116 protein-coding genes (1 of these 116 only partly in view) are annotated in these 108,656 nt (G+C 63.4%); 48 read left to right on the top strand and 68 right to left on the bottom strand.

What is annotated here, in order from left to right; translation table 11 throughout:
* Positions 1–772: the 5' portion of a LysR family transcriptional regulator gene (locus AC5ZFO_RS20460; RefSeq protein ID WP_282519058.1), read on the bottom strand. Its footprint begins 188 nt before the window's first position; 772 of the gene's 960 nt are visible here — the first part of the coding sequence; the start codon lies at positions 770–772; its stop codon lies beyond the left edge, outside the window.
* 125 nt (positions 773–897) lie between these two features.
* On the opposite strand from AC5ZFO_RS20460, the gene solA reads away from it, so the two are divergent.
* The 5 genes from solA to AC5ZFO_RS20485 all read left to right on the top strand — a co-directional run bounded on the left by solA (position 898) and on the right by AC5ZFO_RS20485 (position 5,401).
* The gene (gene solA / locus AC5ZFO_RS20465; protein ID WP_282519057.1) at positions 898–2,067 is read left to right on the top strand and encodes an N-methyl-L-tryptophan oxidase; all 1,170 of its coding nucleotides are present in this window, start codon (positions 898–900) and stop codon (positions 2,065–2,067) included.
* 76 nt (positions 2,068–2,143) lie between these two features.
* A complete protein-coding gene (locus AC5ZFO_RS20470; RefSeq protein ID WP_028152112.1) occupies positions 2,144–2,956 on the top strand; it encodes a transporter substrate-binding domain-containing protein in 813 nt (270 codons plus the stop codon).
* A gap of 98 nt (positions 2,957–3,054) precedes the next feature.
* On the top strand, positions 3,055–3,798 hold the full coding sequence (locus tag AC5ZFO_RS20475; protein WP_282519056.1) for an amino acid ABC transporter permease: 744 nt from the start codon (positions 3,055–3,057) through the stop codon (positions 3,796–3,798).
* Positions 3,795–4,637: an amino acid ABC transporter permease gene (locus AC5ZFO_RS20480; RefSeq protein ID WP_282519055.1), complete on the top strand. Its 843-nt coding sequence runs from the start codon at positions 3,795–3,797 to the stop codon at positions 4,635–4,637. The genes AC5ZFO_RS20475 and AC5ZFO_RS20480 overlap by 4 nt, the downstream gene beginning before the upstream one ends.
* An 11-nt stretch (positions 4,638–4,648) precedes the next feature.
* The gene (locus tag AC5ZFO_RS20485) at positions 4,649–5,401 is read left to right on the top strand and encodes an amino acid ABC transporter ATP-binding protein (RefSeq protein ID WP_085404707.1); all 753 of its coding nucleotides are present in this window, start codon (positions 4,649–4,651) and stop codon (positions 5,399–5,401) included.
* A 25-nt stretch (positions 5,402–5,426) separates the two neighbouring features.
* Here AC5ZFO_RS20485 and AC5ZFO_RS20490 read toward each other — a convergent pair whose 3' ends face one another.
* Positions 5,427–5,666: a BrnA antitoxin family protein gene (locus tag AC5ZFO_RS20490; RefSeq protein WP_282519054.1), complete on the bottom strand. Its 240-nt coding sequence runs from the start codon at positions 5,664–5,666 to the stop codon at positions 5,427–5,429.
* Between the two features lie 3 nt (positions 5,667–5,669).
* Positions 5,670–6,647: a cysteine synthase A gene (gene cysK / locus AC5ZFO_RS20495; RefSeq protein WP_282519053.1), complete on the bottom strand. Its 978-nt coding sequence runs from the start codon at positions 6,645–6,647 to the stop codon at positions 5,670–5,672.
* Positions 6,648–6,870: 223 nt separating this feature from the next.
* Here cysK and AC5ZFO_RS20500 point away from each other — a divergent pair, with 223 nt between their 5' ends.
* The gene (locus AC5ZFO_RS20500; RefSeq protein ID WP_282519052.1) at positions 6,871–7,089 is read left to right on the top strand and encodes a hypothetical protein; all 219 of its coding nucleotides are present in this window, start codon (positions 6,871–6,873) and stop codon (positions 7,087–7,089) included.
* Here AC5ZFO_RS20500 and tgt read toward each other — a convergent pair whose 3' ends face one another.
* Positions 7,090–8,238 (bottom strand): tRNA guanosine(34) transglycosylase Tgt, encoded by a 1,149-nt coding sequence (gene tgt / locus AC5ZFO_RS20505; protein ID WP_496122428.1) that lies wholly within the window; start codon positions 8,236–8,238, stop codon positions 7,090–7,092. It lies immediately after the preceding gene.
* 243 nt (positions 8,239–8,481) lie between these two features.
* Between tgt and AC5ZFO_RS20510 the strand changes: the two genes are divergently transcribed.
* From AC5ZFO_RS20510 to AC5ZFO_RS20525, 4 genes are all read left to right on the top strand, one after another.
* Complete coding sequence (locus AC5ZFO_RS20510) at positions 8,482–9,636, top strand: patatin-like phospholipase family protein (RefSeq protein ID WP_282519050.1); 1,155 nt, start codon at positions 8,482–8,484, stop codon at positions 9,634–9,636.
* 135 nt (positions 9,637–9,771) lie between these two features.
* Entirely contained in the window at positions 9,772–10,518 is a 747-nt protein-coding gene (locus AC5ZFO_RS20515) for a TetR/AcrR family transcriptional regulator (RefSeq protein ID WP_282519049.1), read from the top strand.
* Positions 10,519–10,770: 252 nt separating this feature from the next.
* Complete coding sequence (locus AC5ZFO_RS20520) at positions 10,771–11,373, top strand: PepSY domain-containing protein (protein WP_282519048.1); 603 nt, start codon at positions 10,771–10,773, stop codon at positions 11,371–11,373.
* Positions 11,374–11,591: 218 nt separating this feature from the next.
* Complete coding sequence (locus AC5ZFO_RS20525; protein ID WP_282519047.1) at positions 11,592–12,629, top strand: aspartate-semialdehyde dehydrogenase; 1,038 nt, start codon at positions 11,592–11,594, stop codon at positions 12,627–12,629.
* A gap of 114 nt (positions 12,630–12,743) precedes the next feature.
* Here AC5ZFO_RS20525 and queA read toward each other — a convergent pair whose 3' ends face one another.
* From queA to coaD, 5 genes are all read right to left on the bottom strand, one after another.
* Positions 12,744–13,817 carry a tRNA preQ1(34) S-adenosylmethionine ribosyltransferase-isomerase QueA gene (gene queA / locus AC5ZFO_RS20530; protein WP_282519046.1) on the bottom strand — a complete coding sequence of 358 codons (1,074 nt, stop codon included), beginning with the start codon at positions 13,815–13,817 and terminating at the stop codon, positions 12,744–12,746.
* 145 nt (positions 13,818–13,962) lie between these two features.
* Positions 13,963–14,427: a peptidylprolyl isomerase gene (locus tag AC5ZFO_RS20535; protein WP_282519045.1), complete on the bottom strand. Its 465-nt coding sequence runs from the start codon at positions 14,425–14,427 to the stop codon at positions 13,963–13,965.
* Positions 14,424–14,834, bottom strand: coding sequence for a UCP034077 family protein (locus AC5ZFO_RS20540; protein ID WP_282519044.1), 411 nt, complete (start codon positions 14,832–14,834; stop codon positions 14,424–14,426). Before AC5ZFO_RS20540 ends, AC5ZFO_RS20535 begins: the two co-directional genes overlap by 4 nt.
* Positions 14,835–14,843: 9 nt before the next feature.
* The gene (locus AC5ZFO_RS20545) at positions 14,844–15,419 is read right to left on the bottom strand and encodes a peptidylprolyl isomerase (RefSeq protein WP_063983168.1); all 576 of its coding nucleotides are present in this window, start codon (positions 15,417–15,419) and stop codon (positions 14,844–14,846) included.
* A 37-nt stretch (positions 15,420–15,456) separates the two neighbouring features.
* Positions 15,457–15,954 (bottom strand): pantetheine-phosphate adenylyltransferase, encoded by a 498-nt coding sequence (gene coaD / locus AC5ZFO_RS20550; protein WP_014495113.1) that lies wholly within the window; start codon positions 15,952–15,954, stop codon positions 15,457–15,459.
* Between the two features lie 249 nt (positions 15,955–16,203).
* Here coaD and AC5ZFO_RS20555 point away from each other — a divergent pair, with 249 nt between their 5' ends.
* Both AC5ZFO_RS20555 and AC5ZFO_RS20560 read left to right on the top strand, forming a co-directional pair.
* Positions 16,204–16,461 (top strand): hypothetical protein, encoded by a 258-nt coding sequence (locus AC5ZFO_RS20555; RefSeq protein WP_014495112.1) that lies wholly within the window; start codon positions 16,204–16,206, stop codon positions 16,459–16,461.
* A 192-nt stretch (positions 16,462–16,653) separates the two neighbouring features.
* Positions 16,654–18,507 (top strand): potassium transporter Kup, encoded by a 1,854-nt coding sequence (locus AC5ZFO_RS20560; protein ID WP_085404697.1) that lies wholly within the window; start codon positions 16,654–16,656, stop codon positions 18,505–18,507.
* A 108-nt stretch (positions 18,508–18,615) separates the two neighbouring features.
* On the opposite strand, the gene gyrA is transcribed toward AC5ZFO_RS20560, so the two are convergent.
* Positions 18,616–21,363 carry a DNA gyrase subunit A gene (gene gyrA, locus AC5ZFO_RS20565; RefSeq protein WP_282519043.1) on the bottom strand — a complete coding sequence of 916 codons (2,748 nt, stop codon included), beginning with the start codon at positions 21,361–21,363 and terminating at the stop codon, positions 18,616–18,618.
* A 180-nt stretch (positions 21,364–21,543) separates the two neighbouring features.
* A complete protein-coding gene (locus tag AC5ZFO_RS20570) occupies positions 21,544–21,942 on the bottom strand; it encodes a DUF2306 domain-containing protein (protein WP_282519042.1) in 399 nt (132 codons plus the stop codon).
* A gap of 305 nt (positions 21,943–22,247) precedes the next feature.
* Between AC5ZFO_RS20570 and AC5ZFO_RS20575 the strand changes: the two genes are divergently transcribed.
* On the top strand, positions 22,248–22,598 hold the full coding sequence (locus tag AC5ZFO_RS20575; protein ID WP_282519041.1) for a low molecular weight protein tyrosine phosphatase family protein: 351 nt from the start codon (positions 22,248–22,250) through the stop codon (positions 22,596–22,598).
* A 253-nt stretch (positions 22,599–22,851) separates the two neighbouring features.
* On the opposite strand, the gene AC5ZFO_RS20580 is transcribed toward AC5ZFO_RS20575, so the two are convergent.
* The 4 genes from AC5ZFO_RS20580 to AC5ZFO_RS20595 form a co-directional block, all read right to left on the bottom strand.
* Positions 22,852–24,765, bottom strand: a complete 1,914-nt coding sequence (locus AC5ZFO_RS20580; RefSeq protein WP_282519040.1) for an AAA family ATPase — start codon at positions 24,763–24,765, stop codon at positions 22,852–22,854.
* A gap of 66 nt (positions 24,766–24,831) precedes the next feature.
* Positions 24,832–25,236 (bottom strand): VPA1267 family protein, encoded by a 405-nt coding sequence (locus AC5ZFO_RS20585; protein WP_496122429.1) that lies wholly within the window; start codon positions 25,234–25,236, stop codon positions 24,832–24,834.
* A gap of 32 nt (positions 25,237–25,268) precedes the next feature.
* Positions 25,269–25,787, bottom strand: coding sequence for a hypothetical protein (locus tag AC5ZFO_RS20590; RefSeq protein ID WP_282519038.1), 519 nt, complete (start codon positions 25,785–25,787; stop codon positions 25,269–25,271).
* A 212-nt stretch (positions 25,788–25,999) separates the two neighbouring features.
* Complete coding sequence (locus AC5ZFO_RS20595; protein WP_282519037.1) at positions 26,000–27,001, bottom strand: GSU2403 family nucleotidyltransferase fold protein; 1,002 nt, start codon at positions 26,999–27,001, stop codon at positions 26,000–26,002.
* Positions 27,002–27,429: 428 nt separating this feature from the next.
* Between AC5ZFO_RS20595 and AC5ZFO_RS20600 the strand changes: the two genes are divergently transcribed.
* Positions 27,430–28,227, top strand: coding sequence for a hypothetical protein (locus AC5ZFO_RS20600; RefSeq protein WP_496122430.1), 798 nt, complete (start codon positions 27,430–27,432; stop codon positions 28,225–28,227).
* A gap of 335 nt (positions 28,228–28,562) precedes the next feature.
* Here AC5ZFO_RS20600 and AC5ZFO_RS20605 read toward each other — a convergent pair whose 3' ends face one another.
* Together AC5ZFO_RS20605 and AC5ZFO_RS20610 are read right to left on the bottom strand one after the other, a co-directional pair.
* Positions 28,563–28,745, bottom strand: coding sequence for a hypothetical protein (locus AC5ZFO_RS20605; RefSeq protein WP_282519035.1), 183 nt, complete (start codon positions 28,743–28,745; stop codon positions 28,563–28,565).
* Between the two features lie 52 nt (positions 28,746–28,797).
* Entirely contained in the window at positions 28,798–28,989 is a 192-nt protein-coding gene (locus tag AC5ZFO_RS20610; protein WP_282519034.1) for a hypothetical protein, read from the bottom strand.
* 252 nt (positions 28,990–29,241) lie between these two features.
* Between AC5ZFO_RS20610 and AC5ZFO_RS20615 the strand changes: the two genes are divergently transcribed.
* Positions 29,242–29,475, top strand: a complete 234-nt coding sequence (locus tag AC5ZFO_RS20615) for a hypothetical protein (RefSeq protein WP_282519033.1) — start codon at positions 29,242–29,244, stop codon at positions 29,473–29,475.
* Between the two features lie 148 nt (positions 29,476–29,623).
* Here the strand turns inward: AC5ZFO_RS20615 and AC5ZFO_RS20620 are convergent, their stop codons facing one another.
* The 4 genes from AC5ZFO_RS20620 to AC5ZFO_RS20635 form a co-directional block, all read right to left on the bottom strand.
* A complete protein-coding gene (locus AC5ZFO_RS20620; RefSeq protein ID WP_282519032.1) occupies positions 29,624–31,555 on the bottom strand; it encodes a hypothetical protein in 1,932 nt (643 codons plus the stop codon).
* Positions 31,555–33,114: a hypothetical protein gene (locus AC5ZFO_RS20625; protein WP_496122431.1), complete on the bottom strand. Its 1,560-nt coding sequence runs from the start codon at positions 33,112–33,114 to the stop codon at positions 31,555–31,557. The genes AC5ZFO_RS20620 and AC5ZFO_RS20625 overlap by 1 nt, the downstream gene beginning before the upstream one ends.
* Positions 33,111–34,334, bottom strand: coding sequence for a tyrosine-type recombinase/integrase (locus tag AC5ZFO_RS20630; RefSeq protein ID WP_282519030.1), 1,224 nt, complete (start codon positions 34,332–34,334; stop codon positions 33,111–33,113). Before AC5ZFO_RS20630 ends, AC5ZFO_RS20625 begins: the two co-directional genes overlap by 4 nt.
* Before the next feature lie 247 nt (positions 34,335–34,581).
* Complete coding sequence (locus tag AC5ZFO_RS20635; protein ID WP_212451249.1) at positions 34,582–35,082, bottom strand: single-stranded DNA-binding protein; 501 nt, start codon at positions 35,080–35,082, stop codon at positions 34,582–34,584.
* A gap of 448 nt (positions 35,083–35,530) precedes the next feature.
* Between AC5ZFO_RS20635 and AC5ZFO_RS20640 the strand changes: the two genes are divergently transcribed.
* The 7 genes from AC5ZFO_RS20640 (at position 35,531) to AC5ZFO_RS20670 (ending at position 43,707) form a co-directional block, all read left to right on the top strand.
* Complete coding sequence (locus tag AC5ZFO_RS20640) at positions 35,531–36,292, top strand: outer membrane protein (protein WP_496122432.1); 762 nt, start codon at positions 35,531–35,533, stop codon at positions 36,290–36,292.
* Positions 36,293–36,526: 234 nt separating this feature from the next.
* Entirely contained in the window at positions 36,527–37,216 is a 690-nt protein-coding gene (locus tag AC5ZFO_RS20645) for an outer membrane protein (protein ID WP_282519028.1), read from the top strand.
* A 224-nt stretch (positions 37,217–37,440) separates the two neighbouring features.
* A complete protein-coding gene (locus tag AC5ZFO_RS20650) occupies positions 37,441–38,187 on the top strand; it encodes an outer membrane protein (RefSeq protein WP_282519027.1) in 747 nt (248 codons plus the stop codon).
* Positions 38,188–38,377: 190 nt separating this feature from the next.
* On the top strand, positions 38,378–39,142 hold the full coding sequence (locus tag AC5ZFO_RS20655; RefSeq protein ID WP_282519026.1) for an outer membrane protein: 765 nt from the start codon (positions 38,378–38,380) through the stop codon (positions 39,140–39,142).
* 145 nt (positions 39,143–39,287) lie between these two features.
* On the top strand, positions 39,288–40,046 hold the full coding sequence (locus AC5ZFO_RS20660) for an outer membrane protein (RefSeq protein ID WP_282519025.1): 759 nt from the start codon (positions 39,288–39,290) through the stop codon (positions 40,044–40,046).
* Between the two features lie 304 nt (positions 40,047–40,350).
* Complete coding sequence (uvrA, locus tag AC5ZFO_RS20665) at positions 40,351–43,329, top strand: excinuclease ABC subunit UvrA (RefSeq protein ID WP_282519024.1); 2,979 nt, start codon at positions 40,351–40,353, stop codon at positions 43,327–43,329.
* Between the two features lie 45 nt (positions 43,330–43,374).
* A complete protein-coding gene (locus AC5ZFO_RS20670; RefSeq protein ID WP_282519023.1) occupies positions 43,375–43,707 on the top strand; it encodes a hypothetical protein in 333 nt (110 codons plus the stop codon).
* A gap of 28 nt (positions 43,708–43,735) precedes the next feature.
* Here the strand turns inward: AC5ZFO_RS20670 and AC5ZFO_RS20675 are convergent, their stop codons facing one another.
* Complete coding sequence (locus tag AC5ZFO_RS20675; protein ID WP_282519022.1) at positions 43,736–44,017, bottom strand: DUF433 domain-containing protein; 282 nt, start codon at positions 44,015–44,017, stop codon at positions 43,736–43,738.
* 11 nt (positions 44,018–44,028) lie between these two features.
* Here AC5ZFO_RS20675 and AC5ZFO_RS20680 point away from each other — a divergent pair, with 11 nt between their 5' ends.
* Both AC5ZFO_RS20680 and AC5ZFO_RS20685 read left to right on the top strand, forming a co-directional pair.
* Positions 44,029–44,670, top strand: a complete 642-nt coding sequence (locus tag AC5ZFO_RS20680) for an HAD-IA family hydrolase (RefSeq protein WP_282519021.1) — start codon at positions 44,029–44,031, stop codon at positions 44,668–44,670.
* 35 nt (positions 44,671–44,705) lie between these two features.
* Positions 44,706–45,641, top strand: a complete 936-nt coding sequence (locus AC5ZFO_RS20685) for a nucleoside hydrolase (protein WP_282519020.1) — start codon at positions 44,706–44,708, stop codon at positions 45,639–45,641.
* Positions 45,642–45,723: 82 nt separating this feature from the next.
* Here AC5ZFO_RS20685 and AC5ZFO_RS20690 read toward each other — a convergent pair whose 3' ends face one another.
* The 3 genes from AC5ZFO_RS20690 to AC5ZFO_RS20700 all read right to left on the bottom strand — a co-directional run bounded on the left by AC5ZFO_RS20690 (position 45,724) and on the right by AC5ZFO_RS20700 (position 48,898).
* On the bottom strand, positions 45,724–46,677 hold the full coding sequence (locus AC5ZFO_RS20690; RefSeq protein WP_282519019.1) for a YVTN family beta-propeller repeat protein: 954 nt from the start codon (positions 46,675–46,677) through the stop codon (positions 45,724–45,726).
* Between the two features lie 2 nt (positions 46,678–46,679).
* Entirely contained in the window at positions 46,680–47,249 is a 570-nt protein-coding gene (locus AC5ZFO_RS20695; protein WP_496122433.1) for an SRPBCC family protein, read from the bottom strand.
* An 881-nt stretch (positions 47,250–48,130) separates the two neighbouring features.
* Positions 48,131–48,898 (bottom strand): AAA family ATPase, encoded by a 768-nt coding sequence (locus tag AC5ZFO_RS20700; protein WP_282519017.1) that lies wholly within the window; start codon positions 48,896–48,898, stop codon positions 48,131–48,133.
* A gap of 273 nt (positions 48,899–49,171) precedes the next feature.
* On the opposite strand from AC5ZFO_RS20700, the gene AC5ZFO_RS20705 reads away from it, so the two are divergent.
* A complete protein-coding gene (locus tag AC5ZFO_RS20705) occupies positions 49,172–51,250 on the top strand; it encodes a DUF1217 domain-containing protein (RefSeq protein ID WP_282519016.1) in 2,079 nt (692 codons plus the stop codon).
* Positions 51,251–51,266: 16 nt separating this feature from the next.
* Here the strand turns inward: AC5ZFO_RS20705 and AC5ZFO_RS20710 are convergent, their stop codons facing one another.
* Both AC5ZFO_RS20710 and AC5ZFO_RS20715 read right to left on the bottom strand, forming a co-directional pair.
* Complete coding sequence (locus AC5ZFO_RS20710) at positions 51,267–52,127, bottom strand: PCC domain-containing protein (RefSeq protein ID WP_282519015.1); 861 nt, start codon at positions 52,125–52,127, stop codon at positions 51,267–51,269.
* Positions 52,128–52,136: 9 nt separating this feature from the next.
* Complete coding sequence (locus tag AC5ZFO_RS20715; RefSeq protein WP_282519014.1) at positions 52,137–53,744, bottom strand: acyl-CoA synthetase; 1,608 nt, start codon at positions 53,742–53,744, stop codon at positions 52,137–52,139.
* 196 nt (positions 53,745–53,940) lie between these two features.
* Between AC5ZFO_RS20715 and AC5ZFO_RS20720 the strand changes: the two genes are divergently transcribed.
* Positions 53,941–54,564 (top strand): glycoside hydrolase family 25 protein, encoded by a 624-nt coding sequence (locus tag AC5ZFO_RS20720; RefSeq protein WP_282519013.1) that lies wholly within the window; start codon positions 53,941–53,943, stop codon positions 54,562–54,564.
* 13 nt (positions 54,565–54,577) lie between these two features.
* Here the strand turns inward: AC5ZFO_RS20720 and AC5ZFO_RS20725 are convergent, their stop codons facing one another.
* Positions 54,578–55,078: a hypothetical protein gene (locus AC5ZFO_RS20725; protein ID WP_282519012.1), complete on the bottom strand. Its 501-nt coding sequence runs from the start codon at positions 55,076–55,078 to the stop codon at positions 54,578–54,580.
* Between the two features lie 94 nt (positions 55,079–55,172).
* Here AC5ZFO_RS20725 and AC5ZFO_RS20730 point away from each other — a divergent pair, with 94 nt between their 5' ends.
* The 3 genes from AC5ZFO_RS20730 to AC5ZFO_RS20740 all read left to right on the top strand — a co-directional run bounded on the left by AC5ZFO_RS20730 (position 55,173) and on the right by AC5ZFO_RS20740 (position 56,430).
* Entirely contained in the window at positions 55,173–55,535 is a 363-nt protein-coding gene (locus AC5ZFO_RS20730) for a hypothetical protein (protein ID WP_282519011.1), read from the top strand.
* Between the two features lie 92 nt (positions 55,536–55,627).
* Positions 55,628–56,143, top strand: a complete 516-nt coding sequence (locus AC5ZFO_RS20735) for a DUF3828 domain-containing protein (protein WP_282519010.1) — start codon at positions 55,628–55,630, stop codon at positions 56,141–56,143.
* Between the two features lie 11 nt (positions 56,144–56,154).
* Positions 56,155–56,430: a GNAT family N-acetyltransferase gene (locus tag AC5ZFO_RS20740; RefSeq protein ID WP_282519009.1), complete on the top strand. Its 276-nt coding sequence runs from the start codon at positions 56,155–56,157 to the stop codon at positions 56,428–56,430.
* 49 nt (positions 56,431–56,479) lie between these two features.
* Here AC5ZFO_RS20740 and AC5ZFO_RS20745 read toward each other — a convergent pair whose 3' ends face one another.
* Both AC5ZFO_RS20745 and AC5ZFO_RS20750 read right to left on the bottom strand, forming a co-directional pair.
* A complete protein-coding gene (locus tag AC5ZFO_RS20745) occupies positions 56,480–56,878 on the bottom strand; it encodes an SPW repeat protein (protein WP_282519008.1) in 399 nt (132 codons plus the stop codon).
* Positions 56,879–57,049: 171 nt separating this feature from the next.
* Positions 57,050–57,445 (bottom strand): tetratricopeptide repeat protein, encoded by a 396-nt coding sequence (locus AC5ZFO_RS20750; RefSeq protein WP_282519007.1) that lies wholly within the window; start codon positions 57,443–57,445, stop codon positions 57,050–57,052.
* A 250-nt stretch (positions 57,446–57,695) separates the two neighbouring features.
* Between AC5ZFO_RS20750 and AC5ZFO_RS20755 the strand changes: the two genes are divergently transcribed.
* Positions 57,696–57,965, top strand: a complete 270-nt coding sequence (locus tag AC5ZFO_RS20755) for a GNAT family N-acetyltransferase (protein WP_014495087.1) — start codon at positions 57,696–57,698, stop codon at positions 57,963–57,965.
* Between the two features lie 54 nt (positions 57,966–58,019).
* Here AC5ZFO_RS20755 and AC5ZFO_RS20760 read toward each other — a convergent pair whose 3' ends face one another.
* Complete coding sequence (locus AC5ZFO_RS20760; RefSeq protein WP_282519006.1) at positions 58,020–58,436, bottom strand: DUF3597 domain-containing protein; 417 nt, start codon at positions 58,434–58,436, stop codon at positions 58,020–58,022.
* 332 nt (positions 58,437–58,768) lie between these two features.
* Here AC5ZFO_RS20760 and AC5ZFO_RS20765 point away from each other — a divergent pair, with 332 nt between their 5' ends.
* Positions 58,769–59,677 carry a DUF2189 domain-containing protein gene (locus AC5ZFO_RS20765; protein ID WP_282519005.1) on the top strand — a complete coding sequence of 303 codons (909 nt, stop codon included), beginning with the start codon at positions 58,769–58,771 and terminating at the stop codon, positions 59,675–59,677.
* 135 nt (positions 59,678–59,812) lie between these two features.
* Complete coding sequence (locus AC5ZFO_RS20770) at positions 59,813–60,637, top strand: lytic murein transglycosylase (RefSeq protein WP_282519004.1); 825 nt, start codon at positions 59,813–59,815, stop codon at positions 60,635–60,637.
* Between the two features lie 60 nt (positions 60,638–60,697).
* On the opposite strand, the gene AC5ZFO_RS20775 is transcribed toward AC5ZFO_RS20770, so the two are convergent.
* The gene (locus AC5ZFO_RS20775) at positions 60,698–61,024 is read right to left on the bottom strand and encodes a hypothetical protein (protein ID WP_282519003.1); all 327 of its coding nucleotides are present in this window, start codon (positions 61,022–61,024) and stop codon (positions 60,698–60,700) included.
* A 626-nt stretch (positions 61,025–61,650) separates the two neighbouring features.
* Here AC5ZFO_RS20775 and AC5ZFO_RS20780 point away from each other — a divergent pair.
* From AC5ZFO_RS20780 to AC5ZFO_RS20800, 5 genes are all read left to right on the top strand, one after another.
* On the top strand, positions 61,651–61,803 hold the full coding sequence (locus AC5ZFO_RS20780; protein ID WP_007590701.1) for a DUF1127 domain-containing protein: 153 nt from the start codon (positions 61,651–61,653) through the stop codon (positions 61,801–61,803).
* 126 nt (positions 61,804–61,929) lie between these two features.
* On the top strand, positions 61,930–63,357 hold the full coding sequence (trmFO, locus tag AC5ZFO_RS20785; protein WP_282519002.1) for a methylenetetrahydrofolate--tRNA-(uracil(54)-C(5))-methyltransferase (FADH(2)-oxidizing) TrmFO: 1,428 nt from the start codon (positions 61,930–61,932) through the stop codon (positions 63,355–63,357).
* A 7-nt stretch (positions 63,358–63,364) separates the two neighbouring features.
* Complete coding sequence (locus tag AC5ZFO_RS20790) at positions 63,365–64,456, top strand: AMP-binding enzyme (protein ID WP_496122434.1); 1,092 nt, start codon at positions 63,365–63,367, stop codon at positions 64,454–64,456.
* A 91-nt stretch (positions 64,457–64,547) separates the two neighbouring features.
* The gene (locus AC5ZFO_RS20795) at positions 64,548–65,105 is read left to right on the top strand and encodes a CAP domain-containing protein (protein ID WP_282519001.1); all 558 of its coding nucleotides are present in this window, start codon (positions 64,548–64,550) and stop codon (positions 65,103–65,105) included.
* Positions 65,106–65,183: 78 nt separating this feature from the next.
* Positions 65,184–66,362 carry an aminotransferase class V-fold PLP-dependent enzyme gene (locus AC5ZFO_RS20800; protein ID WP_282519000.1) on the top strand — a complete coding sequence of 393 codons (1,179 nt, stop codon included), beginning with the start codon at positions 65,184–65,186 and terminating at the stop codon, positions 66,360–66,362.
* A 13-nt stretch (positions 66,363–66,375) separates the two neighbouring features.
* Here AC5ZFO_RS20800 and AC5ZFO_RS20805 read toward each other — a convergent pair whose 3' ends face one another.
* Genes AC5ZFO_RS20805 through yajC form a run of 6 tightly spaced genes read right to left on the bottom strand, consistent with a single transcriptional unit; the run spans position 66,376 to position 72,027 of the window.
* Positions 66,376–67,620, bottom strand: coding sequence for a threonine ammonia-lyase (locus AC5ZFO_RS20805; protein ID WP_282518999.1), 1,245 nt, complete (start codon positions 67,618–67,620; stop codon positions 66,376–66,378).
* Positions 67,621–67,665: 45 nt separating this feature from the next.
* Positions 67,666–68,529, bottom strand: a complete 864-nt coding sequence (locus AC5ZFO_RS20810) for a phytoene/squalene synthase family protein (protein ID WP_282518998.1) — start codon at positions 68,527–68,529, stop codon at positions 67,666–67,668.
* Positions 68,526–68,909 carry an Mth938-like domain-containing protein gene (locus AC5ZFO_RS20815; RefSeq protein ID WP_028152342.1) on the bottom strand — a complete coding sequence of 128 codons (384 nt, stop codon included), beginning with the start codon at positions 68,907–68,909 and terminating at the stop codon, positions 68,526–68,528. Before AC5ZFO_RS20815 ends, AC5ZFO_RS20810 begins: the two co-directional genes overlap by 4 nt.
* Before the next feature lie 60 nt (positions 68,910–68,969).
* Entirely contained in the window at positions 68,970–69,989 is a 1,020-nt protein-coding gene (gene secF, locus AC5ZFO_RS20820; RefSeq protein WP_282518997.1) for a protein translocase subunit SecF, read from the bottom strand.
* A gap of 11 nt (positions 69,990–70,000) precedes the next feature.
* Positions 70,001–71,605 (bottom strand): protein translocase subunit SecD, encoded by a 1,605-nt coding sequence (secD, locus tag AC5ZFO_RS20825; protein ID WP_282518996.1) that lies wholly within the window; start codon positions 71,603–71,605, stop codon positions 70,001–70,003.
* 47 nt (positions 71,606–71,652) lie between these two features.
* A complete protein-coding gene (gene yajC, locus AC5ZFO_RS20830) occupies positions 71,653–72,027 on the bottom strand; it encodes a preprotein translocase subunit YajC (RefSeq protein ID WP_071913636.1) in 375 nt (124 codons plus the stop codon).
* A gap of 181 nt (positions 72,028–72,208) precedes the next feature.
* On the opposite strand from yajC, the gene AC5ZFO_RS20835 reads away from it, so the two are divergent.
* A complete protein-coding gene (locus AC5ZFO_RS20835) occupies positions 72,209–73,213 on the top strand; it encodes an ATP-binding protein (protein WP_282518995.1) in 1,005 nt (334 codons plus the stop codon).
* A gap of 131 nt (positions 73,214–73,344) precedes the next feature.
* On the opposite strand, the gene AC5ZFO_RS20840 is transcribed toward AC5ZFO_RS20835, so the two are convergent.
* Positions 73,345–74,361 carry a SphA family protein gene (locus AC5ZFO_RS20840; protein WP_282519575.1) on the bottom strand — a complete coding sequence of 339 codons (1,017 nt, stop codon included), beginning with the start codon at positions 74,359–74,361 and terminating at the stop codon, positions 73,345–73,347.
* Between the two features lie 700 nt (positions 74,362–75,061).
* Here AC5ZFO_RS20840 and AC5ZFO_RS20845 point away from each other — a divergent pair.
* Positions 75,062–75,652 (top strand): hypothetical protein, encoded by a 591-nt coding sequence (locus AC5ZFO_RS20845; RefSeq protein ID WP_282518994.1) that lies wholly within the window; start codon positions 75,062–75,064, stop codon positions 75,650–75,652.
* A gap of 138 nt (positions 75,653–75,790) precedes the next feature.
* Here the strand turns inward: AC5ZFO_RS20845 and AC5ZFO_RS20850 are convergent, their stop codons facing one another.
* The 6 genes from AC5ZFO_RS20850 to AC5ZFO_RS20875 form a co-directional block, all read right to left on the bottom strand.
* Positions 75,791–76,768: an HAD family hydrolase gene (locus AC5ZFO_RS20850; protein ID WP_496122494.1), complete on the bottom strand. Its 978-nt coding sequence runs from the start codon at positions 76,766–76,768 to the stop codon at positions 75,791–75,793.
* 137 nt (positions 76,769–76,905) lie between these two features.
* Positions 76,906–78,555, bottom strand: a complete 1,650-nt coding sequence (locus AC5ZFO_RS20855; protein ID WP_282519573.1) for an arylsulfatase — start codon at positions 78,553–78,555, stop codon at positions 76,906–76,908.
* A 240-nt stretch (positions 78,556–78,795) separates the two neighbouring features.
* Positions 78,796–80,466, bottom strand: coding sequence for an arylsulfatase (locus AC5ZFO_RS20860; RefSeq protein WP_282519572.1), 1,671 nt, complete (start codon positions 80,464–80,466; stop codon positions 78,796–78,798).
* A gap of 120 nt (positions 80,467–80,586) precedes the next feature.
* Positions 80,587–81,582 (bottom strand): formylglycine-generating enzyme family protein, encoded by a 996-nt coding sequence (locus AC5ZFO_RS20865; RefSeq protein ID WP_282518993.1) that lies wholly within the window; start codon positions 81,580–81,582, stop codon positions 80,587–80,589.
* Between the two features lie 394 nt (positions 81,583–81,976).
* Entirely contained in the window at positions 81,977–83,356 is a 1,380-nt protein-coding gene (locus AC5ZFO_RS20870) for a peptidoglycan DD-metalloendopeptidase family protein (protein ID WP_496122435.1), read from the bottom strand.
* Positions 83,357–83,464: 108 nt separating this feature from the next.
* Complete coding sequence (locus AC5ZFO_RS20875) at positions 83,465–84,115, bottom strand: protein-L-isoaspartate(D-aspartate) O-methyltransferase (protein ID WP_282518991.1); 651 nt, start codon at positions 84,113–84,115, stop codon at positions 83,465–83,467.
* 237 nt (positions 84,116–84,352) lie between these two features.
* On the opposite strand from AC5ZFO_RS20875, the gene AC5ZFO_RS20880 reads away from it, so the two are divergent.
* Positions 84,353–84,724 (top strand): response regulator, encoded by a 372-nt coding sequence (locus AC5ZFO_RS20880; protein ID WP_282518990.1) that lies wholly within the window; start codon positions 84,353–84,355, stop codon positions 84,722–84,724.
* A 3-nt stretch (positions 84,725–84,727) separates the two neighbouring features.
* Here the strand turns inward: AC5ZFO_RS20880 and surE are convergent, their stop codons facing one another.
* Positions 84,728–85,501, bottom strand: coding sequence for a 5'/3'-nucleotidase SurE (gene surE, locus AC5ZFO_RS20885; RefSeq protein WP_496122436.1), 774 nt, complete (start codon positions 85,499–85,501; stop codon positions 84,728–84,730).
* A 363-nt stretch (positions 85,502–85,864) separates the two neighbouring features.
* Between surE and AC5ZFO_RS20890 the strand changes: the two genes are divergently transcribed.
* The 3 genes from AC5ZFO_RS20890 (at position 85,865) to AC5ZFO_RS20900 (ending at position 88,020) form a co-directional block, all read left to right on the top strand.
* Positions 85,865–87,238: a tyrosine-type recombinase/integrase gene (locus AC5ZFO_RS20890; RefSeq protein ID WP_496122437.1), complete on the top strand. Its 1,374-nt coding sequence runs from the start codon at positions 85,865–85,867 to the stop codon at positions 87,236–87,238.
* 198 nt (positions 87,239–87,436) lie between these two features.
* Positions 87,437–87,769, top strand: a complete 333-nt coding sequence (locus tag AC5ZFO_RS20895) for a hypothetical protein (protein WP_496122438.1) — start codon at positions 87,437–87,439, stop codon at positions 87,767–87,769.
* A gap of 2 nt (positions 87,770–87,771) precedes the next feature.
* A complete protein-coding gene (locus AC5ZFO_RS20900) occupies positions 87,772–88,020 on the top strand; it encodes a hypothetical protein (protein ID WP_496122439.1) in 249 nt (82 codons plus the stop codon).
* A gap of 200 nt (positions 88,021–88,220) precedes the next feature.
* Here AC5ZFO_RS20900 and AC5ZFO_RS20905 read toward each other — a convergent pair whose 3' ends face one another.
* Positions 88,221–88,655, bottom strand: a complete 435-nt coding sequence (locus AC5ZFO_RS20905) for a hypothetical protein (protein WP_496122440.1) — start codon at positions 88,653–88,655, stop codon at positions 88,221–88,223.
* Positions 88,656–88,941: 286 nt separating this feature from the next.
* Here AC5ZFO_RS20905 and AC5ZFO_RS20910 point away from each other — a divergent pair, with 286 nt between their 5' ends.
* From AC5ZFO_RS20910 to AC5ZFO_RS20925, 4 genes are all read left to right on the top strand, one after another.
* On the top strand, positions 88,942–89,298 hold the full coding sequence (locus tag AC5ZFO_RS20910; RefSeq protein ID WP_496122495.1) for a helix-turn-helix domain-containing protein: 357 nt from the start codon (positions 88,942–88,944) through the stop codon (positions 89,296–89,298).
* Positions 89,299–89,393: 95 nt separating this feature from the next.
* Complete coding sequence (locus AC5ZFO_RS20915) at positions 89,394–90,167, top strand: hypothetical protein (RefSeq protein ID WP_496122441.1); 774 nt, start codon at positions 89,394–89,396, stop codon at positions 90,165–90,167.
* Positions 90,168–90,517: 350 nt separating this feature from the next.
* Complete coding sequence (locus AC5ZFO_RS20920; RefSeq protein ID WP_496122442.1) at positions 90,518–90,712, top strand: hypothetical protein; 195 nt, start codon at positions 90,518–90,520, stop codon at positions 90,710–90,712.
* A 64-nt stretch (positions 90,713–90,776) separates the two neighbouring features.
* Positions 90,777–91,031, top strand: a complete 255-nt coding sequence (locus AC5ZFO_RS20925; protein ID WP_496122443.1) for a DUF6894 family protein — start codon at positions 90,777–90,779, stop codon at positions 91,029–91,031.
* Here AC5ZFO_RS20925 and AC5ZFO_RS20930 read toward each other — a convergent pair.
* Entirely contained in the window at positions 90,979–91,284 is a 306-nt protein-coding gene (locus tag AC5ZFO_RS20930; RefSeq protein WP_496122497.1) for a hypothetical protein, read from the bottom strand. The two genes, AC5ZFO_RS20925 and AC5ZFO_RS20930, sit on opposite strands and share 53 nt — an antisense overlap.
* Complete coding sequence (locus tag AC5ZFO_RS20935; RefSeq protein ID WP_496122444.1) at positions 91,281–92,075, bottom strand: hypothetical protein; 795 nt, start codon at positions 92,073–92,075, stop codon at positions 91,281–91,283. Before AC5ZFO_RS20935 ends, AC5ZFO_RS20930 begins: the two co-directional genes overlap by 4 nt.
* Before the next feature lie 162 nt (positions 92,076–92,237).
* Between AC5ZFO_RS20935 and AC5ZFO_RS20940 the strand changes: the two genes are divergently transcribed.
* The gene (locus tag AC5ZFO_RS20940; protein WP_496122445.1) at positions 92,238–92,786 is read left to right on the top strand and encodes an ATP-dependent DNA ligase; all 549 of its coding nucleotides are present in this window, start codon (positions 92,238–92,240) and stop codon (positions 92,784–92,786) included.
* Positions 92,787–92,869: 83 nt separating this feature from the next.
* On the opposite strand, the gene AC5ZFO_RS20945 is transcribed toward AC5ZFO_RS20940, so the two are convergent.
* From AC5ZFO_RS20945 to AC5ZFO_RS21035, 19 genes are all read right to left on the bottom strand, one after another.
* Positions 92,870–93,097: a hypothetical protein gene (locus AC5ZFO_RS20945; protein ID WP_496122446.1), complete on the bottom strand. Its 228-nt coding sequence runs from the start codon at positions 93,095–93,097 to the stop codon at positions 92,870–92,872.
* Positions 93,097–93,924 carry a hypothetical protein gene (locus AC5ZFO_RS20950; protein WP_496122447.1) on the bottom strand — a complete coding sequence of 276 codons (828 nt, stop codon included), beginning with the start codon at positions 93,922–93,924 and terminating at the stop codon, positions 93,097–93,099. Before AC5ZFO_RS20950 ends, AC5ZFO_RS20945 begins: the two co-directional genes overlap by 1 nt.
* 26 nt (positions 93,925–93,950) lie before the next feature.
* Positions 93,951–94,757 (bottom strand): hypothetical protein, encoded by an 807-nt coding sequence (locus AC5ZFO_RS20955; protein WP_496122448.1) that lies wholly within the window; start codon positions 94,755–94,757, stop codon positions 93,951–93,953.
* Positions 94,757–96,031 (bottom strand): hypothetical protein, encoded by a 1,275-nt coding sequence (locus tag AC5ZFO_RS20960; RefSeq protein ID WP_496122449.1) that lies wholly within the window; start codon positions 96,029–96,031, stop codon positions 94,757–94,759. The genes AC5ZFO_RS20955 and AC5ZFO_RS20960 overlap by 1 nt, the downstream gene beginning before the upstream one ends.
* Complete coding sequence (locus AC5ZFO_RS20965; protein ID WP_496122450.1) at positions 96,028–96,369, bottom strand: hypothetical protein; 342 nt, start codon at positions 96,367–96,369, stop codon at positions 96,028–96,030. The genes AC5ZFO_RS20960 and AC5ZFO_RS20965 overlap by 4 nt, the downstream gene beginning before the upstream one ends.
* 7 nt (positions 96,370–96,376) lie before the next feature.
* Positions 96,377–97,348: a hypothetical protein gene (locus AC5ZFO_RS20970; protein WP_496122451.1), complete on the bottom strand. Its 972-nt coding sequence runs from the start codon at positions 97,346–97,348 to the stop codon at positions 96,377–96,379.
* Between the two features lie 33 nt (positions 97,349–97,381).
* A complete protein-coding gene (locus tag AC5ZFO_RS20975; RefSeq protein WP_496122452.1) occupies positions 97,382–98,992 on the bottom strand; it encodes a hypothetical protein in 1,611 nt (536 codons plus the stop codon).
* Entirely contained in the window at positions 98,989–100,911 is a 1,923-nt protein-coding gene (locus AC5ZFO_RS20980; protein ID WP_496122453.1) for a hypothetical protein, read from the bottom strand. The genes AC5ZFO_RS20975 and AC5ZFO_RS20980 overlap by 4 nt, the downstream gene beginning before the upstream one ends.
* Before the next feature lie 10 nt (positions 100,912–100,921).
* The gene (locus AC5ZFO_RS20985) at positions 100,922–101,743 is read right to left on the bottom strand and encodes a hypothetical protein (protein ID WP_496122454.1); all 822 of its coding nucleotides are present in this window, start codon (positions 101,741–101,743) and stop codon (positions 100,922–100,924) included.
* Position 101,744: 1 nt separating this feature from the next.
* On the bottom strand, positions 101,745–101,987 hold the full coding sequence (locus AC5ZFO_RS20990; protein ID WP_496122455.1) for a hypothetical protein: 243 nt from the start codon (positions 101,985–101,987) through the stop codon (positions 101,745–101,747).
* A complete protein-coding gene (locus AC5ZFO_RS20995) occupies positions 101,984–103,402 on the bottom strand; it encodes a packaged DNA stabilization protein (RefSeq protein WP_496122456.1) in 1,419 nt (472 codons plus the stop codon). Before AC5ZFO_RS20995 ends, AC5ZFO_RS20990 begins: the two co-directional genes overlap by 4 nt.
* A 20-nt stretch (positions 103,403–103,422) precedes the next feature.
* Positions 103,423–103,764, bottom strand: coding sequence for a hypothetical protein (locus AC5ZFO_RS21000; protein ID WP_496122457.1), 342 nt, complete (start codon positions 103,762–103,764; stop codon positions 103,423–103,425).
* Positions 103,764–104,153, bottom strand: a complete 390-nt coding sequence (locus AC5ZFO_RS21005) for a hypothetical protein (RefSeq protein ID WP_496122458.1) — start codon at positions 104,151–104,153, stop codon at positions 103,764–103,766. Before AC5ZFO_RS21005 ends, AC5ZFO_RS21000 begins: the two co-directional genes overlap by 1 nt.
* A 39-nt stretch (positions 104,154–104,192) precedes the next feature.
* Positions 104,193–104,444 carry a hypothetical protein gene (locus AC5ZFO_RS21010; RefSeq protein WP_496122459.1) on the bottom strand — a complete coding sequence of 84 codons (252 nt, stop codon included), beginning with the start codon at positions 104,442–104,444 and terminating at the stop codon, positions 104,193–104,195.
* 64 nt (positions 104,445–104,508) lie between these two features.
* Entirely contained in the window at positions 104,509–104,928 is a 420-nt protein-coding gene (locus tag AC5ZFO_RS21015) for a hypothetical protein (protein WP_496122460.1), read from the bottom strand.
* A 59-nt stretch (positions 104,929–104,987) separates the two neighbouring features.
* A complete protein-coding gene (locus tag AC5ZFO_RS21020; RefSeq protein WP_496122461.1) occupies positions 104,988–105,575 on the bottom strand; it encodes a phage capsid family protein in 588 nt (195 codons plus the stop codon).
* A 515-nt stretch (positions 105,576–106,090) separates the two neighbouring features.
* Positions 106,091–106,222 carry a hypothetical protein gene (locus AC5ZFO_RS21025; protein ID WP_496122462.1) on the bottom strand — a complete coding sequence of 44 codons (132 nt, stop codon included), beginning with the start codon at positions 106,220–106,222 and terminating at the stop codon, positions 106,091–106,093.
* A 49-nt stretch (positions 106,223–106,271) separates the two neighbouring features.
* Positions 106,272–107,771, bottom strand: a complete 1,500-nt coding sequence (locus AC5ZFO_RS21030; RefSeq protein ID WP_496122463.1) for a DUF7178 family protein — start codon at positions 107,769–107,771, stop codon at positions 106,272–106,274.
* A gap of 56 nt (positions 107,772–107,827) precedes the next feature.
* Complete coding sequence (locus AC5ZFO_RS21035) at positions 107,828–108,535, bottom strand: DUF2493 domain-containing protein (protein ID WP_496122464.1); 708 nt, start codon at positions 108,533–108,535, stop codon at positions 107,828–107,830.
* Positions 108,536–108,656 lie beyond the last annotated feature (121 nt).

Below are 108,656 nucleotides of genomic sequence, written 5' to 3' on the forward strand. Positions count from 1 at the left end.
GAGCGAGCCCCTGCAACAGACACAGCGGCGTGGTGATCGCCACGCCCATCCCGGTAGCGACCATGGCGACCAGGCTGTCCGAGGTGTCAAACTCGAAGGCCCGCGGCGGTCGAATGCCCAAACGGCTCAGGTGGCGCTCGACCTGAGCGCCTGCATAGGAGCGTTCGCTGTACCGGACCAGGCGATGCCGGGTCAGGATCTCCCGCAAATCAAGGTCAGCAAATTCGGCTTCCAATCCGCGCGGCACTACCAGCAGATTTGGCTCGCGGTAGAATGGGAAGCGCTCGATATCATACAGGTCATCCATCGCATCGCAGGTGATCGCCGCGTCGATCGTTCGGTGGACCAGCGCCTCGGCATGCGAGTGAGCAAGGCCAGACCAAACGGACAGACTCAGTGCGACCTCGCCCGTCATGAGCTCCTTGACGAGGTGTGCGCCAACCGTGGCAGCATAGGAGTCGATGAGGCCGAGCCTCAGATCGACACGCTCAGGCAGTTTCGCTGCGTCCCGGAGTGCACTGAGTAATGCGTCAAAGTCGCGATTCAGATCGCGAACACGGCCAGCAAGGATGCGGCCCGCCCGCGTCAGTGTAAGGGGCCTCCGGCTGCGGTTGAAGAACGCGACGCCGATCGAGGCCTCGGCCCGCCGCACAGCCTGAGAGACCGCTGATTGCGTCATCCCGAACTGACGCGACGCCTGAAGCATGCTGCCGGACTCCGCGACGGCAGCGACAATCTGCAAGCTTCGCAAGTCTGGGCTGGGTGGCGTCATATCTCCAGCTTAAGCAGAAGTCATATTAACATGCAAATTGCCTTCATTATATGAATTATCCTTGTAGGAGAGCCGCATCCGAAAGCAGACTTCGGATCGTCCTAACAATTAAGCAGTCCCGATCGATGAGCGAGAAAGCGGATATTCTGGTGATCGGCCTCGGTGCCATGGGCAGCGCGGCCCTCTATCAACTGGCCAAGCGAGGGGTAAGGGCGGTCGGCCTCGATCGCTTTGCCCCGCCCCACACGATGGGATCCAGCCATGGCGAAACCCGCATCACCAGGCAGGCGGTCGGCGAAGGCCGCGATTACGTGCCCCTGGTGCTGGATACCCACCGGATCTGGCGTGAGCTCGAGGCCGAGACGTCTGCCGAGCTGCTGAACCCATGCGGCCTCGTCGTCATGGCGCCCGGTGTCGGCGAGACGTCGCACCATGGCAAGCCGGATTTCGTCGCGCGCTCGATTGGAGCGGCGCGTGACTTCGGCATCGCGCATGAAGTGATCGACGGCCGAGAGGTGGCTCATCGCTTCCCGCAGTTCCTGAATCTCCAGGGCAACGAGAAGGCCTATTACGAGCCCGGCGGAGGGTACGTTTTTCCCGAGCGCTGCATCAAGGCGCAGCTGACGCGCGCGGAGCAGCTCGGAGCAACGATCCGCACGGGAGTTGAGGTTCTCTCGATCGCGCAGCGCGGCTCCGCCGTTCGGGTGGAAACGTCCTCGGGCACATTCGAGGCCGACCAGGTCGTGGTGTCGGCCGGCGGCTGGAATTCCCACCTGCTCGGCGCGCCGTTTGATCGCGTGCTCACGGTGAAGCGGCAGGTGCTGCATTGGTACGAGCTCGAGGATACCAGCGCGTATCGCGCCGACGCCCCTGTGTTCATCTGGATGCACGGCGCGACGGATGTCGACTACCTCTACGGCTTCCCGCCGCTGCCTGGCGATCGTCGTCTCAAGGTCGCGACCGAGCAGTACGAGACCAACACGACGGCCGACGCCATCGACCGCACCGTCGATCCCGCGGAATCGGCTGAAATGTACCGGAAGCACGTCGCGGGGCGGCTCGCCGGCGCCACGCCGCGCGTCGCGCAGGCGGCCGCCTGCATCTACACGGTGACGCCCGATCGGGGCTTCATCATCGGCCGCCATCCCGACCATGACCGGATTTGTGTCGTCTCGGCGTGCTCGGGCCACGGCTTCAAGCACTCTGCAGGTATCGGCAATGTCGTGGCCGGGATGGTGACCGACGGTCGCAGCGCGATCGACCTCAGCCCATTCTCCATCTCACGATTTTCGTGACGTTTGGCACGAGCCTTGTATCTTGAAAAAGCACGCGCAACGCGCGTCGTGATCACAATCCTGGAGGCGTCATCCGATGAGAGACATTGTCCGTTCCATGATGACAGGCATCGCGGCGCTGCTGATGCTTGGCAGTGCCCAAGCCGCCGATGGCGTCGATGCCATCAAGCAGCGCGGCACGTTGAATGTCGGCGTCAAGGCTGACTACAAGCCCTTCGGGTTCCGCGATCCCACGGGAAACGTGGTCGGCATCGAGCCGGATCTCGCCGCGGACATCGCCAAGCGCCTCGGCGTCAAACTCGAACTCGTTCCGGTCGCGGCCTCCAACAGAATCGAATTTCTTCAGCAGGGAAAAGTCGACCTGCTGATCGCGACCATGTCGGACAGGCCGGAGCGCCGTCGCGTGGTTCAAGCCATCGAACCGCTATACTACTCGGACTACGTGAACATCCTTCTCAACAAGAAGTCCGGCATCAAGGACTGGGCCGAGCTCAAGGGAAAACCCGTCTGTGCAACGTCGGGAGCCTGGTACAACAAGGACGTTGCCAAATCCTACGGCCCCGAAATCGTTGCGTTTGACGGCTCGGAGAAGCCTCTGTTCGCCATGAAGCAGGGCAACTGCATCGGCTATGTCTACGATCAGACCTTCCTGCAAGGAAAACTGCTCGAGGACGAGTGGAAGGCGGACTACGACTTGCCCCTGAAAGGTATTTTGCCATCGCCATGGATGATCGCTGTCGCGCTCGATAATGCCAGCCTTCAGAAGCTGCTCGAAGATACGACAAAGGACTGGATGAAGACCGGCTTCATCGTGGCAGCGGAAAAGAAATGGGGCATTACGCCGACCGAGTACTCGCTGCTCATGCACGAGCAATACAAGGACAAATAGACGCGCAGAGCGGAGCGCCAGATCCATCTTGCGCTCCGAACAGGTCGAGCCAATGCACTGATACGAGGCATCGCCTCAACAGTTTGGTGTCGCGCAAAATGCACGAAATCGGCGACTGGTTTCAACGGCTCTACGAAACAACGGGGCTGAATTTCTCCGTATTCTACGATGCCTACGATTGGGATCGCTATTTCGGCGGGCTCAAGATGACGTTGCTTCTGAGTGTCACGACCATCCTGCTGAGCCTCATGATCGGCGCGGTTGGCGCCTTGCTGCAGGGCAGTCCGTCGATGTTGTTGCGGTTGCCCGTCAATGCTTTCGTGGTGGTGTTCCGCAACACGCCGCCGCTGGTCCAGATCTTCTTTTTCTATTTCGGCCTCGGCACCATGCTCCCAGCGGTCGAGGCGGCGGGCATGCGCGTTCCGCTGCTGAGCAACGTCCAATGGGCCATCATTTCGCTGTCACTGTTCGCGGCCGCCTTCAACGTCGAAATCTTCCGCTCCGGTATCGAGGCGGTGCCGAGGACGACGCTGGAAGCCGCGGAAGCGCTCGGATATACGCGCCTCAAGGCTTACGTCCATATCGTCCTTCCGCTGGCCATTCGCGTCTGCCTTCCCGCACTGAACAACAACCTCGTCAACCTGCTCAAGACGACGACGCTCGCCTACGCGATCGCCGTTCCCGAGACGCTGTATGCGGTCAAGCAGATCTGGTCGGAATCGCAGAACGTCTTCGAAATGATGGTCGTATTGCTGGCGACCTACGGCATCCTTGTCGGCGTCCTCGTCTGGCTGATGCATCGCTGGGAGCGGGCGATGCGCATCCCGGGATATGCCCGATGAAAGACGCCCAGGCCGAGCACAGGCTTGCCGTCCTTCTGCCGTATCGTCCCATGCAGGCCCGGATGTCCGTTCGGATCGGCCCGCTGGCCGCAGCGATCCTCTGTTTCTGCGCCATCATGGCCGCGTCCACCGCGTGGGCGCAGACCGGACCGGCGGTGCTATCCCCGCTGCAAGTCATCGTGAAATGGTCGCCGCTGCTGCTGCGAGGGTTCGCCTTCAATATCCTGATCTCCCTGCTGGCCATGCTGCTGGGGACCATCGCCGGGCTTGGCCTGGGTCTGGGGTTGCTGTCGGAGTTTCGACCGCTCGCAACCGTCAGCTGGCTCCTGACTCAATTCTTCCGCAACGCGCCCTGGCTGGTGCTGCTGTTCTTCGTCATGTTTCTGGTGCCCTTCCAGATCACCCTCTTCAAGACGACCATCCCCTTGCCGGACTGGATCAAGGCAACGGTGGGCTTCGCATTGCCCGTGATGGCGAATGTCGCGGAGGTCGTGCGCGGTGCCGTCCGCTCCATTCCGTCGACGCAATGGGAGGCGGCGGAATCGCTCTCGTTCACGCGGCGCCAGACGATGTGGCTGATCATGCTGCCACAATGCATCAAGCGCATGCTGCCGCCCTGGATGAACGTCTATGCGCTGGTCGCGATGTCGACGGTGCTGGCATCGATCGTCGGTGTTTCGGAAATGCTCACGCTGACGGCGCAGGTGCATGCCGCCGAAGGCGGCAGGCCGGAGCTGTTCGCGCCGCTCTATGGTTTCGCGCTGCTGTGTTTCTTTCTCTACTGTTATCCGATCAACCTCTGGACCGCTCGTCTCGAGCGCCGGTTCCGCATACGCTGAGGGAGCAGAGCATGGCCACGAGCTGGACTCCGGATCAGCCCATCGTCCAATGCGTCGACGTCAGAAAGTCGTTCGGAGCTCTCGAGGTTCTGAAAGGCATCAGCCTGTCGGTCAAAAAGAGCGAGGTGATCTGTATCATCGGCCCGTCCGGATCAGGAAAATCCACGCTGATCCGCTGCATCAATGCGCTCCAGCCGATTACGTCCGGCAGCATTCAGATCGAAGGCATCGAGGTGTCCGATCCCAGGCTCGACAAGCTGGCGCTGCGCCGCAAGGTCGGGATGGTGTTTCAGCAGTACAATCTTTTCCCGCACAAGACCGCGCTCCAGAACGTGATGATGGCGCCGATCCATGTTCTCGGCCAGAAACGTGCCGAGGTCGAAGCCCGCGCCCGGGCGCTGCTTGCCAAGGTGCGGCTCGCGGGGAAGGAGGATACCTATCCCGGCGAACTCTCAGGCGGACAGCAGCAGCGCGTGGCCATCGCCCGCTCGCTGGCGATGCGACCGGACATCATGCTGTTCGACGAAGTGACGGCCGCCCTCGATCCGGAAACGGTCAAGGAGGTCCTGGTCACCATCCGGGAGCTTGCCGAGGATGGCATGACCTGCCTCCTCGTCACCCATGAAATGAACTTCGCGCGTGAGGTCGCCGATCACGTCTACTTCACCGACCGCGGTGTGATCGTCGAGCACGGGCCGCCGGAAGCCTTGTTTACGGCAGCCAAGGACGAGCGAACGCAGCGGTTTCTGTCGCAGGTCCTCTGAATTCCAGCGCCCCGGCGGCCGGCCCTTACTTCCCCGCCGCCTTGCGCAGCGCCTCGTTGATGCGGTCCTGCCAGCCCGGTCCGCCCTGCTGGAAGAACTCCAGCACGTCCTGGTCGATGCGCAGCGTGACCTGCTCCTTGATACCCGGCGCCACGTTCGGCTTCGGTGGCGCCACGGTGACCTTGGCGGTCACCTTCTTGAACGCCGCCTCGGCCTCCGACCGCGCATCGCCCAGCGTGCGCGGCCGCCTCGGTTGATCCGTCATGTCCTAGATTCCCTCAAACAGAGCCGTCGAAAGATACCGCTCGGAGAAGGACGGCACTATAGCCAGAATGGTTTTTCCCGCAGCTTCCGGCCGCTTGCCGATCTGGAGCGCAGCCGCGATCGCCGCGCCCGAGGAGATGCCGCCGGGAATGCCCTCATGCCGCGCCAGCGCCCGTGCGGTCTCGATCGCGGTCGTCGAGTTGATCTTCACGATCTCGTCAATCACCGAGCGGTCGAGGATTTCGGGCACGAAGCCGGCGCCGATGCCCTGGATCTTGTGCGGCGTGTGCTGGCCGCCTGAGAGCACCGGACTTTCCTCCGGCTCGACCGCCACCACCCGCAAGGACGGCTTGCGCGGCTTGAGCACCTGGCCGACGCCGGTGATGGTGCCGCCGGTGCCGACGCCGGCGACGAAGATATCGACGTTGCCGCCGGTGTCGTTCCAGATCTCCTCGGCGGTGGTCCGGCGGTGCACCTCGGGATTGGCGAGGTTCTTGAACTGCTGCGGCATGACCGAATTCGGCGTCGTCTTCAGGAGCTCCTCGGCGGTCGCGATCGCGCCCTTCATGCCCTGTGCCGCTGGCGTCAGCACCAGCTCTGCGCCGAGAAAGGCGAGCATCTTGCGCCGCTCGATCGACATCGATTCCGGCATCACCAGCTTGAGCCGGTAACCACGCGAGGCCGCGACGAAGGCGAGCGCGATGCCGGTGTTGCCCGAGGTCGGCTCGATCAGCACGGTGTCGGGCTTGACGATGCCGGCCTTCTCCATCGCGATGATCATGGCCGCGCCGATGCGATCCTTCACGCTCGCGGCGGGATTGAAATATTCAAGTTTTGCCAAAATCGTCGCGTTGACGCCGTGCATGCCCGGCAGCCGCTGCAAGCGCACGATCGGCGTGTCGCCAAAGGCCTCGACGATCGAAGAGTAGATCCGGCCGCGGCCGGGCTGGTGCGCTGCACCCGTGTTGGACGATGCGTCCATGATGAACTCCCTGTGACGACAATTTCTGTTTCTGCAGCGTCTCTTGCGCAGTAACGGACAGCTTGGGACGACACGCAAGCGACAATGCGGCACATGTTAAATACGCTGCATCGCAAAATCGCGTGAGCTGTAATTATCAGAAAACCAACGCATTTGTGTTGCGACCTCGTCAACTGATTCGGTCTATGTTAGACTTAGGTCTCAAAGCAGAGAGGTCACCACGATGCCAGCAGTTGCTGAAGTGTTGTCGACCGTCGCATATCACCGCGACCCGCGTTGCAGCGAGTTGCCCACCTGCCCCGTCTGCGCTGACTCGATGGTCGCCGCCGAAGCATCCGCCTACATCTCTGACCGCCTGATCAGCTATCTCTGGACTTGCGACAATTGCGGCTACGGCTTCGTGACCAAGCACGCCGTCAAGCAGCGGATCGTCTGCAATTGATTAGCGCGCGGCGATGTCGCCCCTCGCCCAGTCCTGGCGCGTACGCTGGTAGAATTCGTCGAACGTCCCGTGTGCGATCGCGTCCCTGATGCCCTGCATCAGGAACTGGTAGTAGGCGATATTGATCTCGGAGAGCAGCATGGCGCCCAGCGTCTCGCCCGCCTTGACGAGATGATGCAGGTAGGCGCGCGCGTAGTTGCGCGCCGACGGCCAGGAACTCTCTTCGTCGAGCGGGCGCGGATCATCGGCATGGCGCGCGTTGCGCAAATTGACCTGGCCGAAGCGCGTGAAGGCAACGCCATGCCGGCCATTCCGCGTCGGCATCACGCAATCGAACATGTCGATGCCGCGCTTGACCGCCTCGAGGATGTCGTCCGGCGTGCCGACGCCCATCAAATAGCGCGGCCGCTCCCTCGGCAGCATCGGTGCGGTCTCGTCGATCATCGCCAGCATCACCGCCTGCGGCTCGCCGACGGCAAGTCCGCCGATGGCATAGCCGTGGAAGCCGATTGCGACGAGGCCTTCGGCGCTGGCGTGGCGAAGCTGCGGCACGTCGCCGCCCTGCACGATGCCGAACAGCATGTAACCGTCGGGCGCACTCTCGAATGCGCGCTTGCTTCGCTCGGCCCAGCGCAGCGACAGCTGCATCGCCCGTTCGATGTCGTCCCGCTCGGCCGGCAGCCGCACGCATTCGTCCATCTGCATGGCGATGTCGGAGCCGAGGAAGCGCTGCACCTCGATCGAGCGCTCCGGTGACAGCTCGACCTTGGCGCCGTCGATATGCGAACGGAATGTGACGGCGTTCTCGGTGACCTTGCGCAGGTCCGACAGCGACATCACCTGGAAGCCGCCGGAATCCGTCAGCATCGGCCCGTTCCAGCCGGTGAACCGCTGCAGGCCGCCGAGCGCCGAGATCCGCTCGGCGCCGGGACGCAGCATCAGATGATAGGTGTTGCCGAGCACGATGTCGGCGCCGGCCTCGCGCACCTCGCGCCAGTGCATGCCCTTCATGGCGCCGGCGGTTCCGACCGGCATGAAGGCCGGCGTCCGCACCACGCCGTGCGGCGTGGTCAGGCGCCCGGTGCGCGCGGCGCCATCGGTGGCGAGCAGCTCGAAATGATTGGGTAGACCGGTGTCGGGAAGATTCATGGTCGTGCTTATTGCGTGTCGGAAGAGGCTGATCAACCCGCCCGGACCACGCCAGAGCCGGCTTGTGGTTCAGACCGGGACATATTTGACGCCGACTTGATCGCCCGGCGGGCTTGCCAAACAAAACGATACAGTGTAGTTTTTACGCGGGGCTGGACGAGATGCCGCGGTGAATAATGCCGGCGGCAGTATTTGCGTGATCGTCAGCCACCGACAATGCCCTCCGCTTCATGTTCGACCGAAATGTCCGGCCCCTCGCGCGGCTGGATCAGACAGACAGGCGTCCGCCTGACCGGATTCCTGGTTCTGGCGTGCAGCCTGGCACTCGGCGCCTGCACCTCCCTGCCCCGCACGCCCTATACGGCCGCCGAGGCCAGCACGTCGCGCGTGCTCGATATCGACGGTCTCAGGCGCTACGCCGACGAGCCCGTCACGAAATTCAGCTTCGAGAAGGACACCAGCACCGCCACGAAATCCTATCTGGCGCTCTCCGGCGGCGGCGCTGACGGCGCCTATGGCGTCGGCGTGTTGAGCGGTTGGACCGCCGCCAGAACCCGTCCCACCTTCTCGGTCGTCTCGGGCGTGAGCACCGGCGGCCTGATCGCGCCCTTTGCGTTCCTCGGCTCGCAATATGACGACACGCTGAGGGAGGTCTACACCAGCGGCATCGCCGAGAGCCTCCTGAACGATCCCAGCATCATGCGCGTGCTGTTCGGATCCGGCCTGTTCGGCAACACGCGGCTGCGCGAGCTCGTCGCCCGCTATGTCGGGCCGGAGATCATGGCACAGGTCGCGCGTGAAAATGCCAAGGGGCGAAGGCTGCTGGTGGTGACCACCGATCTCGACACCCAACGGACGGCCATCTGGGACATGGGCAAGATCGCAGCGGTCGGAACACCCGAGGCGCTCAAACTGTTTCGCGACGTGATGGCGGCCTCCGCCAGCATTCCCCTGGTGTTTCCGCCCATCATGATCGACGCCGAAGGCCAGGGCCGCAGATTTCAGGAGATGCATGTCGACGGCGGCGTGACCGCGCCGGTGCTGACGCTGCCGGAAGCCCTGCTCTCCCAGGACCGCCTGCCCGGCAACGCGCGGATGAACATCTACATCCTCGTCAACAAGAAGATCGAACGCAATTTCGAGCTCGTGTCCAACAGCACCATCGACGTCGCCTCGCGCAGCCTGTCGTCGATCACCCAGTCGCAGACGCGCTCGATCATCTTCTCGACCTATGACTTCGCCAAGCGCAACAATCTCGGCTTCCACCTCTCCTACATCGCGCGCGATTATCCCGCGCCGCCTTCGGAAGGGTTCGACACCGCCTATATGCGGGCGCTGTATCAATACGGATATGAGAAGGCTGCCTCCGGCCAGGCCTGGACTTCGAAGCTGCCGTGATCTCTCGTGACGGAACGAGACCGTGCCGAAACCGTTGACGATATGGCCAATTCGGCCAGATTCGCGATGACGCCCCCGCTCCTGCGCGATATAGAGCGAATGTCGACGATTAGAAGCGCGCAGGAATCATTGGGCATGGGATTGACTGCGACCAGGACAAAACCAGCAACGCCACGGCGCGAGGTGCCGAAATCGCGCGGCGGCCGTCCGACGAAAACCGCTGCGATCGAGCGCGATCAGCGGCTGATCGAGGTCGCCACCCGCCTGTTCCTGGATCGCGGCTTCGACGCGACCTCGCTCGACGCGGTCGCCGAAGCGGCCAGGGTCAGCAAACCCACCGTCTATTCCCGTTACGGGGACAAGCGCGGCCTGTTTGCCGCCGTGCTGAGGCGCGAAATCGCGCGCTGGCTTGCGCCGCTATCGGCAGCCGCCGAGACCCAGCTCTCCAGCGCCTCGGACATTTCGGTCGAGCAGCGGCTGGTCGAGATCGGGCGGGAGATGCTGACCTTCACCTGCGGGCCCGATGCTGTCGCATTCAGCCGCATGATGACGTCACAGGCCATCAACTTCCCCGACATCGCCAAGCTCGGCAAGGAGGAAGGCTGGCTGAAGGCCGTCGCTACCACGGCCCGCTTCTTCGACCATCTGGTGGCGCAGGGCGCACTCGACGTCGACGACACCACGATCGCGGCAGAGGTGTTCCTCGACGTCGTCGTCGGTCACACCCACCGCCTGGCGACGTTCGGAACGGCGCTGGAATTGAAGGCCGCCGAGAAGCGCATGCGCGCGGCGATCAAGCTGTTCCTGGCTGGTGCGCTGGGACCAGCAGACCGCATCCAGAGCGCCGCAAAGGGCACCCAGCGGCGGCGCCCATCCCGCTGACAATTCCGTGAGGTAGCGACGTTTCCCCTTCGAGGTTACGCCCGCGTCATTGACCAAAACAAAACGATACGGTATGGTTTAGTTATAAGCGATACGGACCGCTTTTTCACCGGCCCCAAGGTCGTCCGCACCGCCCAAGATCGCCGTGCCGGGGTACAGCCCGCTGCGACGCTCCGCGGCCGGCCGATGCCCAAGGCCGGCCGCGAATTCTTTACGATCATCCGGCACACTCGCTGGCCGAGGGTTTCGAGCATGACGACAGCCAAACGATGGATCTCGGTATTACTCGCGATCGCCTTGCCCGCGCTGCTCCTTGCCGCGCCGGCGCAGGCGACCGTGACCGGAGGCACGCCGACCGCGCTTCACGGCGACACAGATGGTGATGCCGGGGTGGACCGCCAAGCGGTCAGCCGCGAAATCGAACGATTCCGCAGCTCGTCGATCTCGATCAGCCAGGCCATGGCGATCGCGGAAGCCCGTCACGCCGGCGCCACGACGGCGGATGTGAGTTTCGACGGAGGCTCCGGCGTGCCGGTCTACCGGGTGAAGACCCTGCACAACGACCGCATCTGGCGCCACACCATCAACGCCGCGACCGGCGAGCTCGTCGGCGGCGAAGCCGCCCTCCCCCTGGCCGAACTCGATCTCGACGACCGCAGCAACCTCGCGGCGCTCGGTGCCATCAAGCACCGCCTTGCGGATGCCGTGCACGTCGCCGAACGTGCGGCCTCCGGCAAGGCGATCAGCGGCGGACTGGTGCGCGAACAGGGCCGGCTGAATTTCGCGATCGTCGTCATCAGCGGCGACAACCTCAAGGAGGTCATCCTGGAGCCGCCGGGCGCCCGGGTGAAATAGCGGCAGCCACAATCCCGCCGAAAAGCCATTGACGGGCGCAAAACTCTCCCGCATAAGTCGCCGCCATGTTCACGACCACCAAACGCACGACCAAAACCACCACGGCCTTCGGGGCCCGGGGAGGCGTGCGCGCGTAGGTCGTCGACTTAAACGCAATCCACTCTACCGAAGCTCCGACCTCTGGTCCGGGGCTTTTTTGTTGTCTTCAGCTCAATGCAATGGAGGAGAATGTGAGTAACGATCCCGTCGTCGCGATTGTCGGCGTCACCGGTGCGGTGGGCGCCGAATTCATCGCCACCATGGACAAGCGCGGCTTTCGCGTCGGCAAGCTCAAGGCGCTCGCCAGCGCCCGCTCGGCCGGCAAGACGGTGTGGTTCCGCGGGCAGAACGTCGTCATCGAAGAGCTGACCGAGCGCGCCTTCGGGGACGTCGACATCGCTCTGTTCTCCGCCGGCGGCAGCATCTCCAAGAAGTTCGCGCCTGTAGCGGTCAAGGCCGGCGCCGTCGTGGTCGACAACTCCTCGGCCTTCCGCATGGACCCGAACGTGCCGCTGGTGATCCCCGAGATCAACGCCAACCGCATCCGCGACCACAAGGGCATCATTGCCAACCCGAACTGCGCCGCGATCACCGCGCTGGTGCCGCTCTGGCCGATCCACCAGAACAACCGCATCAAGCGCGTCATCATCTCGACCTACCAGGCGGCCTCCGGCGCCGGCGCCGCCGCGATGGACGAGCTCGTCGAGTCCACCCGCGCCAATCTCAACGGGCAGGTCTATACGCCCAAGGTCATGCCGCACCCCTACGCCTTCAATCTCTTCAACCACAACACCGCCGTCGATCCCGAGACCGGCTACAACGACGAAGAGACCAAGGTCATCAAGGAAACCCGCAAGATCTTCGAGGACGACAAGATCGCGATCGGCGTCACCTGCGTCCGCGTGCCGGTGCTGCGCGCCCATTGCGAGGCCATCACCTTCGAATGCGAGAAGCCGATCACCGAGGACCAGGTCCGCGCCATCATGGCGCAGGCGCCCGGCGTGAAGCTCGTCGACGACCGCGTGAAGAACTACTTCCCGATGCCGATCGACGCTTCGGGCCAGGACGACGTCCTGGTCGGCCGCATCCGCAAGGATCTCAGCGATCCCTCAGGGCATTCGATCTCGATGTTCGTGGCGGCGGACCAGCTGCTCAAGGGCGCCGCGCTGAACGCCGTGCAGATCGCGGAGCTGTTGCCACAGCGCGTGATGGCGTAACGCAAGGTGTCGTAGGGTGGGCAAAGGCGCGCAAGCGCCGTGCCCACCACTTCCCTCGCGCATCTACGAAAGATGGTGGGCACGCTTCGCTTTGCCCACCCTACGGCGCCGAAATTAGTCGCGCGCGCGGAACAACAAGCACGCATCCCCGTACGAATAGAACCGGTAGCCTTTCGCGATCGCGTGCGCATACGCTTGCTGCATCGCTTCGAGCCCGGAGAACGCCGACACCAGCATGAACAGCGTCGACTTCGGCAAATGGAAATTGGTCAGCAGGATATCGACGGCACGGAAGCGATAGCCGGGGGTGATGAAGATCGACGTCTCGGCTGTGAACGGCTGGATGGTGCCGTCCTCGGCCGCAGAGCTTTCCAGAAGCCGCAGTGACGTCGTGCCGACGGCGATGATGCGCCCGCCGTTCCGCCGTGCGGCGTTGAGCCGCTCCGCCGTCTCGGCCGAGATCGTGCCCCATTCGGCATGCATCTTGTGGCCTTCGGTGTCCTCGACCTTGACCGGCAGGAACGTCCCTGCCCCGACATGCAGCGTGACGCGGTTGATGCCGACGCCGCGGTCGCTCAGCGCCTGCTCCAGCGCCGGAGTGAAATGCAGTCCCGCAGTTGGGGCTGCGACCGCGCCCTCGTTCGCAGCGAACATGGTCTGGTAGTCCGCGAGGTCCTGATCGTCGGGCGTGCGCTTCGAGGCGATATAGGGCGGCAGCGGCGGGCTGCCGAGATCTGATATCGCCTGGTCGAGCGCAGGACCGTGGAAACTAAACGAGAGTGTCACCTCGCCCTCCGCGCCCTTCGCCTCGACCTCGGCGTCGAGATGGCCGAGCAGGCAGACCTTGCCTTCATTGCCGAAGCGGATGCGGTCGCCTGCCACGAGCTTCTTCGCCGGCTTCACCAGCGCCTGCCAGCGCGAGCCGTCGAGGCGCTTGATCAGCGTCGCCTCGATCTTGGGCTCGGTCTCGCGGCCGATGCGGCGCCCCTTGAGCTGCGCCGCGATCACCTTGGTGTCGTTGACGACGAGCTGGTCGCCCGTCTTCAGCCATTGCGGCAGCTCGGTGATGATCTGGTCGCGCAGCGCACCACCTTCCACGACCAGCATCTTCGCAGAGTCGCGCGGGCTCGCCGGGCGCAACGCGATGCGCTCGGCGGGCAGATCGAAATCGAAGAGATCAGTGCGCATGATAGGGCCTAGCGCGACACAGCCAGACCCTCATGGTGAGGAGGCGCGCTAGCGCCGTCTCGAACCATGAAGGCCGAGCTGCAGCAGCGGGGCCTTCATCCTTCGAGACGCGCGTTCCGCGCTCCTCAGGATGAGGGTCTACCGCTTACTCCGCGTCCGCTGCCATCCGCGCCTTGACGATCTTGTCGGGGTTCTGGACGGGCTCGCCGCGCTTGATCTTGTCGACGTTCTCCATGCCCTCGGTGACCTTGCCCCACACCGTGTACTGGTTGTCGAGGAAGCGGGCGTCGTCGAAGACGATGAAGAACTGGCTATCGGCGGAGTCGGGGCTCGCTGCACGCGCCATCGAGGTGACGCCGCGCACGTGCGGTTCCTTGTTGAACTCGGCCTTCAGCTTCTTGCCGGAGCCGCCGGTGCCGGTGCCCTGCGGGCAGCCGGTCTGCGCCATGAAGCCCTCGATCACGCGGTGGAACACGATGCCGTCGTAAAAGCCCTCGCGGACCAGTTCCTTGATGCGCGCGACGTGGCCGGGCGCGAGATCGGGCCGCATCTCGATGGTAACGGGGCCCTGCGTGGTCTCGAGGATCAGGGTGTTTTCGGTGACGCTCATACTCGTCTCTCTTGCGTTGGGGGTGAAGTCTTCCGGTTACGGAACTGGATCGCGAATGGACGACCCGCGGCGGCGCCGGCCATTGCATCGGTAAATGGCATCGGCGTGCAGCGTTGCAGCGCCTCCATCACCGCGACCCGGTATTGCAGCCGGTCATTGTCGGAGGCCTCCGCGGATTCATAGGTAATCCTCGGATGGCCCAGAATGTTTCCGGCCCGGTTAAAGCTCACGACGACGGTGATGTCGATAGGGCGAGCTTTGTTGGGCGGCGGCGGCTTCCAGCAGGTCCGCAGGTGCTGGAAGATGTCCTGGATGGTGTTGACCTGCGCGTCCTCGGCGGTCGCGCCGGAAACGCCTGAAAGCAGCAGCGCGGCAGCCAGTAGAAGCCCATTGCCACAGCGCGCCATGTTCTCATCCTATTTGATGTCGGAGGCGACCTGGACCTTCACCATCTTGTCGGGATCGGTGACGGCACCGCCGGCCGAACCGGGCGGTGCCTTCTTCAGCTTGTCGACGACGTCCATGCCCTGCACGACCTCGCCGATCACAGTGTACTGGTTATCGAGGCTGCCGCCGTCCGCGAACATGATGAAGAACTGCGAGTTGGCGCTATCGACGCTGTCGCCGCGCCGCGCCATCCCGACAATGCCGCGGGCGAAATGAACCTTGGAGAATTCCTGCTTCAGGTTCGGGTATTTCGAGCCGCCGGTGCCGTTGAATTTCTCGCCGTCGCCGGTCTGCGCCATGAAGCCGTCCATGACGCGATGGAACGGCACGTTGTTGTAATAGCCCTCGCGCGCGAGCTGCTTGATGCGCTCGGCATGCTGGGGCGCGATGTCGGTCCGCAGCTTGATGACGATGCGGCCCTTGGTGGTGTCGATGACGATGGCGTTGGCCTTGTCGAGGTTCGCCGGCAGCTGCTGCGCCACCGCCGGGACCGCGCTGAAGAGCGCGGCAAAGATCGTGGCAAGAATTGCGAGACGACGGATCATGAGAACTCCGGATCAGGTAGGATGAAGAATTGCGCCGTTATCCGGCGAATTTGGCCTTGAGCAGGTTGGCGACGAGCGGCGGCACGAAGGTCGAGATATCTCCGCCCATGGCCGCGATTTGACGCACCAACGTGCCGGTAATTGGGCGGACGGCCGGGGAGGCCGGCAGGAACACGGTTTGGACGTCGGGCGCCATGGCGCCGTTCATCCCGGCGAGCTGCATCTCGTAGTCGAGGTCGGTGCCGTCGCGCAGACCTCGAATCATGACGGTCGCGCCGTGCCTGCGTGCCGCAGTGACCGCAAGATCGTCGTAGGTCACGGCATCAAGCGTGCAGCCGACCTGGGCCGCGACCGGCCCGCAGACGTCATGGAGCATCTTGAGCCGCTCCTCAGTCGAGAACAGCGGCTTCTTGCCGGGATGGACCCCGATCGCGACCACGAGCCGATCGCACAGGGGGACACTGTTCCGGACCACGTCCAGATGGCCGTTGGTGATGGGGTCAAAGGAACCCGGGTAGAAGGCAATGCGCGGCATGACCCCGTCCTACCGCGCCCGGCCCGGCCCGGCAAGCCAGACAGGTTCCCTGCCGGTTTTTCGGCGGCGCCGTGTCGGAATCCCCCGAATTGTTTCGTCCTCCGGGCGGCCATGAAACAAAACGGAGTGCGAACGAAACCATTTCGGGCGTCCGCGAAGACGTCCGGAAACTGGCCATGGTTACTAATCCGCCCAACGAATGACGGGCCGCACAACTGGGCGTAGCGGCCGCATCACAGGGGACCGTCAATGATCAAGACCATCTCGGCCATCGCCATTGCTGCGTTCGTTGCCGCCGCTCTCACCGTCCTTCCCGGTTTCGCTCCGACCGTCGAAGCGAGCGTCCCGCAGCCGCTGGCCAAGAGCGACCGCCTCGATATCCGCACCATCGGCAAGGACTGCTCGCAGCAGGCTTGGCCGAACTTCGAGGCGTCCTGCCTGCGTCAGGCCGGCACCAAGGCCAATATCCGCGAGGCGCGCCTCGTGACCGCCGACCGGACCCCGTAGTCGACGCTGTCAGCTTCGCGTCATATAAAGCCCGAGATAAATCCCATGGATATTTGCGACGTCTCGTCGCAGACTGTCTGATGCTCGCGCCCGTCGGAATGGCCCGGCGGGCGCGATCCCATCGGGGGGTCGACCTTGTCCAGTACGCCCGCAGTCGTTTCCGGCCATCACCCTGACCCTCTGCCGATTGCCATGACCATGGGCGCCCTCGGGGTGGTCTATGGCGATATCGGCACCAGCCCCCTCTACGCCCTGAAGGAAGCCGCCAAGGCGGCCGCCCATGGCGCGACGGTGACTCCCGAAGCTGTCCTGGGCGTTGCCTCGTTGATCCTCTGGGCCCTGCTGCTGATCATCTCGTTGAAGTATGCGCTGCTGATCCTGCGCGCGGACAATCGCGGCGAAGGCGGCATCGTCGCGCTGCTGGCGCTGCTGCATGCCCGCCACGCCCAGTCCGGCACCTGGCGCGCGCATCTCCTCGTCGTCGGACTCGTCGGCGCCGCCCTACTCTATGGCGACGGCGCGATCACCCCGGCGATCTCGGTGCTCTCAGCCATCGAGGGTCTCAAGGTCGACGCCCCCTCGCTCGCGCCTGTGGTGGTGCCCATCACCGTCGCGATCCTGATCGGGCTGTTCATGATCCAGAAGCAGGGCACGGGTTTCATCGGCCGCATCTTCGGGCCGGTGATGCTGGCCTGGTTCTTCGTGCTGGCCGCGCTCGGCGTCCACGGCATCGTCAAGGCGCCGGCGGTGCTCGCGGCACTGAGCCCGCTCTATGCCTTCAACTTCCTGATCCACCAGGACTTCCACATCTCCTTCGCGATCCTCGGCGCCGCCTTCCTGGCGGTGACCGGCGGTGAAGCCATGTACGCCGACATGGGGCATTTCGGACGCTTCCCGATCCGGCTTGCCTGGTTCGCGATCTGCCTGCCCGCGCTGGTGCTGAACTATTTTGGACAGGCCGCGCTGCTGATCACCGATCCCGCGATGATCGAGAACCCATTCTTCCAGCTCTGCCCGGACGCCCTGCACTATCCGCTGGTCGCCTTCTCGGCGCTCGCGACCGTGATCGCCTCGCAGGCGATCATCTCCGGCGTGTTCTCGCTGACCCAGCAATCGATCCAGCTCGGCTTCCTGCCGCGCATGCAGATCCGCCACACCACGAGCCATGCGATGGGCCAGATCTACGTGCCGCTGGTGAACTGGCTGCTCGCTGCCGCAACGCTCGGCGCGGTCCTGAGCTTCGGCACCTCGGAAGCGCTCGCCGGCGCCTATGGCATCGCGGTGTCGCTGCTGATGGCGATCACCACGCTGCTCGCGGCCCTGGTCGCGATCCAGTGGGGCTATTCGCCGTGGATCGTGGTCGCCGTCAACGGTTTCTTCTTCGTGATCGACGTGATCTTCTTCTCCGCCAATTCGATCAAGCTGTTCGAGGGCGGCTGGTTTCCGCTGCTGCTCGCGGCCCTCGTCGCCTTCATGATGCTGACCTGGCGCAGCGGCGTGAAGCTGGTCGAGGCGGCGCGCGCCAAGCTGCGCCAGCCCGAGGAGGACCTGATCGAGACCGCGGTCAACAAGTGCCGCGCCAGACTGCCCGGGACCGCCGTCTTCCTGGCATCCGCGCCGCGCGGCGTGCCGCTGGCGCTGACGCAATTCGTCAAGCACAACCACGTGCTGCATGAGCGCATCGTCCTCGTCACCGTGCTGATCGAGGAATCCCCGCACATCACCGATGAGGACCGTGCCGAGGTGATCGAGATCGTTCCCGGTATCACCCGCGTGGTCCTGCACTACGGTTTCATGCAGAATCCGACGATCTATGCGGGCCTGACGCTCGCCTGCCGCCAGGGCAAGCTGCCCGGCATCGACCTCTCCGACATCACCTACTATGTCGGCCGCGAAACCATCATCCCGAGCGAGGACATCCCGGGCATGTGGGTCTGGCGCGAAGGACTGTTCGCCTTCCTCCAGCGCAACGCCGAACGCTCCGCCGCGTTCTTCGGCGTGCCGACCAGGCAGGTGGTGGAGTTCGGCACGGAGCTGGAGATTTAGCTAGTCAGTGCAGTAGCCCGGATGGAGCGAAGCGCAATCCGGGTTTCTTGCCAAGCATGCGGAGCCCCGGATTTCGCTTACGCTCCATCCGGGCTACGGGGCCACGCGTCACTCCCCGTTTGACTCCCCATTTGCCCCATTCCCGCTCTCGGCCTCTTCCGTGATGTGCTCGACCGAGACGACGTGCTCGTCCTCGGCGGTGTCGAACACGATCACGCCCTGGGTCGAGCGGCCGGCGATGCGGATGCCTTCGACCGGGCAGCGGATCAGCTGGCCCTTGTCGGTGACCAGCATGATTTGATCAGCATCCTCCACGGGGAAGGACGCCACCAGATTGCCGTTGCGGTTGTTGACGCTCATGGCGACGATGCCTTTGCCGCCGCGGCCCGTGGTGCGGTACTCGTAGGACGAGGTCCGCTTGCCGTAGCCGTTGACGGAGACGGTGAGCACGACCTGCTCGGCCGCCGACATCTCGACATAGCGCTCCTGCGGGAGCTGGAAGCTGCCGGAGGTCGTCTCTTCGCCCTCGGCATCCGCCGGAGCCTCGTCGGCCACGGCTTCGCCGGCCACCGCACGGCGCATCTTCAAATAGGCCGAACGTTCGTCCGAGGTGGTCTCCATGTGGCGCAAGATGGCCAGCGAGATCACCTTGTCGCCTTCGGCAAGTGCAATGCCGCGCACGCCCATCGAAGTGCGGCCGGTGAACACGCGCACGTCGGGGACAGGGAAGCGGATGCACTGGCCGCCGGCGCCCGTCAGCAGCACATCGTCGCGCTCGGTGCAGATCTGCACGTCCACGATCGCTTCATTCTCGTCCAGCTTCATGGCGATGATGCCGGAGCGGCGGACGTCGACGAAATCGGACAGCTTGTTGCGCCGGACGTTGCCGCCGGTGGTGGCGAACATCACGTCGAGGTTGCCCCAGGTCGATTCATCCTCCGGCAGCGGCATGATGGTGGTGATGCGCTCGCCCTGCTCCAGCGGCAGGATGTTGATGAGCGCCTTGCCGCGCGCGTTCGGCGCAGCCATCGGCAGGCGCCAGACCTTCTCCTTGTAGACCTGGCCGCGCGACGAGAAGAACAGCACCGGCGTGTGCGTCGACGCCACGAACAGGCGGCTGACGAAATCCTCGTCGCGGGTCTGCATGCCGGCGCGGCCCTTGCCGCCGCGGCGCTGCGCCCGGTAGGCCGACAGCGGCACGCGCTTGACGTAGCCGGCGTGGGAGACGGTGACGACCATGTCCTCGCGCTGGATCAGGTCCTCGTCCTCGACCTCGCCCTCCTGCTCGATGATCACGGTGCGGCGCGGGGTCGCGAACTCGGCCTTCACTTCGGCGAGTTCGGACTTGATGATGCCCAGCACGCGGGCGCGCGAGCGCAGGATGTCGAGATAGTCGGCGATCTCGCCGGCGAGCTTGTCGAGCTCGTCGCGGATTTCGTCGCGGCCGAGTGCGGTGAGGCGCTGAAGGCGCAGGTCGAGAATGGCCCTCGCCTGTTCCATCGACAGCCGGATCGTGCCGTCCTCGCTGATGCGGTGGCGCGGATCGTCGATCAACGTGAGCATGTCCTCGACGTCCCGTGCCGGCCAGTCGCGCGACATCAGGGTGTCGCGGGCAGTGGTCGGGTCGGGCGAAGTCCGGATGACGCGGATCATCTCGTCGATATTGGCGACCGCGATCGCCAGTCCAACCAGGATGTGGGCGCGATCGCGCGCCTTGGCGAGCAGGAACTTGGTGCGTCGCGTGACGACCCGCTCGCGGAAGTCGACGAAGATCGCCAGCAGGTCCTTCAGATGCATGATCCGCGGACGGCCGCTGTCGAGCGCCACCATGTTGACGCCGAAGCTCGTCTGCAGCGGCGTGAATCGGTACAGCTGATTCAGCACCACATCCGGCACGGCGTCGCGCTTCAATTCGATGACGACACGGTAGCCGTCGCGGTCGGATTCATCGCGCAGGTCGCCGATGCCCTCGATCTTCTTTTCCTTGACCAACTCGGCGATGCGCTCGACCATCGTCGCCTTGTTCACCTGGTAGGGAATCTCGGTGATGATGATCGCCTCGCGCTCCTTGCGGATGGTCTCGATCGCGACCTTGCCGCGCATGACGATCGAGCCGCGGCCGAGGTGATAGGCGGCGCGGATGCCCGCCCGCCCGAGAATGACGCCGCCGGTCGGGAAATCCGGTCCCGGAACGATGTTGATGAGTTCGTCGATGGTAAGCGCGGGGTTGTCGATCAACGCGACGCAGGCGTCGATGACCTCGCCGAGATTGTGCGGCGGGATGTTGGTCGCCATGCCGACCGCGATGCCGCCGGCGCCGTTGACGAGGAGGTTCGGGAACTTGGCCGGCAGGACCGACGGCTCGGTTTCGTTATTGTCGTAGTTCGGCTGGAAGTCGACGGTGTCCTTGTCGATGTCGGCCAGCAGAGCCAACGCCGCCTTCGTCAGTCGCGCTTCGGTGTACCGATAGGCCGCCGGGGGATCGCCGTCGACCGAGCCGAAATTGCCCTGGCCGTCGATGAGCGGCACGCGCATCGAGAAGTCCTGCGCCATCCGGACCATGGCGTCGTAGATCGACTGGTCGCCATGCGGATGATACTTACCGATGACGTCACCGACCACGCGCGCCGACTTGACGTACTTCTTGTCGGGCGTGTGCCCCTGCTCGTTCATCGAGTAGAGGATGCGACGATGAACCGGCTTCAACCCGTCGCGCGCATCAGGCAGCGCACGCGCCACGATCACGCTCATCGCGTAATCGAGATAGGACTTTTTCATCTCCTCGTAGATGGAAACGGGGCGAATGTCCGAGGGTTGCGCCGGCTGGTCGCCGGGCTTGTTGTCGTCGTCAGCCAAGGGGAAATCCGGTGAGATTTTATCTGGGAATCATATAGCGCATCGAGCCCCTGATAACCACCCTTGCGAGGCCAAGGGAAGCGCTTTTTCCCTTCGTTTTTTCATGCACTTACCGGGTTGGCGGGAGACTGTTCGCGCGCTCCATTTCGGGTACTGGCGGGACCTCGATTTCGGCGATCGCTACGGCCCGAAAACCACGGCATGCATGATCCGTCCAGGCATGAGGGTGAACAGCCCGGCAATGACGAGCGCGCCGACGAACGTCATGATCATGATGCGCCGGTGATCGGCGACCCGATGGGTGTGCGCGCGCCACACCGCGAGCGGTAGCATCACCAGCGTGAAGATCGATAGGAGATGGATCGGGCTGAACGGCCCGACCAGGCGGATCTGGTGGATCCAGAACGACGATGCCGCCACGACCGCCATGAGCCCCAGCCAGATCCAGCCGATCGTCCGGTGCGGCAGCGTTCCCTTGGGGGCGGCAAACTGAACGAGGCCGAGCACGAAGGCGGCCATGGCGGCAAAGGCGTGCAGCGGGATCGCTGGGGCGGCCTCAAGCAGCGGCGCAACGCTCATGCAGGACTTTCTCCGATCGACGGCCGACCCATGTGAATAGAATTAACATCAAGTTAGTACTATTCACATCCCCCCTCGTCAAAGGCTTGAGGGCAGCACATGAGGCAAGCCCGGAAAAATCGAGCTTTACCCGTTAATTGGTAAGGAATCCTGCCATTTCAGGCGAGCCGACAATTTTGATAGGAGAGGCGCCCTCTCAGCCAACGCCAACGTGGGGGCGTCGAAGATTCCGCCGGCTACCAAAAGGCGTGTATCTAGACCCAGGTCGATCGGATTATCCCGGTCCCTCCCGTGGAACGGTCAGAGTGACGAACGTCCTATTCGTCTGCAGTGCCAATCGCCTCCGCAGCCCTACCGCTGAACAAGTCTTTTCGACTTGGCCGGGCATCGAGGCCGACTCGGCCGGCATCTCTAACGACGCGGACGTGTTGTTGTCGTCCGAGCAGGTCGAATGGGCTGACATCATCTTCGTCATGGAGAAGACCCACCGTAACAAGCTGAACCGGAAATTCCGCTCCAGCCTGAATAACAAGCGGGTCATCTGCCTCGACATTCCGGACGACTATGAATTCATGGATCCCGTCTTGGTCCGAATACTTGAAAGCCGAGCCGGCCGTTTCCTCTCGCGACCAGCGGCTACTGTTACCAGGCCTTAGAACGGCTCGTCTCAGAAATGAAGAATGGGGTCCGTTTTGTAACTGTGTGTGTTAGTCCGTTGATCCGACTACGAAAGCCCCCTGGTCGGTCAACGGTTTGTCAACAAAACAGTCACAAACCGACCGTATCGGGCACATGGCAGTCGAGATAGAGCGGTCGCCCGCTTCTCCACATATCTCCACATAATAGTCGCGCTTTTCACTCCGGAGACCAGGAGCCCCGGTTTTCGGTGCAGTCGAATCCTTGGATCGATCAGGACGCAGTGGTCGAGCGCGAAGGATCCAATAGCAATCCCAACGCGGTCTCTCGCCGTTCGGCGTGGGCGTCTCGGTACAGAGCCTGCTTCAAGACCTCGCCGTCGCCGACCATGACCGCCAGGTCCGTGGCACGGGTGACCGCGGTGTAGACTAGCGACCGGTCGAGCAGCCGCGTTTTCTGGATCGGGATGACGACCTTCCGGAAGCTGGAGCCCTGCGCCTTGTGCACCGTAATCGCATAGGCCAGCGCGAGATCGTCGAGCGCCGGACCGCTCAGCTCCTGCTCAGCCCCGTCGAAGTTCGCCGTGACCTTTCCGTCCTCGATCGCGGTGATACGACCGAGGCTGCCGTTGCGAAGATCACGCTGATAGTCGTTCCGCAGGAACATCACCGGCTCGCCCTCCGCCAAGCGCCTGCCTGGATGTCGGCACTTTCCCACCGCGAAGATGTCGTGGAAGCGCGCGTTCAGCGCCTCGGTGCCGGCCGGGCCGGCCTTCACGGCGCAGACAATCCGCAGGTCCTCCGCGAAGCCGCCGAGGTCGGCGACCACGTCGACGATCTGGTCGGTGGAAAGCTCGTTCGACGAGATCAGCGCGACCCCGTGGCTGGCAGCGTCGACCTTATCCGGTAAGCTGGGCAGCCGGCCGGCTCGCACCGCGCTGGCGACGGCGGGAATGCCCGTCGCCTCGGTCTGGCGGTAGACGCGGGTGAGCTCGACCGAGGGGATCTCGTTCCGCTCGACCAGCACATGCAGCACCAGGCCAAACTGGATCGGCGGGAGCTGGCCCGGGTCGCCCACCAGCAGCAGCCGGCAGCCGTCCGGCAGGGACCGCAGGATCCGGTACATGGTCGGCAGGTCGACCATCGAGGCCTCGTCGAGGACGACCAGAGATTCCGGGCCGAGCGCGATCGACCTCGCTTCGACCGCCTTCAAAAAGGCGGCGATGGTCGAGGCCGGCCAGCCCGTCGCCTCGGCGATGCGGACGGCGGCACGGCCCGCCAGAGCCATCATGTGCGTCGTCCGGCCGAACGCCGCGCACGCACTGGCAACAGCCTTCAGAACCGTGGTTTTGCCTACGCCAGCGCCCCCACGGACGATGCCGAAGCGCTCTTGGACTGCAATCCGGACGGCCTCCCGCTGCTCGTCGTCGAGCGCCACGCCCAGGTCTTGCCGATCGAGCCACGCATGGAGCTCGCCGTCGGAAACCTCGCGGGCGATCAGGTCGCCCATGGCGGGCTCGGCGAGCATCTCCCGGATCCGGTCCGCGACGTAGCGCTCCATCATGTGCGCCCCGGCGGCCTGGAAGCCGCCTCCGATCGGGATCGCCGCCCGCTGTGCGACAGCGGCCGCCAGGGCCTCCTCGGCCTTGGCCGGAAGGCACTTCAGCAGACGGCCGACCGCGGCGATGAGATCGCGATGTCCGATCCAGGTGTGGTGCTGGTCCAGCCGAGCGTAGAGCACAGCCTCCACGGCCGCGACGAGGCGCCTCGGATCGTCGGTAGAAACGCCGATCTTTCGGCCAGCGGCATCGACCATCGCCCAATCGGCCAAGGCCATCATCACGTAGGGCGATTCTCGCAGCTTGGCGGCAGCGTCTGCGCCCCACAGACGGATGATCTTCTTGGCAAGTCGTGCGTCGAACCCGTGTTCATCAAGCCAGACGACGATGTCGCCTTCGGCCAGCTTCTCCCGCCACGCCAGCACCAACCTTTCGGCTCGGTCCGCGCCCAGGACATCGGCCAGGCGCACGGCATCACCATTGCCGAGCAGTGCATAGAGATTGTCGCCGAACGACTTCCATAGCTTGGCCGCGGTCGCATAGCCGATGCCTTCGAACGCCGGCTCCTCGGCCAGATGACGCACGATGGTCTCGCCCGACTTGGCATGGCGGCCCGTGGTCTCAAACATGACGCCTCGATCCGGCTGCAACGCGACGGTCTTGCTGTTCGCAGGTCGGCTCTGAGGGACGGGACTTCATGACACGCGACGTCCCGTCGTGACCATGATGTCCTCGACCTGCTCCAGGCGACGCAACTTCTCCCGCAGGCCGGCGTTTTCGGCGCGCAGCGAGGCGTTCTGCTGCTCGAGCGAGAGGATGCGGCGATCCCGACGGTCGGACTTCGGCTCGGGCTTGGCCTCGTCGTCCTGCGCTACACCGGTGTCCAGCTTCTCGACCGCGGCTTCGAGCAGCGCCTTTGCGGCTGGATTCTTGTACAGGACCTGGCGGTCGAACCCGCAGGCGAGCGCGATGGCGGAACGGTTGGGCTCGCCGCCTCGCATGGGGAGCGGCCGGCTTTCCCGTTCGAGAGCATCGAGATAACTCTTCAAGCGATCGACGTTCTCGGCGCCGATCGCGCCGCCAGACTTGGAATCCGCCACGTCGTCCTCCGAATGCTACCCGCCCGAAGCGCTCACCGATCCTTGTCGGTCTGTCCGCGGCCGGGCTTATCGAGTTTCTCGTCGAGCTTCTTGATCGACCAGCCATTCAGATAAGCGTTGGTCTTCCAGCGCACATAACGCTCTTCAAGGGTTGCATTGGTCGCCCGCAGTTTTTGGTTCTCTTCTCTCAAGGATCGTATCTGCTTCTTGAGGACCTCTACGGTTCCGTCACCTTCCGCTTTGCGCGGTCGGCCGGCTAAGGCGCGGAGCCTCTTTTTCGTAGCCCGGAAGGCCGTCTGAAGTTTCGGATGCTTGGCGATCGCGACTCGCGTCCAGTTGCCCTTGAACTCAAGGTTCACGACCTGGACGACGGCTGCCCAGGTAATCTTGGGCTCCTTCCAGTCCTCGATGATGTCTCGAATCCGCGACTCGGTCTTCTCTTTGATGAGCAGCCGCTTCTTGCCGGCCGGCGCCGAGCGCCAGCCGTTGCGGACCGGGCGCTTGCGCCCGCGCGGCATGATCGTGTCCCAGCCCCGAGGCACCTTGCCCATCGTATCCTTCGAAGGATCAGTTGAAGGATTCGATGAGTAAACTGATTCTACCTCGGAGTGGGAATCGGGTCCCACCACACGCGTCACGGTACACCTACATCGCGATACGAAAGCACATAGCCGCGGGCCTCACGACCCTCGACGCCGATCAAGATCTTCCGCACCCCCGCATCATGGGGTGGCGATAATCAAATCCTAGAAATCTTCGGCGCCTACATCCGTGGCGCGGAAGGGAAACCGTCCTCGCCCAACAGGTCGTGGAGCGGACCAATGGTCTGAACGTGGTCCTCGATAAATGGCTCGGTCCACCGCTCGTGGACGAGCTTCACCATTGTGGCGTTGAGCTCGGCTGAGGCCTCGCGCCGGATCAGCGACATCTCCTCGACGTCGAGGGCCACAAAGCGCAGCAGGCAGTAGGCCCGCGGCTCGAGAACCGCGACCGTGGCGGCACGCCCGTTGCGGTCGACCAGCATCGAATGCATCACCGGCAGGTCGAGCGCCCACCGCACCGCCTCCGCGCCGTACGCCGAACTCTCCGCATATCGGTCGATCAGGCCGCCAAGGGTCGACATCGTGTAGAGCCGGATGCTTAGGCCTTCCTCGGTCCGAAGTTCGGCCACGGCAAGATCTTCGGAGAGGTGAGCCAAGCGCACATAGATCTTGGCGCGCCTCAGCACCGCTAGCAGCTCGTCGACCACGTCGGTCGGGTGCACGCCGGCGACCAGGAGGTCCATGCCGTCGTCCGGCAGCATCTCGCGCGGCAGGAGCGCGGCCATCTCGCATTCGTAAGCGTAGACGGCGGCCTCGCCGATGATGGTGATGTGATCGATCAGCTCGGACAGGCCTATGGCGCGCGCCACGGCGCCGACCTCTTCCGGGGCGCGGGACAGTCGCAGCGCCCGCGCCATCCTGGTCTGCTCGGCGATTGTCGGCCGCAGGGCCGAGATCTGCCGATCCAGCTCGGCCCGTTCTTTGATGAAACGGTCGTAGATCGCCTCGGTCTCGGGCGACCGGCGGCCGATCGAGGCTGCCTTCTGCTCGCCGGTGACCGGATCCCGCCGGTACCGCGTCAGGTATTCAAATTTTTTGACCTTCAGCCACTGCATGCCCCCGCCGAACTCGTCCCGCGAGCGGGCGAGCGCGGCAAACTCGAGCGTGGTGGAGCGCATGGTCTCCACCAGCCGCCGCTGCTCCCTGGTCATCGGGGTATACAAGCGTTTTTCTATCTCGTTGAAAGTGTGTTATCTGGCGATATAAACTGCCATACAACCGCCGGGAAGTCGAGGGATTTCGGCCAGCCCGGGTCGATTTCGGCGATTTGAAGAACGGAACCGGGCCCTCGTGAGGGGCATTTTCGCTTGCCGGCAGAGCAGCTACAGTCCCGTTTGCCGCGTTAACTTGACATTGAAAGGATGCGGGCGACATTAGTGTCGCGAGGAAAGGTTCGATCCGATGGGTTTTGAGGCCGGATTTCGGTACGAGGATCGCCGCCTGGAGAAAGAGATCTCCCGACGAAACGATGAAGCACGCCTTGCGCGTGGCGAGGTGAAAGCCTCAGATCTTCGCGAAGCAAATGGCTTCTTCTCCGTCCTTGACCGGTCCAAAGCGAGGCTTGTCGTACGGCGCGCCCGCATAAGGATCGATGACTGACGAGACGGACCAGCCCCGCTTCGGGGCCGCCGAAGTTATCCAGATAGCATCCAAACTGACGGTCGACGACGCCACGTTCGTGATCGGCGGGCAAGCCACGAATCTGTGGGCTTGGTACTATCGGGACAAGGATCCCGCCCTACGACAGGACCAGCCGCTTACGAGTCGCGACCTCGACTATTTCGGCTCGGTTAAAGCAGCGGAGAGCCTGGCTGCGGCACTCGGCGGCAAGGTGATCAAGGCGACGCTTGACGACATGAACACGCCGAACTCGGCCGTCGTCCTGGCGACCGTCAACGGCAAGCCTCTGAAGATCGATTTCCTCAACGGCGTCCTGGGCGTGACCCGTCGCGAACTCGAAAGGGGCGTAGCTGTCATCGAGGCCACCGCGGAAGTCGACGGAAAGGAGTGTCGGGCTCAGATCCCTGTCCTTCACCCGGTTCTTTGCCTGAAAAGCCGCATCGCAAACATGCTCCATCCGATGCTCGGCCGGCGGGACAGCTTTGCATGGGCTCAGCTCCATGCCGCCATCGCGATCGTTCGTGTCTACATTGTCGATGCGTTGGAAGAAGGTGACTGGAAGGAGGCGAAGAGCTGTCTCTCTGACGTCTTCGAGTACCTCCGGTCAGACAGGTTCGGAAAAGCCGCCAAGAACGAGCTCGGCGTCGACGTGCTGGATATTTTACGTCACTTCCAGGACGACCAGCGGATCGACGAACGCTATCGCAAGCAAAGTCTCGTGCAGATGATCGAGCAGATAGAGGACTGGCAGCGGAAGCACAGTCTTTAGAGCTATCTCACGGTTCAAAATCGACGCTGGATGGCGATGGGGCCGACGCCAAATCGGTCTGAATGTTGTGACCCACCGAAGTTTGCTCGGGCTCACACAGGGATCAGGACGTCTGCCTCCGAGCGCCTTCGTCTTCGGCCCTTCCTTGGCACCGTCGTGCTCGCCCGCAAGGGACGCTTCGCTCTTCGCCCTTGCGTGCTCCGCGCGCCGGTGCCTGCGGGACGCTTGCGACGGCGGCTCCGGGGATCAGACTGATGATGCCAGGCTTCGATTTCAGGAAGTCATGCGATGGCCAAGCCGGCTTGCAGCTTACCCCGTCCGAGTCGGCGCGTGGACTACATGGACAAGGTTTGCGATGGGGATGGACGTTCGACGAGCATCCCGTCCCGTTGTTCGACCGGCACTGCAAGAAAGCCCTTGATGGGCTCGTTGACGCGGACTGCTCCGAACCCCGCCGCTTCGAACAGCTCTTCAGCCGTGCCGGCGGTGATCTCCTGCGAGATGTTGCCGTCGGACAATCGTTTCCAAGCAAACACGACTCTGTTCCCTTCAGTGCGTCATCGGTTAACGTCAAACGCCCTCAACGCCGAGTTCCCGCGTGCGCGCCCGGTCGTCGTGGGGTACCACTTCAAAATCGTCAGAGCGATGGTTGAAATCGCCGCTCCGCAGCTCATCAAGAGTCACCCAAAACCCGTCCGGCCAAACGACGAGGTCGTCCGGATGCCGCGCATCGCTCCCCTGCGTCGCTACAACTGCCAACATGATGATTGATCTCCTTGGCTTGTGGGATGCTAGTCCGCCGACCGGAAAAACGAAAGACTGGGCGATCAGATGTTCGAGCCAGTGCAGCATTCCAGACAAAGCGGTCGTTACTCCGGTCGTTCATGCCGGAGTCCGTGGTGGCTTCTTGCCGATGAGGTTGTCTCTTGCGCGGTCAGGCACGATGATGTCTCCAAAGGAGAGACGCATGCGTCCAAGCGGCCGACGGGCCACCCGAACCCCGGAATCCCAGTCATGAAATACAGCGAGCAACTGAAATTGGTCCGTTCTCTCGGAATGTCCATCTCCGACGACGGCGTGGCGTTCACCGTGTGCGGCGGCCAGCTCGTCAACGGCGAAGACGCGCCGCCGGAAATCCAGGACATGAACGGCTGGACCGTCGACGATGTTGCCCGCGAGGTCGCATCCCGGCGGCAAACGGACGAGAGCTGGCCGTTCGGCCCCACCGCCCCCGGACCGAAGCCGTAGGACTCGGCAGGCCGCCCGGATTATGGCGATGCTGGTGCGACAGCTTACCAAGCTACTGTGCGGCCACACGAGACCCAATCCCTTTGACCGCCTGAAAGAGCTCTTAAGCCGGTTTCCGCCTGAGCTACCGGCAGGCCACCTCAGCCCATTAGGTCTGAACCACCGTCCCGTCGGCGATAGTGGAGTCCTTATGCACCGCGATGGCCTTCCGCAGCCCATCGACCATCTTCCCGTTGTGCTCGACCCAGGGACCAGCATCGAGCTCGCCTTCGGCCATCGCCTGCCGCGCCTGATCGAGCATAGCCTCGTGCTCGGCCAGAAGCTGCTCTGTCCGCTGTAGGTGCTTTTGGTTGCCCTTGATCAACATGTGGTCGCCGCAGCCGGCCGCGCAGGCCCCGTGGGAGGCGCAGGGAGCCAGGCTCCAATCCGAAACACACATGCCAATATCGGTGGTGTGGGCGGTCGCGAACCGCGCTTTCAGGAAGTCCTCCCGCAGCCGCAGCTTCTTGACGGTGGCCACGATCGACCCTTGCATGGCCTTCGTCTTCGCCAGCTTCCGCATGACGCGGCCGAGCGGCGCCCCGCCTGTGTGGTCGTATGCCGCGTTCTGGGAGACATCCTTCCGCCCCGACCAGCGGGCGATGTCGAGATCGGAGAGGAGACCCTCGTTGGCCATGTTGTTGAGGTAATGCCTGAACCCGTGCGAAGGCACCTTAAACGGCTTGCCGCTCAAATCGAGAATCTTCAAGCGTTCGAAAATCGATTTGCAGTCTCCCCCAACAAGGAAGGCCCGCATCTGAGCCTGCGACAGGAACGTCGGAATCGAGGGGACCGCAGCCCTGCTTTGATGAAAATAGTTGTGTGGGAAGAGAAATAGATATTCCGAAAGCTTTCGGCCTTCCGGAACCTCCTTCATCACTTCTGCGATGTCCGATAGGATCGAGTCCTCGAGTTGCCCCTGATCGTACAGGGATCGATGTTTCTCCCGACGGGCGGCATGGCCGTGCACCTGCATCCAAAGCGTTGCGACACTGTGGTTCGCAAATCCCATGGCCGCAGCCACCTCCGTCGCTGTCATCGGCGTCGTCCGGTCGCGCAAGCGCCATCTCTCTGCGAGCCAAGCACGGCCGGGATGCTCTTCCATCCAGCGTGCGATCTCGCGGGACGGCTCAGTCAGCCGGATCAGGTCCTTCACCGCGCGTTCGGCAATCGGCTTCATGTCCGTCGGCACAAATTTGACGGCATCGGGGGCGTCCTTAGAGCCTTCATGAGCTATTCCGAATTTGACCGATCCGTCTGGACGCTCGTCCCAGCGCTCGCAGTCGGCGCGCACGCCAAGCAGCTCATTGATCCTCCAGGGCGCACTGACTAGGCATTCCAGGACGGCCATTCGAGCCAAATCTGGATCGGTTCCTCCGTTGCGGACCTGGATACTCGCTTCGACGACGGCGGCGATGTATTCTTCGGTCGGAAGCTTTTTGGAGCGCGCCTCGCGCGACTGGTCGTCAATCAGACGCCAAGAGTAGCCGTCAGTCCGTTCGATCGGGTTGGAAAACCTGATCGGCGACTTGCAGATCTGGTGCTTGTCGATGAATGCCGCGATGCGCTCCAGTTCCTCGCCACAGACGTACGCGCTGTGTCCATTGTATACCTTGGCTATGGTGGCGGCGGCCGAAAGAAAATCAGCCGGACGCGCCTCCACGATATCGTGGCCGCAATAAGCCAGCGTTTCGTACAGAACGCGCGCGACCATGACTGCGCGCTTATGAAGCGCCAGCGACCCTCTGGCGAAGTGCCTCATAACGATCATCGCCTTGACAAACTGGGCGAACGAATCGCGCATTTCCGTCCGCCCCTCCATCTTTCGCGAGGGCTTTTCCTGACGGACGGTGAAGTAGAGCACAGCGGTCTTGCGTGCCTGGCCGGGTTTACGGTCGAGGCAATGCGTGAGGTCCCACACTGCGTTGTCGAAGTCGACCGTCGGGCCGAACACCTGCATGTCCCGGGCTCGCTCGACCAGATTGGCTAGATTTTCACGGGCGCCGAGCGCCAGACGGTCGGGAAATGCGATGATGTTCATCACCGGCCTCCTGCCTCGCACGCGGCCACCACCTCGCCGATTGCAAGGATCGTCGCATCGTGAACGCCGACGATCTGCTGATCCAAACCCTCGGTCTTCTTCCGTTCCCGCTCGTCACACAGCCATTGCAGGATCTCGCGATGCGGACCGTCCTTCCATGGCTGAAACTTGCGGCAGGTATAGCAGCTGATCGGCGCGAATTGACTGCACGGGCCTGACGCACAGGTGCCGAGATTGCCCGCACGCTCAGGCAGACGCCCCGCGACGCGTCGAAACCACGGAATGCGCTTGCTCGGGTCGCTCCCGTTTTCCGCCTCGGCTTCGGTCGCCACGATCTTCCCCATGAAGGCGTCGGCGAGCGGCCCCAGCTTGACCGCCATGGCGGCGTCGAGACGATCGACGATGCTGGACCTAGTCTCGAAGTAGACCTGCACATTCTGCAAATCGGTGTGGTCTATCATCGCCGCGAGCTCGGCCGGCGAGACATTCTCTTCTACGGCCCGGGTCGCAAACGTGCGCCTGAAGCGCATCGTGTTCACGTTGATGGGCTTTCCCGTCCGGTGCGAGATGACCCCAAGTTTGGCGACCGCCGCCTTCAAAGTGTCGGTAATATCTTCAGGGCTGCGATGCATGGCAAACTCATGCATCGGGCCGTTGATCAGTGCGGGCTGGGGCTCGGCTCGCCTGAACAGCGGAAAAGCACAGCCTTCCGGCCAACCGTTCTCGCGGCGAAACTCGACGTTTTCCTTGATCAGCGCCGCGATGTGCCCTCCGATCACGTGATCAGGCCGCTTGGTATGGAAGGCCGCTCGAAAGAACGGGTTGCGCTTCTTGATGCGCGGAATCCTCAGCAAGTGGTGGATCCGGTCAGCTCCGGTCTCTTTGATCGATTGGAAGTCCTGCTCGCGCAGCAGCGCGAAGGCAAGGGGATTGGATCCGAAGGTGAGCGGCAGCCACACCAATGCCCTCTCGAACGCCGATAGCACGACGGGCCCGAGCTCCTTGAGCTTGGTGACGAGTGCGATGGTCTCGAGTTCGTCGAGCGCCCCTTGCTCCGGATCGCGAGTACGGACGGCGACGCCCTTGGGGTTGCCGGGGATCTTAACCTCGTCCATCTCCCCGGCAATCTCGTTGGAGAACTGCGGGAAGTCCCTTTTCGCGCACCACCGATACCAGACGCGGATGTAGTGAAGGCGCCACGCAGCGAAGTTATTCACGAGCCGCAGCTCAGAAATCAATCGCAAATCAAGTGAGCCGCCACCGGCGTCGCAATCCCGGAAGTGCTCCGACTGTTGCAGGAAGCGCAGCGTTTCGAATGTGTTCCGGACGCTGTCGACCGACGTCGTGGCGACGAGGTCAGCGATGTACTTGACGACGGCCACCAGCAGACCCGGGGACTTGATGCCGAGCTTCCGGAAGTCCAGACGGGCCGAGGAAACCGGATGGTTGAGACTCCAGACCCATCCGGACGCATCGACCGGTAGCTTGGCTCGGTCATGGATCGTACCTTGGCCCGGAAAGTCGCCGAGCGAGACCGCGGAATGATGGACTGCGGTCACTCGGCTTCTCCTTTGGTGAGCTTGTCCTGCATCACGCCGAGGATCATCGCAGCCCGCTTGCGGATATGCCGGCGGCCGTAGCGCGCACCCTGATCGGATTGACGCGTCCAGCCCATCGCGTGATTGCGAACCTGCTTCTCGACCTCCGGAGCGATCTTGATCTCTTCCGCCGCCTCTCCGAGCTTGTCGTTCCAGGTCCGGCGGTTGACGTGCGTCGAGAAATCCGCCGGGAGTCCAGGCACCTTCCTCAGTTCAAGGCACATGGCGTCGACCGCGCCGATGGACAGTGGCTTGCCCTGCTGCGAGAGGAACAGAAAGGGCGAGGTCTTCGCGTTCTCATAGGTCCGCCGATCGCCAACGATGTAGGCGTCCAGGGCGTCGTGCAGCCGGTCCGTGAACTCGACCGGGTGCGCTTTGGTTTTCGTCACCGGTTGCTGGGCGCGTGTGTCCTTCGGATCGTCGGCGTTGCGGTGGACGGTCAACCCCGGGTCGTTGCCGCCCAGGCGAACGTCGCGCGTCTTGATGACAAGCGGCTCGGACCGTCGCAGTCCGCCGTCGATGTACAACAGCCAGAGGGCCTCGTTCCGCACCTGGTTGCGCGGTTTGAACGGATTGCTGGGGTCGCCGACGGTGATCGCGCGCACCAGGATTTCGCGCTGCTCCTCGTTCAAACCCTCGAGCAGGTCGTTTTCGTAGATTGGGATGTCGCCGACGATCCATTCGTGCAGCTTGTCCACCATCAAGCGCGCTTCGAACCGCCGCGGATCCCTGATGTCGAGCCGCAGGATGACGTCGTTGACGCGCCACACCAGGTAGTCCGCGCAGGCCTGGAGCCGGTTGCGCCAATGTCCGTTGCCCACAATCTCGGGAAGGTCTTTGGTTTTGTCTCCGTTCGCCCGCTTGCGGGCGGTGCGGAGGTCGGCCCGGAAGGCGATGCGCAACGCCTCGATCTCGGGAAGTGAGAACAGGTTCAACGACTCGATCCGCTGTTCCAGCGAGATGCGTCGGACCGCACACCAGTTGAGGAGCAGACAGATCGCGTCCATCTCCTTGCGCATCGTCGAGAGCATCAGGCCGCGGCCGCGCAGCGACACCGACGCGTAGACGACCGGCCAATCGACCGGCACGCCGTCGCTGTCCACCGCCATGACGAAGCGTTCGCCCGACTCAAAGCGCACGGTCTTGGTCGTGAAGGGTCCGTTCCTGCCGAGGTCCAACATGCAGCCCCCAAATTCGAGGCCGTAAGATGGTTCTTAAATCCGAGTGACAGGAGTTACAAAATTGGCCCGCGCGCTAATTTACTAAGCGGCTGAAATCGCGCCAGAAATCATCCTCAGGTTTGCAAAACTAGGAAACCGTGTTGGATTTTCTATCGAAGTTACAAAAAGAACAAAGCGGAATCGGCATTAAGTCCTTGCACGACCTGCCGATTCCATATCTTTGTTTACATTTCGGAAAAACACAACTCTAGAACGGAATGTCGTCGTCCATGTCGCTGTTGCGGCCACCGCCGCCGCCGGCGGCCACAGCGCGGCGCGGTGCGCTGCTGACGGGACCGGAGGAGCCGAAATCGCCGCCCGGCTCGTCGCCGAAGCTGCCGCCTCCACCGCCGCCGCCGCGGCCGTCGAGCATCGTCAGGGTCGAGTTGAAGCCCTGGAGCACGACCTCGGTGGAGTACTTCTCGGCGCCGCTCTGGTCGGTCCATTTGCGGGTCTGGAGCGCACCCTCGATGTAAACCTTCGCGCCCTTCTTCAGGTACTGCTCGGCGACCTTGCAGAGCCCTTCATTGAAGATCACGACGCGATGCCACTCGGTCTTTTCCTTGCGCTCGCCGCTGTTCTTGTCGCGCCAGGTCTCCGAGGTGGCGATGCTCAAATTCGCGATCGGCCGCCCGTCCTGGGTGCGGCGGATTTCGGGATCCTTGCCGAGATTTCCAACCAGAATGACCTTGTTGACGCTTCCCGCCATCGCCGCTCTCCACTCCGAATGCCACTGAATTTTAGAAGGCCCGGGACGCGCCCGCGTCCTCTGCAACCTGTTGACGCGACCCTATACGCTTGCGCGGACGGATCGGCCCGTCACCCCTCCACTTATCCCCATATATAGCACCCCTGGCGGGTTCGTTCCAGATTTGTTCTTATGACACCCCTCACGTTGTTGCGTTGGCAAGACGACACCGCGCCGCACAAAGACGGCCTGCGCCAAATGGAATTTCCCCGAATTCCTGAGGACGGCGAAACAGCTTAACATTCATCAAGTTAGAAGCAGTTCAAATGCCGCCCGACTGTTGCATTCCGGAGACGGACTCCGCCTCCCGCCTAAGCTACGCTTGGCTCGGAATTAGATTCTTATGAGCGTCGCGCCTGATCAACCGCTTCGGGGACTTCGAAAGCGGATCGAAACTGGGGAGACTGCAATGAATAAGATTTTGATTGGTACTATTGGTGTAATCGCGTTGGGGCTGTCGGCTCCCGCAAGCGCGGCAGATCTCGCTGCCTACACCAAGGCCCCGGCACCGATGATCGCGACCATCTACGACTGGAGCGGCTTCTACATCGGCATCAACGGCGGCGGCGGCACCAGCCATAAGTGCTGGGACGCAGATTTCGGCGGCGGCGTTTTCTTTGGCGAAGGCTGCCACAACGCGACCGGCGGCACGGTCGGTGGCCAGGTCGGCTACCGCTGGCAGTCAGCCAACTGGGTGTTCGGCTTCGAAGGCCAGGGCAACTGGGCCGATTTCTCGGGTGACAACATCAGTGCGATCACCGGCCTGCGCGATCGTTCGAAGATCAACGCCTTCGGCCTGATCACCGGTCAGGTCGGCTACGCCTGGAACAACGTCCTGCTCTACGTGAAGGGCGGCGGCGCCGTCGTCAGCGATCGCTACCGCAGCTTCGACCTCGCCAGCGGCCTCGAAGTCGACCGGGCCAACGAGACCCGTTGGGGCGGCACCGTGGGTGTGGGCGTCGAGTTCGGATTCGCGCCGAACTGGACCGTGGGCTTCGAGTACGACCACATCTTCATGGGCAGCCGCACCGTCGGCTTCACCGGATCCGGCAATTTCGGGATCGCCCCGCTCGGCGTTTCCACACGCTCCGATCGCATCAGCCAGGACGTCGATATCGGCCTCGTCCGCGTGAACTATCGCTGGGGCGGCCCGCTGATCGCAAGATACTGATATCTCTCTGAGATCGCTTGGAAATCAAAGGCCGGCCTCGCGCCGGCCTTTTTGCGTGGGCAACGGGAATTATAGGTCAGTCACCGCTACGTTTTGCGACTATTGTGGCTTTTGGGAGACACAACTTGCGGCTTTGCTGGTGTAAGCACGACATCAGTTGGACCACGGCGTCCGATGTCCTTCCGAACGCACGGAAGGCAAAAACAGAAACCGGGACTGGGATTAGGTTTGAAAATGAAGAAGGTTTTGTTGGCTTCGGCCTGTTTGTTCGCTCTCGCTGCTCCGGCTTCGGCCGCTGATCTCGCGGCGCGCCCCTACACCAAGGCTCCGGTGGCGGTGGCCTCGGTCTACAACTGGACCGGCTTCTACCTCGGTATCGTCGGTGGCGGCGCCTGGGAAAACGGTTCCGGCGACCCGAAGATGAAGGGTGGCTTCGTCGGCGGCACCGCCGGCTACAACTGGCAGACCGGCAACGTCGTGTTCGGCGTCGAGGCTGATGGTTCCTGGGCTGACGTCAGCGCTTCGGCGACCGGCGCCACTGTCGTTCCCGGATTCGGCGTTGTGACCGCAACGGCGAGCTCGAAGACCGATGCCATGGGCACCGTGCGCGGCCGTATCGGCTACGCCGTCAATCAGGTCCTGTTCTACGGCACCGGCGGCTACGCCTGGATCGACAACAAGATCACCCTCTCCGCTCTCGGCTTGACCGCGTCGGACAGCAAGTGGCACTCCGGCTGGACCGTCGGTGCGGGCGTCGAAGCGTTCTTCGCTCCGCAGTGGTCGGTCAAGGGCGAGTACCTCTATCGCAGCCTCGGCGGCGAGACCTACTTCTCGGGCGCCCTGCCCACCGGCACGCTCAACTTCCACACCGTGCAGGTCGGCGTGAACTATCACTTCGGGGCCCCGGTGGTCGCGAAGTACTGAGCTTCGCCTCCAACGCCATCGCGTTACGAAAGGCCGGCCTTGCGCCGGCCTTTTTGTTTTCGCGCGTCCAGATCCAGGCCCACCGATTCACAACGTTTTCGGGGAGAGCTGTGGCATCCCAGTGACACAACCTTCGGCTTCAATGGTGTAGAGCAATGACATCGGTTGGGTCATTGGGGCGGCTATTTTTCGCCGACAAAGAGAAACGAAACTGGGGAATTGAAATGAAGAAGGTTTTGCTGGCCTCGGCCAGTCTGTTCGCACTCAGCGCGTTGGCTCCCGCCTCGGCGGCCGATTTGGCGGCCCGCCCCTACACCAAGGCGCCCATTGCTGTGGCCTCGATCTACAACTGGTCCGGCTTCTACCTCGGCATCAACGGCGGCGGCGCTTCGAGCCGCAACTGCTGGGATGTCAACAACATCTTCGGCGTTGCGGGTCCGGACACGGCTGAAGGCTGTCACAATGCGACAGGCGGCGTCGTCGGTGGCCAGGTCGGTTATCGCTGGCAGTCGGCCAACTGGGTGTTCGGCCTTGAAGCCCAGGGCGACTGGGCCAATCTGAAGGGCTCGAATACGAGCGTGGCGCTTGCTCCGCTGGTCAACGAGACCAAGATCGACGCGATTGGCCTGTTCACCGGCCAGGTCGGCTATGCCTGGAACAATGTGCTCTGGTACGTGAAGGGTGGCGCGGCGGTCACGCATGCCAAGTACAACGGCACGGCGTTCGGCTTGGTCCTCGACAGCGCAAGCGAGACGCGCTGGGGCGGCGCGGTCGGCACCGGCCTCGAATTCGGCTTCGCGCCGAACTGGTCCGTTGCGATCGAATACGACCATCTGTTCATGGGCAAGCGCAACAACTCGTTCACGATTCTCGGCATCAACGACCGCATCGACCGTATCAAGCAGGACGTCGACATGGGCACCGTTCGCCTGAACTACACCTTCGGCGGCCCGGTCGTGGCGAAGTACTAAGCATCGTCTCCAACGCCATCGCGTTACGAAAGGCCGGCCTTGCGCCGGCCTTTTTGTTTTCGCGCGTACGGCGCGAGCGCTTGCGGACAAGTTCCATTTTTCGGCGCGCTGTGACCCTCCGGTGACAGACTGTCGCACCTCAAAGGTTGTATCGAAGATCGCAACAACTTTGGCCTTGGGGGGGTCCGTCTTGAACAAGTTTATGCTTGCCGCTGCCGGCATAGTCGCGATGACCACGTCCGTTTCGGCGGCCGATCTGGCGGCGAGGCCCTACACCAAAGCTCCTGCCCCGATGATCGGCGCGGTCTACGATTGGAGCGGCTTCTACATCGGCGCCAACGGTGGTGGCGGCTGGAGCCATAATTGCTGGGACATCGTCACCAACATCCTCGGTGCACCGGTCACTCCCCCCGCATCGGAGGGCTGCCACACCGCGACCGGCGGCGTGGCCGGCGGCCAGGCCGGCTTTCGCTGGCAAAGCGCGTCGTGGGTGTTCGGCGTGGAAGGCCAGGGCGACTGGGCTCACCTTAGCGGCTCCAATGGACCGAGCCTGGCTGCCGGCGGCGTCGGCTCAGACCGCTCGAAGATCAACGCCTTCGGCCTCGTGACCGGCCAGGTCGGCTACGCCTGGAGCAATGTGCTGTTCTACGCGAAGGGTGGTGCGATGGTTGTGAGCGACAAATACGAGGGCTTCACCACCGCCACCGGCTTCGTGTTCGACAGGGCGAATGAAACGCGCTGGGGCGGAGCGGTTGGTGCTGGCCTCGATTTCGGCGTAACGCCCAACATCGTGGTCGGCGTCGATTATGTGCACGGCTTCATGGGATCGCGCGACAACCGATTTACGTTCAACAACGGCACGTTCTCGCGCGCCGATCGGATCCGCCAGGACGTTGACATCGCAACGGCCCGCGTCAGTTACAGGTTCGCCGGCCCCCTCATCGCCAAATACTGATCTTCGTCTCCAACGCCATCGCGTCACGAAAGGCCGGCCTTGCGCCGGCCTTTTTGTTTTCGCGCGAGGGTGCACCCAACCGTCTTGGAGTCGTGAGGCGCGCGCACGGCGCCCGCGAATGGCTTTGGCGAGTTGGGGACGTGACATGAAGACGTGGATGCTGGCTGCGGTCAGCCTGTTCGCACTCGGCGCGGTCGCGCCGGCTACCGCCGCCGATCTACCGATTTACAAGGCGCCGGCGGCCGCCGTTCCCGTTTATGACTGGAGCGGCATCTATGCCGGCATCAATGGCGGCGGCGGCTTGGCCCATGCCTGCTGGGGCGTGACTCGCGCGCTCGGCATCGCTGTCGATCCGGCCGTTGGCGAAGGCTGTCACAATGCGGGCGGTGGCACGGTCGGCGGACAGCTCGGCTATCGCTGGCAGAAATCGCGCTGGGTGTTCGGCATCGAGGGCCAGGGCAACTGGGCCGACTTCAAGGGCAGCAATGTCAGCGTGGCGTTGGCGCCGATCACGAACCAGACCAAGATCGACAGCTTCGGTCTGTTCACCGGCCAGCTCGGCTACGCTGTGAACAATCTGCTGCTCTACGGCAAGGCCGGCGCAGCCGTGGCCCACGACAAATACGACACCTTCTTTCCGGGCGCGCCAGCGGCGGCGACGTTCAACAGCGTCAACCAGACCCGCTGGGGCTACACGATCGGCATCGGCGTTGAATGGGGCTTTGCCGAGAACTGGTCGGTCGGCGGCGAGTACAATCACGTGTTCCTCGGCCATCACAGCGCTGACTTCGCAACTCTCGTCGGCGGCTTCGCCCCGCGCACCGACCGGATCGGCCAGGATATCGACATGGGCCTGATCCGCATCAATTACCGCTGGGGCGGCCCGGTCGTCGCCAAATACTGAGACAAAGCTTCCCTCAGGAACCTCCAAGTCCTGATCCTGTGCGGATTGCCCCAAATCCGCATTCAAACGCGAACGAAGGGCTGGCCTCGCGCCGGCCCTTCGCATGCTCCGGGCGCCCTGCTCCTGCCAGATGCCGCCAGCGCGCCAACAATCCGTTGACGATTCGCACACGCCACTGGAAATCCGTCCCCGTTCTTCCTACGTTCGCTGGCATACCCATCGGCGCCGATCCCGGTTCCGGGCGACGCGCGCCTTTTTTGTTGGCGCGATCGCGCACCTTTGGGATTCCTTGAGGGCAACTCGGATGGATGAAGTGATCAAGGCGAAGCGCCAACAGCAGAACGCGGGATCCAGCCTGCGCGCAATTACGATCCGTGGCGCGCGCGAGCACAACCTCAAGAATGTCGACGTCGAGATTCCCCGCGACAAGCTGGTGGTGTTCACCGGGCTGTCAGGCTCCGGCAAATCCTCGCTCGCCTTCGACACCATCTATGCCGAGGGCCAGCGCCGCTACGTCGAATCGCTGTCGGCCTATGCGCGCCAGTTCCTGGAGATGATGCAGAAGCCTGATGTCGACCAGATCGACGGCCTGTCGCCGGCGATCTCGATCGAGCAGAAGACGACCTCGAAGAACCCGCGCTCGACCGTCGGCACCGTCACCGAGATCTACGACTACATGCGCCTGCTCTGGGCGCGCGTCGGCGTGCCCTATTCGCCCGCCACGGGTCTGCCGATCGAGAGCCAGACCGTCTCGCAGATGGTCGACCGCGTGCTGGCGCTGCCCGAGGGCACCCGCCTCTATCTGCTCGCCCCCGTCGTGCGCGGCCGCAAGGGCGAGTACCGCAAGGAGCTCGCCGAATGGCTCAAGAAGGGCTTTCAGCGCGTCAAGATCGACGGCACCTTCCATGAGCTCGCGGAAGCGCCGACGCTCGACAAGAAATTTCCGCACGACATCGACGTCGTGGTCGACCGCATCGTGGTGCGCGCCGACATCGGCCAGCGCCTCGCCGAAAGCTTTGAGACCGCGCTGAAGCTCGCGGAGGGCCTCGCCGTCGTCGAGTTCGCCGATGCGCCTGCAGCGGCGGCGCCCGTCGAGGAGAAGAAGAAGACCGCAAAAATTCACGACAAGAGCGGGCCTGAGCGCATCCTGTTCTCGGAAAAATTCGCTTGCCCCGTCTCCGGCTTCACGATTCCGGAGATCGAGCCGCGCCTGTTCTCGTTCAACAATCCCTACGGCGCCTGCCCGGCCTGCGGCGGCCTCGGCGTCGAGCAGCATGTCGACGAGGATCTCGTCATCCCCGACAAGGAGCTCGCCATCGGCAAGGGCGCGATCGCGCCCTGGGCCAAGTCGTCATCGCCCTACTACGTCCAGACGCTGACGGCGCTCGGCAAGCACTACAAGTTCACGCTGACCACCAAATGGAAGGATCTGCCGAAGAAGACGCAGAATGCGATCCTCCATGGCTCGGGCGAGGATGAAATCAAGTTCTCCTACGAAGACGGCGTCCGCTCCTACGACACCAAGAAGCCGTTCGAGGGCGTCATCACCAACATCAACCGCCGCTATCGCGAGACCGAGAGCGAGTGGGCGCGCGAGGAGCTCGCGAAATATTTCCACGACGTCCCGTGCGAGGGCTGCAAGGGTTTCCGGCTGAAGCCCGAGGCGCTCTGCGTCAAGATCGGCGGCAAGCATATCGGCGAGATCTCGGAGCTGTCGGTCAGGAAGGCCGGCGAATGGTTCGAGACCGTGCCCGAGGCGCTGAACACGCAGCAGAACGAGATCGCCGGCCGCATCCTCAAGGAGATCCGCGAGCGCCTCACCTTCCTGCTCGACGTCGGCCTCAATTACCTCACCCTGTCCCGCTCGTCCGGCACGCTGTCCGGCGGCGAGAGCCAGCGCATCCGCCTCGCCTCGCAGATCGGCTCGGGGCTGACGGGCGTGCTCTACGTGCTGGACGAGCCCTCGATCGGCCTGCACCAGCGCGACAACGCGCGCCTGCTCGACACCCTCAAGCGCCTGCGCGACCTCGGCAACACCGTGATCGTGGTCGAGCATGACGAGGACGCGATCCTGCTTGCCGATTACGTCCTCGACATCGGCCCCGGCGCCGGCATGCATGGCGGCAACATCGTCGCCGAAGGCACGCCCGCCGAGATCATGCGCAACCCGAAATCGCTCACCGGCAAATATCTGACCGGCGAGCTCGAGGTCGAGGTGCCGGAGCGGCGCCCGCCGAACCATCGCCGCACCATCAAGGTGGTCAACGCGCGCGGCAACAACCTCAAGAACGTCACGGCCGAAATTCCGCTCGGCCTGTTCACGGCCGTCACCGGCGTCTCCGGCGGCGGCAAGTCGACGCTGCTGATCGACACGCTCTACAAGGCCATCGCCCGCAAGCTGAACAACGCCAGCGAAGGCGCCGCACCCCACGATCGCATCGAGGGTCTCGAGCACATCGACAAGATCATCGACATCGACCAGTCGCCGATCGGCCGCACCCCGCGCTCGAATCCCGCGACCTACACCGGCGCCTTCACGCCGATCCGCGAATGGTTCGCCGGCCTGCCCGAAGCCAAGGCGCGCGGCTACGAGCCCGGCCGCTTCTCCTTCAACGTCAAGGGCGGCCGCTGCGAGGCCTGCCAGGGCGACGGCGTCATCAAGATCGAGATGCACTTCCTGCCCGACGTCTACGTCACCTGCGACGTCTGCAAGGGCAAGCGTTACAACCGCGAGACGCTGGAGGTCCTGTTCAAGGGCAAGAGCATCGCCGACGTGCTCGACATGACCGTCGAGGAAGCCGCCGACTTCTTCAAGGCGGTGCCGCGCGTGCGCGAGACGTTCCAGACCCTGCACCGCGTCGGCCTCGACTACATCCATGTCGGCCAGCAGGCCACGACCCTGTCGGGCGGCGAAGCCCAGCGCGTCAAGCTCGCCAAGGAGCTGTCCAAGCGCGCCACCGGCCGCACGCTCTACATCCTGGACGAGCCGACCACCGGTCTTCATTTCCACGACGTCAAGAAGCTGCTGGAAGTGCTGCACGAGCTGGTCGCGCAGGGCAACACGGTCGTCGTCATCGAGCACAATCTCGAAGTCATCAAGACCGCAGACTGGGTCATCGACCTCGGCCCCGAAGGCGGCGACGGCGGCGGCGAGATCGTCGCCTGGGGCCCGCCGGAGGATATCGCGAAAGCGCCGCGGAGCTACACGGGCAAGTTTCTGGACCCGGTGCTGAAGAAGGCAAGGAAGCCGAAGCGGCGGAGCACGAGCGAGGCGGCGGAGTAGAATTCACTCCGCCTCGTCCGCGGGATCATCGGGGAAAGGCTGTAAGTGTCCGCGATGCCCAGCCGCACCTACATGCTCTTCCGCAAGGCAATCCTCGCCGAGCAGCAGATGACCTGCATCTACGAGGGGCGCTATCGCGAACTTTGTCCGCATATCATCGGTACCAACAAGATCGGTGAGGAAGCCGTACTGGCTTGGCAGTTCGCCGGCGAGAGCAGCGGACCGCTGCCGCAATGGCGATGCCTGAAGCTCGCCAATATCACCAACGCCCGCACACGCGATGGTCCCTGGCACGAGGGCGGCTCTCACCGGACTACTCAAACCTGCGTCAGCAACATCGATCTCGACATCAATGTTCACGTGCGCAAATTGCGGTGACGCATTCGTCCGCGAGCCAGAGCACGATTCAGCGACAAAAGATGTCTTCCGCGGCCCAATGATCGGTCGCGAAGGCCTGGGCCGCCCGAACATCATCCGGCGTAAGCCGCGGGTGCTCCGCTATGATGGCCTCGGTGGCCATGCCAGCCTCCAGTTCGTGCAACACCAGTTCGACCGGCACGCGCGTCCCACGGATGACGGGCTTGCTCCATGATCGCAGGGTTGATTTCAATGTGCTCGTGTCGCATGACTGTCCTTGAATTGTCCTGAAATAATAGCACGCCACGTCTCGTTTTTCAGCGAACTCCAAAACCCTCCTCCATGCCCTACTCCCTCGCCATCTTCGATCTCGACGGCACGCTGGCCGACAGCTTTCCATGGTTCCTGCGGACCATCAACGATGTCGCCGACCGCTTCAATTTTCGTCGCGTCGCGGATGACGAAATCGAAGCGCTACGGCATGCTTCGAGCCGTGAGATCCTCACCCGGCTCGAGGTCCCGCTGTGGAAGCTGCCGGCGATCGCGCGACATGCGCGGCGGCTGAAGGCGGAGGCGGCTGCGGAGATTCCCCTGTTCGCGGGCGTCGAGACGATGCTGCAGACGCTCGCCAATAACGGCGTGCAGCTCGCGCTGGTGACGTCGGACAGCGAATCCAATGCGCGCGAGAAGCTTGGCGAGTCCGCCGCCCTGTTTGCGCATTTCGACTGCGCGGCATCGCTGTTCGGCAAGCCCGCAAAATTCCGGCGCGTCGTCCGGCGCGCGGGCGTGGAGCCGGGCAAGGTCATCGCCATCGGCGACGAGGTCCGCGACATCGAGGCCGCGCGGGCCGTGGGCATCGCCTGCGGCGCGGTCAGTTGGGGCTATGCCGCGCCGGCGGCGCTACAGGCGCTTGCGCCCGACCACATGTTCGCGCAGATGGAGGAGATTGCGGACGTGGTCTGCCGGATTCCGCTCAAAGCCTGATCCGCAATCGACACGCCCCGCCAAGGGAGACGGCAATGACACTCACGGACGCAGCCCGCCTCAAACTCCTGGAGCCGCCGGCGGGCAAGGTGCGCGTGGTGCTCGACACCGACACCTACAACGAGATCGACGATCAGTTCGCGCTGGTGCAGATGCTGCTGTCGAAGGACCGGTTCGACGTCGAGGCGATCTACGCCGCGCCGTTCTTCAACACACGCTCGAAAAGTCCCGGCCACGGCATGGAGCTGAGCTACCAGGAAATCCTTCGCCTGCTCGAGCGCCTCAATGTCGCGCCGGAAGGCCTGGTTCATCGCGGCGTCACCGACTATGTCGGCCCCGGCAAGACGGCGCAGGCCGCCCCCGCCGTCAACGACCTCGTGGCCCGGGCGCGCGCAGGCTCTCCGGACAATCCGCTCTACGTCATTGCCATCGGCGCCATTAGCAATGTCGCCTCGGCGCTGCTCAAGGCCCCCGACATCATCGACCGCGTGGTGGTGGTCTGGCTTGGCGGCCATGCGCTGGAATGGCCGCACACGATCGAGTTCAACCTCAAGCAGGACGTCGGCGGCGCGCAGGTGCTGTTGGACAGCGGCGTGCCGCTCGTGCTCGTGCCATGCAAGGGCGTCACCTCGCACCTTCACAGCACGGTGCCGGAGATCGAGCGCTACGTCGAACCGCATGGCAGCATCGGCGCGTTCCTCGCCATGCGCTTCAAGGAATACTCGTCTGATCATCTGGGCTGGGCCAAGGAGATCTGGGACATGGCGCCGGTCGGCTGGCTTCTCAATCCCGATTGGGCGCCGAGCGTGATCATCCCGGCCCCGGTTCTCACGGATCAGATCACGTGGAGCATCGATCGCCGGCGGCATCCGATCCGCTACGTGACCTATGTGGATCGCAACCCGATCCTGAAGGACTTTTTCCTGAAGTTGAAGGCGTTTGCCGGATCTAAAAGTGGTTTAGCGCCGTAGCCCGGATGGAGCGAAGCGCAATCCGGGAAAGTGTCCCCGCATTCCGCTTCGCTCCATGCAGGCTACAGATGCTTCACGCCCCCTACTCCGTCCGCCTGAGAAACGCCCCGAACGCCCGCGGGCCGTCGCCGGTCTTGACCTCGCCGATCACCTTCAGCTCAGTGGCATCGATGATGCTCAGAGTGTTGCTCTCCCAGCAGGCGACGATGACGCGCTTGCCGTCGGCGGTCGCATTGATGCCTTCGGGATAGTCGCCGACATTGATCCGCTTGATCGGCTTCAGCGTCGCCAGGTCGAACACGCTGACGGTGCCGCCATACTGGTCGGTGACGAAGCCGCGCCCTTGCGTCAGCGCCACGGCATAGGGACGCATCCCGACCGGCACGCGGCCGATCTCTTGGCTCGCGGCGATGTCGATCACCGAGACGTCGTTGGAGCCGACATTGGCGGTGTAGGCGCGTTTTCCCTCGGCATCGATGGTGACGCCGAACGGACGGGTGCCGACCTTGATGGTCGCTTTGCGCTCACGCGTCGCGGTATTCACCACCGAGACGCTGTCGTCGTCGCGGTCCGCCGAGAGCAGCAGCCTGCCGTCAGGCGTCACCGCAAGGCCGGACGGCGAAGCGCCGACCGCGATGCTGGCCGTGACGCTGCGCGAGGCCGTATCGATCACCCGCACCGCGGCGGCATACCAATCCGCGACGTAGAGCGTCTTGCCGTCGGGCGTCACGGCAATGCCGAGCGGCCCGCCGCCCACCTCGATCCGCCCCGAGACCTGCCGCGTTGCCGCGTCGACCACGGTCACCGCCTTGGCGTCGGGGCTGGTCACATAGGCAAAGCGCCCATCCGCGCTGACGGCCACGCCGGCCGGCTTGCCGCCGATCGGAATGGTCGCGACGCTGCGCGATGTCGCGAGGTCCACGACCATCAGATCGTCACTGAGCTGGTTGGTGACGAATGCCTCTTCAGCGGACGCGCTGCCAATACCGGCAGCGCAAAGGCTGGCGGCGAGCGCCGCCAGGACCCGCGCCCGCACAGTCAGCTTCCGCTCTCGATCTTCTTCTTCAGCGCTTCGAGGCCGGCCTGATAGAGCCCCTTCACCGCCTTCACCGCGGCCTCGTCGCTCAGCTCCGGCGGCGGATCGTTGTTGGGGAAGCCACGGTAGAACGCGCCGGCCCATTCCAGCGTCGCGCTCTTGCCGTCGGCGCTCGGCGTCACCGTCAGCGTCGAGGAATAATTGGTGACCGGCAGCACCTTCACGTCCACCTTGGTGATCCGGTAGGAATAGGTCATCGCGGCAGCGTCGAACTTGTAGAGTTCCTCATCGACGGTGGCGCCTCCCGTCAGGGTCAGCCGCCGCGTCGCTTCGATCTCATTGCCCTTTTCGCCCTCGGTCTTGGTAACAGGCGGCAGCCAGCTCATGTCCTGGAAATTGCCGATCGCGGCCCACACCTTGGCCGGGGCTGCGTTGATCTCGATGGATTCGCGCACCTTCTGCCGGGTCGGCCCATGCGCCCAGGCCGGGCCAAACGCCGCCGTCAAGGCCACCGCGCCCGCGGCAGTCAGCACCGCGCCCATGACCGTGCGCCGTCCAATCGTCACCCTCATCTCGTTTCCTCATGCGTCTCGTTGATCCTGCGCGACTTGAGGCGCGCTGAGATCATGGTAGCGCATTTTGCGGCCGAGGGGAGACCTGTTCGTGGCGGCGCTGCGGCGCGCGCTCGCGCGTCCCACTACCCCTTGCACCGCCCGGCGGGCAAAACACCCAATGGGCGGGTCAACCACCCCACGCAGAAATAATTCTCTTTATCCGTATTTCGGATTATCATATAGAAAGCCATCCCAGCCCGGCCGAGGGGCGTATCGCGATCGTCACGACACGCGGGATGGGACGTGGTGGACGCAGGCAGCGTCGGCGCGAAGGTGATTTGCAGGGCGGGCAACCGTGAGCGAACGCCGCGCGCACACGACCGGTGCAGCCTGCGTACGGTAAAACCGTGCCGTCCTGGCGCCCGGGGTCTGTGCGCCAAGTCTAGCGGTGATGTGGCGGCCCGACCGGGTCCGCAACATCAGTCATCCGCAAGGCGACGGGGGCAATAGTGCATCGCTCCCCGGGGAGAGCTCGGCATAAGCCGTCAAACCACTGCGCAGGGAAGGCCGGATGTTTGGCTTCACCTGTATGCCGCTGTGCAAACTTCGTAGCGCAATTTCCGCACAGTGGACCGCTTGTGCCAGCCGGCACCCGGCCTTCCCTGCGCCCTCGGCATCTTCGAGGGCGGCACCTGACGCAAAGCTCGGGCGGAATACGCCGCGAGAACGAGAAAGTGTGTCCGCGAGTTCAAACGCCAGTCGGAAGACGAAGCATGTCGCCCAAACCGTCATTGCGAGCACAGCGAAGCAATCCAGACTGCCGCCGCGAAGAGATTCTGGATTGCTTCGCTGCGCTCGCAATGACGACGGAGGGAGCAAGCGCTGGGTGCGTGCCTCGACTACTCCGCCAGCGTCGCCTCCACGAACCCGCGTGGATCGTCGCAGAATTCGCGCATCACCCGGTAGTGATCGGTCTGCTCCACCGTCGTCGGCTCCAGGCCGTATTTTCCGAGCCGAAGCAGTTGCGCATTTGGATAGGCCATCAGCATCGGCGCATGGGTCGCCATGATGACCTGGCAGATGCGGGAATCGTCCATGCGTCGCAAGAGCTTCAGGAATTCGATCTGACGCGCCGGCGACAGCGCCGATTCCGGCTCATCGAAGATGAAGATACCCTGGCGCTGGCAGCGTTCTTCGAAGAAGCGCAGAAAACCTTCGCCATGGGAATGCGACAGGAAGTCGGGGCCGGCCTGGCCGGCATCACGTGCGGCCTTGTCGAGATATCGCGCCACCGAGAAAAAACTCTCGGCGCGAAAAAACCAGCCGTTGGTGATCTTCGGCAGCCAGCTTGCGCGCAAGGCCCTGGAAAGCTGGCCGCCCATCTTCTCCCGCGCTTCGGAATGGTCGACGGGCATGTAGCCCTTGCCTCCACCGGCATCGTCGTAGCCGGCCAGCGCTGCAATACCCTCGAGGATCGTGGACTTCCCGGTGCCATTCTCCCCGACGATGATCGTGATGGCGGCGTCGAAGTTGAGCTCGAAATCATCCGGGAAGATGGGCAGGCAAAACGGATAGGCCTCGCGATCGTGAACCTGCGTCGGGTCGAGCCAGACCCGTTTCAGATACGGCGCCGGCAGATTGATTGTGCGATTGCTTCTTCGGCTCATGCCCGGCTTCCCCCCATTCCGACCAGTCGCTCGAACGGAACATATCAAGAACACAACCCTCGCGAAAGCCGCATCTGAGAAACATTTAGAAACAGATAGAAATAAACCCGACATGGGTCGGTTGGACACAAACCAAAACCTAAGCTTGTGGGCCGGAAACCGCCCTTGGAAAACTTAGCTGTGAGACAATTTGCTGGCATGAGGCCAGCCCACACCCGCGACCCGGCAATGATTGACGGACGACCGGGACCTTAACGCCGCGAGGAGTGCGCGATGGTATCAACGTATTTCAGCTACAACTACATTGCGCACCATCTCAAGCAGTCCCTGACGCGGGTTGAACAGCAACCCGACGTCGCGCGAGAATCCGCCTATTACAAAGCCAACATCGGCAAGGTGCGGACCGTCGATGATCTTATGAAGGATTATCGCCTGTATCATTATGCAATGAAGGCATATGGCCTGGAAGACATGGCCTACGCCAAGGCTTTCATGAAGAAGGTGCTGGAGAGCGACCTCTCCGACCCAAAGAGCTTCGTCAACAAGCTGGTAGACAAGCGCTACCGGGAGTTTGCCGCGGCATTCTCCTTCAATGGCGGTGCAACGCCGGTTGCGCAATCGGGGGACCAGACCGACGAGATGATCGGTCTGTACACGACGACCAAGAAGAACCAGGTCGATGCGCTTGCCGCCGACTCGAAGTACTACAGCGCTGAAATCGGCAAGATCAGCAGCGCTGACCAACTCCTGAACAACGACCGTCTTCGCAACTATGTCTATTCGGCATACGGGATCGATCAAAGCAAGTGGCCGCCTGACACGATCAGCCAGGTCCTGCGCAGCGATCCATCCGATCCAAATAGCTACGTCAACACCACCTTCGCTTCTCAGTTGACCGGCCTCAAAGCCAATCTTGCTCAAGCCCAAGCAGATGCCAACGCCGCCGATTTGAAGATATCCGACTACACGAAGCAACTATCGCAGCCGGGCGCCGACGTGACCCAGTTGAACATCCAGATCCTGGTCGAAAAATATCACCTGGAATTATCTACGAAGAGCATCTCCAGCCTCAGCGGCCAGATAACGACGATTAACGGGTTTGTAGACCTGGCCGGCGCGTTCGAGTTTTCGCCCGATGGGTCACTTCCGTCGGGTGTACCTGCGCAGACTTCTGCAAACATCACGCTCACGAAAAAGAAGTTCGACGACAGCAAGGCCGCCGTCTATGCGGCGGCAAGTCCGATATACGAAGCTCAGGCGATCAAGCAATTCAGAAAGGACCTCAGCAAGATCAATTCAGTCCAGGCGTTCGTATCGACACCTAGCGTGTATGATTTTGCGCTGGGCGCCGTCGGCCTCGATCCCGGAACGGTCTCGAAGGCGACAATCACGGCAGTCCTCGAAAGCGACCTCAACAACCCCAAGAGCTACGTCTATACCCTCAAGGACAATCGATACGTAGAACTCGCACGCGCCTTCAACTTCGACGCAAAAGGCAATCTGACAACCCCCTTGGTGGCTCAGGACTCGGCTCAGGTCCTCCAGATCGCGAGGGAATACGTCGTTGCTGCGCTGAAACAGGCAAGCCCTCAGGATCAGAAGGCAGTTAAGGCATTAGCCACGAAAGATGCGACGGCTTATCAAGAGGCAATCGCAGGCATCGACAGCGTTTCCGAGCTTCTCGCAAACAGGCCGATGGTCGATTTCATTCTCTTGGCCAAGGGGTTGGACCCTAAGAAGGTCAGCAACGAATTTCTCAAGAAGATCTTCGCCTCGGACCTGAGTAACCCAAAGAGCTTCGCGAACACGCAGAGCGATCCTCGCTTTGCCGACATCGTGTCGTCGTTCAACTTCGACAGCAAGGGTAACGTCGCGCGCCTCCCGATGATGGGTCCTCAGAAGCGAGATCAATTCCGGGAAACACAGGCGAACTATCTCCAGCAAAGCCTGGAGCAGCAGCAGGGGGATACGAATCCCGGCGTACGCCTTGCGCTTTATTTCCAGCGAAAGGCGGGAGCGGGAGAAATCACGTCCGCATACGACATCCTTGCCGACAAGGCTCTTTCGGAGGTGTTCAGGACCGCTTTCGATTTGCCCGATTCGATGGCCTCGATGCAGATCGATCAGCAAGCCAAGGTCGTGGACAAATTCATGAAGATCAAGGATCTTTCCGATCCGGCGAAGGTTGAAAAACTGTTGAGCCGGTTCTCCGCCATGTATGACGTCAGAAACAGCCAGAGCATCGACCAGGGTCAATCTCCCTTGCTCAACCTCTTTCAAGGATCGAGCTCAGGCTTATCTGGGATAAGTCAATCCACGTTCCTGGCCATCGCCAAGCTACGTGCTCACTGATGATCGCTCGCCGATACTAGCCCAACACCTCGAGCACCAGCTCCATGGTCATCAGCACGGGATTATCGCCGCGGACCAAGCAACCTTCGGCGATGCCCCCGGTGTAGTCGATCAGTGCAACATCGAGCGCGGCTTCCAGCCCGCCGGAAGGGCCAGGCGCGATCGCACCGGCCGTTATTGCGAGTTCGGTCGCGAACGGCTCGGTCCCCCCGCCATGGGTGAAGCGCGCGCCGATGGTCGAGCCGACGCCGCCGTGGATCTTCGCGCGGGCGATGCCGTGCGCGCGGCAAAAACCTTCGAGGCAGCCGGCAAAATCCTGGTTGGGACGCAGCCGCAGCGCGAAGGCGCTGCTCGTCGTGCGCGCGCCGGTGCTCGCGGCCGCGACCGGCCCGAACAGCTTGAAGTTGGTCTCGGGATCGGGCTCCGCGGCGAACATTGCACCGTCGATGCCGAAAGCCTCGACCTCGAACGGCTCGGCGACAACAGTCTCGTCCGGCAGCATGTGCCCACCGCTTGCCTTGCCGTCCGCCTCCGTCCAGAGCCCGTGGCAATGAAAGAACGGCGCGCCATCGCGCATACCGAGCGTCATGCTGGCGAGTTTCGTCCGCGTCACGCCGCTGGGGCGAAAAGTGTCACTGTAGAACGCTGCGTTCTCACCTGTCTTCGACAGCGCCGGCATCACATATGCGAATGGTCCGAGCGCAGCGCCGCCAAAATTCAGCACGCCACTGGCAAACCCCTCTGCCGCAAAACCACGCCGCGCGGCTTCGAGCAGCGGCAGGCCCGCTTCGAGCCTAAACGAGAACGCGCGCCCCCTCGCCTCGACCCATTGGATGCGTTCGGGGACAGGCGCGCCCGGCTGCTTGATACTTCGCATCGCGTATGCTCAGCCCGCCTGCTTGTTGTCGAGATCGAGCAGCCCGCGCGCCTCGAGCTCTTCGCGCACCATGCGCTTCGGGATCTTGCCATAGCCGGACTTCGGCAAGGCTTCCCAGAAGAAGAACCGCTTCGGCATCTTGTAGCGCGGCACCTTCGGCAGGAGGAACGCAGCCATCTCCGCTTCGCTCACCGGCTTCTCGCCTTCGCGCGCGACGCAGACGGCGACGCCGACCTCGCCCCAGGTCGCATCGGGCACGCCGAGCACGGCGACCTCGCCGACCGCGGGATGCGTCAAGATCTTCTCCTCGATCTCGCGCGGATAGATGTTGGAGCCCCCGGAGATGTACATGTCGGAGGCGCGTCCCGTGATGTAGACGAACCCCTCCTCGTCCATGTGCCCGAGGTCACCGGTGCGGAACCAGCCGTTGCGGAACGCCTTCGCATTGGCCTCGGGGTTGTCGTAGTAGCCGGCAAGCACGGCAGGCCCGATCACGCAGATCTCGCCGCTCTGATTGGCGGCCAGCTCGCGGCCCTCGTCGTCCTGGATCGAGACCTGCATGGCCGTGCGCTCGAAGCCGCAGGTGCCGATCTTCGCATAAGGCCCGTCCTCGGGATCATGCAGCGCCGCCGGCAGCACGGTGATGTTGCCGGTGACCTCGCCGAGGCCAAAATACTGCACGATGACCTTGCCGAGCTTCTTCAGCGCGGCCTTCTGGTCCTCGCGGTACATCGGCGCGCCGGCGTAGATCACGTGACGCAGCGAGGAATGATCGTATTTGCTGGCGGCGGGATGCTCGACCATCATCTTCAGGATCGTCGGCACCGTGAAGAGATTGCTGACCCGATGCGCCTCGATCAGGCGAAACGCCTCGTCGATGTCGAATTTCTCCGTCGGCAGCAGCACGGTGCGCACGCCGCGCGCGGTCTGCACCAGCTGATGGACGCCGGCGCCATGCGACAGCGGCGCCACCACCAGCGATGCGTCGGCTTCCGTGACGCCGGGGGTGAGATCGGCGAGGTGATTGGTGACGACAAAACCCATCTGGCCGTGGGTCAGCACCGCGGCCTTGGAGCGGCCTGTGGTGCCGGAGGTGAAGAAGAACCAGCAGGGATCGTCGTGCTCGACGGCGACGTTCGCAACGCTTGCACCAGCCTGCGAGGCGATGGCTTCCGCCACCGAGCGCTCGCCGAACGAGCCCTTGCCGTCGACGCTCCAGGTGAACTCCAGCGCACCGCCCTTCACGGCTGCAGCGTGCTCGGGAAAATCGACATGGCACAGGAACGCCTTCGCGCCGGAGGCCTGCGCGAGATAGGTGACCTCATCCGGCATCAGGCGGAAATTGGTGGGCACCCAGACCGCAGCGAGCCGGAACGCGGCGAACATCGAGAAGAACATCTCGTCGCCGTTCTTGGAATGGACGAGGATGCGGTCGCCCTTGGCGATGCCGCGCGCGGCGAGTGCAGCGGCCAGCGCCGACACCTGCGCATCAATCTCGCGCCAGGTCCAGGATTTGTCCCCCCAGACGAAGCCGGGACGCGACCCATGCCGCCGCGCATTCTGGGTCAGCATGTGAGCGAGATTCATGACGCGGCGGGACATGCGCAGGGGCTGCATCGGGCTTCCTCTTCGACGGCGGACGGCGCACGAGCCGCCCGCTCCTTGCAGCCCATTTATCGCGATCCGAGCAACCGTCGCAAGGCGGCCCGGCGCAGGTCGTCATGCCGGCTGCTTGTCCCGTTCACGATCCGGTCACGATCAAATCACGGACTGTGGCCGCAAATCATCGTTGTTTCGTCAACAGGAGGATGATTTGCCAGTCAGCAACTCAGTTATCGATCTGTCGCATCACAACGGAACGCGACTTCGCTTCGACAAGGCACAGGCCGACGGGATCATCGGCGTGATCCAGAAGGCGACACAGGGCGAGGCCTATGCCGATCCGACCTTCAAGAAGAACAGGGATGCCGCCCTCGAAGCGCAACTCCTGTTCGGCGCGTATCATTTCGGCACCGGCGCCAACGGCGTCTCGCAGGCCGAGCATTTCCTCGAAGTCGTCGAACCCGACGCCAGCACGGTGGTCGTGCTCGACTTCGAGGACAATCCGACCGGCACCAGCATGACGCTGGAGGAGGCCCGCGCGTTCGTCACCCACGTCCACGACAAGCTCGGCCGCTGGCCGGGCTTCTACAGCGGTCATACCATCAAGCGTGCCCTGGGAACGACAGTCGATCCCATTCTCAAGAACTGCTGGTTCTGGCTCGCGCAGTACGGGCCGACGCCGGTCGTCCCGCCATGCTGGAGCACGTGGACGATGTGGCAGTACACTGACGGCGGGGTCGGACCTCAGCCGCACGACGTCGACGGCATCGGTCGTTGCGACCGCGAAAACTACAACGGCACCGCAACCCAATTGAAGAGCTGGTGGGGAAAATAGCGGTAACGCCCGGCTATTGCGGCTGCTTGAACGCAAACGGCGTCGCCGTGATGGCCTTCTGCTTCCAGCAGGCCTGCGCACCGAAACCGCCGCAATACCTGCCGTGCAGATCGAAGCGAATGGTGCGCGCCGCGCCACGCTTCATCGGCGGCGGCAAAATCTTGTAGCTGCGGACATAGCCGTCGAACACGGGGCGCACGCTGCCATCGGGCAGAGTCACCAGGACGTTCATGACGCAGCCGCCGGTTCCGCAATAGGCGGTCTCGCGCTCCCCGCATTTGGTGTCGCGGAAATCGACGATGTAATCCTCACGGCCGTCCCCGGTCAGGTCGATCTTGCGCACGGTGTCCGGGGCGAAGGTCACCAGGCCGCCATCCTGGCTGTCGCATTCCTCATTGGCGTAGCGCAACGCCTTCTGCACGGCGGGCGGATAGTCGGCCGGATTGAACGGTTTTGCATCATCGGCGCGCGCAGCGGCGGCGAGCAGTGTGAGCAGGAGGGCCAGATATCGCATTCGCGTTTGTCGCCGGCGTAGCCGCAACCGTTCAGGGAATTTTAAACATGATCGGCGCAACTTCGCTCAGTTCTCGCGTACAGAGTGCCGCATCATGGTCAAAGCGCCCGCCTTCCTCCTGTTGTCGCTGGCGCTCGCCGGATGTGCCGTGGCGCCTCAGGCGCACCTCTCCGCAGACCCCGCCTTCAAGCCTGCGCGCTATGCCTGGGATGGCGCCGGCGAGGATCCCAACCAGCCACGTTCCGGGGCTCCGCGTGCCACGCGCGCCGACGCTGGCTCCGAGCGCAACAGGTCGCAAGCCGGACTTCAGCCCTATTCGAAGGAATGGTGGCAGGCCCAGGACGGCATCGAGGCCGAGCAGGACGCCAGGGTCACCCGCTCCCTCGTCATCTGCCAGGGTTGCCTCCGCCCGCAGCCGCAATCTGAAGATTCCAGGCTCGCCAAAGCGACCGATTGAACCGAACGGCCGCTCCATCGGTCTACAGAGATACGCGCTGACGCCGGCCGGTCCGGCCCTGCGGTCGCACATCATTATCTCAGAGACATTTCATGTTCACCCGTCGGACCTTCGTCGCCGCCTCTCTGCTTGCCGCCGCCTCCCCGGCATTCGCCGTGATGCCTGTCTCCAGCGATCCCGTCGCGATCCTGACCGCCATCTACACCCGCGCAGCCAAGGGCAAAGGCGATGGCGGCGGCGCCTTCATCATCGAGAACAAGGCGGCCAAGACAAAATATCTCTCCAAGGCGCTGGTCGCGCTGTGGGCCAAGGCGGATGCGCATACGCCGAAGGGCGATGTCGGACCGGTCGATTTCGATCCCGTCACCAACTCGCAGGAACCGGACGTGAAATCCTTCAAGGTTGACGCGGAGAAGATGGAGGCCGACAAGGCGACGATCGCGGTGACCATCAACGGCCACCGCAACGACCGCAAACCCGCCGACCAGATCGTGCGTTATGACTTCGTGCGCGAGGCCAATAGCTGGCGGATCGACGACATCAAGGGCTCGTCCGACGGCGAGGCTTGGTCGATCCGCAAGATGCTGACGGACTCGTTGAAGACCTGACGGGAGACACCATGAGCGACGTCATCGATAACAAGGCCGATCATCGCTTCGAGCTGGAGGCGGAGGGCCATCTCGCGACCGAACACTACAAGCTCGACGGCAACGTCATCACCTTCGAGCATACCGACGTGCCGAAGGAGCTCGGCGGCAAGGGCGTCGGCTCGAAGCTGGTGCAAGGCGCGCTCGATCAGGTCCGCGCGGCCGGCTTGAAGCTGATCCCGCAATGTCCGTTCGTGAAGGCATGGATCGAAAAACATCCTGAGTATGCGGATTTGGTGAAGAGTTAGGCGAGCGCAGGCCCACCGAGCGCGCGGCGGGCCTGCTCAAATCTACCGCCTATTGCCCATGCTTCAGCATATCCTGGTCACTCAGATCCCAGTCCTGCCACAGCTGGAGCACGCCGAGGATTACCGCCACCGCTCCCAGAGTCGTGTGGTAGATCCGGAGAAAACCTTCGCCGGAATAACCGAACACATAGGGCGAGACGATGAGCCAGAGCCCGACCAGGATCGTCGCCACCTCCTGCCAGCGCTGCAACGCGACATATTCGAGCTGGCTGAGGCCGAATACGACGAGGCCGATCGCGACGGTGTTCAGGACCATCACCTGGTATTCGACGACCGGCGCGTGATCCTGGATGGGGAACCACGGCGACGCGACGATCAGCGCGCCGAGCAGCATCCCGCACCAATCTTCCCACGTTCGATGAGTATTGAAGAAACTAAAGTCCGACATCGTACCCTCCTACAAAAGAGGCATACGTCGGCGGCTGGCAATCATCATACTCCGAACGTCTAGCGACCCTGCCGGCCGCATTCGGGCGTATGTCCTGAAACAACACCTGGGGAACCGGGTGCACGATTGCAAGACTGACCAATGTTTTTTGCAAGCGAAACAACGAGCCAATCATGGCTCACGCGTTAGCGCCCCGAGCTTCTGCAGTGCATCATGGGCGGACGGCAGCCCTGGACGCAATTCCAGCGCCTTCCGGAAATCAGCAATCGCGCCCTGCCTGTCGCCGAGGCGCAGCCTGGCCTGGCCGCGGTTGTTCCAGGAGAACACGTCGGAGGGATCGTATTGCAGCGCCTTGTCGTGGTCGGCGATGGCACGATCATAGTCGCGCTTGAAGCTGTAGACGCGGCCGCGATTGTTGCAGGCGCAGGCATAGCCGGGATCGAGCAGAACCGACTCATCGAGATCGGACAATGCGGCGTCGAGTTCGCGTTTCTCGGTGAGCCCATGGCCGCGATTGCAATAGGCGCCGGCGAGCCTCTGCCCGCTTTCGCTCCTGGTATCAATCACGTTCGAGCAGGCTTTGATGCGCGCGTCCGGCGTGCTGGCCAGCCCGACGCAGGCCTCCAGGCCGGACCGCCTTCGGCCGCAGCCGATACCGGCGCGGTCGAGGCGAGCGCCGCAAGCAGCGCATCAAGGCTGAGCGGGACACGCATTTTCCGGATATCTCCCCTGCGACAACCTCCCTTGGTCGCACCTTGGCAAGGGCCGGTTCAGGCGCCTAGATCAGAGAACACGCAGCGCTTCGAAGGGATCTGGCATGGCGGTACGGGACAACAAGGACAGGAGTCGCTTCGAGCTCGATGCGGGCAACGAAATCGCCTTCGCCAATTACCGGCTGACGCCGTCGGCCGTGATCATCACCCATACCGAGACGCCGCGCGCGCTACGCGGCCGCGGCATTGCATCCGAGTTGGTCAAGGGCGCGCTGGACTTGATCCGCCGTGACGGCAAGAAGGTGATCGCCGGCTGCGGCTTCGTCGTCGACTATCTCGACAGGCATCCGGAGGAGGCAGACCTCGTCGCCTGAACGCAAAAGGGGCCCGCGAGATCGCGGGCCCCTGGCTTACGACCGAGCAATCGGTCAGTGCTTGATCTCCGGCGGCAGCTTGCCGCCATTGGCGGCGAGCTTGGACATCACCTGCTTGTGCAGCCAGACGTTCATGCTCGCGGAATCGTTGGTGTCGCCGCTGTAGCCTAGCTCCTTGGCGAGATCCTTGCGCGCAGCGAGGCTGGAATCGATGTCGAGCGCCTTCATCAGGTCGACGATCGAGGTGCGCCACTCGAGCTTCTCGCCCTTGTGGGCGGCGACCGCCGCATCGACGATCGAAGCAACGTCCACTGTCGACGCGGGCGCGGCAGCAGGCGCCGATCCGCCCGGCGCGGCGCCGGCGGGCGCGCTGCCCGACGGTGCGCTGCCCGACGGTGCACTGCCTGCGGGCGCGGCTGAAGCCGGATGGCTGCCGAAGATCGCGCCCATGATTTTCCCGAAAATGCTCATGTCTTCTCCCCGAAAAGGATCCGTTGGAAGGGCCTTGAGTGCCACTTATAGACGAAGTTACTGCGTTGCGCCCGCGAAGTTCTGCGAACTGACAACCAGCATCAGCTTATCTGCGGCGAAATGACGACCGAATGACATCGTTGAAGTTGCGGTGCGGCATCGAATCTCAACCAAGCGTGTGGGACAGGACTCGGAAATGGGCGTAGGCTCCAGCTTCAGCTCGCGATGACGTCCGGAATTCGCGTCTGGCCGGAATCGCGAAACTCAGAAAAGCGGCCGCTTGCGCCGTTGCCGGCGCCGAATTCGGCCGCATGGCAAGGGAGCTAGCGACCATGGCCACACTCTACCCGGGCAATGTCCCCACTGTGGCCCAGACCGCGGATGCGGCTGGACCGGTGATCCGAACCATCCAACTGTCCGATCTGCACGACGCGCTCAGGCGCGGCTGGGAAGATTTCAAGGCGGTGCCGAGCCACGCCATCATCCTCTGCGTGATCTATCCTGTGCTGGGCCTCGTGCTCGCCCGCGCGGTGATGGGCTATTCGGTGCTGCCGCTGTTGTTCCCGCTGGCGGCAGGCTTCGCGCTGATCGGCCCGTTCGCCGCGCTCGGTCTCTATGAGCTCTCCAGCCGGCGCGAACGTTATGAGGAGGCCAGCGCCTGGGATGCCATGGAGGTGCTGCGCTCGCCTTCGTTCGGCGCCATGCTCGGTCTCGGCACACTGCTGCTCGCTCTGTTCGTGACCTGGGTTGCGACCGCTCAGGCGATCTATGTCGCGGCGTTCGGCTATGAGGGCGCGACCGGGATCTCGGATTTCATGACGCGCGTGCTGACAACCCAGCAAGGCTGGTGGCTGATCGTGGTTGGCTGCGGCACCGGCTTCCTGTTTGCGCTTGCCGCGCTCTGCATCAGCGCGGTGTCGTTCCCCTTGATGCTCGACCGCCATGCCGGCGCGTTCGAGGCGATGGTGACGTCGCTGCGCGTCGTCGCCAAGAACCCGGTGCCGATGGCGGCCTGGGGCCTGATTGTCGCGGTGCTGCTGGCGCTCGGCACGATCCCGGCGTTCATTGGCCTTGCCGTGGTGATCCCCCTGCTCGGCCATGCCACATGGCACCTCTACCGCAAGGTGATCGTCTCGGAGCCCGGTGCACGTCCGGTGCCGCCCCCACCGCATCGCCCGCGCAAGCCGGCCGCCGACTTCCCCGCCAACCTCTTCCCTTGGCGGAATCGGACGGACGCCTGACGATATCGTGACATGCGATCCTGCCCGGGCTCGGCTCGGGCAGGATTCCATGCTGTCATACGCCTTGCTTTGGCCGCGGTTACAATCGAAATTGCGCCCGCCGGTCAGATCACTTCACGGAATCCATTTCATCTGATGACCCCGACGATTTCTCGTCTCGCTCTCGCAGCCTTCGCCCTCTCCGCGTCAATCCTAACCGCCCAGCCAGCCCTCGCCGCTGTTGCCTGCGGCTCGGGCAATTTCGACGCCTGGCTCGCGGACTTCAAAGCCGACGCCACGGCCAAGGGCGTCTCGCAGCAGGCCGTTGCCGCCGGGCTTGCCGGCGTGACGCTCGATCAGAGCGTGCTTAACCGGGACCGCTCGCAAAAAGTCTTCACCCAGACCTTCGAGGAGTTCTCCGGCCGCATGGTGCCGCCGCGCATGCAGCGCGGCTCCAACATGATGAAGCAGTACGGCTCGGTGCTGTCCCGCATCGAACAGACCTACGGCGTGCCGGGCGAGGTGCTGGTCGCGATCTGGGGTCTCGAGACCGATTTCGGCGTCAACATCGGCAAGTTCGCCACCATCCGCTCGCTGGCAACGCTGGCCTATGATTGCCGCCGCTCCGACCAGTTTCGTGCCGAGCTCTTGGATGCGCTGCGCATCGTCCAGCGCGGCGACCTCGCCCCCGCCGACATGAAGGGCGCATGGGCCGGCGAGCTCGGCCAGACCCAGTTCATGCCGTCGTCCTGGATGAAATACGCCGTCGATTTCGACGGCAATGGCAAGCGCGACCTCTTGCACAACGCACCCGACGTGCTCGCCTCCACCGCCAATTATCTCGCCGGCTACGGCTGGCAGCGCGGCAAGGATTGGCAGCCGGGCAGTCCGAATTTTGCGGTGTTGCAGCAGTGGAACAAGAGCGAAGTCTACTCCAAGACCGTCGCCTATTTCGCAACCCAGCTCGCACGCGCCCCTTAAATAGCGCCCGCCAGGACGCGTAGGGCCGATCGCCCGGCGATCGGCCCTCTCTTGGTGCGTTTACTTACCCATCGTGGCGTTCATCGCCTTGTTCAGGTGCGCGCCGCACACACCCATTTTGCCGTTGAGCAGCGCGTCCTGCGCAGCCGCGATTTCCTTCTGCGCCACGAACTTGCTGTCGCCGTCGGCCATGGCCTCGATCGCGGTCTCCGTCTTCTCCAGATTGGCCGAGCTGCAGCCGCCCATGGCATGCTTGGCGGCCTGGGCCGGCGCGACGGCGAACGCGACGGCGGCAATTGCGATAACCCCGAGTAACTTCGTCATGATGTTACTTTCCTTCTCTTTTTCTTGGGACAGAACCAGCGACATTGCCGGAATCTGCGGCATGACTTTCCTCCGGGCGCGGCAACTTGCCGCAATAAATTCCTCGCGAGAATTGCGTGATGTTGCGTGCGGCGCAGAGGCACCATGCGAAATTTCTGATTTTCATTACACCCTTGTAATGAACGCCACACGTTCGGCGTGTGTGCGCCGCACCAAAGAGGCGGTTGCGGTCTGGAACGAGGCAGGATGAGTTTCGGCAGGGCTCCTCGCCCGGTCTGGTGATCCGCCAACCAGAGCGAGTCGGAGCCGTCGCCCGGTATCTTCAAAAGTATGAACTAACATTCATCTTTATGATTCCATCACCATGCGATTCGTGCATGCGAGACTTGGGTACAGGCGCTGACTGATCGCCTTGCGAGCGCTTGGAACGCGACCTATTTCCACCTTGCCGCAAACGCGAATGCTTGCAGTAAACCCGTGAATTCACGGTGATTTATGGCAAACAATTCCCCATTCCGCCTACCCTTTGGGCGGGAGTGCTCTCGGGTTAATCGTCCGTTACCAACGCTATGCACCACGCGCTTAGCTGCATCGCAACATCGGAACTTTTGCACTGCACCACTCTCACCTATATTCATTTCAACGATGAGGCTCGGGCAAGGGCTGAATCGAACTACAGGAGACTACCAATGCTGCTCTCGCTCATCCGCATGATCCAGGCTTTCCGGGACTATCAGCGCAATGTTGCCGAGCTGTCCCAGCTCAGCGATCGCGAACTGGCCGACATCGGCCTCGATCGCTCGGACATCCCGCGCGTTGCCGCCGGTCAGTATCAGGGCTGATATCGTTCAGCCCTTCACCGGACGAACCGATAGCGCCCGCCTCGTGCGGGCGTTGTCGTTTCTGATGGCAGAAAACTCCATTTCGGCGATTCCACTGACCGCCGAAAAGCGCTACCTGTCCGCCCCATGACAGGACCCCAATCCAACATTGTGCACGTGATCGGCGCCGGCCTTGCCGGTTCCGAAGCCGCCTGGCAGGTGGCCAAATCCGGCATGCCCGTGGTGCTGCACGAGATGCGGCCGGACCGCATGACCGAGGCGCACCGCACCGATGGGCTCGCCGAGCTCGTCTGCTCCAATTCGTTCCGCTCGGACGACGCCGCCAACAACGCCGTCGGCCTGCTGCACGCCGAAATGCGCCGGCTCGGCTCGCTAATCATGCGTGCGGCCGATGCCAACCAAGTGCCCGCCGGCGGCGCGCTCGCGGTGGACCGCGATGGCTTCTCGGCGGCCGTCACCAAGGCGCTCAACGACCACCCCCTGATCGAGATCGCCCGCGGCGAGGTTTCAGGCCTGCCGCCGGGCGACTGGAGCAACGTCATCGTTGCGACCGGCCCCCTCACCTCCGCGCCACTCGCCGACGCCATTCGCGAGCTCACCGACGAGAACGCGCTCGCTTTCTTCGACGCGATCGCGCCGATCGTGCATCGCGAGTCCATCGACATGTCAGTGGCCTGGTTCCAGTCGCGCTATGACAAGGTCGGCCCCGGCGGCACCGGCGCCGACTACATCAACTGCCCCATGACCAAGGAGCAGTATGACGGCTTCGTCGCCGCGCTGATCGCAGGCGAGAAGACCGAGTTCAAGGAATGGGAGACCAACACGCCCTATTTCGACGGCTGCCTGCCGATCGAGGTGATGGCGGAGCGCGGCCCCGAGACGTTGCGCCACGGCCCGATGAAGCCGGTCGGCCTCACCAACCCGCACGATCCCGCCACGAAGGCCTACGCGATCGTGCAGCTGCGCCAGGACAACAAGCTCGGCACGCTCTACAACATCGTCGGATTCCAGACGAAGCTGAAATACGGCGAACAGCAGCGCATCTTCCGCAGCATTCCGGGGCTGGAGAAGGCCGAATTCGCCCGCCTCGGCGGCCTGCATCGCAACACCTTCCTCAACTCGCCAAAGCTGCTCGACGGCCAACTGCGCCTGCGCGCGCAGCCGCGGCTGCGCTTCGCCGGTCAGATGACCGGCTGCGAGGGCTATGTGGAATCCGCCAGCGTCGGCCTGATCGCCGGTCTCTATGCGGCAGCGGATGCGCGCGGCGAGACACTGGCGAGCCCGCCGGCTACGACGGCACTGGGATCGCTGCTCGGTCACATCACCGGCGGCCATATCGAAACCATCGAGCCCGGTGCGCGCTCGTTCCAGCCGATGAACATCAATTTCGGCCTGTTCCCGCCGCTTGCGAATGCTCCAACGAAGAAGCCCGACGGCACCCGCCTGCGCGGCAACGAGAAGACGGTGGCCAAGAAGCAGGCGATGAGCGCGCTGGCGCTCGCCGATCTCGATCGCTGGATCGCCGATCACCTGCGCATCGCCGCAGCCGCGTGAGTTTTCGATGAGTCTTCCCAAAGACGACGCCGCGACCCTGTCGGCGCGCTGGACCGAGGGCGTGCTGCTCAAGCGCGACGTGTTCTCAACCGTCGAGCGCGGCCGCTTCCGCGGCAGCGGCGAGGTCGATGCCGTGCTGCGCCGGCTCGACGAAGTGCCGTGGTGGTCGTTTCCCCTGGCGCGCCACCTGTTCGCGCGTGAGAAGCACGCGCTGGCGCTGGCCAAAGGCCTCAATGTCGGCCCCGATTTGCTGTGGGCCGGTCGCCGGGCGCTCGTGCGCGGCTTTGTCGACGGCGTCGCGCTGCATCTGGCCAAGCCGCATGGCGACCTCGCCTATTTCCGCTCGGCCAAGGCGGCGCTACGCCGGCTGCGCCGCGCCGGAATCTGCCACAACGATCTCGCCAAGGAGCAGAACTGGCTGGTCGGCCGCGACGGCCGCGCCTACGTGACCGACTTCCAGCTCGCGGCCTGCTTCAACCGACGTGGCCGGCTCTACCGCATCCTCGCCTACGAGGACCTGCGGCATCTGCTCAAGCACAAGCGCTCCTATGCACCCGAGGCGCTGACGCCGCGCGAGCGAAAAATCCTGGCGAAGAAATCATTCGCCGCCAGCCTGTGGCTCGCGACCGGCAAGAAGGTGTACCGTGCGATCACGCGCGGCCTGTTCAACTTCACCGACCGCGAGGGCGGCGGCCGCCGGCTGGTCAACGACGCGCCGGTGCTGGCCGAGCTGATCCGCAAGAACCCGGCCGTGCGCGACACCGCCATCGTCGCCTTCGCCGACCGCCGCTCCGGCGTCGGGCTCTATGCCTTCGTCGAGGCCGATCAGGCCACGCTTGAAGGCGAGCTTCGGAGCGAGCTTTCGGCCGCCAAGGGTCCAAAGCCGCCGGAGCACATTCAGGTCGTACACGCGCTGCCCCGCGATACCAGCGGCAAGCCGCGGACCGAGATCCTGCAACTGGTCGCCATGAACCAGCTCGACCTGATCGAGCCGATGATGAAGAACGACCAGGACCGCGCCTTCCTCAAGGACATCCTGGAACAGCGGAAGAACCTGCGGGACCGTTTCAACTTCGAGGCGGACCTGCCGGCGAGCTGAGGGGTTGCTCGCGCCTTGAAGCGTCCACATTGGCGATAGAGAAGCGATCGGATCATTCGGGCGGCGGGTCATGGGCATTCGGGGGATGATGATGCATCGTGTGATTGGCAGCGTGACCGCTGGCCTTCTGCTGCTCGCAGCCGCGCCCGCGATGGCCGAGTCCCCCGCCGAACAGATCTCCAGCTTCCGCCTCAAGCACGGCGAAGTCCGCGTCGTCCGCGATTCAACCCTCGACCGCATCGCCATGGACCAGGCCCGCGCGATGGCGGCGAAGGACGACCTCAGCCACGACGCGCTCGGCCCGTTCAACCGGCGCGTCGCACCGGCCGGCGCGGGCCGCGCGGCCGAGAACATCGCTTACGGCTACGACAATTTCGAGAAGACGCTCGGACAGTGGATCGACTCGTCCGGGCATCGCAAGAACCTGCTGCTGCACAACGCCTCCCGCGTCGGTATCGCGAGCGCCAGAAATGCCAGCGGCAAGCGGACCTATTGGGCCATGGTGATCGCGGGCGACTACGAGCCGAAGGGCAAGGGCAAAGGCAAGAAGGACGGGGAGCCGTTGGTTGCCGTGAAGCGCGAGGCCGCGCCCGCCAGCAAGCCGAAATCCAGCAGCTGCCACGTCAAGCTGCTCGGCCTCTGTATCTGAGACCTGGCCGGGCCATCTTGCTCGCACTCCTCGACGCGTCTAATTCATCAACGAAGATCGCGGGAAGCGGAGGCGTGGGTGATCGACATCGACAAAATACGTGCCGACACGCCGGGCGCTGACCGGCTCGCGTATCTCCACAATGCCGGCGCGGCCCTCATGCCAACTGCCGTCGTCGCGGCAATGAAGGGGCACATCGACCTGGAGGGCGAGATCGGAGGTTATGCCGCTGCCGACCGCGAGTCCGATCGGCTCGATGCGGTCTATGGCTCCGTGGCGCGCCTGCTCAATGCCGCCCCCGATGAGATCGCCCTCATGGAGAACGCGACAATTGCCTGGCAGATGGCGTTCTACGCGCTTCCGTTTCGCCAGGGCGATCGGATCCTGACCGCCGAAGCGGAATACGCTGCCAACTACGTCGCGTTCCTTCAGGTCGCAAGGCGCACGGGCGCGACCATCGATGTCGTGCCGAGCGATGCCAGCGGCGAGCTCGACGTCCGCGCGCTCGAGCGCATGATCGACGAGCGCGTGAAGCTGATCGCCATCACCTGGGTTCCGACCAATGGCGGATTGGTCAATCCCGCGGCGGCGATCGGCAGAATCGCGCGGGCGCACGGGATTCCCTATCTGCTCGACGCCTGCCAGGCGGTCGGCCAGATGACGGTCGACGTCGACGCCATCGGCTGTGACATGCTGTCGGCGACGGGGCGCAAATTCCTCCGCGGCCCACGCGGCACGGGCTTTCTCTACGTCCGCCGCGAGATGCTGCAACGGCTCGAGCCGCCGATGATCGATCACTTCGCCGCGCCCTGGGTCTCGCGCGATGAATATCGGCTCCGTGACGATGCCCGCCGTTTCGAGACTTGGGAGAACAATTACGCGGCACGTCTCGGTCTCGGCGCTGCCATCGATTATGCCCTCGCCATCGGCCTCGGCCCCATCGAGCAGCGCTGCCGTCTGCTTGCGGACCGTCTTCGCGGCGGCCTCGCCTCCGTTCGCGGCGTGACCATTCGCGACCTCGGACGTGCACCGGGCGCCATCGTCAGCTTCACAATGGACGGGTATGAAGCGGACGCCGTCGTCAGCAGCGCCGCTGCGGCGGGCATCACCATCGGCGCTTCAGATCCGGCGAGCACCCGCATCGATGCCGAAATCCGCTCGCTGCCGCCGGTCGTGCGGGCCTCCCCGCATTACTACAATACGGAAGCCGAGATCGACCGGCTGATCGACCACCTCGCGGGTTTGGCGCCGCGATAGCGGCGCGCGCCACTCAGGTACAGCGCGCGCTCAAGCCGGATGCGCCGAGCTTGGCCATGACCTCGTCGAGATGCGCGCTGTCGCGGGTCTCGATGACGAGCTGAAGCAGCGTCGCCTTGGCCGGCAGGTCGGAGAAGGTCCGCTGATGCGAGACCTCGATGATGTTGGCGCCGGCCTCGGCCAGCAGTGAGGCGACGGCAGCCAACTGCCCGGGCCTGTCGGGGATATCGAGCGACAGCTGAGTCAGCCGTCCTTCGCGTGCCAGCTCGCGCGTCAGGACGGATGCGATCAGCCTGGTGTCAATGTTGCCGCCGCTCAGGACGAGGCCGACCTTCTGGCCGGCAAAGCGGGACGTATCGGACATCAGCGCGGCAAGCCCGGCTGCGCCGGCGCCCTCGACGACGGTCTTCTCGATCGAGATCAGGGTCGCGACGGCACGCTCGAGCTCGGCTTCGTTCACCAGCGCGATGTCGTCGACGAGGCGGCGGACGATCTCGGTCGTGATCTTGCCCGGCGATTTCACCGCGATGCCCTCGGCGAGCGTGTCGCCGCGGGCGGGCAGATTGCCGTCATGGATGGCGTTGTACATTGAGGGGTAGAGCCAGGCCTCGACACCAAGAATCCGCACCGACGGCTTGATCGATTTCGCGGCAATGCCGATGCCGCTGATCAGGCCGCCGCCGCCGATCGGGACCACCAGCGTATCGAGCTCCGGCACCGCCTTCAGCATCTCGAGCCCGACGGTGCCCTGCCCCGCGATGACGAGCGGGTCGTCGTAGGGGTGGACGAAGATCATGCCGCGGGCCTCGCCTTGGCTTCGCGCATAGGCGGCCGCCTCCTCCAGCGTTGCGCCCGTCACCACCACCTCGGCGCCGTGGTGCTTGGTGTTCTCGACCTTCACCATGGGCGTGCCGACCGGCATGACGATGGTGGCGGGAATGCCGAGCCGCTTGGCGTGATAGGCGACGCCCTGCGCGTGGTTGCCCGCCGACATCGCGATGACGCCGCGCGCACGCTCCTCCGGCGTCAGCGCGGTGAGCCGGTTGAGCGCACCCCGCTCCTTGAACGAGGAGGTGAACTGGAGGTTTTCGAATTTCAGCCAGATGTCGCAGCCGCAGATATTGCTCAGCGTGCGGCTGTAGCTGCAGGGCGTCTCGACGACGGCGCCGCGGATGGTGTCGGCGGCGGCATGAATGTCGCCCAGAGCGACCGGAAAGCCGCTGAGATCGGGGGACGTGTTTTGGGACAACTCAGCCATAGGACAGCATAGAGCATTTGGCCGTTTGAGGCGATAAGCCGGCCGCTATTTGGTAAATTCCCGGGAACGTGAAGCCCGCCACAGCGTCCATAGCGTACGCAGCCGCGACGTGGGCTGCGACGCAAACGGATTGCGCCCGGGTTGCGACAGGCGCTTGAGGTCACCCCGCACCTGGCTCAGCAGCAGAAACGCTGGCCGTGTCGGCGCCGGCACCTCCGGCAACAGCGACAATGCCGTCGTCAAATGCTGCTCGGCTTCGCCGACGAGCTGGCCGAGCACCGCATGCAGATTTGGCGTCTCCTTGCCGGCGAACACATCCTCCATCTGGCAGCCATGGGCCGCCAGCAGCTGCTGCGGCAGGAACAGTTGCCGGTGCGCCGAGTCGCGCGGCAGATTCGCAATCACCTGCGCGATGCCCTGGGCGAGCCCGGCATGCCTTGCCACATGCTCGGCCGCCTCCGAAGGTGGCGCCATGACCCGTGCTGCGAGGGAAAACAATGCCGAGCAGGTCGCGTCCAGATAACCCTCCAGAGCCGCCATGGTCGGCATCGGATCGTTGTAGAGATCGAACTGATGCTCGTCGGCGAGCAGCGACAGCGGCTCGACCGGCAGGTCGAAATCGTGGATCGCGCGCAATAGCTCCGCCGCCACCGGATTGCCCTCGGCGCTGCCGTGGACGTGGCCCGACAGCATGTCAGTCCACCATTGCAGGCGGATTTCGCCGGGCAAGGGCTGGCTCACCTGGTCGCGGACGCGGACGATCTCGACATTGAAGGCATAGAGCGCCAGCAGCGCCTGGCGCTCAACGGCCGGCGCAAACAGCGTTGCGGCATAGCGCGGAAAGTCATGGCTGCGCACGAGGCCGGCGCAGAAGGCGACGGAATCGGGCGGAGGCGCAGCGCTGCTCATGGCACGGCGATCAGCGCGGCCGCGACGCGGCGCCGCTCGCCGATCATGATGTTGTAGGTGCGCACGGCGGGACCGGTCTGCATCGTATCCAGCACCACCCTCACCGCCTTCAGCGCCTGCCGCAGGTCCGGCGGCGGCAGCCAGACGCCGGTTCCGGTGCCGATCAGAAGCGTGTCGATGCTGTTGGCCGCCGTGAAGACGCGATCCAGCGAATAGCGGTCGATCTTCGTCGGGTCCGTCACGTCCCAGGCCCAGATCGCGTCGGGCAGGCACAGCAGCGATCCCCGATGCGACATGCCGGCAAAGGCGAAGCCGCCCTTGCCATAGGCTTCGATCGGCGCCGAGCGGGGAAAATGCGGTGCGTTGGGATCGCCGGCCATGTGCTTCGTCCGAATGAGCTTACTGCCCTCGCAAACGCCTGCGAGGGCATGCGGTTCGGATCATGCCTTGTTTTTCTTCGCCGGCGTAGCCGTATCGGGCGCATCTTCGCGATGCTCGCCGACGCCGAGATAGATCAGGATCGGGGCCGCGATGAAGATCGAGGTATAGGTGCCGACCAGCACCACGCCGAACATCATCACCGCCGTGAAGCTGTGGATGGCATGGCCGCCGAACAACAGCAGAGCCAGCAGCGCCAACGTCACGGTGAAGTGGGTGATGATCGAACGCGACAGGGTCGAATTGATCGACTCGTTGAGCAGCTGCGGCATCGGCATCTTCTTGTAGCGGCGCAGCATTTCGCGGATACGGTCGTAGATCACGACGGTGTCGTTGAGCGAGTAGCCCAGAATGGTCAGAAGGGCCGCGATGCTGGTCAGGTCGAAATCGACCTGGCTGATCGACATGAAGCCGATCGTCAGCACGATGTCGTGCACGTTGGCGATCATGGCGCCGAGCGCGAACTGCCATTCGAAGCGGAACCAGAGGTAGATCAGGATCGAGACGATCGCGAGCATCAGGCCGAGCATGCCGAACGCCAGGAGTTCGCCGGAGACGCGCGGGCCGACCACCTCGACGCGGCGATATTCGACGGAATCGCCGAGCGCGGTGCGGACCTTCTGCACGGCCTCCTGCTGGGCGGCATCGCCGCCCGGCTGCTCCGCAACGCGGATCAGGACGTTCTCGGCATCGCCGATTTGCTGGATCTGGACTTCGCCCAGGCGCAGGCCATCCAGTGTCGTGCGCATCGCCGCGATGTCGGCAGCGCCCGACTTCGACCTGACCTCCAGCAGCGTGCCACCTCGGAAGTCGATGCCGAAATTCAGGCCATGGGTGAAGAACAAGGTGATCGCAATGATCGACAGCGCCGCCGAGATCGGGAAGCTGATCCGGCGGAAGCGCGTGAAGTCGAAATGCGTATCGTCGGGGACGATGCGCAGCGACGGCAGCAGCCCGAGTGCTGCGACCACGGTGAGAACGGCAATGAGAATGCCAAGCCCGATGAGAACGTAGTGAGTCACGGTCTTAGCTCCTAGATCGGCACGCTCTGCGGCCGCTTCCACCGCACCCACCAGGCCACGATCAGCCGGGTCAGCGTGAAGGCGGTGAACACCGTGGTGATGATGCCGATGCCGAGCGTCACGGCAAAGCCGCGCACCGGGCCGGTGCCGATGTAGAACAGCACGGCGGCGGCAATGAAGGTGGTGATGTTGGAATCGAGGATGGTCGCAAGCGCCCGCTTGAAGCCGGCGTCGATCGCCGAGATCGCATTGCGGCCACCCCGCAGCTCCTCACGGATGCGCTCGTAGATCAGCACGTTGGAATCGACCGCGATGCCGACGGTGAGCACGATGCCGGCGATGCCGGGCAGCGTCAGCGTGGCGTTGAGCAGCGACAGCAGGCCGAAGATCATGGCGACGTTGATGGCCACCGCGATGTTCGCGAACACGCCGAACAGCCGGTAGGTCAGCAGCATGAAGATGATGACCAGGATCGAGCCGACATAGGCCGCAAGCTCGCCCTTCTCGATCGAGTCCTGGCCGAGGCCCGGACCGACGGTGCGCTCCTCAACCACCGTGAGCGGGGCCGGCAGCGCGCCGGCGCGCAACAGGATCGCGAGATCGTTGGCCGATTGCACCGTGAAATTGCCGGAGATCTGGCCCTGGCCGCCGGTGATGGGCTCGCGGATGACCGGCGCCGAGATCACCTTGTTGTCGAGCACGATCGCGAACGGCAGCCCGACGTTTTCCTGCGTGGCCTGCGCGAATTTGCGCGCGCCCGAGGTGTTGAACTTGAAGCTGACGACCGGCTCACCCGTGCGCTGGTCGAAGCTCGCCTGGGCGTCGGTCAGGTCGCCACCGGCGACCAGCACCTGCTTCTTGACCACATAGGGCGTGGGCGGCGGCGAGGCGCTCATCAACAGCTCGGATTCCGGCGGCAACCGTCCCTGCTGCGCCTGATCCGGCGGCACGGACGCATCGACCATGCGGAATTCCATCTTCGCGGTCTTGCCCAGCAGTTCCTTCAGGCGAGTCGGATCCTGAAGACCGGGGACCTGCACCAGGATGCGGTCATTGCCCTGGCGCTGGATGACGGGCTCGACGGTGCCGAGCTCGTTGACGCGGCGCTCGACGATCTGGATCGACTGCTCGATGGTCTTGCGCAATCGGTCGAGCATCGCGGCCTGCGGGATGCTCAGGCGGATCACGCCGCCGCCGGCATCGGTGACCTCAAGGTCGCGCTGACCGCTGGATCCCATCAGTCCGCCCAGCGGCTGGGACAGCTCGCGCAGCTTGGCGAGCGCCGGCTGCACGTCGGATTCCTTGGTGATGCGAACCTCGGCCGCGTCGTTGCGCACGGTCACGCCGCCGGTGAATCCGATCTTGGCATCGCGCAGCGTCCGGCGAACGTCGTCGCGGACCTGGTCCAGCCTCTCCTTCTTCACATAGTTGGAATCGACCTCGAGCAGCAGATAGGAGCCGCCCTGGAGGTCGAGGCCGAGCACGAGCCGACGCTGCGCCCAGGCGGGCCAGGTCTTGACCTGCGCCTCGGGGAAGAAGTTCGGGACCGCGCAGAGGCACACGATCAGCGCCGTCAGGATAATCCCGAGCGCCTTCCACCGCGTGAAATACAACATCGACTGGACCTGTCAGATCAGGAGACTTGGGATGCTCGCGGAAGCGCTCACTTCGACGCGGCGTCGTCCTTGGCGGCTTCCTTGCTATCCTTGGATTCTTTCGCCGGCTCGCCCTTGGCGCGCACGCCGGAGATCATCTGGCGCATCTGCCGCACGCGCACGCCGTCGGAAATCTCGAACTCGATCTGGTCGTCGTCGACGACCTTGGTGACCTTGCCGACGAGGCCGCCCGAGGTCACCACGGTGTCGCCGCGGCGGATGTTCTTCACGAGGTCGGCGTGGTCGCGCACCTTCTTCTGCTGCGGACGCAGAATCAGGAAGTACATGATCACGAAGATCAGGGCGAACGGCAGCAGCGACATCAACATGCTGTTGGTGTCGCCGGCGCCCGCGGCCTGGGCATACGCAGGGGTAATGAACATTCGGACGATCCTCGTGGAAACGGGGGAAAACCGGTCAGGCCCTCAAAGGCGACCGGTTCGGTCAAATTCGCGCGGACTATAGCGGCCATTGCCCCAATTGCAACGCTGCCAGACCGTCGATTTGGCCACCTTGCGGCGCGCCCTCAGGCCCGATAAGGCTGCATTCTCAGGAACTTCGGACATGCCCAAAAAACCAAGCAAAAGCCCGGCCGGCAAAGGCCCCCGTACCCCTGCCAGGATGCCTGCCCGCGTCGCGGCAAAACGTCCCAAGGCCCCCCCTAAGGCAGTCGATAAGGCCGTCGCCAAGGCAGTCCCGGACCTCTCCCAGGATCGTATCGTCCGCGCGCTGGAGACGATCGCGGCGCACCTCGCCGCCCAGGGCAAGCCGGCCGTCGAGCGCGAATCGTTCGAGCGGGCGGACGCCTATGTCTGGCACCCCGACGGCCGCCTCGCTGCGGTGCCGCGGGTCAGCCGCGTCGAGCTGTTCCTGCTGAAGGGCGTCGACCGGATGCGCGACATCCTGATGGAGAACACCGAGCGTTTCGCCAACGGCCTGCCGGCCAACAATGCCCTGCTCTGGGGCGCGCGCGGCATGGGCAAATCGTCGCTGGTGAAGGCGGCGCATGCCAGCATCAACGCGGAGCGCAAACCGTCCGACAAGTTGAAGCTGATCGAGATCCACCGCGAGGACATCGAGAGCCTGCCCGCGCTGATGGAGCAGCTGCGCGCCTCGTCCTTCTACTTCATCGTGTTCTGCGACGACCTGTCCTTCGACGGCAATGATGCGTCCTACAAGTCGCTCAAGGCCGTGCTCGAAGGCGGCATCGAGGGCCGACCCGAGAACGTCATCCTCTACGCCACTTCCAACCGCCGCCATCTGCTGGCGCGCGAGATGATCGAGAACGAGCGTTCGACCGCGATCAATCCCGGCGAAGCGGTCGAGGAGAAGGTCTCGTTGTCGGATCGCTTCGGACTGTGGCTCGGCTTCCACCGCTGCAGCCAGGACGAATATCTCGCGATGGTGCAGGGCTATTGCGGCCATTTCGGCATCAAGGTCGACGACGAGGCGCTGGAGCGCGAGGCGCTGGAATGGTCGACCACGCGCGGCTCCCGCTCAGGCCGGGTCGCCTGGCAGTTCGTGCAGGAGCTAGCGGGACGGCTAGGTGTGAAGCTGACGGTGAAGTAGCGGTCGGATCGTGACCCGGCTACGTACCGCCCTTCACCGAAGGCGGGGGTCAACGCGTGCCTTGCTGCCACCGGTTGCCCGCGTGTTGCAAAGAATGATCAGCAAACTGACAAGCCGCAGCTTGATTGCTGCTAGTATTTTCTGACGATGGGCTTTGTCGTCGGAGGTGCTCCGGGCGCGGGCGGCGAGATAGAGAAGGTGACCCAGGTATTCCAGCCCGATGGCCGGTTTTCCGCAGCGAACTCGCCGTAAGCTTTCAAATTGAGATAGCCCTGCATGTCGCCGACCGGAAACAGGAATCCAATCTGGGGGCCGATGCCGACCACTTGGGACTGGAAGCAGCCGACACGGTCACCTGAACCGCTGTCGCAGCCGAGTTGCCTGTAGACATAGCCCACGAGGCCAACCATGACCTGCTTCGACAGGAATTGCGATGCGCCCCAGTCGAAATGCATGTCGACGCCATTCTGATACTGCGTTGCAGTGTTCTTGAAATTGTAGGTGAAGCCGAGCACGCCGGAGAATTCGTGGCCGGTCTGCGGATTGAAATAGGTGTAGCCGCCGCCGGCGTCGATCGCGCCGTGTCCGATGCCTATATTCGACAGGCGCGTGGATTGGTAAGCGCCAACCGGGATGTCGCCCATGATATAGGTCATGTAGTTGTGGACGCCGGCGTTCCAGCGCAATTGGAATACCGGCGCCACATCCCCAAAGCCCCATGTGGTGTCGCTGATGGTGTCGGACCGCGCGAAGGGAACAGCTGCGAGCGGCGGCGCCGAGATCACACCGGACAAAGTCCCTGCCAAGCTGGTGCCGACGACACCATAGGCTCCCAGGAGGGACACCGACGCCTGACCGCCGAGCACCGGCGTCGCGAATACATAGGTCGGGAGCACAAAGCCAAGATCGCCCGTGGCGTTGACGTTCAAATTCAGATTTGCATTGAGGGTGCCGTTGACCGGAACCCTATTGAGCGTGAATTCACGCGCACGCGCGACGTCGGCGCCGGCGGATACGGAGGTGTGATAGTAGATATTCGTCAGCGACCAACCCGGCTGCAGCGGTGTAGCCGCCAAGCTTCCAAAAAAACCGGGGACCCAGAAGCTGACGCCGCCTTCATCGGCCAACGCGCAATGGGAAAAACCCATGATCGCGGACGTCAAGACGAATGCAGCAACCCCAAGTCTGCGTCGACGTGCTGATTTCGATCGCTCACTCTGCCCCGCCGCCAGTGCAATGCTCACTGTCATGTCGCGCCTCGTAAGATGTGTTACCTCCGAATACAATCCGGCGACAGCGTACCCCCGAGGCGAGCGGGGCTCATCATGCAAAATTCAACGGGGATAGATCTATCGCAAGAAAGATGAATGCTGCGACCAAAGAGCCACATTCGGTAACCCAAGTCCGATCGGGCGCCACGGCAAACCTACTGCAACCCTCTCATAGCTGGAAATGTTGAGTATGCAGTTTGTGCCACCGATTCTATTTTCGGACCCCCACCAACGAGTGAGAAAAAAAGCAAGCTTGCATTGCCGTTCGCTGGCGATGCCAGCCGTTGTTAGGTCGCATATTGAGCCTCACGACTGCTTATTGGTAATCGAGTGTGACCAAGAGCAAAGTTGGCAGACGATGAACCTCAAGCTCACGCTCGTCGGCGTCGTTCTAGCGTCAGTCTTCGCCGCACCTGTGGCCGCTGGCCCATTCGAGGATGCCGTCGATGCTCACGCCAGAGGCGATTACGCCAAGGCCCTGTACGGCCAAGGCGTGGAGACGCCGGCTACGCAGCAACCTCCTCGTTAGCCGAAACTTCTATTGCGGTGCTGATGACCGCCATAGGCACAAATTCCGATGCATCACTGCCAGATCGCCCAGCGCGTTCTCAAACAGGAGACGATCGCAAAGTCAGACAACAATGTTCACTCAAAGAACACGAAGCGGCACGAAGACTCAATTTCGTTGTTGCCGAAATGTCACCTGCATCGACAAAGCAAGCTCGGCTTGATGCAGATCAAACAAGTCGATTGGTCAGAGACCTTCTTGGTCATATGTTTGCGAGTTGTGGCCGACCTTGAGGAGGCGACGGTGCAGAAAGTCTTCCTCATTTGCATCGCCGCAGGATTGTTGAGCGGACCCGCTCTTGCGTCCGACCTGCCTGTCAAAGCTCCAATATACAAAGCACCAATCGCGGCACCATTGTATAATTGGGGAGAGTTTTATGTTGGCGCCAACTTCGGTGGGGGATGGTCCAACGGCAGCCTGAACCTTCCCGGCAACAATCTGTATGGCGGCCTGACCGAATTCGTTGGAGGCGTGCAGGCGGGCTATAACTTCCAGGCTGACGCACAATCAGACTTGCGCCCCGGTGTCCGCACAGGGGCATTTGCGTCGGCTAACCGAACCTCGTTCACGGGCAAACCCAACTTCGATCAAAACGAATAGCCTGCATTTGTGAGCGCAGTGCCGCAGGCGACGAAGATGGTCGGTGTGCAAGTCCGGAATGCGTTGGGTGCCTCTTGCCGGTAACGATGTCCACCGGCTATGGCCGTCCAGATGGCTCTTATGGGTCCTTAGAGGATGTCAGTCGAAGGCAAAGATGCGCTTCCAGTCCTTCTTCATGTCGACCACCGCCCACTTGTTGACGGCCGCGGCGTCGAGCGCGACGTCGAGTTTCCCGAAATGCGAGTCGCGATCGTAGGCATATTCACGCTCCGCATCGGTATGGTGGACGATCAGGCCGAACCGCGCGCCACTGGCGCCGAGCGTCGCCCATTGCAGCATTTCGAGATCGCCGTCGGAGTTGCCGAAGGCGGCAATCGGACGCCGGCCAATGTGGCTATTGATCCCGATTGGCTTGCCGGCCTTGTCGTCGATAAAATTGACATCGGGCAGCCGGAAGAGCGTTGGCGCACCGTCCTTTATCTCAAATCGGGTCTTGATCGACGATCCGACAACCTGCTCCGGCGGTATTCCGTAGATCCGCTCGGTCCAGGGCCGCATGAATTCGATGCCGCCGCCTGACACAATGAAGGTCTTGAAGCCGCTGGCCCGGAGATAGGCGAGCAGTTCGAGCATCGGCTGATAGACGAGCTCAGTATAAGGGCGCTTGAAGCGACGGTCGCGCGCGGTCGCGAGCCAGTCGGTTACGATTTTTTCGAACTCTGCCGTCGTCATGTCGGCATGAGTTACCGCGATGATCTCGACCAATCCCTTTTCGCCGGAAGCCGCCAGCGCCTTCAGATCGTTGTCGAGCACCGCTGCGAATGGCTGCTTGGTCTTCCATTCCGGATGCATGGGCGCCATGGCCTTCACGCGGTCCAGTGCGAAGGCCAGCTGTATGTACATTGGCTGCTCGATCCAGAGCGTGCCGTCATTGTCGAAGGTCGCGATGCGCTGGTCGACCGGGACGAAATAAGGCCCATTTTGCGTCGTGACGCGCGCAACAAAGTCGAGGATCGAGGCCTTGGTCGCGCCGTCGTTCCATGATGGCAGTGGATCGCTCTGCGCTTGTGCCATTGCGGAGTTGGAACGGAGTGAAACGGACAGTACCGGAAGCATCGCCAAGGACGAGAGAAGAACGCGGCGATCGATAGCAGGTAAACGGATGATCGGCTTCATGGTCGACGCCTTTCCATTGCCCAGCGGGCGCACGGAAATTCGGCGCGCCCGCCATAAATCAGTCGAAGCCCTGGCGACTACCTACTCACTGCCGCCCGGGCCGCCTCGATTTTCGCCTTCACGGCATCGAGGTTGAAGCTCGCGCCCTTTTGCATCGGCGGAAACTCGATCGCTGTCATCGCCAGCTTTTCGACCTGCTGCTGAACAAACACAAAGCGCCAGAATTCGTATTTGAACCAGTCGAAGTATTGCTGCGCGCCCTCTTTCGACCCGCTATCGGGCCAGCCCGTGCGCTCGAACGGATCGAGGCGAAGGTTCGTCAAGTAGGGCACGTCAGCCTTGGTTTTTTCACCGAGCCAGCCTCTAGGCTGGTCGATGAAACGATACTTGAAGTCGTCGATGCGCACGGCCCCGAGTTCGCTCTCTCCGAAGTAAAAGATTTCGTGCCGGTTCGACGGCCCCTTGCCGGTAATCATGTCGATCTGGTTATAGCCGTCCAGATAGCACTTATAGGTCGTGTCACCGATCTGTTTGCCCTTCTTCAGCTCCTCTGCAATGTTCGGGTTGCCGGCCGCCGCCAGGAAGGTGGGAAACCAGTCCAGGCCGGAAATGATGCCGTTCTCGACCTTGCCGGCCGGCACCTTGCCCGGCCAACGGATCATGCAGGGGACGCGGAAGCCACCTTCCATGACGGTGCCTTTGCTCTGCGCAAAAGGCGTCTGTCCGCCGTCGGGCCACGTGAAGACCTCGGTGCCGTTGTCGGTGGTGAAGACCACGATGGTGTTGTCGTCCACACCCATATCCTTGAGCTTCTGCATCACGATGCCGATGTCGTCATCGAGCTGCGCCATGCCGGCTTCATGTATCGACCAGCCGTTCTTGGAGTTGCGCGTCGCCTCGTACTTTGGTGAAAGATGCGTTACGATGTGCATCCGGGTTGGATTGAGCCACAGGAAGAACGGCTTGTTGTCGGCCTTGGCCTTCTCGATGAACTTGATCGCCAGGTCGCGGATTTCGTCGTCCACGGTCTCCATTCGCTTGGGATAGAGCGTTCCAGCATCCTCGATCTTCTGCTTTCCAACCTTGCCCCAACGCGGGTCCACCGTGGGGTCATCCACGTTGGTCGCATAAGTATGAAGCATGTTGCGTGGACCGACGACGTTCAGCAGATCCTGCGGGTAGTTTGGGTGCGCGGGGTCTTCCATTGCGTCGAGGTGATAGAGGTAACCGAAGAACTCGTCGAAGCCGTGCACTGTCGGCAAGAATTCATTCTTGTCGCCGAGGTGATTCTTGCCAAACTGGCCGGTGGCGTAACCCATTCCTTTCAACGCCGTGGCGATGGTCACGGCCTGCGCGGGTATGCCGATGGCAGCGCCGGCCTGGCCGACAGTGGTCATGCCGGTGCGGATTGGCAATTCACCGGTGATGAAGTTGGCGCGACCTGCCGTGCAGCTCGCCTCGGCATAGTAATCGGTGAACAGCATGCCTTCGGCGGCGAGCTTGTCGAGATTGGGCGTCCGGCCGGCCATCAGGCCGCGGTGATAAGCGCCGATATTCCACATGCCGATGTCGTCACCCATGATGAAGACGATGTTCGGCCGCTGCCCGGCTGGCGCGGGTGACGGCGTTGGTTGCTGCGCATGCGCAGAACTTGTTAGCCCGACCGCGGTGAGTGCCGAAGCGGCCACAAGCGAACTGCCGCTCAGCAGCAGATCGCGGCGTTTCATTCCGCCGCCCGATTGCGGCGCAACGTCGTGGGATTCTTCTGGCGGAAGCTTGTTACTCATGACGTGCTCCTCTCCGTTGTGATGCAATTTGTTCTGTTCGCTTGATGCATCGGAAGCCGAAATGGCTTGTGGAGGTGCCGACCGGCCCGCGCGGGCCGTTATCACTTTGCTCGCAATTCCGTTGGCGGGCGCCCCCGTCGTGGGGCGCCCGCTTCGTCAGATCCCGTTCGTCTCACGCAGCTAGTCGCTGCGACCGGCAACTTTGGCCTGCTTGACCTGTTGCAGCACCTGATCGAGGTTGTAGCTCGCCGGGTCCTGCAGCGGTGGGTAAGCAATATAGCTCTCGAGTTCCTTCAGCCACAGCGCCTGCCCGATGGGCAGCATGTTCCAGTCATAGATGTAGGCTGTGGAAGGATTGCCGATTGAGCCGCCCACGCCTATGAGTGTCTTGAATTGTGAACCAATGGAGGTCTCGAACGGGTCTCGCTTGATATTGACGACCTGGGCCCAGTGATAGGGAAGCGCGCCGGCAATGAAGCCCTGCGGCGCGTCGGAGACCATCGTAAAGTAGATCTTCCAGTTCTTGTAGCGGACGGCCGACGGGTCCTTGCCCGAATAGTAGAAGAAGGTATCGCGCGCCGACGTTTCCGAACGCCCGGAGAGGTATTCGGTCTGATCGACGCCATCGAGCGTCGTCTTCACGATGCCGGGATATTGGCCGGCCTCGATGCGCTTCTTCAGCGCATCTCCCTTTGCGCCGCCCGCGATGTTGACAAACGTCGGCAGCCAGTCGAGCGAAGCGAAGATGTCGTTCTTGATGGTGCCGGGCTTGATAACCCCGGGCCAGCGAACGAGCGCCGGAGCGCGCATGCCGCCTTCCCAGGTGCTCAGCTTGCCGCCCTTGAACGGAGTTGTGCCGCCGTCCGGGAAGGTGATGGTTTCGGCACCGTTGTCGGTCGTGAACACCACGATCGTGTTGTCGAGCTGGCCCATGTCCTGGAGCTTCTTCAGCACCACGCCGATGTTATCGTCGAGCTGCTTCATGCCGGCCTCGTTGAGGCCCCAGTCCTTGCCGCCGGGCTCGCCGACCATGGCCGCGTACTTGTCATTCAGCACGGTCGTGATGTGCATACGCGCGGGGTTGTACCAGACGAAGAACGGCTTACCCGTCGTCTTCGGATCGTTGCGATCGATGAAGTCGACGACCTTGGCCGAGATTTCCTCGTCGACCCCCTTCGATCGCTCGAGCGTCAGCGGGCCCTGGTCGATACACTGCTGAGTCCTGGATGTGCCATCCGACTTGCACGACAGGACGTTGCGCGGAGGCGTCAGGCAAACCGACGTTTTCGGATCGACCGCGCCCGGTACCTCCGGGATGCCGGGGATCGGCGTATTCTTGCATGGCGGGGCAACTGTCTGCTGGGTGGGGGACTTGTTGATGTCCGGGAAGCTCACGCCCTGCATCGCATCGAGGTGATACAGATAGCCCCAGTATTCCTGGAAGCCATGCGCGGTCGGCAGCGCGTCGGTGTGATCGCCGAGATGGTTCTTGCCGAACTCGCCGGTGTTGTAGCCGAGATCGAGCAGGAACTTGGCGAGCGCCGGGGTGCCGGGCCGCAGATAGGACGGACTGCCGGGCAGTTGTGGGGGGATCATACCGGTGCGCAACGGGTGCATGCCGGTGAAGAAAGCGTTCCGCCCTGCCGTGCAGCTCTGCTCGGCATAATAATGCGTGAATATCGCGCCTTCATTGCCGATGCGATCGATGTTGGGCGTCTCCCCGACCATCAATCCGCGATGGTAGATGCTTGGCTGGTACAGGCCGATGTCGTCACCCATGATGAAGAGGATGTTGGGCTTTTGCGCCGGCTGTGCGGTCGCCGGAGTGCTGGCTGTTCCGGACAGCGACATCAACATCGTCGCGCCAAGCAGCGAGGCGCAGGACCTCTTGTGACAACTGGGCGTCTTGTGCGGCGTTGCGGTCGACAGCTTGTCATCGAATATGCAATTCAACATGACGTCGCTCTCCCGTTATGATGCGTCAGAGGCTCCTCGCCTGATGCACCGAAATCCAAGATGACTCGTGGATGTGTCGACCGGCTCCGCGTGTCGCGCTGCCGGCCGGTAGCGTCGGCAGTAGTTCGGCGCGCACAAATGCGAGCCGCCCTTGATGACCTTGCGTGGAATCTTGACGTTGGTCGTTCTGGGGTCGTAGCTATCGGCCTCGCGGCCGCCGCGCGGGTTCTCTGGAATGCAGCAGGCTTTTGCTGCGTCAGCCTCATGCCGAGGCGAGTACCAGTCGGACGTCCATTCCCAGACGTTGCCGATCAGATCGTGCAGCCCGTAACCGTTCGGCGGAAATGCGGTGACCGGCGATGTCCGTTCGTATCCGTCGTCCCTGGTGTTCTGGCGTGGAAATTCGCCCTGCCAGGTGTTGGCCATGTGACGGCCCCCGGGCGCAAATTCATCCCCCCATGCGAACTCGGCGCCGTCCAGCCCGCCGCGCGCCGCGAATTCCCATTCCGCCTCGGTTGGCAAATCCTTGCCGGCCCATTTTGCGTAGGCGAGCGCATCGCTGAAGGCCACATGCACGACGGGATGATCGTCCAGCCCACGGATGTCGCTGCCCGGCCCGTAGGGATGCCGCCAGTCCGCGCCTTTGGCGAAGGTCCACCACTGGCTGAAGTCCCGGAGACTGACCGGATAAGCGGGCGGAGAGAACATCAGCGAGCCCGCATAGACCATGTGCGGGAGTATTCCCGGATAGTCCTTTGGATCGGGCGTGATCTCGGCAACGGTGACGTGGCCGGTAGCTTTGGCGAACGCCTTGAATTGCCGGTTGGTCACTGGATGGCAATCCATCCAAAACGCATCCACGGTGACGCGGTGGACCGGCGCTTCCTCCGGATAGTGCCGATCCGAACCCATGCGAAACGTGCCGTTTGGCACGTACAGCATCCCCTCACCTGCTGGATGCTGGACCGATTGTCCGGAATCAGGCGACGATTTCGCATCAGCCAGCTTCATGCCGATCTCCGGACCCGAGCGTCATTGGCCTGCGCCGCTACGGATACGGAACGCCAGACTTCCTGGTTGATCTAGATCAAGGGTCCTGATCGGGTCACGACGGCGCTGGGTCGCCAGCAAGCGCTGCCATGTCCGCTGCGCCATCGAAACCGAAGCAGATTCAGAACATTAGGACATGCCACCGGCAGCCATCGGCTACTTTGCATGGGGTTGTTTTTCGATAATTGATTGTCCGGACACAAAAGCCTCAGTACGCCACGGTTCGAGGCAGTTTCTCGGCTTGGCGACCGCCGCCTCTGAAATACTGGATCGCCCGCTCCAGTGCGCAATACGCACAAGGCGGGCGATGACAGCATACGCGTGGTGATCGCGTGCCCTACTCCGGGCCCGCGCCTCACGCCCCGTTCAGGAATTGAAGCGGGTCAACCGGGCTCGATCCCTTACGGATCTCGAAGTGGAGCTGCGGCGACGCCACCTCCCCGGATTGACCCGACTTGGCAATGACCTGACCGCGCTTGATGGTATCGCCGCGCTTCACCATCAGCTCACTCGCATGGGCATATGCGGTGACGTAGCCGTTGGAGTGCCGAACCAGGACCAGATTGCCGTAACCTTTGAGCTCGTTGCCTGAATAGGCGACGACGCCGTCTTCAGCCGCCTTGACCGGCGTCCCCTCGGGCACCGCGAGATTGATGCCGTCATTGGACTTGCCATTGGTCTTGGCGCCGTAGGTCGTGACCACCTTGCCGCGCACCGGCCAGCGGAAGGTCGGCAGCGCGCTGGTGGTCTCCGCAGCTTTCGCCGGAGCCTCCGCGGCCTTCTCTTCGACATTGGCCGTGGCCTGGGCCAGACGCGCGCTTTGCACCGGTGCGGCGACAGCGGCCATCTTGGTGGCGGGTGCGGGAGCAACCGCAACGGGCTGCAGCGTCCCGGCGACGGGAGCAGCGGCAACCGGCACCGCAAGGGCAGCGGTCTTGGCACCGGGTACGGTCAGCCTGGTGCCGAGCTTGAGCTTGGCCGACGGATCGAGGCCGTTGGCACGGGCAAGCTCAGCCGACGAGATATGGTTCTTGCGGGCAATGCTGGCGAGCGTGTCGCCGTGATTGACGAAGTGCGTGCTCGGCGGCGCTGCGACTGCAACCGGCTTCGCAGCAGGCGCCATCGCGGGAGCCGCCGCGACAGGAGCCATCGCCGGTGCGGGCGCAGCGGCTGTGGCCGGATGCGGGATGATCAGTTGCTGACCGGGCGAGAGCGCGCGCGGGCCCTTGTAGCCGTTGGCGGCGAGGATCGCCTGCGGCGTGACGCGATAGCGCTTGGCGAGCACGTCGAGCGTGTCGCTGGTGCCGACGATGATTTTGGTCCCGCCGGCCGGCTGGGCGGCGGCGACCGAGCGCGGCGGCACGGTGGCCGTGGTCTCCAGATGCGGCTGCGCCGGGGGCGCGTAGGAGCTGACGCCACGGCCGCCTCCGGACACGCCACCACCTCCCGCAACGGGATAGGATTGCGGCGCGGAGACCGCCGGCGGCGGCAAGGGCTGCGACTGATAATAACCGGGCTGCGTCTGCGGCCGCGAATATTGCGGCAGCTCACGCTGCTGCGGCGGCGCCTGCTGCACCGTACCGGTCTGATCAGACGAGAAGGGGTTGGAGAAGTTCGACTGGGACAGCCGCGACTGCATGTCGGCGCTGCACCCTGCAAAGCTGAACGAGATCAGCGCCAAGACCGCAACCTGCGGCACGCGGCGCGAGTAAAGCAACTCGGCGACAACAGACATGGTTACTCACTCGTACGCAACAGAACTGATCTTTTAAGTAAACACGTCGCGAGTAAATAACGGCTTAACCCTCCCATAAGATGTTGGCAGCACAGCCGATCCGGAAATCTAGAGTTCCCGCGCCACCCCGGGCAGCGCCGGCACGAAGCGGACCTCGACGAGTTCCTTGCGCTCGATCCCGGCTTCGGTCCGGCTGAGACGGACCAGCGTCTGCACACCATGGTGCGGGCCGATGGGCGCGATCAGGATGCCGCCGACCTCCAACCGCTCGACCAGGTTCTCCGGAAGCTGCTCGATCGCGGCGGTCACGATGATGCGGTCGAACGGGCCGATATTGGCCGGCAGGTTGAGGCCGTCGCCGAGCATCACCTCGACATTGTGACAGCCGAGCTTTTCAAGCCGGGCGCGTGCCGCCTCCGCAAGCTTGCGGTAGCGCTCGACGGTCAGCACCTGGCCCGCGAGCCGCGACAGCACGGCGGCCTGATAGCCCGAGCCGGCGCCAATCTCGAGCACGCGGTGCTTCTTCTGGAGCTGGAGCTGCTCGGTCATGTAGGCGACGACGAAGGGTTGGCTGATGGTCTGCCCGCAGGCGATCGGCAGCGCGCTGTCACGATAGGCGGCGTCGCGATCGGTCTCCTCGACGAACAGATCGCGCGGCACCTCCTCCATGGTCCGCAGCACCGCCTGATCGCTGATGCCGCGGCGCCTCAGCGAGAGCTGAAACATCATCTTTTCCGGCGGGTGCTGATCGGAGGTCATTGCTGCTTATCGTTTCGTCGGGTCCGGGGCCACTTGTCTCGTTAAGACCCGGGGCGGGAATCCTGTTCCTACCCAGGAACCCATGATAGCCTTTCGGGCGCGGTATTGGACCATAAATCGGCTTGCAACGGGTTGGCTGCAAAGACCATTTTCAGGTGTCCGCTCGCCGAAACGCGCATTGCGTCGATTCGCGTTATCTGCGAACGTTTTCCGCAAATGGGCAAGGACTCAACGACTATGACCGCGACCGGGCCTTCGGGCCGCTCCGTATTCCTCGTCGAGGACGAGGTGATGATCAGGATGATGGTCGCGGATATGCTCGAAGAGCTCGGCTACCAGGTGGCTGCCGAGGCCGGCGATATCACCGAGGCCCTGCGGCTCGCCCAGGCGACCGAGTTCGACATCGCCATCCTCGACGTCAACGTCAACGGCAAGGTCATCTCTCCGGTCGCCGATGTCATCAAGGCGAAGGGGTGCCCGTTCATCTTCGCCACCGGCTACGGCTCCTCCGGTCTGCCCGAGCAGTACCGCGACCGGCCGGCGCTGCAGAAGCCGTTCCAGCTCGACGCGCTCAGCAAGACCATCGAAGCCGCCCTTCGCGGCGGCTAGCGATTACTTCAGCGTCGCGCTCAGCGCTTCGGAAAACGCCTCATTGGTGCGGTCGAGCCGGAGCGGCGTAACGGAGACATAACGCTCGCGCAGCGCCGCCAGATCGGTGCCTTCGGCAGGCGTATCCATCATCGCGGCACGCTCGAAGCCGATCCAGAAATAGGGATTGTTGCGGCCGTCCCTGCGCTCGTCGATCCTGAGGAAGCCGAGATTGCGCTTGCCCTGGCGCGTGACGCGAATGCCGAGCACCTCTTCCGGCGTACAGGCCGGGAAATTGACGTTGATGACGGTGTCCTTCGGGATGCCGGCGGCGATCACCTTGCGCAGGATGTCGGGTCCGAATTTGAGCGCGGTGTCCCAAAGCGGGTGCTCGCGCGTCTCGACGCTGAACTCCTGCGACAGGGCGAAAGACGGCAGCCCCAGGATGGTGCCCTCCAGCGCGCCGGCGATGGTGCCGGAATAGACCACGTCCTCGGCGACGTTGCGGCCCTTGTTGACGCCGGACAGTACGAGGTCCGGTGGCTTGGTGCCGAGGATATGGCGCGCGCCCATGATGACGCAGTCGGTCGGCGTGCCGCGCACCGCGAAGTGGTTTCGTCCGACCTCGCGCAGGCGCAGCGGATCGTTCAGCGAGAGCGAATGCGACACGCCGGACTGGTCGAGTTCGGGCGCCACGACCCAGACGTCGTCGGACAATGCACGTGCGATCTCCTCCACGACCTTGAGGCCGGGGGCGTGAATGCCGTCGTCATTGGTGCAGAGGATACGATAGGACATTGAGACCATTAGAGAAAAACGAGAAAGCCTTCCAAAACAGGCTCTTTCGTTACAGGCTTCGGTCTCATTTGTCACCGCCAATTCGGCCTTTTTCTACGTCCGGTTAGCCCGGGTTAACCTTCGCAAAACTCGAAAAACGATCCGGCCCGTCGTTACTCGCCGAGCGAATGGAAATGCAACATTCACGAGCCGGGTCACGTAGACGCAACTACGACGGGCCAATCACCGCCACCTCATCCGACCGTCGTCATTCGGCTTACCAATGATGACGACGGATCAACCCGGTTAGCCCGGGGCTAACCACCACCTCGTCCCGACCGTCGTCATTGGCGGTCCCAAGGACGACACCGCCAAGGGGATCACATGCCTGTCTTCATCACCGAAAAGCATCTCGTCGCCGGGACTGAGCGCAAGACCTACAGCGACGGCGGCCCGAAGGGCCAAAAGGGCTTCGCGCTCCGCACCACGCCGAACGGGGTCTTCACCTTCTATTACCAGCACCTCAACGCCAAGACCGGCAAGCGGGACTGGCATGTGATCGGCGCATACCCCGAATGGACCCCCGCACGGGCCCGCACCGAGGCCACCCGCCTCGCCGGGCTGGCAGCGAGCGGCACGAGCATCCGGCTGACGCGTCAGGTTGCGGTGCAGCAAGCCCGCGCCGAGGGCACGACCTTCCAGCAGGCCTTCGACCAATTTGAAGACTACTGCTCCGAGCTGGTTGACCGGCGCTGGGGTCGGGTGCCGCGCAAGGAGACGTGGCACACGAGCATCAAGTACGCCTTCACCCGCCCGCTCAGCTGGTGGGCCAACAGCGCCCTCACCGAGATCAGCAGCGCCGATATCAGGGAATTGTACCGAAGCTTCGTCACCGAGGGGAAACCGGCGCAGGCCAACAGCGTGCGGGGTGCCCTCACCACCTTCTTCAACTGGTGCATGCACGACGACCGCAAGTACCTCCCCGCCAACCCATGCGGCAAGCAACTGGAGGACGAGATCGCGGTCGAAAAGGGCGACATCGAGGACGGGCGCGTGCTCAACGCCGAGGAATTGCGTACCTTCTGGTTCGGGCTTGATCGCAAGGCGTGTCCCGGCGACCGGCTCAGCAAGCTGGCGCTGAAGCTGTCGCTGGTCACGCTGCTGCGCACGGGCGAGTGCGTGAAGATCGAGCGCGAGAACATCGCCGCCGACAGCGTCACGCTGCCGTTGCGTATCGTCAAGAGCCGCCGCTCGAAGAAGGCGCGCCCGGTGACGCAGCCGCTCAACAGCCTGGCACGCGAGATCATGGGCGAGGTGTTTTCGATTGGCGACCCCGAGCGCCAGTACGCCTTCCCGGGCAACCCGCACAGGCGCAACGCCAGCCACATGACGCAGCAATCGCTTGGCAAGCTGATGTCGCGCCGGACGACCGACCGCAACGGCACCGAAGGCATCTGCGAATATCTTCGCCTGAATGACGTCACGCCACACGATCTGCGTCGCACCGCCGCCTGCATCCTTGAGCAGCTGGGTTACGACGACAAGACGATTGGCAAGGTGATGACGCACAAGACGGCGGACAAGGACGCCGCGCCTGTCACGCGCGAGCGTTACCTTGTCCCGGTGCAGATTATCGCGCGCCCGGTGGACCCGCGCGTCAACGCGCTGAATGACCTCGATACCGCGTTACGTGAGATACTTGGCCTGAAGGGCCGGGAGGAGGCGCTGCCCGCCCCGCTCAAGCAGCTGGCCGCCTGACCCAAGTTTAAGAAATGGAAGCGGCATGTTAAAGAGCTAGGGTTACATTTCAGAGCAGGAAGAGTCGCCGAGAGCTTGCTCGATCAGCGCTTATCTGCCGTTTGACTGTTGGCTTTCTTCTCGAGTTCATCGATTCTGTCGAGTGCGTTGCTTAGGAGCTCGCCTAACACCAGCAGTGTTGAGTAGAGCTGCTGCGACATGCCGGGTGTCGCAGCACGTAGCACTCGCTTTATTTCTTCTCGCATTGCCATGGCTGTTCTCGCAGTGCCCTTCGTGATCGGAGCTAAAACGGATGCGACTTCGTCGGCTCTGGACCTCAAAGTGAAGTCATTTGCGGCGATCCTGCTCAATCCGGTTGGCAGCCGGGAGTTCCCGGCCAGGCAGATCGCCAGCTTCAAGTGCTCGGTTTGCGGCGCTACAATGGAATCGTGGAACTCCGCTTGGGTGCCCACCTATAAGTTGATTGCCTGGTCCCGTTCGACTTCCTCGTCACAGTTAGTAATTGCAACTCTCAACACGCCGCCGGATTAGCGATGATGGCAGAGTCGTTTGGCAATTCGTTCACTATCATTGAGGTGACCTCGGACGACGCGCCGCAGCCAACCAAGCAGATGTGGCTAGCCTTGGCCAAGCCCAATCAGGCGTTGACGCTGGTCCTCGCCGCAGTTCCTGAAGGTTGGACGGCGGAAGTAGTACCAGCGATCCTCACGGAAAAGCAGCAAAGGATGTTCGAGGAACTCAACCTCGAACCCGGCGACGTTTACAGTATCGCTCCAGGGTAAGGTCCTCAGTGGGCGGCGTCTGTCATTGGCCCTTCGGCGACCTTCGGCGACGCCCGATTTTGTGCCGCTGTTGAAGAAGAAGCGGACATTAGGCGCGACCAAGATCAAGCGTCTCATTTAGTACACGCCCTAACATCGCTGTCAGAGTTTGCAGGGATACGATCCCTACAATGCCCGGAAGCCCGCCGCATGGTGGGCTTTCATTTTTGCCGCTTGCCGTAGCCGAGCAGCCGCCTCAGATCGTCTCCGAGCAAACGCTTCAGATCGTCCCCCGCCGCGATGATCGAGAGCGGGATGTCGGCCACGCGCTCGGGGTCGATACGGGTCCGCATGTAGTCGTCGTCGACGGTGAAGCCGTCCTCGCCATTGCGCTTGATAATGCCCTGCTCCAGTAGCTCAAGGATCGAGGGGCGCACGCTGGAGCGTGCCATATCAAGCTGGCGCGCAATGCCGATGATGGTGGAGCGCTTGCCCTCGGCATCGTTGGCGCGGATCATCATGTCGATGATCAGCGTGAGCGCCGAGGCGCCGAGATGCTTGTCACCATACTGGCGCTGCATCGCCAGGAAGCACGTCACCATCATGCGCGAAATTACCGCGGCAATGTTGCGCCGCCGCTCCACTGAAAGCGCCACTTTCGTCTCCGTAACTATTTCGTACTCGCGGTGCTAGAGCGCATTTTTTTCTCCCATGTTGCCAAAAATTCCCATGTCGGATTTCGACATGTACCTTGGTGAAAACTCGCGGGGATCATGCTCATTTTGCTAATTAATGCGAAAGACAATAGAGTTCCGTTCCACAATTCAGACGCAATTTGTACGCCAACTTGCAGGCGTACAGAGGAGTCGCAATATCGTGGCTTTGAACCTGGGCGCAACAAAAAGAAAATTGATTGGAGTGACTACCGTGGTGAAGAAGGCAATGAAGCGGCGGACGCGATCCGCCAATGAGATGGACGGCGAGATCGGGCGGCGGATTCGGCTGATCCGGGTCCAGCGCAATCTCTCCCAAGAAGAGCTGGGCGAGGTTCTCGGCGTCAGCTTCCAGCAGGTGCAGAAATACGAGAAAGGCGTGAACCGGGTCGCCGCGAGCCGCCTCGCCGATATCGCAAGCCGCCTCTCCACCTCGCCGCATCATCTGATGGGCTGGCAGGACAAGCAGAGCTTTGAAGGGATCGACATCGACACCTACAAGCTCGCCCGAGACTTCCAGCAGCTGAGCCTTGGTCAGGTCCGTGCGGTTCGCCACCTGATCGCTGGGCTGATTGCCGGGGACTAACCGGCTCAATCCTGAGCATCGTGCATAAGCTGTTCGAAGGTCAGCCCGAACAACAGGGCAACGCATAAAAACAATCGCGGCACCGAGGAAGCAACATGGCCTACCATAACGAGTTGACAGAGATCGCACTGAACGAGCTGAAGGCACACGGCATCAAGGGGCACTTGCGCGATACCAACGGCGGCCACATTGAGATCACATGGCGGGTGGTGCCGGAAAAGGAGGTCCGAACCATCGTGGTCGCCAAGACCACCAGCGACTGGCGCTCACGCATGAACACGCGCGCTGATGTGCGCAGGCTGCTCCGCGCCGACAATGTCACACTGAAAATGCAGCACGAGAAGAGGCCGCAGAAAGTCCAGCAGCTCGACAAGGCGCTGGCGCTGCCGCCACCGGACATCCTGTCGGTGCCAGACCAGCTCAAGTCCCTGCGCGCCGAGGTCTGCGACCTCACCGAGCTGGTGTTGCGGCTCACCAAGATTTCCGCCACCGTGCGCGACGCCGTCGCGGTCCACGTTCCCAAGCCAGAGACGAAGGTGCCGCCGCCGCCATCGTCGCGCAGCGTCAAGCTGGTGGAGTACCTGTCGGAGGATCGCTGGATCACGATAGACACGCTGCCGCGCGACACCGGGCTGAAGCCGGAGCAGATCAAGCTCAAGCTGCAATATCTGAAGCAACATGATCTGATCGAGGTTTACCGTGGACAGGCGCGGCTGAAACCGCCGGCGGCAAAGCCCGCGAAGAAGGTCCACTGGAAGACCGCGCAGAAGGCCGCCAGGGAGGCTGCAGAGCAGGCCGCGAAGAAGGATGCAGCACCGCGCCGCCGCGGTCGGCCACCCCTCCTGCGCGGCGAAAGCCAAGCGGCCTAGACATTGCTCCGCGTGGCAAGACGCGGAGTGATCGACCGGGACCACGCACGCCCCCCAGCCCCGCGTGGTCCCGGTTTCGATCCTGATGTTTGACTGCTCCCTTGGCGTTGTTACTCGCGTCCCTTTGATCAGCTCGCGAAACGTCGCTTGACCGTCCTCCGATTTGGTCCACGCGCGCGTTCGTTGATGACGAACACTGTGTTCGTCGATGCCGAATGACATGGGCATTGATCTACATGGCTGACGGTGTAGGTCTGGGCCGTGAGCGGCGAGCTGCCGGTACCGCGCCACATCGCCCTGCTGGTCAACCTGATGCTTAACACCGGCACCAAGCCCGAGGAGTTGCAGCCATGAGCGACCAGACCTACCGCGTCATGATGGCAGTGCTCTTTGTCCTCGTGAGCGGCGGCTATTTCTTGGAAGCCATGCGCCAGCTCGACCTCGATGCCTACGGCGCGAGCGACTTCCGCTATGCGCAGGTGCTCGCTGAAAAGCTCATAGGCTGGGCCATCATCACAACGTTCTTCGCGTGGCTATGGCTCTGAACCGGACTGCCCGCTTTTCGGGGCTTCGATAGGAACGCCAAAACCTCGGTGACGTTGCCCCGGCATGCGCATTTATTTCGATTATCAAGACCTAGCTGGCTTTATCCTCGATGATGTCGGGGAAGAGCTTCCTGATCTTGCAGCCGCGCGTGATGCCGCTATGCGATACTTAGCCGAAAGCATACGGGATCACAGCCCTTCGGGATTGGCGGACACATTTTGCGTAACCGTGAGAACGAAGCACACCCCCCTCATGTCCGTGCTTGCTACGATTGAAGTGGTTGCCCCGACCAGCGGCCAAGGTCGCACCGTTTACTGAAAGGCGTCACCCTGCCCGAGAAGCCGCACATAGGTGCCGCTCTCGTGCAGTTCGAGCCAGCCCTTCTTGATGGCGTAATTGATGCCAGCTCCAACTCCGCACCGCTGCCCTTGAGCGTATAGAGGAACGGCGCATTGATCTTCTCGATGTGGATGCGCCCGTCTTGGACGGCCTCGATGGAGGCGGCCAGCTCGATCAGCTTGCGCGCGGCGGCTTCCGGGTCGGCGTAGGGTCGTCCTTCCACATGCTTCATGCGCCGATGCCCCGGTGGGTGCTGTGGATATGTGTCTCGCAGGCAACCGGGATCGGCTCGCCGCAGAAGCACTTGGACCAGCCGTTCTCGTTCTGCGTCGGCATCCGGAACTTCTCCGCCCACATACGGTCCTTCCATGCGTGGAAATCGCGACTGCGCCGCCACGTCTCGAAACTGTCCTCGCTGAGCGTCGGCTCCAGCTGCTGCCACTCGCCCTCAAACGCGGCGCGGGCCTCGTCGAATGTTTCGGCCGAGCCGGATCGCGCCGCGCCTGGTTCCATGCCGGGATAGAACCCGACGCTCCAGCCCCACCGGTCGCCATGGGTCGGCACGCCAGCCCGCACGCCAATGGTGCCGACGCGGACGTCGCCCCAATAGATGTGCCACGTTTCGTCGTGATCGTTTTCGCTGCGGCGTCGGGTGAGGGTCGTCATGGGCGGCGTTAGCGAACCTGTCTCACAACAGCGAAAGCTGGATCGCGGCGACGGGCCCGTGGCGGTCGAGGAACGCTTCCAGCGACGGCGGACCTCGTCGCCCCCGGCACAGCGCTGGCGCAGCGCGTCCGCGATTTCCTCCGAGGCGTCCTGCGCCCAGCCCGCGCCGGGGTTGAAGCTGACGATCCTGACCGGGTTGTGGTACTGGCCCTCCATCAGGTGGCGCAGCAGGGTCTCGCGTTCAGTGTGCTCCTCGTCCATCTCGGGCCACGCCCGGCCGAGCGGCTGGCCGTAGTCATCGAGCACCATGTAGATGTCCCGCTCCACCCTTGGAGCAATCGACGGCGAGGAACGCATAACTCATCTCCGCGAAGACCGAGGGCGCATTCCAGCCGCTGGCCGCCAGCCCGTCAAGACTCGACATCCTCCCTGCCCGTTCCAATCTGCGCTGATATGTCAAAACCCTTTGAGCCCGCCCTGCCTGTGATGGGGACCGAGGTTCCGACCGGCCCCGACTGGATGCACGAGGTCAAGTACGACGGCTACCGCCTCATCGTGGTGCGGGAGAACGACCGGGTGCGGCTGTTCACCCGGAACGGACACGACTGGACGAAACGGTACCCGCTCATCGTCGAGGCGGCGCTGAAGAACCGGCAGAAGCATTTCGTCGTCGATGGCGAAGCTGTGGTGCTGACCAATACCGGCATCCCCGACTGGGACGCGCAGCACTCCGGCAAGCACGACGACGAGGTCCAGCTCTACGCCTTCGACATGCTTGCGGGCGACGGAAACGACTACCGGGGCTTGCCGCTGAAGCTTCGCAAGCCGCATCTCGCGCGACTGCTGGCGCGCCGCTCAGAGGGCATCTTCGCCGCACCGTTCGAGGAAGGCGAGATCGGCGCTGATCTATTTAAGCATGCCTGTCGTCTCGGTCTTGAGGGTATGGTGTCGAAGCATCGCGAGCGGGTGTACCGCGCCGGACGCTGCGATCACTGGATCAAGATGAAGAACCGACAGCATCCCGCCTTTCACCGGGTCCAAGATCACGTCGTTCCAAAACGAAAATAGCCCCCGGCTCTCGCGAGCCGGGGGCACTTTGGTTTCGAAGGCGAGCTATCTCAGGCGCGGCATCCCGGTGTCGAACAGCAGGATCAGGATCCGCGCCCATCAATCAGCCTGCGCGTCTCCTCGCAGGTTTCGATCACGGCGACGAACTTGCCGTCCGCGGTGTTGATCAGGCAGCGCGCTTTGTCGGTGATGTGCTTGTTGGCGTCGCCCGCCGCCGCACGCAGGGTGGTGACGAGCAACGGATTGACGATGACATCCTGCCCCTCCGGCCCATGCAGCAGCACCAGCGCCAGCAGGATACTTGGCCGCATCACCGGGCCCGCCGCGCGCGAAGGTAGGCATAGACGGAATATTGACCGCCGGAAAAATTGGACAATGCGGAGAAGTAAATCAGCGTCGGCGCGGCGAGGCTGATCGGCATCGCGCCCGAGGTGTAATTGGCGCTGTAGCCGACGATGCCCGGCCCATTGTAGGACGCATAGCCATTACGCATCAGCGGGGTGAATGTCGCCGAGACGAGAGCGAACCATTGGCCGTTGAACGAGGTCGTGACCGTGCCGCTGATCGGCGCAAATTGCGTGGAGCCGGACACGTCAAAATCGCCGGCCGGAAGATAGAGGCCGGACACGTCCTTTACCGCGCCGTTCGCCAGCGCGGTGTTGTTATAAGCGTTATGCGTACCGGATTGTGTGCCGCTGGTCGCGACCGCGACCCCGGCCACCGCGTTCGAGAGACTTGACGCCACCTGAAAAGTATTCGTCGTGATGGTTGATCCGATCACGTAATAGGTGCTGCCCACCACCAGCCCGGTCGGCAGCGCCCCCGTCGTCACAAAATTCATCGGCGTGAGGTTGTTCAATTGCGCGGTGAGCCCGTGTGCCGTCCACGTGATCACGCCGGGCGAGCCGATTGAAATCGCGACACCTGCGGTGTTGCCCAGCGACGCCGTGCTGAACAGCTCGCCGACTTCGCCGGGACCGGCAGCACCGTTCGACGGCTCGCCGGGGATATGGCCCGGCACAAAACCGGGCGAAGCACCGATCACCCACTTCTCGCCATCCCACGTATAGGTCGGGCCGCCACTCGGCGTGTAAGTTTGGCCCAGCGTTGGCGAGGAGGGAAAATCAAAGGCCGCCATCGGTTGTCCCTCGTCCTCTGTTTCGTTTAAGCCACTTCAAAAACACCGGACGCGGCGACAGTTCGCCCGCTGCCGATGATGGTGGTGTTGTCGTACTTTGCGATGATCATTTGCGCGCCGAGCGTCTGCCAGTTGACCTGAAAGCCAACCGCCTGAATTTCCTTGCCGCCACCGGCATTCACGTTGGGCGGCGTCACTGGCATGTTGAACTGGGTATTGCCGCCTGCCGTGCCCGCGTTCGGCATCGCGACCTGAAACGAAAACAGGCACGATTTGCCAATCAGCTTGTAGCGGAAGGTGCATGTGGCCGACGTGAATGCGCCACTGGATGCGGTGACGACCGGACTTGTCTGCAACCACGACGTATTGTCGACTCCGGGGGTGGCCGACACCCACTGCGTCGTGTTGCCGTCGTTATAACGAACGTACAAATTGCCAGTGTCGCTTTCCCACCAGAGCGCATTGTCGGGCGCCCCAACGGGCGGCGTGTCGGAGATGATGATTGCGGCCCCGGCGCCAGGCACAGCGATCCACGCCGCATTTTTCCGGCCATAAGTGGAGCCGTCGATGGGTGCTTCCGGTACGCCGCCGCCAAGCAGCGAGATCGGCAGTTGCGCATATTGCCCGCTCGCGGGATTGAAGATCAGGGCGTAGGTGGCGCCAGCTGGCACGCTGCCGATGACCGGGAAGTCGGCATAGTCGAGATCGAGATAATAGTCGCCCGTGCTCTTGGTGACATCGATACCGGCGCGGCCAATCAGCCGCGCAGGAAATCGCGGTGACACTTTCAGTTTGATGGCGCGCGGTTTGACGCTGAGAAACGGAACGCTCATCATCCCACCCGATAGATGAACACGGACTCGCTGCCAGCCGTGACGTTCAGGAAACAGATACGGAATTTTGCCAACGCGCCCGAAGCCACGGTGCCACCGAGCCCAAGTGAACTCAGCGAAACACCGGCCCCACTGACAAGGGTCACAGCAAAATTGGTGACATTGCCGAAACTGATTTCGACGCTGCACGGCAATTCCGCGTTATGGCCGGGACCGTTCAACACAAGATTAGCCGCCGTGTCGGTGGTATCGTTGACCGCGCCGGTTATTCCACCAGCACGAATAACCATGCCCGCCAGCAAACTTGCCGCCGTGATTGTCATCGCCGCCGTTGACGTGACATCGGCTCGCGCCCAACCGTCATAGACCCGGCCCGCTGCGGTCACGGCACCAAGCCCGTGTCCTAACACCATCACGTTGTCGCGGTTGGGAATGCGCGCAAGCGTCCCGATGGCGTGAGCATTGGTGCGCGCGGTCGCCGTTGATTTGCCGGTGTTCCTACCGATGTAGGAACAACTCACGTCACTGATCGAACCGAAATAGGTCAGGCCCGTACCACCCCAATTTGCAGTGCCCGCCGTGTCCGCACCAGCCGCTGTGTCGCCAATCGCGATCACGCCTTGGCTGTGAAGGCCCATGAAATATGCGGCGTGACCGATAGCCACATTGTATCCGCCGTCAGTATCGTAGGCCATTGAGGCACGACCAAGCGAGACGTTGCTTTGCCCGGTCGTGAGCAACCTACCGGCAATGTGACCAATCAGCGTGTTCCATGTCGAGGCGGCGCCATTGAGCGACTTTCCGGCCTGATAGCCGACAAGCGTATGTCCAACATCGCTCGTGAAGGCTACGCCAGCCTCCGCACCGATGGCGACGTTCTGCGTGGCGGTGGTGAATGCCGCGCCAGCGGTTCGCCCGCCAATCACATTGTCGTTGCCTACAATTCTGACAGTGGTTGATAAATCGGGGGCAGGAACCGGCGTCCAGGTGAGGCTTTGCCGACCGTATTGCACGCCATTGTTGGGCGCGTCGGGAATTCCGCCGCCGCCACCGCCGCCCAACAGCGCAATCGGCAACTGTGCATATTGCCCCGTCGCGGGGTTGAAGATCAGCGCATAGGTGGTGCCAGCCGGGACCGTGCCAATGACCGGGAAGTCGTTGAAGTCGAGATCGAGGAAATACTCGCCGCCGCTCTTCGTGACATCGATGCCAGCGCGCCCGGTCAGCTTCGACGGAAACTTCGGCAAGACCTTGAGGCGGATTGCGTCGGTCATTGTGCGTCGATGCCTTCCATCACGTTGACGTTGCCGATCACGAGCTGCACGGTGCGGTCGTCTTGCGAGATGCGGACGCCGACGTGGTAGACCCCGGCGCACAGCCCGCCCATCGCGGTCTCGTCGAAGTCCCACTGGAACGTGCCGACATCGGGCAGCGTGATCGAGCCGTCGTCGGTCGAGGCCTTGAGCCGCACGCAGCCGCTGTAGTCGGCAACGCTCAGCGTCACCCGGCACCCGGTAATGTCGATCACGTCGCCGCTCTCAGCGTCGGTCAGGACGATTGCTTCGGACCAGTCGCTGCGATTGGAGGCCGTCGCGAAGTATCCGGTGTACATTGCGGCCTCACAGCTTGATGTAGAGCGTGCAGAGCTTGCGCGGGCCGAGGGTGCGGAATGCCGCGCCGCCGCCCGCAGTGTAGGTGGTGTCAAGGCCGTTCGAGCTATTGACACGAACGCCTGTTGCAGCCGCGCCAATGCCAATGGTTTGATTAGGGGAGTAAGTGCAGGGATTGGGAGCGGTGCCGGTCTGAAAGGTGTTTGTGGTTACGGCGGCGCCGAAAGCGGGATGCCCGTGCGTGGGGTCATAAATGCCTGCGCTATGAAAATGCGCGGGCATCTGCGCGGTGGTCATGACGATACTCTCGCCGCCGCCGATGGCGCCGAGCACACCGGGATTTGCACCAAAATAGGTTGAGGTTAAGCGCCCCGCATCGGTGTTGCCCATGTCGCCGAGACCGCTGATCGCGCAGCCGCGAAAGTCCGGCAGACCAATGATCTTGTTCGCCGCCCAGTCCGCCGCCGACGACGCACCGCGCGACGGCGCAACGGGAAGATTTTCGTCAACGTTCCAGAGGAAATTGAACAGTGCCTGACAGTCCGCGTTGGCGCGCTCCGAGGCGCCGGACGTGGCCGAGCCGATGCTGCGCCCGTTCATGCGGACGAAACCGGCGAGCACGCCGACGCCGTAGAACGGCTGGATCGCGCCGGTCTGGATCAGTGTCGTCGGATCGACGCCACCGCCGCCGCCCGCGCTGGGGCCGATCACGAGGACGCCGTCGCGCGCGAGCTGGGTGACGCCGAACTTGTCGTCGAGCCGCACCTTGATGTAGCCGTCCGCCAGGAAGAACTGCGGCACCCGGCCAGCCGCGTCCAGCTGGATCGGGTTCGGCTGCAGGATGGTCAGCGCCGCATCCTGATAGGGCTGCTGCGGCGTGCTCACCGTGCCCGCCTGAATGATGTAGAGCAGCGCACCAGACAGCGGTTTGCCGAACTCGTCGAACTGCTGCGTCAATGAAAGCGGGATGGTGCCTGCCATCAGGAGCCCCAACAAAAACCCGCCGGAGGCGGGTTACTGATCTCGATTTGGTGAAACGTAGAGGCGTTCTCGCTCGTCGCGCCCGGCCTGACGCGAGCCCTCCGCGAGTGCGCGCGGGTGTGCGTACCCTGCGTAGCGCTGCCCGGCGCCGATGCCGCGCGCGACCTCGCCCATCACGCGGGGCGACGAGGCCGCGAGCTGCGCAGGGAGGGTCAGCAGCGGAGCAAGGCCACCGCTCATGATCGCGGCGCCGAGCTGCCCCAGACCGGCTCCCCCTGCCATGATGCGCGCCACGCCGCGCGGCTCCCAGGAGTTGAGCGAGGCCCCGGTGATCTTGTTCATGAGCTGCGGCGCGCCTGCGTCTTGCAGCTGACGCAGCAGCTCCGTGCGTCGGCCGAAGTTGGTGTTGACATTGTTGCGCATCGCCGAGGTCAGCTTGCGCAACGCGGTGTCGATAGGCTTGTCGGGGTTGAGCGAGAACGTGGTTTGCAGCTCACGCATCGCGTTCGAAGCGCGCTCATAGGCCTGCATCGCGTCGGCGTAGCCGGGGGCCTGCTTGACGATGCTTTTCTTCACCGCGTCATAGGCCTGCTTCGCCACCAGCCGCGCCGCCTTGTTCTCGTAGGGGATGTCGTTGGCGATGTCGCCGATGGATTTTTTCAGCGCATCGAAGCCTTCGGGTGTCCAGTATTCGCTGGCCCGCAGGTTCTTCCACTTGCCGATCTCATTGACGATCCTGTTGCGCACCGCCTCGGTCGAGCGCGAGATCGGCTGGCCTTTGAAGGTGGCGACCTGGGCCATGTCGTTAATCGCGGTATCGACGTCGTTCCACGACAGGATGGTCTTGTCGCGCGCCAGCGCCCGCATGTCCTGGCGGTAAGCCGCCTGCTTGGTCTGGCGCATCTGGTCGAGCGCCGAATGCGCGTCGGAGACGACCTCCTCCAGGGGCGCGTTGCCGCGCATATAGTCGCGCACCGCGATTGAACCCTCGCGGCTGTCCTTCGCGGCCAAGCGCGCCGAATTGATCACGTCACCACCGACGCCGGTCGAGAGACCGGCGGCGGTGCGCAGGCCGAGCCCGCCCGCCGCGGTCGGCAGCGTCAGGGGATCGACAGCGTGAGCCACCGCGCCCGCCACCCTGCCCGCCTTGCCGAGCACGCCGGGCGCGCGCGCCAGGGCCGCAGAGCCGCCAGAGAGCACCGCGGAGAGGTCGCCCGCCACGCCGACGGGATCGGTGGCCAGCGCCCGTTTGAAGCCCTCCATGCTGCCGTAGCGGTCGGCGAAGAACCGTCCGACCGCATCGGCCTTCTCGATGTCGTCGGTGCCGGACGCGACGCCGAGCTTCTGGGCGAGCCCGTGACCGGCATCGCCGACGTTGCTGAGCGTGTCGATGGGATGGAGGATCGGCTGCAGCATGTCCGCGCCAAACTGGTAGGCGCTCGTCGGCAGGTTCTGGAGCATCTGACCGGGGACGTCCGACCACGACAGCGGCTGATCGCCCTGCTGCCGCCGTGCCAAGGCCAGCAACTGTTCGGGCGTCAGTTGCGCAGGCGGCGTCAGCGCGGCCGTCGACGGCGGCGGGCTCGATTGCTGATTGTAGAGCGCGAGCAGCTGCTCCGTGGATAGTCCAGAGAGATCGGTCACTTGATCGCTCCCCGCTTGCGCAGCTCGGCCTCGACGGCTGAGCGGTCAGGCGCTCCTGGCGGTGCGAGCAGGTTGACGCCGCCCCGGCTCCTGCCGAGCACCTCGCCGATGTGATTGAGGTGGCGCTCCAGTGCATCCACCTTCGACTTGATGGTGAACGTGGTGTCCTTGGCGCGCAGGCGATACTGCTCCGCGTTCTGCACCGCCTCTTCCTTGCTCATGCCCGCGCCGGTCAGCATGCGGATCAGCGCTTCGGCTCCGGCATCCATCATGCGCTTGGTCTCGCCGGGGGTGCCGACACCCGCAATTGCCTGGGCGTGGTTGGTCGTGTTCTCGATGCCGACGTCGCCACGCTCGATGCGTTGCCTGAACTGCGGCAGCGTGCTCATGAAGGATTTTGCGAGGCCGACGCGCGCGGCGATCTCGTCGCCGACCTTGTCGGCGTTGCTGCCGGGGATCGGCTCGACGCCCTTCGACTTGTCGTTCGGGTCTTTCCAGCGATGGTCGGTCGGGAGCTTGCCGTAGTTGCCGCCGCCCGTGTCGTTGGCGCCGCTGTCGATCGGACCCTCAGGCCCCTGCTTCCTGACGCGCACCAGCCGCTCGTTACCGTTGTCGTCCTTGAGCTTCTGGATTTCGTAGTCGTTCTTGATGTCGCGCATCATCACTTCGGCGCGGCCGGTGCGGCTGTTCACTCGCACCAGATTGTCGCCGACAACCTGAAAGCTGTAGGTGCCGGGGTCGAGCTGCTTCTGCAGCAGGCCGACCGCGAGCGGCCGGGTCAGCGGGTTGCGATAGAGCGCCTGCAGCTGCTCCGCGCCGATGCCGGACTCTTGCGCAGGCGCATCGCTGACGAGGCTGTCGACCGCCTGATTGCGCACCTCGTTGAAGGCGAGCGCCTGGGACGGCTGAGACGGCTCAGCATCAGGCTGAGAGGTGCCCACCGTGATCTCGGGCGGCAGACCCAGATTGCGGTTGAAGCGATCCGCATAGGACGAGACCGTGGTGCCGAGGCCGTCGCGCGCGTTCGGATTGTTCATGCCGCGCTCGCCTGCGAACCACGCCTTCGCCGCGCCGGTTGGGCCGTACTTCTGGACGTATTCGCCGAACCTGCCGCGATAGACCGCGTCCTGCGCCTCATCGTTCAGCAGGAATTCACGCGGGCCCAGCTCCTGGCCGAAATATTTCCGCGTCCAGTCGCGGACGTTCGACGACATCACCTGATAGCGCCCAAGCGCGCGGTCGCCGGTCCTGGTCGCAGGACCGACCAAGCGATAATTGCCCTGCGGACTGCCGCTCTCGATAGCCGAGGTCGCCCGTGCATAGCGCGCCATCGGGTCGGCCTGCGCCATCGCGCTGGCCGGTGCGCCGACCGGCCCCTGGGGCCAGCGCGCGGTGTCGAGCGGCGATGGCTCGTCCGGTGCGGCGAGCTGCGTCGGCGCCCCCACAGGCCCCTGCGGCCACTGGGCGGTGTCCAGGGGCGACGGTGCGTTCGCCGCCATCGGCGGCGCGCCAACCGGGCCTTGCGGCCAGGGCGCGGTGTCGAGCGGCGACACCTCGTTCGCCGCCAGCGTCGGCGACGGTGCCGGTCGCGCAACTCCACCGAACTGCTCGAACCCTTGCGCGATGCGCTGGGAGGGCGTCAGCAGCGGAGGCAGCGCCAATTCGGCAGAGGTGAACCGGGGCGGCGGTGCAGCGGCAGGAGCTGGCGCAGCCGCCTGGGCCGGACGACGCATCACGGGCGACGGCTGCGCCGCCTGACTGCCATAGGACTGGCCACCATAGAGCCGCGCGATGAGCTGGGCCGCCTCGTCCTGATCGCGCTGGTCCTTGATGATCTGGCCGATCTTGGCCAGCGGCGACCAGTCGATCTCGCCAATGAAGGAGCCCGGCATGTCGTAGCGGGAAGGATTGATCGGCATCGCTTGATCCTTAGTAAGCCGGATACCGGATGCCGCCCATGGTGCCGGAGCCGAACAGGCCGCCGCCCGAGCTGCTGTAGCCGCCCGTCGTCGCGCCCGTGGGCGCGCCGCCACCGAACAGGCCGCCGAGACTGCCGAGGCTGAGACCGCCCGTGAACGGCGCCGCGACCATGCCCGCGAGCGACAGACCGGCACCGAGCAGGTTCTTGGCGCCAGCCGCCTCGCCAGCCGCCTGCTGGTTGTTGGCGGCGACGTTCTGGCCCATGTAATTGTTGGCGACGTTGCTCTGGTCGAGCCCGTAATTGCGCGCGAGATCGGCAAGGCTAGTATAGCCCTGCTGCTGGCCCGCTGCGGCGCCTGCGGTGTACTGGCCGCCCATCCCGGCCGCGCTCTGCAGCCCCGCCATCCACGGCGCGTATTGCGTCTCGTAGAGGTTCTTAGTGACCCAGTCGGCGGTGTCGATGTCGGCATTGCCGCTCGCATACATGCCGCCAATCGCACGCCTGCGGTCGATGGCGTCGAGCGCCGCCTTCTGCGTGATGTCGTAACCGGGCGTGGTCTGGAAGGCCGCCGTCGCCTTGGTGGTGCCATCGGCGCCGTTGACGCCGAGCGCGTTCATCCAGACGTCGCCAGCGGCGCTGTATTTGCTGCCGAGCGCGGCGAGCGGATCGTAAGCCGAGATGCCCTTGCCGAGCGCGTCGGTGCCGCTGCCGTAGCCGGTCTTGAGATAGTCGAGCGCGCTGGTCTGGTACTGGCCCGCGAGCGCCCGGTTCTTCTCCGCAGCTTCGCGTTCGGCACCACCGCCGAACAGCGTGTCAAAGAAACCAGCCATGTCAGTTTGCTCCAGCCTTGAACTGGCCCTGCGTGGCGTCCCAGATCAGCACCTGATTGTTGGCAATCGAGGTGACGGTCGGTGGCGCTGCGGGTGGAGAGGTCGGCCGCGAAAATTCGATGTAGCCGAACAGATTGACGAAGCCCTCGATCACCTTGAGCTTCTCGTACCAAGTCGGGTTCATGGTGCCGTCAGGCAAAAGGATCGGCACGTTCTGCGCCGGCAACGAGAACTTCATCCTCATCGCAGATTGTCCCCGAGCATGTCGGCGCCCATGAAGGCGAAGTTGACGCCCGCGCTCTCCTCGAAGCGCCAGCGCACACCCTGCACCTCGGCCTGCCCCCAGATCGAGGCCCGCACGCGCCCGTTGGTGATGGACTGGCGACCGATCTTCACATTGCGCGGGTTCGACCAGTCTTGCCCGCCATTGCGCGAGATCGAGATCGCGATCTCCACATTGGTCTCGTCGGGATCGTGGCCGGTGGCGTCGCTCGCACCCTTGGTGAGGTACAGCTCAATCGCGTTGATGCGAACCGCCTGCGGGAACGGGCCAAACGGGCCGGTCTCGATCCGCATCATGATCGGGTTGCCCAGCTCCTTGCGCACGTCTGCAGTGATCTCGCAAAGGTTCGCCGCGTCGCTGTCGCCGCACAGCCACTTGCCGAACGCCAGCACCGGATAGAGGCCGCGCCAATATTGCTGCAGGTACGAGCGTCGCTCGTGCCAGGTCTGCAGCGTGGTGTCGTAAATCCAGCACCACGCCGGGGCCTGCACCACGACAAAGCCGTGACCGCGCGAGACGAACACGCCAAGCCGAATTTTGGTCTTGTCGGCCTCCTGCTCGATCCGCCGGTCAACGTCGGTGTTGGAGATCGGCGTGCAGCTGTAGCCGTCGATGGAGGACACACGGTTGTCGTCGCCGACGATGAACAGCCCCTTGCCGAAGCCGTCTTCTGCGCCAGCCGTCGCCGCGGGCCCGACAATCCCGCGCGGGATCGTCGCGATGTAGGAGAACGGATAGCCGCTGTCGTTCGCGCCGCCCCACACTTCCAGTGAAGTCGAGCCGCACAGCAGCAGCTGGCCGTTGCCGAGCGGCACCGGTCGGTAGAGCGTGTCCGGCTTGCTCTCGGCGGTCGCGACATTGAGCGTGTTGATGGTGGTGACGTTGACATTCGAGGTGCGGGTGGTGCCGTTGCTGTAGGTGAAAACAAAGAAGCCCTTGTGAAACACCACCGCGTTGGGCTGGCCGATGTTGGCGTCGGGATAGGCGACGACCTGATTGGCTCCGTTGATCCAGAACGCGCCATCGCCGGGACTGACGAACACCAAATCCGGGTTCGCCGCATTGTTGCGCGCGCAGAACACGATGGCGCTGCCGGGGATTGCGCCCGGCAGCAGAGTGCCCGCCCCGCCCGCCGCGGACCACGAATAGACCGACGTGCCGAACACGCCGTAGAACGTGTTGTTGACCAGCACGCCGCCACGGAAGCGGCCACTGGGCACGGTGCCGAAACCGTTGAGACCCGGAACGCGATAGTAGGCATACGGCTTGCCAGCGGTCGCCGGTTGCTTCTCCGGGTAGCAGTTGATGATGCGGCCACCTGCGAGCTGCGGCTTGAGGCCCGGCGCTGACAGGAGCGGAAACGGGACGTCGGTCATCTCAGGTTCGCTTGCGATCCCTAGAAATGGTTGGTCGGGAGCACTTCGTAGGTCGGCATCTGCGCGATCAGGTAGCGCAGCCGCATCTCGTGCTGGGCCACGGCGGCGAGATCGACCGGCTGGTTGGAAAACTCGGCCGCCGCGTAGATCGCCACCAGCCGCGCCACCGTCTCGAACACGAGGTTCGGGATTTCGTCGCGGTCGGCGATGGCGATAATCTTGGCGATCTCGGCGAGCACGTCGTCGATGCACCGGTCGATGGTCTGGTGCTCGACATCGCCGAGCGCCTCACCCGGCACGTACTTGCCGAGGATCGCTGCCGCCTTGTTGATCAGCTCTTCAGCCGTGTGGGTCAGCGCCATCACGTCACCAGCTTGATTGGAATTGCCGGGCCGACGGCGGGCAGCTCATCGCGCGTCTCGATGGCGTTAGCGAACTGGCGGTCAGATGGCTGCGTCACCGGATGAAACCGCGAGCACGAGCGAAACTTGATGAAGGCCGCCGCCGCCAGGAAATCGACCGGGACGATGACTGCGGTCCCCGGCACCACCGCGACGATCACCTCGTCGCCATGGTGATCGAAGACGTCGTTGTAGAAGCCGTCGTCGCTCGAAATCGAGAACGTCAGCATTACGTCGGTCCAGTCGGCGGGCATGGTGATCCGCACGATGTTGCCCGCGCTGCAATCCACCGCGCCGGACAGCGCCTCGCCTGCGGGGATGACGGGTCCGTTGATGATCTCGATGGCCATAGTGCCCTCCCCAAACGAAACAGGGCCGCTCGCGCGGCCCTACTTGTGGTGCTTGTGGTCCTTCGGATCGGGCTTCGGCGGATCGTCCGCCGCCGCTTTCGGCGCGTCCTTCTCCGGGTCGTGGTCCTTGACGTCGCTAACCTTGAAGTACCGGTTGCCCTGGAGGCGCGTCATGTTTGCGTCCTCGCAGACCACCTCGATGGACTGGCCGTCGTAGAAGGTGGTGCCGAGCATCTCGACGACTTTGCTGTCGCCCTTCGGCGCGGTGTACGTAACGGTTGCTTTCTTCATCGCTGACTCCTTGTGATGTACGTTCCACACGAAACAAGGCGGGCGGCTCTCGCCGCCCGCCCCGTCACTTCACATAGCCTTCCATCAGCAGCAGCATCGTCGGCGTCGGGCCGAGGCCCGCTGCCGCGACGGTTGCCGTCATCAGGATGTCGGTGTCGTCAGGAAACTCATAGAGCACCGCACCAGCCGCCAGCGCGGGCATCGCGCCGCCAGCCTGACCGATGGCGTTCGCAGCCAGGAAGCGAGCGTTATTGCCCGCGTCGCCGAGCGCGATCATCAGTGCGGCGCCGCTGTCCACGTCACCGACGGTGCCGCCGATGGACTGCAGCACGAAGCCCTTGGGGACGCGCATGATCGCCGTCTGGGCATTGAGCGCGACGTCACCGGCAACAAACGTGATGGCGGGCCCGCCGAACACCTTCTTGGTGCGCGCAAAGCCTTGTGCGCCAGCCTGGGGCTGGCGGTATGCAATACGAGGAGCCATGATCATGATCTCTCGCTGGAGGGAAATCGGCGAGGCCGGGTCCGGCCCCGCCGTAACGCTTAGGCCGCAGGCGGCGCGGCGACGAAACCCGTCACCATGCCCCAATCGACCAGATCGCCCGCGGTGGCGCCCGCAACGCTCTGCGGGGCCTTGGCGATCTTGCCGACGCCGTACTGTGCCTCGATGCCGAGGCCAGTGACGAAGTCGTAGTCGCCGTCCTCGAGCTGGGTCGGACGCGGCAGCTGGCCCGTCGCATAGGCCAGTGCGGCCTGACCGCACATGAAGAACGGCTCGACGTCCACCGAGCCGCCGCCCGCCTGCTTCAGCAGCAGGCGCTGGGTGATCTCGGGGATGTTCTTGTAGAGGATGCCGCCGTACTTCAGCGCACCGCCCGTGAAGATCGGGTTGGTCGCGGTGGGGTTGCCCTCGCGGGCGCGCGCATCGCGGTTGGCCTGATACATCGGCGGGTCGTTCTGGAGCGCCGCGAACGCGCGGTCGCCCAGGAAGCAGACGTACATCTCCTCGTCCAGCTCCTCGATCTCCCAGGGGGTGATCTTGGGGCGGCCGTTGTAGACGCCGGGGTTGTTCGGATCGACGCCAGACTGCTTTGCGAGCTGCTTGGCGAGCGAGCCGATGGCCGCGGTCATCTTGTCCTGCGCGCTGTCGACGTTGGCAATCGCGGTCGCGAAGGTCGAGGAGTAGTTCGAGAGCAGCGCGGTCCCGCACCGTCTCGCTCTCGGCGTCCTCTCTGCTGCGAAGCGGATCGTCGATCACACCGAACAGCGCACGAAAGCCCGCGATGCCGATGCGCGCACCGGCCGCGAGATATTCGCCGCCCTCTTTGATTGCCCAGCGCCCGGCCGCCTGGTTGTTGTCGTCGGGATGGATGCCAAGGATCGAGGTCTGTTCGGCAATCAGGTTGCGGACCCGCCTGCCCCAGCGCTCAGCCAGCTCTGTGGTGTGCGAGGCGGCGAGAAACTGCGCCTTCGGGTGCTGCGCCATGCACCAGGGCGGAAACAGCACCGAGGCGTAAGTGCTCTTGGCGCTGCCGGGCGGCATGAAGATTGCGAGCCGGGGAATGTCGCCCCGGCTCAGCGCTTCAAGCTTTTCGATCAGCAGGAGATGGTGACGGGCAGGAAGATAGCCTTGAGATTTACACCACTCAGTGAGGCTTGAGCGGATCAGCTTGCGCCGGAGTATCTCCGACGCAGCCTTCTCTGCCGTTATCATTCTTCAGTGAAGCGTCGTACTCATTGAGCAGATCGATGATGTACTGCTCCTCGGGCTCGATCACCTCGGGCTCCTCGCCCCACCAGTTGATCCCGATGTAGCCTTCAGCCAGCTTACCGATATGTCGATCCAAATTGTGGAGCACGAGCGTCAGCGCCCCCTCGTAACCACTCAGGCGTACCAATTCCGCCCGCAAAGTCGAAGATCGCTCGCCGTGCTTGATCGATGTTGAGGTCGCCACGATCCACTGCCTTCCAGATGTCGTCAACGGCAGTCGCATTTTTAGCGTTTTTCCAGTCGGCTGGGAAGAGCTCGCGGATCGGCTCCCAGGTCGCACTTTGTGCGGCGCGCGGGAGCATTCCGTACTCTTTGGCAAATTGTCGAGTCGCATCAGCCACTAAGCCGTAGGTGCCCTGGACGCCGGTCACGGCGCTCGACTTGGCGTTAACCGAGCCTGCAGGACCGCCGGAGGCCAAATGCTGGATCACCGCCTCGGAGGAACCGGACAGCGGGCGCATTTGGGCGGCGGCGACCTGATGGGTGTCGCCGGTAATATCACCGAAGCGCGGATCGTTCGGCACCTCGATGTTGTTGTAGAAACTGCGCACCTTGTGTTTGGCGCCGAGCAATGGCGACAGCGTGTCCATGTTGCCGCCGGACTGGATCGCGCGCACTGCCTTGCCGATATCGGAGAAGGTGCCCCAGGCAACTTTGGCCGGATCGCCGCTCGCGGTCCTGACGAAGTCGCCATAATCACCCTCCGGCAGCACCGAGCGATAATTGCGCGGATTGTGCGCCTCATCGAAGGCGCGCACGAACAGCGCAGCATGCTTCGGGTCGACTTGATCCAGCCGGTTGCCCTCGATGGCGGCCAGCGCCTCGGCGGTGTCAGGCTTTGCCATCAGCGCAGGCTGTGACTTGATCCAGTTTGCCATGTCGCTGGTCGCGCGCGGGTTGCCGGTGACGATGTCGCCGACGCGCTCGCCGAGCGATGCGTTCATGAACCAGTCTTTCTGCGGCGACAGCGACGCCAGGGCGGCTGACGCACTTTGCCGGGGCACGCCCCAGCGCTGCGCCAAGGCATCCGAAATCTGATTTGCGCCTTCGTACCAGAGCGGCGCGCGCCGCTTCAGATCGGCGGGCGAGTTCTCGTACAGGAAGCGCATATTGCCTGCGGCCTGATCGATATAGGCCTGCGCGGCCTCCTCGGCCGAGATGCCCTTGAGGTGCGCGAAGCCGGGATAGCGCGACAGGATCGAGGTGTTGTGCCCGAACTGCTCCGGGTCCATCCGCATCTCTTCGGTGCCGATGGACAGGTGCTGCGTCAGCGGATCTTCCGGGCTCTTCACGCCGGTCGGAAACCGGGTCGAGACACGGGTGTCGCCCTTGGCAATCGCCTGCTGCAACTCGGACAGCGGACGGACGGCACCAGCGCCAAGTACCGCTTCGCCCGCCCGCATCGGCACGCCAGCAACAGCGCCCGTGCCCATCGGCAGGGTCGCGGCCTCCACCACGGGCGCCGGATCGTATTCGCCGGTCTGGGCGTAACGATCCATCGCCTCGCGCAGGCGGAGCGGCAGCGTGCCCAGACTGCCCGCGGTGTCCATCAGCATTTTCGCTGGCACCTTGGCCGCGGCGAGCAGCTTGTCGCCGACCGTGAGCGGCTTGCTCAGTGCTCCGAGCGGCCTGAAATCTCCATAGCGGTCGCGGAGGCGGTCGGCTGCGGTGGCGATGTCGTAGTCTTCGGGGAGACCAAGCTCTGACCGGCTTGACCTGAACCTGCCGCCTTCCATTGCGCCGTGACCAGTGCCCTTGTCTGTTCGTTTGCGAGATCGATGACCCGCACGCCAGCCTTGCGGGCCTGCTTCATCATGTCGGCCGTGCCGCTGCCGCCGGGGAACGCGATGACCAGCCCCGGCTTGGCCTCGTCGAGCATCTGCCGATTGCGGATCGGCCCAGCTCCATTGTGGTGGAGCTTCCAGTGCGCCGGAAACCGCTCGATGGGGAGCCGTCGCGTCGTCGCCCAGCGATCAGCACACCAATCCGCGCCTTTGGCGCCGCCGTGGATCAGCAGCGTGAAGCCGTGGATGGCGTGCAGCATGTCGAGAAACTGCTCGACCGCGGCAAGATTGTTGAAACTGCGCCCGCCGCACACGATCACGCGCATGGCTTTTGATCGTCCTTTCGCATAGGCGCGAAGCCGACGCGCCGCCTCCTGCGAAGATCGGCATCCGCATTTTTCATTGTCCCAATTTGATCTAGCGCAAATTATTTCACCGGCAATCTGCGAAACCTTGAGGAAATAAACCAGCCCGACAACGGGAGCATTAAGGGGTTTTGAGACGTAGGAAGGAGACGCCATGAAACGGCGGCGCATTAAGCACGCCACCTCATTCGAAGAGCGTTTGGCAACGGAGGCTCGACGGCTCAAGGAGCAAGCTAGGCTATTGCCACTTGGCAAAGAGCGCGACCAGTTGTTGCGCAAAGCCCGGCAGACC

The sequence above is a fragment of the Bradyrhizobium sp. Unk1 genome (assembly GCF_059512345.1).

Excerpts from the sequence above, each read along its gene's own strand:
- solA (WP_282519057.1), top strand. The coding sequence starts at position 898 with ATGAGCGAGAAAGCGGATATTCTGGTGATCGGCCTCGGTGCCATGGGC.
- AC5ZFO_RS20470 (WP_028152112.1), top strand. The coding sequence starts at position 2,144 with ATGAGAGACATTGTCCGTTCCATGATGACAGGCATCGCGGCGCTGCTG.
- AC5ZFO_RS20475 (WP_282519056.1), top strand. The coding sequence starts at position 3,055 with ATGCACGAAATCGGCGACTGGTTTCAACGGCTCTACGAAACAACGGGG.
- AC5ZFO_RS20480 (WP_282519055.1), top strand. The coding sequence starts at position 3,795 with ATGAAAGACGCCCAGGCCGAGCACAGGCTTGCCGTCCTTCTGCCGTAT.
- AC5ZFO_RS20485 (WP_085404707.1), top strand. The coding sequence starts at position 4,649 with ATGGCCACGAGCTGGACTCCGGATCAGCCCATCGTCCAATGCGTCGAC.
- AC5ZFO_RS20490 (WP_282519054.1), bottom strand. The coding sequence starts at position 5,666 with ATGACGGATCAACCGAGGCGGCCGCGCACGCTGGGCGATGCGCGGTCG.
- cysK (WP_282519053.1), bottom strand. The coding sequence starts at position 6,647 with ATGGACGCATCGTCCAACACGGGTGCAGCGCACCAGCCCGGCCGCGGC.
- AC5ZFO_RS20500 (WP_282519052.1), top strand. The coding sequence starts at position 6,871 with ATGCCAGCAGTTGCTGAAGTGTTGTCGACCGTCGCATATCACCGCGAC.
- tgt (WP_496122428.1), bottom strand. The coding sequence starts at position 8,238 with ATGAATCTTCCCGACACCGGTCTACCCAATCATTTCGAGCTGCTCGCC.
- AC5ZFO_RS20510 (WP_282519050.1), top strand. The coding sequence starts at position 8,482 with ATGTCCGGCCCCTCGCGCGGCTGGATCAGACAGACAGGCGTCCGCCTG.
- AC5ZFO_RS20515 (WP_282519049.1), top strand. The coding sequence starts at position 9,772 with ATGGGATTGACTGCGACCAGGACAAAACCAGCAACGCCACGGCGCGAG.
- AC5ZFO_RS20520 (WP_282519048.1), top strand. The coding sequence starts at position 10,771 with ATGACGACAGCCAAACGATGGATCTCGGTATTACTCGCGATCGCCTTG.
- AC5ZFO_RS20525 (WP_282519047.1), top strand. The coding sequence starts at position 11,592 with ATGGAGGAGAATGTGAGTAACGATCCCGTCGTCGCGATTGTCGGCGTC.
- queA (WP_282519046.1), bottom strand. The coding sequence starts at position 13,817 with ATGCGCACTGATCTCTTCGATTTCGATCTGCCCGCCGAGCGCATCGCG.
- AC5ZFO_RS20535 (WP_282519045.1), bottom strand. The coding sequence starts at position 14,427 with ATGAGCGTCACCGAAAACACCCTGATCCTCGAGACCACGCAGGGCCCC.
- AC5ZFO_RS20540 (WP_282519044.1), bottom strand. The coding sequence starts at position 14,834 with ATGGCGCGCTGTGGCAATGGGCTTCTACTGGCTGCCGCGCTGCTGCTT.
- AC5ZFO_RS20545 (WP_063983168.1), bottom strand. The coding sequence starts at position 15,419 with ATGATCCGTCGTCTCGCAATTCTTGCCACGATCTTTGCCGCGCTCTTC.
- coaD (WP_014495113.1), bottom strand. The coding sequence starts at position 15,954 with ATGCCGCGCATTGCCTTCTACCCGGGTTCCTTTGACCCCATCACCAAC.
- AC5ZFO_RS20555 (WP_014495112.1), top strand. The coding sequence starts at position 16,204 with ATGATCAAGACCATCTCGGCCATCGCCATTGCTGCGTTCGTTGCCGCC.
- AC5ZFO_RS20560 (WP_085404697.1), top strand. The coding sequence starts at position 16,654 with ATGACCATGGGCGCCCTCGGGGTGGTCTATGGCGATATCGGCACCAGC.
- AC5ZFO_RS20570 (WP_282519042.1), bottom strand. The coding sequence starts at position 21,942 with ATGAGCGTTGCGCCGCTGCTTGAGGCCGCCCCAGCGATCCCGCTGCAC.
- AC5ZFO_RS20580 (WP_282519040.1), bottom strand. The coding sequence starts at position 24,765 with ATGTTTGAGACCACGGGCCGCCATGCCAAGTCGGGCGAGACCATCGTG.
- AC5ZFO_RS20590 (WP_282519038.1), bottom strand. The coding sequence starts at position 25,787 with ATGGGCAAGGTGCCTCGGGGCTGGGACACGATCATGCCGCGCGGGCGC.
- AC5ZFO_RS20600 (WP_496122430.1), top strand. The coding sequence starts at position 27,430 with ATGACTGACGAGACGGACCAGCCCCGCTTCGGGGCCGCCGAAGTTATC.
- AC5ZFO_RS20610 (WP_282519034.1), bottom strand. The coding sequence starts at position 28,989 with ATGTTGGCAGTTGTAGCGACGCAGGGGAGCGATGCGCGGCATCCGGAC.
- AC5ZFO_RS20615 (WP_282519033.1), top strand. The coding sequence starts at position 29,242 with ATGAAATACAGCGAGCAACTGAAATTGGTCCGTTCTCTCGGAATGTCC.
- AC5ZFO_RS20620 (WP_282519032.1), bottom strand. The coding sequence starts at position 31,555 with ATGAACATCATCGCATTTCCCGACCGTCTGGCGCTCGGCGCCCGTGAA.
- AC5ZFO_RS20630 (WP_282519030.1), bottom strand. The coding sequence starts at position 34,334 with ATGTTGGACCTCGGCAGGAACGGACCCTTCACGACCAAGACCGTGCGC.
- AC5ZFO_RS20635 (WP_212451249.1), bottom strand. The coding sequence starts at position 35,082 with ATGGCGGGAAGCGTCAACAAGGTCATTCTGGTTGGAAATCTCGGCAAG.
- AC5ZFO_RS20640 (WP_496122432.1), top strand. The coding sequence starts at position 35,531 with ATGAATAAGATTTTGATTGGTACTATTGGTGTAATCGCGTTGGGGCTG.
- AC5ZFO_RS20645 (WP_282519028.1), top strand. The coding sequence starts at position 36,527 with ATGAAGAAGGTTTTGTTGGCTTCGGCCTGTTTGTTCGCTCTCGCTGCT.
- AC5ZFO_RS20650 (WP_282519027.1), top strand. The coding sequence starts at position 37,441 with ATGAAGAAGGTTTTGCTGGCCTCGGCCAGTCTGTTCGCACTCAGCGCG.
- AC5ZFO_RS20660 (WP_282519025.1), top strand. The coding sequence starts at position 39,288 with ATGAAGACGTGGATGCTGGCTGCGGTCAGCCTGTTCGCACTCGGCGCG.
- uvrA (WP_282519024.1), top strand. The coding sequence starts at position 40,351 with ATGGATGAAGTGATCAAGGCGAAGCGCCAACAGCAGAACGCGGGATCC.
- AC5ZFO_RS20680 (WP_282519021.1), top strand. The coding sequence starts at position 44,029 with ATGCCCTACTCCCTCGCCATCTTCGATCTCGACGGCACGCTGGCCGAC.
- AC5ZFO_RS20685 (WP_282519020.1), top strand. The coding sequence starts at position 44,706 with ATGACACTCACGGACGCAGCCCGCCTCAAACTCCTGGAGCCGCCGGCG.
- AC5ZFO_RS20695 (WP_496122433.1), bottom strand. The coding sequence starts at position 47,249 with ATGAGGGTGACGATTGGACGGCGCACGGTCATGGGCGCGGTGCTGACT.
- AC5ZFO_RS20700 (WP_282519017.1), bottom strand. The coding sequence starts at position 48,898 with ATGAGCCGAAGAAGCAATCGCACAATCAATCTGCCGGCGCCGTATCTG.
- AC5ZFO_RS20705 (WP_282519016.1), top strand. The coding sequence starts at position 49,172 with ATGGTATCAACGTATTTCAGCTACAACTACATTGCGCACCATCTCAAG.
- AC5ZFO_RS20710 (WP_282519015.1), bottom strand. The coding sequence starts at position 52,127 with ATGCGAAGTATCAAGCAGCCGGGCGCGCCTGTCCCCGAACGCATCCAA.
- AC5ZFO_RS20715 (WP_282519014.1), bottom strand. The coding sequence starts at position 53,744 with ATGCAGCCCCTGCGCATGTCCCGCCGCGTCATGAATCTCGCTCACATG.
- AC5ZFO_RS20725 (WP_282519012.1), bottom strand. The coding sequence starts at position 55,078 with ATGCGATATCTGGCCCTCCTGCTCACACTGCTCGCCGCCGCTGCGCGC.
- AC5ZFO_RS20730 (WP_282519011.1), top strand. The coding sequence starts at position 55,173 with ATGGTCAAAGCGCCCGCCTTCCTCCTGTTGTCGCTGGCGCTCGCCGGA.
- AC5ZFO_RS20735 (WP_282519010.1), top strand. The coding sequence starts at position 55,628 with ATGTTCACCCGTCGGACCTTCGTCGCCGCCTCTCTGCTTGCCGCCGCC.
- AC5ZFO_RS20740 (WP_282519009.1), top strand. The coding sequence starts at position 56,155 with ATGAGCGACGTCATCGATAACAAGGCCGATCATCGCTTCGAGCTGGAG.
- AC5ZFO_RS20745 (WP_282519008.1), bottom strand. The coding sequence starts at position 56,878 with ATGTCGGACTTTAGTTTCTTCAATACTCATCGAACGTGGGAAGATTGG.
- AC5ZFO_RS20755 (WP_014495087.1), top strand. The coding sequence starts at position 57,696 with ATGGCGGTACGGGACAACAAGGACAGGAGTCGCTTCGAGCTCGATGCG.
- AC5ZFO_RS20760 (WP_282519006.1), bottom strand. The coding sequence starts at position 58,436 with ATGAGCATTTTCGGGAAAATCATGGGCGCGATCTTCGGCAGCCATCCG.
- AC5ZFO_RS20765 (WP_282519005.1), top strand. The coding sequence starts at position 58,769 with ATGGCCACACTCTACCCGGGCAATGTCCCCACTGTGGCCCAGACCGCG.
- AC5ZFO_RS20770 (WP_282519004.1), top strand. The coding sequence starts at position 59,813 with ATGACCCCGACGATTTCTCGTCTCGCTCTCGCAGCCTTCGCCCTCTCC.
- AC5ZFO_RS20775 (WP_282519003.1), bottom strand. The coding sequence starts at position 61,024 with ATGCCGCAGATTCCGGCAATGTCGCTGGTTCTGTCCCAAGAAAAAGAG.
- AC5ZFO_RS20780 (WP_007590701.1), top strand. The coding sequence starts at position 61,651 with ATGCTGCTCTCGCTCATCCGCATGATCCAGGCTTTCCGGGACTATCAG.
- trmFO (WP_282519002.1), top strand. The coding sequence starts at position 61,930 with ATGACAGGACCCCAATCCAACATTGTGCACGTGATCGGCGCCGGCCTT.
- AC5ZFO_RS20790 (WP_496122434.1), top strand. The coding sequence starts at position 63,365 with ATGAGTCTTCCCAAAGACGACGCCGCGACCCTGTCGGCGCGCTGGACC.
- AC5ZFO_RS20795 (WP_282519001.1), top strand. The coding sequence starts at position 64,548 with ATGCATCGTGTGATTGGCAGCGTGACCGCTGGCCTTCTGCTGCTCGCA.
- AC5ZFO_RS20805 (WP_282518999.1), bottom strand. The coding sequence starts at position 67,620 with ATGGCTGAGTTGTCCCAAAACACGTCCCCCGATCTCAGCGGCTTTCCG.
- AC5ZFO_RS20810 (WP_282518998.1), bottom strand. The coding sequence starts at position 68,529 with ATGAGCAGCGCTGCGCCTCCGCCCGATTCCGTCGCCTTCTGCGCCGGC.
- AC5ZFO_RS20815 (WP_028152342.1), bottom strand. The coding sequence starts at position 68,909 with ATGGCCGGCGATCCCAACGCACCGCATTTTCCCCGCTCGGCGCCGATC.
- secD (WP_282518996.1), bottom strand. The coding sequence starts at position 71,605 with ATGTTGTATTTCACGCGGTGGAAGGCGCTCGGGATTATCCTGACGGCG.
- yajC (WP_071913636.1), bottom strand. The coding sequence starts at position 72,027 with ATGTTCATTACCCCTGCGTATGCCCAGGCCGCGGGCGCCGGCGACACC.
- AC5ZFO_RS20835 (WP_282518995.1), top strand. The coding sequence starts at position 72,209 with ATGCCCAAAAAACCAAGCAAAAGCCCGGCCGGCAAAGGCCCCCGTACC.
- AC5ZFO_RS20840 (WP_282519575.1), bottom strand. The coding sequence starts at position 74,361 with ATGGGTTTTTCCCATTGCGCGTTGGCCGATGAAGGCGGCGTCAGCTTC.
- AC5ZFO_RS20845 (WP_282518994.1), top strand. The coding sequence starts at position 75,062 with ATGCATCACTGCCAGATCGCCCAGCGCGTTCTCAAACAGGAGACGATC.
- AC5ZFO_RS20850 (WP_496122494.1), bottom strand. The coding sequence starts at position 76,768 with ATGCTTCCGGTACTGTCCGTTTCACTCCGTTCCAACTCCGCAATGGCA.
- AC5ZFO_RS20855 (WP_282519573.1), bottom strand. The coding sequence starts at position 78,555 with ATGAAACGCCGCGATCTGCTGCTGAGCGGCAGTTCGCTTGTGGCCGCT.
- AC5ZFO_RS20860 (WP_282519572.1), bottom strand. The coding sequence starts at position 80,466 with ATGTCGCTGTCCGGAACAGCCAGCACTCCGGCGACCGCACAGCCGGCG.
- AC5ZFO_RS20865 (WP_282518993.1), bottom strand. The coding sequence starts at position 81,582 with ATGAAGCTGGCTGATGCGAAATCGTCGCCTGATTCCGGACAATCGGTC.
- AC5ZFO_RS20870 (WP_496122435.1), bottom strand. The coding sequence starts at position 83,356 with ATGTCTGTTGTCGCCGAGTTGCTTTACTCGCGCCGCGTGCCGCAGGTT.
- AC5ZFO_RS20875 (WP_282518991.1), bottom strand. The coding sequence starts at position 84,115 with ATGACCTCCGATCAGCACCCGCCGGAAAAGATGATGTTTCAGCTCTCG.
- AC5ZFO_RS20880 (WP_282518990.1), top strand. The coding sequence starts at position 84,353 with ATGACCGCGACCGGGCCTTCGGGCCGCTCCGTATTCCTCGTCGAGGAC.
- surE (WP_496122436.1), bottom strand. The coding sequence starts at position 85,501 with ATGTCCTATCGTATCCTCTGCACCAATGACGACGGCATTCACGCCCCC.
- AC5ZFO_RS20890 (WP_496122437.1), top strand. The coding sequence starts at position 85,865 with ATGCCTGTCTTCATCACCGAAAAGCATCTCGTCGCCGGGACTGAGCGC.
- AC5ZFO_RS20895 (WP_496122438.1), top strand. The coding sequence starts at position 87,437 with ATGCCGGGTGTCGCAGCACGTAGCACTCGCTTTATTTCTTCTCGCATT.
- AC5ZFO_RS20900 (WP_496122439.1), top strand. The coding sequence starts at position 87,772 with ATGATGGCAGAGTCGTTTGGCAATTCGTTCACTATCATTGAGGTGACC.
- AC5ZFO_RS20910 (WP_496122495.1), top strand. The coding sequence starts at position 88,942 with ATGAAGCGGCGGACGCGATCCGCCAATGAGATGGACGGCGAGATCGGG.
- AC5ZFO_RS20915 (WP_496122441.1), top strand. The coding sequence starts at position 89,394 with ATGGCCTACCATAACGAGTTGACAGAGATCGCACTGAACGAGCTGAAG.
- AC5ZFO_RS20920 (WP_496122442.1), top strand. The coding sequence starts at position 90,518 with ATGAGCGACCAGACCTACCGCGTCATGATGGCAGTGCTCTTTGTCCTC.
- AC5ZFO_RS20925 (WP_496122443.1), top strand. The coding sequence starts at position 90,777 with ATGCGCATTTATTTCGATTATCAAGACCTAGCTGGCTTTATCCTCGAT.
- AC5ZFO_RS20930 (WP_496122497.1), bottom strand. The coding sequence starts at position 91,284 with ATGAAGCATGTGGAAGGACGACCCTACGCCGACCCGGAAGCCGCCGCG.
- AC5ZFO_RS20935 (WP_496122444.1), bottom strand. The coding sequence starts at position 92,075 with ATGCGTTCCTCGCCGTCGATTGCTCCAAGGGTGGAGCGGGACATCTAC.
- AC5ZFO_RS20940 (WP_496122445.1), top strand. The coding sequence starts at position 92,238 with ATGCACGAGGTCAAGTACGACGGCTACCGCCTCATCGTGGTGCGGGAG.
- AC5ZFO_RS20945 (WP_496122446.1), bottom strand. The coding sequence starts at position 93,097 with ATGCGGCCAAGTATCCTGCTGGCGCTGGTGCTGCTGCATGGGCCGGAG.
- AC5ZFO_RS20950 (WP_496122447.1), bottom strand. The coding sequence starts at position 93,924 with ATGGCGGCCTTTGATTTTCCCTCCTCGCCAACGCTGGGCCAAACTTAC.
- AC5ZFO_RS20955 (WP_496122448.1), bottom strand. The coding sequence starts at position 94,757 with ATGAGCGTTCCGTTTCTCAGCGTCAAACCGCGCGCCATCAAACTGAAA.
- AC5ZFO_RS20960 (WP_496122449.1), bottom strand. The coding sequence starts at position 96,031 with ATGACCGACGCAATCCGCCTCAAGGTCTTGCCGAAGTTTCCGTCGAAG.
- AC5ZFO_RS20965 (WP_496122450.1), bottom strand. The coding sequence starts at position 96,369 with ATGTACACCGGATACTTCGCGACGGCCTCCAATCGCAGCGACTGGTCC.
- AC5ZFO_RS20970 (WP_496122451.1), bottom strand. The coding sequence starts at position 97,348 with ATGGCAGGCACCATCCCGCTTTCATTGACGCAGCAGTTCGACGAGTTC.
- AC5ZFO_RS20980 (WP_496122453.1), bottom strand. The coding sequence starts at position 100,911 with ATGCCGATCAATCCTTCCCGCTACGACATGCCGGGCTCCTTCATTGGC.
- AC5ZFO_RS20985 (WP_496122454.1), bottom strand. The coding sequence starts at position 101,743 with ATGGCTGGTTTCTTTGACACGCTGTTCGGCGGTGGTGCCGAACGCGAA.
- AC5ZFO_RS20990 (WP_496122455.1), bottom strand. The coding sequence starts at position 101,987 with ATGAGGATGAAGTTCTCGTTGCCGGCGCAGAACGTGCCGATCCTTTTG.
- AC5ZFO_RS20995 (WP_496122456.1), bottom strand. The coding sequence starts at position 103,402 with ATGACCGACGTCCCGTTTCCGCTCCTGTCAGCGCCGGGCCTCAAGCCG.
- AC5ZFO_RS21000 (WP_496122457.1), bottom strand. The coding sequence starts at position 103,764 with ATGGCGCTGACCCACACGGCTGAAGAGCTGATCAACAAGGCGGCAGCG.
- AC5ZFO_RS21005 (WP_496122458.1), bottom strand. The coding sequence starts at position 104,153 with ATGGCCATCGAGATCATCAACGGACCCGTCATCCCCGCAGGCGAGGCG.
- AC5ZFO_RS21010 (WP_496122459.1), bottom strand. The coding sequence starts at position 104,444 with ATGAAGAAAGCAACCGTTACGTACACCGCGCCGAAGGGCGACAGCAAA.
- AC5ZFO_RS21015 (WP_496122460.1), bottom strand. The coding sequence starts at position 104,928 with ATGGCTCCTCGTATTGCATACCGCCAGCCCCAGGCTGGCGCACAAGGC.
- AC5ZFO_RS21020 (WP_496122461.1), bottom strand. The coding sequence starts at position 105,575 with ATGACCGCGGCCATCGGCTCGCTCGCCAAGCAGCTCGCAAAGCAGTCT.
- AC5ZFO_RS21030 (WP_496122463.1), bottom strand. The coding sequence starts at position 107,771 with ATGCTGATGGACACCGCGGGCAGTCTGGGCACGCTGCCGCTCCGCCTG.
- AC5ZFO_RS21035 (WP_496122464.1), bottom strand. The coding sequence starts at position 108,535 with ATGCGCCGCCGTTTCATGGCGTCTCCTTCCTACGTCTCAAAACCCCTT.